Source organism: Zwartia panacis, from assembly GCF_030410395.1.
GTDB lineage: Bacteria > Pseudomonadota > Gammaproteobacteria > Burkholderiales > Burkholderiaceae_B > Zwartia > Zwartia panacis.
The window spans coordinates 114,346-229,688 of sequence record NZ_JAUHHF010000004.1; the positions used below are offsets into that span (position 1 = coordinate 114,346).

General features: G+C 50.3%; 108 protein-coding genes, 1 tRNA gene and 2 pseudogenes (2 of these 111 only partly in view). 48 read left to right on the forward strand and 63 right to left on the reverse strand.

Annotation, left to right across the window (positions count from 1 at the left end; translation table 11 throughout):
* On the reverse strand, nucleotides 1–519 hold the 5' portion of the coding sequence (rph, locus tag QWY30_RS07590) for a ribonuclease PH (protein ID WP_290239773.1). Its footprint begins 222 nt before the window's first position; only the first 519 of its 741 coding nucleotides appear in the window; it begins with the start codon at nucleotides 517–519; its stop codon lies off the left edge, out of view.
* A gap of 34 nt (nucleotides 520–553) precedes the next feature.
* Here rph and ggt point away from each other — a divergent pair, with 34 nt between their 5' ends.
* On the forward strand, nucleotides 554–2,401 hold the full coding sequence (gene ggt, locus QWY30_RS07595; RefSeq protein ID WP_290239776.1) for a gamma-glutamyltransferase: 1,848 nt from the start codon (nucleotides 554–556) through the stop codon (nucleotides 2,399–2,401).
* Nucleotides 2,398–3,330 carry a YicC/YloC family endoribonuclease gene (locus QWY30_RS07600; protein ID WP_290239777.1) on the forward strand — a complete coding sequence of 311 codons (933 nt, stop codon included), beginning with the start codon at nucleotides 2,398–2,400 and terminating at the stop codon, nucleotides 3,328–3,330. Before ggt ends, QWY30_RS07600 begins: the two co-directional genes overlap by 4 nt.
* Nucleotides 3,331–3,359: 29 nt before the next feature.
* On the opposite strand, the gene QWY30_RS07605 is transcribed toward QWY30_RS07600, so the two are convergent.
* Together QWY30_RS07605 and QWY30_RS07610 are read right to left on the reverse strand one after the other, a co-directional pair.
* Entirely contained in the window at nucleotides 3,360–4,115 is a 756-nt protein-coding gene (locus QWY30_RS07605) for an SDR family oxidoreductase (RefSeq protein ID WP_290239779.1), read from the reverse strand.
* 88 nt (nucleotides 4,116–4,203) lie between these two features.
* Nucleotides 4,204–5,076: a sulfurtransferase gene (locus QWY30_RS07610; protein ID WP_290239781.1), complete on the reverse strand. Its 873-nt coding sequence runs from the start codon at nucleotides 5,074–5,076 to the stop codon at nucleotides 4,204–4,206.
* 91 nt (nucleotides 5,077–5,167) lie between these two features.
* Between QWY30_RS07610 and gmk the strand changes: the two genes are divergently transcribed.
* The 4 genes from gmk (at nucleotide 5,168) to QWY30_RS07630 (ending at nucleotide 9,040) form a co-directional block, all read left to right on the forward strand.
* On the forward strand, nucleotides 5,168–5,794 hold the full coding sequence (gene gmk / locus QWY30_RS07615; RefSeq protein ID WP_290239783.1) for a guanylate kinase: 627 nt from the start codon (nucleotides 5,168–5,170) through the stop codon (nucleotides 5,792–5,794).
* A gap of 62 nt (nucleotides 5,795–5,856) precedes the next feature.
* On the forward strand, nucleotides 5,857–6,060 hold the full coding sequence (gene rpoZ, locus QWY30_RS07620; protein ID WP_290239785.1) for a DNA-directed RNA polymerase subunit omega: 204 nt from the start codon (nucleotides 5,857–5,859) through the stop codon (nucleotides 6,058–6,060).
* A gap of 173 nt (nucleotides 6,061–6,233) precedes the next feature.
* A complete protein-coding gene (locus QWY30_RS07625; protein WP_435433377.1) occupies nucleotides 6,234–8,363 on the forward strand; it encodes a RelA/SpoT family protein in 2,130 nt (709 codons plus the stop codon).
* Nucleotides 8,364–8,371: 8 nt separating this feature from the next.
* Complete coding sequence (locus QWY30_RS07630) at nucleotides 8,372–9,040, forward strand: DUF4286 family protein (RefSeq protein WP_290239789.1); 669 nt, start codon at nucleotides 8,372–8,374, stop codon at nucleotides 9,038–9,040.
* A 52-nt stretch (nucleotides 9,041–9,092) separates the two neighbouring features.
* Here the strand turns inward: QWY30_RS07630 and QWY30_RS07635 are convergent, their stop codons facing one another.
* Nucleotides 9,093–10,172 carry a TRAP transporter substrate-binding protein gene (locus QWY30_RS07635; RefSeq protein ID WP_290239791.1) on the reverse strand — a complete coding sequence of 360 codons (1,080 nt, stop codon included), beginning with the start codon at nucleotides 10,170–10,172 and terminating at the stop codon, nucleotides 9,093–9,095.
* 101 nt (nucleotides 10,173–10,273) lie between these two features.
* Here QWY30_RS07635 and QWY30_RS07640 point away from each other — a divergent pair, with 101 nt between their 5' ends.
* Complete coding sequence (locus QWY30_RS07640) at nucleotides 10,274–11,203, forward strand: DMT family transporter (RefSeq protein ID WP_290239793.1); 930 nt, start codon at nucleotides 10,274–10,276, stop codon at nucleotides 11,201–11,203.
* A gap of 14 nt (nucleotides 11,204–11,217) precedes the next feature.
* Here the strand turns inward: QWY30_RS07640 and QWY30_RS07645 are convergent, their stop codons facing one another.
* The gene (locus tag QWY30_RS07645) at nucleotides 11,218–11,892 is read right to left on the reverse strand and encodes an ABC transporter ATP-binding protein (protein ID WP_290239795.1); all 675 of its coding nucleotides are present in this window, start codon (nucleotides 11,890–11,892) and stop codon (nucleotides 11,218–11,220) included.
* Between QWY30_RS07645 and QWY30_RS07650 the strand changes: the two genes are divergently transcribed.
* Nucleotides 11,891–12,550, forward strand: a complete 660-nt coding sequence (locus QWY30_RS07650) for an arylesterase (RefSeq protein ID WP_290239797.1) — start codon at nucleotides 11,891–11,893, stop codon at nucleotides 12,548–12,550. The genes QWY30_RS07645 and QWY30_RS07650 overlap by 2 nt on opposite strands.
* A gap of 4 nt (nucleotides 12,551–12,554) precedes the next feature.
* Here the strand turns inward: QWY30_RS07650 and QWY30_RS07655 are convergent, their stop codons facing one another.
* Nucleotides 12,555–14,519 carry a SurA N-terminal domain-containing protein gene (locus QWY30_RS07655; RefSeq protein WP_290239798.1) on the reverse strand — a complete coding sequence of 655 codons (1,965 nt, stop codon included), beginning with the start codon at nucleotides 14,517–14,519 and terminating at the stop codon, nucleotides 12,555–12,557.
* Nucleotides 14,520–14,680: 161 nt separating this feature from the next.
* Here QWY30_RS07655 and QWY30_RS07660 point away from each other — a divergent pair, with 161 nt between their 5' ends.
* Entirely contained in the window at nucleotides 14,681–15,538 is an 858-nt protein-coding gene (locus tag QWY30_RS07660) for a 23S rRNA (adenine(2030)-N(6))-methyltransferase RlmJ (protein WP_290239801.1), read from the forward strand.
* On the opposite strand, the gene QWY30_RS07665 is transcribed toward QWY30_RS07660, so the two are convergent.
* Nucleotides 15,539–16,267: a pseudouridine synthase gene (locus QWY30_RS07665; protein ID WP_290239803.1), complete on the reverse strand. Its 729-nt coding sequence runs from the start codon at nucleotides 16,265–16,267 to the stop codon at nucleotides 15,539–15,541.
* A 20-nt stretch (nucleotides 16,268–16,287) separates the two neighbouring features.
* Between QWY30_RS07665 and QWY30_RS07670 the strand changes: the two genes are divergently transcribed.
* A complete protein-coding gene (locus QWY30_RS07670) occupies nucleotides 16,288–16,857 on the forward strand; it encodes a chorismate--pyruvate lyase family protein (RefSeq protein WP_290239806.1) in 570 nt (189 codons plus the stop codon).
* A gap of 14 nt (nucleotides 16,858–16,871) precedes the next feature.
* Here QWY30_RS07670 and QWY30_RS07675 read toward each other — a convergent pair whose 3' ends face one another.
* From QWY30_RS07675 to QWY30_RS07685, 3 genes are read right to left on the reverse strand one after another with little or no spacing between them, the layout of a single operon-like run.
* A complete protein-coding gene (locus QWY30_RS07675; RefSeq protein ID WP_290239808.1) occupies nucleotides 16,872–18,497 on the reverse strand; it encodes a gamma-glutamyltransferase family protein in 1,626 nt (541 codons plus the stop codon).
* Nucleotides 18,498–18,542: 45 nt separating this feature from the next.
* Nucleotides 18,543–18,881: a P-II family nitrogen regulator gene (locus tag QWY30_RS07680; protein WP_290239810.1), complete on the reverse strand. Its 339-nt coding sequence runs from the start codon at nucleotides 18,879–18,881 to the stop codon at nucleotides 18,543–18,545.
* 30 nt (nucleotides 18,882–18,911) lie between these two features.
* Nucleotides 18,912–20,573: an NAD+ synthase gene (locus QWY30_RS07685; protein WP_290239812.1), complete on the reverse strand. Its 1,662-nt coding sequence runs from the start codon at nucleotides 20,571–20,573 to the stop codon at nucleotides 18,912–18,914.
* An 84-nt stretch (nucleotides 20,574–20,657) separates the two neighbouring features.
* On the opposite strand from QWY30_RS07685, the gene argH reads away from it, so the two are divergent.
* A complete protein-coding gene (gene argH, locus QWY30_RS07690) occupies nucleotides 20,658–22,085 on the forward strand; it encodes an argininosuccinate lyase (RefSeq protein WP_290239815.1) in 1,428 nt (475 codons plus the stop codon).
* Here argH and rlmD read toward each other — a convergent pair.
* From rlmD to surE, 5 genes and pseudogenes are all read right to left on the reverse strand, one after another.
* Nucleotides 22,065–23,372, reverse strand: a pseudogene (gene rlmD, locus QWY30_RS07695) (23S rRNA (uracil(1939)-C(5))-methyltransferase RlmD); the annotation flags it as partial. The gene argH and the pseudogene rlmD sit on opposite strands and share 21 nt — an antisense overlap.
* A gap of 2 nt (nucleotides 23,373–23,374) precedes the next feature.
* Nucleotides 23,375–24,151 carry a 3'-5' exonuclease gene (locus QWY30_RS07700; RefSeq protein WP_290239818.1) on the reverse strand — a complete coding sequence of 259 codons (777 nt, stop codon included), beginning with the start codon at nucleotides 24,149–24,151 and terminating at the stop codon, nucleotides 23,375–23,377.
* A 9-nt stretch (nucleotides 24,152–24,160) separates the two neighbouring features.
* Nucleotides 24,161–24,961 carry a peptidoglycan DD-metalloendopeptidase family protein gene (locus tag QWY30_RS07705; protein WP_290239820.1) on the reverse strand — a complete coding sequence of 267 codons (801 nt, stop codon included), beginning with the start codon at nucleotides 24,959–24,961 and terminating at the stop codon, nucleotides 24,161–24,163.
* A 17-nt stretch (nucleotides 24,962–24,978) separates the two neighbouring features.
* The gene (locus QWY30_RS07710; RefSeq protein ID WP_290239821.1) at nucleotides 24,979–25,791 is read right to left on the reverse strand and encodes a protein-L-isoaspartate(D-aspartate) O-methyltransferase; all 813 of its coding nucleotides are present in this window, start codon (nucleotides 25,789–25,791) and stop codon (nucleotides 24,979–24,981) included.
* Complete coding sequence (surE, locus tag QWY30_RS07715) at nucleotides 25,779–26,534, reverse strand: 5'/3'-nucleotidase SurE (RefSeq protein WP_290239824.1); 756 nt, start codon at nucleotides 26,532–26,534, stop codon at nucleotides 25,779–25,781. The genes QWY30_RS07710 and surE overlap by 13 nt, the downstream gene beginning before the upstream one ends.
* A gap of 140 nt (nucleotides 26,535–26,674) precedes the next feature.
* Between surE and plsY the strand changes: the two genes are divergently transcribed.
* Entirely contained in the window at nucleotides 26,675–27,307 is a 633-nt protein-coding gene (plsY, locus tag QWY30_RS07720; RefSeq protein ID WP_290239826.1) for a glycerol-3-phosphate 1-O-acyltransferase PlsY, read from the forward strand.
* Between the two features lie 23 nt (nucleotides 27,308–27,330).
* On the opposite strand, the gene tsaD is transcribed toward plsY, so the two are convergent.
* The 3 genes and pseudogenes from tsaD to QWY30_RS07735 form a co-directional block, all read right to left on the reverse strand.
* Nucleotides 27,331–28,359 (reverse strand): tRNA (adenosine(37)-N6)-threonylcarbamoyltransferase complex transferase subunit TsaD, encoded by a 1,029-nt coding sequence (tsaD, locus tag QWY30_RS07725; protein WP_290239827.1) that lies wholly within the window; start codon nucleotides 28,357–28,359, stop codon nucleotides 27,331–27,333.
* 7 nt (nucleotides 28,360–28,366) lie between these two features.
* Nucleotides 28,367–29,971, reverse strand: a complete 1,605-nt coding sequence (locus tag QWY30_RS07730; RefSeq protein WP_290239829.1) for an ABC-F family ATPase — start codon at nucleotides 29,969–29,971, stop codon at nucleotides 28,367–28,369.
* 251 nt (nucleotides 29,972–30,222) lie between these two features.
* Nucleotides 30,223–30,789 (reverse strand): annotated as a pseudogene (locus tag QWY30_RS07735) (ATP-binding cassette domain-containing protein); the annotation flags it as partial.
* A gap of 156 nt (nucleotides 30,790–30,945) precedes the next feature.
* Here QWY30_RS07735 and QWY30_RS07740 point away from each other — a divergent pair.
* Nucleotides 30,946–32,283: an alanine/glycine:cation symporter family protein gene (locus tag QWY30_RS07740; RefSeq protein WP_290239843.1), complete on the forward strand. Its 1,338-nt coding sequence runs from the start codon at nucleotides 30,946–30,948 to the stop codon at nucleotides 32,281–32,283.
* On the opposite strand, the gene QWY30_RS07745 is transcribed toward QWY30_RS07740, so the two are convergent.
* Genes QWY30_RS07745 through QWY30_RS07760 form a run of 4 tightly spaced genes read right to left on the reverse strand, consistent with a single transcriptional unit; the run spans nucleotide 32,280 to nucleotide 35,694 of the window.
* Nucleotides 32,280–33,206 (reverse strand): LD-carboxypeptidase, encoded by a 927-nt coding sequence (locus tag QWY30_RS07745; RefSeq protein ID WP_290240091.1) that lies wholly within the window; start codon nucleotides 33,204–33,206, stop codon nucleotides 32,280–32,282. The genes QWY30_RS07740 and QWY30_RS07745 overlap by 4 nt on opposite strands.
* 16 nt (nucleotides 33,207–33,222) lie before the next feature.
* A complete protein-coding gene (tadA, locus tag QWY30_RS07750) occupies nucleotides 33,223–33,678 on the reverse strand; it encodes a tRNA adenosine(34) deaminase TadA (RefSeq protein WP_290240093.1) in 456 nt (151 codons plus the stop codon).
* Between the two features lie 7 nt (nucleotides 33,679–33,685).
* Entirely contained in the window at nucleotides 33,686–34,531 is an 846-nt protein-coding gene (locus QWY30_RS07755) for an HAD family hydrolase (RefSeq protein ID WP_290239845.1), read from the reverse strand.
* A gap of 56 nt (nucleotides 34,532–34,587) precedes the next feature.
* A complete protein-coding gene (locus tag QWY30_RS07760) occupies nucleotides 34,588–35,694 on the reverse strand; it encodes a TGL-type protein-glutamine gamma-glutamyltransferase (RefSeq protein ID WP_290239847.1) in 1,107 nt (368 codons plus the stop codon).
* Nucleotides 35,695–35,821: 127 nt separating this feature from the next.
* Between QWY30_RS07760 and QWY30_RS07765 the strand changes: the two genes are divergently transcribed.
* Entirely contained in the window at nucleotides 35,822–36,673 is an 852-nt protein-coding gene (locus QWY30_RS07765; RefSeq protein WP_290239850.1) for a class I SAM-dependent methyltransferase, read from the forward strand.
* The gene (locus tag QWY30_RS07770) at nucleotides 36,670–37,542 is read left to right on the forward strand and encodes an SDR family oxidoreductase (RefSeq protein ID WP_290239852.1); all 873 of its coding nucleotides are present in this window, start codon (nucleotides 36,670–36,672) and stop codon (nucleotides 37,540–37,542) included. Before QWY30_RS07765 ends, QWY30_RS07770 begins: the two co-directional genes overlap by 4 nt.
* On the opposite strand, the gene greB is transcribed toward QWY30_RS07770, so the two are convergent.
* The 7 genes from greB to QWY30_RS07805 form a co-directional block, all read right to left on the reverse strand.
* Complete coding sequence (gene greB, locus QWY30_RS07775; protein ID WP_290239855.1) at nucleotides 37,530–38,081, reverse strand: transcription elongation factor GreB; 552 nt, start codon at nucleotides 38,079–38,081, stop codon at nucleotides 37,530–37,532. The two genes, QWY30_RS07770 and greB, sit on opposite strands and share 13 nt — an antisense overlap.
* 6 nt (nucleotides 38,082–38,087) lie before the next feature.
* Complete coding sequence (locus QWY30_RS07780) at nucleotides 38,088–38,939, reverse strand: PHP domain-containing protein (RefSeq protein WP_290239857.1); 852 nt, start codon at nucleotides 38,937–38,939, stop codon at nucleotides 38,088–38,090.
* A 34-nt stretch (nucleotides 38,940–38,973) separates the two neighbouring features.
* Nucleotides 38,974–39,912: an alpha/beta fold hydrolase gene (locus QWY30_RS07785; RefSeq protein ID WP_353958799.1), complete on the reverse strand. Its 939-nt coding sequence runs from the start codon at nucleotides 39,910–39,912 to the stop codon at nucleotides 38,974–38,976.
* Nucleotides 39,913–40,000: 88 nt separating this feature from the next.
* The gene (locus QWY30_RS07790; RefSeq protein ID WP_290239859.1) at nucleotides 40,001–40,963 is read right to left on the reverse strand and encodes a tripartite tricarboxylate transporter substrate binding protein; all 963 of its coding nucleotides are present in this window, start codon (nucleotides 40,961–40,963) and stop codon (nucleotides 40,001–40,003) included.
* A gap of 122 nt (nucleotides 40,964–41,085) precedes the next feature.
* Complete coding sequence (locus QWY30_RS07795) at nucleotides 41,086–43,638, reverse strand: DNA internalization-related competence protein ComEC/Rec2 (RefSeq protein WP_290239861.1); 2,553 nt, start codon at nucleotides 43,636–43,638, stop codon at nucleotides 41,086–41,088.
* A 105-nt stretch (nucleotides 43,639–43,743) separates the two neighbouring features.
* A complete protein-coding gene (locus tag QWY30_RS07800) occupies nucleotides 43,744–45,102 on the reverse strand; it encodes a sensor histidine kinase (protein WP_290239864.1) in 1,359 nt (452 codons plus the stop codon).
* 2 nt (nucleotides 45,103–45,104) lie between these two features.
* Complete coding sequence (locus QWY30_RS07805) at nucleotides 45,105–45,830, reverse strand: response regulator (protein ID WP_290240096.1); 726 nt, start codon at nucleotides 45,828–45,830, stop codon at nucleotides 45,105–45,107.
* 199 nt (nucleotides 45,831–46,029) lie between these two features.
* On the opposite strand from QWY30_RS07805, the gene QWY30_RS07810 reads away from it, so the two are divergent.
* Nucleotides 46,030–46,485: a hypothetical protein gene (locus tag QWY30_RS07810; RefSeq protein WP_290239866.1), complete on the forward strand. Its 456-nt coding sequence runs from the start codon at nucleotides 46,030–46,032 to the stop codon at nucleotides 46,483–46,485.
* An 8-nt stretch (nucleotides 46,486–46,493) separates the two neighbouring features.
* Here QWY30_RS07810 and QWY30_RS07815 read toward each other — a convergent pair whose 3' ends face one another.
* Genes QWY30_RS07815 through QWY30_RS07825 form a run of 3 tightly spaced genes read right to left on the reverse strand, consistent with a single transcriptional unit; the run spans nucleotide 46,494 to nucleotide 49,231 of the window.
* Nucleotides 46,494–47,297: a TatD family hydrolase gene (locus tag QWY30_RS07815; protein WP_290239868.1), complete on the reverse strand. Its 804-nt coding sequence runs from the start codon at nucleotides 47,295–47,297 to the stop codon at nucleotides 46,494–46,496.
* The gene (locus tag QWY30_RS07820; RefSeq protein ID WP_290239870.1) at nucleotides 47,287–48,006 is read right to left on the reverse strand and encodes an ABC transporter ATP-binding protein; all 720 of its coding nucleotides are present in this window, start codon (nucleotides 48,004–48,006) and stop codon (nucleotides 47,287–47,289) included. Before QWY30_RS07820 ends, QWY30_RS07815 begins: the two co-directional genes overlap by 11 nt.
* Entirely contained in the window at nucleotides 47,999–49,231 is a 1,233-nt protein-coding gene (locus QWY30_RS07825; RefSeq protein ID WP_290240098.1) for a lipoprotein-releasing ABC transporter permease subunit, read from the reverse strand. Before QWY30_RS07825 ends, QWY30_RS07820 begins: the two co-directional genes overlap by 8 nt.
* A 105-nt stretch (nucleotides 49,232–49,336) precedes the next feature.
* Between QWY30_RS07825 and QWY30_RS07830 the strand changes: the two genes are divergently transcribed.
* The 5 genes from QWY30_RS07830 (at nucleotide 49,337) to lysS (ending at nucleotide 55,400) form a co-directional block, all read left to right on the forward strand.
* The gene (locus QWY30_RS07830) at nucleotides 49,337–50,257 is read left to right on the forward strand and encodes a hypothetical protein (RefSeq protein ID WP_290239872.1); all 921 of its coding nucleotides are present in this window, start codon (nucleotides 49,337–49,339) and stop codon (nucleotides 50,255–50,257) included.
* Nucleotides 50,236–51,948: a single-stranded-DNA-specific exonuclease RecJ gene (gene recJ, locus QWY30_RS07835; RefSeq protein WP_435433378.1), complete on the forward strand. Its 1,713-nt coding sequence runs from the start codon at nucleotides 50,236–50,238 to the stop codon at nucleotides 51,946–51,948. Before QWY30_RS07830 ends, recJ begins: the two co-directional genes overlap by 22 nt.
* A gap of 81 nt (nucleotides 51,949–52,029) precedes the next feature.
* A protein-coding gene (gene prfB, locus QWY30_RS07840) for a peptide chain release factor 2 (protein ID WP_290239876.1) occupies nucleotides 52,030–53,134 on the forward strand; the annotation gives its coding sequence in 2 pieces (ribosomal slippage) (nucleotides 52,030–52,110 and nucleotides 52,112–53,134; 1,104 coding nt in all).
* 2 nt (nucleotides 53,135–53,136) lie between these two features.
* Nucleotides 53,137–53,883, forward strand: a complete 747-nt coding sequence (locus QWY30_RS07845) for an SDR family NAD(P)-dependent oxidoreductase (protein WP_290239877.1) — start codon at nucleotides 53,137–53,139, stop codon at nucleotides 53,881–53,883.
* A gap of 2 nt (nucleotides 53,884–53,885) precedes the next feature.
* A complete protein-coding gene (gene lysS / locus QWY30_RS07850) occupies nucleotides 53,886–55,400 on the forward strand; it encodes a lysine--tRNA ligase (RefSeq protein WP_290239879.1) in 1,515 nt (504 codons plus the stop codon).
* Nucleotides 55,401–55,419: 19 nt separating this feature from the next.
* Here the strand turns inward: lysS and QWY30_RS07855 are convergent, their stop codons facing one another.
* The 11 genes from QWY30_RS07855 to uvrB form a co-directional block, all read right to left on the reverse strand.
* Entirely contained in the window at nucleotides 55,420–56,205 is a 786-nt protein-coding gene (locus QWY30_RS07855; protein ID WP_290239881.1) for a hydroxypyruvate isomerase family protein, read from the reverse strand.
* A 16-nt stretch (nucleotides 56,206–56,221) separates the two neighbouring features.
* A complete protein-coding gene (locus QWY30_RS07860) occupies nucleotides 56,222–57,013 on the reverse strand; it encodes an HpcH/HpaI aldolase family protein (protein ID WP_290239883.1) in 792 nt (263 codons plus the stop codon).
* A 57-nt stretch (nucleotides 57,014–57,070) separates the two neighbouring features.
* Nucleotides 57,071–57,412 carry an ISC system 2Fe-2S type ferredoxin gene (gene fdx / locus QWY30_RS07865; protein ID WP_290239885.1) on the reverse strand — a complete coding sequence of 114 codons (342 nt, stop codon included), beginning with the start codon at nucleotides 57,410–57,412 and terminating at the stop codon, nucleotides 57,071–57,073.
* Nucleotides 57,413–57,421: 9 nt separating this feature from the next.
* Nucleotides 57,422–59,278 carry a Fe-S protein assembly chaperone HscA gene (gene hscA / locus QWY30_RS07870; RefSeq protein WP_290239887.1) on the reverse strand — a complete coding sequence of 619 codons (1,857 nt, stop codon included), beginning with the start codon at nucleotides 59,276–59,278 and terminating at the stop codon, nucleotides 57,422–57,424.
* Between the two features lie 45 nt (nucleotides 59,279–59,323).
* Nucleotides 59,324–59,866: a Fe-S protein assembly co-chaperone HscB gene (gene hscB, locus QWY30_RS07875; RefSeq protein ID WP_290239889.1), complete on the reverse strand. Its 543-nt coding sequence runs from the start codon at nucleotides 59,864–59,866 to the stop codon at nucleotides 59,324–59,326.
* A gap of 5 nt (nucleotides 59,867–59,871) precedes the next feature.
* The gene (gene iscA / locus QWY30_RS07880; RefSeq protein WP_290239890.1) at nucleotides 59,872–60,195 is read right to left on the reverse strand and encodes an iron-sulfur cluster assembly protein IscA; all 324 of its coding nucleotides are present in this window, start codon (nucleotides 60,193–60,195) and stop codon (nucleotides 59,872–59,874) included.
* Nucleotides 60,196–60,198: 3 nt separating this feature from the next.
* Nucleotides 60,199–60,582 carry a Fe-S cluster assembly scaffold IscU gene (gene iscU / locus QWY30_RS07885; RefSeq protein WP_290239892.1) on the reverse strand — a complete coding sequence of 128 codons (384 nt, stop codon included), beginning with the start codon at nucleotides 60,580–60,582 and terminating at the stop codon, nucleotides 60,199–60,201.
* 22 nt (nucleotides 60,583–60,604) lie between these two features.
* Nucleotides 60,605–61,816: an IscS subfamily cysteine desulfurase gene (locus QWY30_RS07890; RefSeq protein ID WP_290239893.1), complete on the reverse strand. Its 1,212-nt coding sequence runs from the start codon at nucleotides 61,814–61,816 to the stop codon at nucleotides 60,605–60,607.
* A gap of 20 nt (nucleotides 61,817–61,836) precedes the next feature.
* Nucleotides 61,837–62,364: a Fe-S cluster assembly transcription factor gene (locus QWY30_RS07895; RefSeq protein WP_290239894.1), complete on the reverse strand. Its 528-nt coding sequence runs from the start codon at nucleotides 62,362–62,364 to the stop codon at nucleotides 61,837–61,839.
* A gap of 172 nt (nucleotides 62,365–62,536) precedes the next feature.
* On the reverse strand, nucleotides 62,537–63,028 hold the full coding sequence (locus QWY30_RS07900) for a low molecular weight protein-tyrosine-phosphatase (RefSeq protein WP_290240100.1): 492 nt from the start codon (nucleotides 63,026–63,028) through the stop codon (nucleotides 62,537–62,539).
* A 216-nt stretch (nucleotides 63,029–63,244) separates the two neighbouring features.
* Nucleotides 63,245–65,320 (reverse strand): excinuclease ABC subunit UvrB, encoded by a 2,076-nt coding sequence (gene uvrB, locus QWY30_RS07905; protein WP_290240102.1) that lies wholly within the window; start codon nucleotides 65,318–65,320, stop codon nucleotides 63,245–63,247.
* 182 nt (nucleotides 65,321–65,502) lie between these two features.
* Between uvrB and QWY30_RS07910 the strand changes: the two genes are divergently transcribed.
* A complete protein-coding gene (locus tag QWY30_RS07910) occupies nucleotides 65,503–66,708 on the forward strand; it encodes an amino acid aminotransferase (protein WP_290239895.1) in 1,206 nt (401 codons plus the stop codon).
* A 279-nt stretch (nucleotides 66,709–66,987) separates the two neighbouring features.
* A complete protein-coding gene (lexA, locus tag QWY30_RS07915; protein WP_290239897.1) occupies nucleotides 66,988–67,716 on the forward strand; it encodes a transcriptional repressor LexA in 729 nt (242 codons plus the stop codon).
* Between the two features lie 44 nt (nucleotides 67,717–67,760).
* On the opposite strand, the gene QWY30_RS07920 is transcribed toward lexA, so the two are convergent.
* From QWY30_RS07920 to QWY30_RS07945, 6 genes are all read right to left on the reverse strand, one after another.
* Entirely contained in the window at nucleotides 67,761–68,150 is a 390-nt protein-coding gene (locus tag QWY30_RS07920) for an RNA-binding S4 domain-containing protein (protein ID WP_290240103.1), read from the reverse strand.
* A gap of 76 nt (nucleotides 68,151–68,226) precedes the next feature.
* Nucleotides 68,227–70,677, reverse strand: a complete 2,451-nt coding sequence (lon, locus tag QWY30_RS07925; RefSeq protein WP_290239898.1) for an endopeptidase La — start codon at nucleotides 70,675–70,677, stop codon at nucleotides 68,227–68,229.
* Nucleotides 70,678–70,879: 202 nt separating this feature from the next.
* Nucleotides 70,880–72,178 carry an ATP-dependent Clp protease ATP-binding subunit ClpX gene (clpX, locus tag QWY30_RS07930; RefSeq protein ID WP_290239899.1) on the reverse strand — a complete coding sequence of 433 codons (1,299 nt, stop codon included), beginning with the start codon at nucleotides 72,176–72,178 and terminating at the stop codon, nucleotides 70,880–70,882.
* 31 nt (nucleotides 72,179–72,209) lie between these two features.
* On the reverse strand, nucleotides 72,210–72,866 hold the full coding sequence (clpP, locus tag QWY30_RS07935) for an ATP-dependent Clp endopeptidase proteolytic subunit ClpP (RefSeq protein ID WP_290239900.1): 657 nt from the start codon (nucleotides 72,864–72,866) through the stop codon (nucleotides 72,210–72,212).
* Nucleotides 72,867–74,177, reverse strand: coding sequence for a trigger factor (gene tig, locus QWY30_RS07940; protein WP_290239901.1), 1,311 nt, complete (start codon nucleotides 74,175–74,177; stop codon nucleotides 72,867–72,869).
* A gap of 68 nt (nucleotides 74,178–74,245) precedes the next feature.
* A tRNA-Leu gene (locus QWY30_RS07945) sits at nucleotides 74,246–74,332 on the reverse strand.
* A 75-nt stretch (nucleotides 74,333–74,407) separates the two neighbouring features.
* Between QWY30_RS07945 and dapC the strand changes: the two genes are divergently transcribed.
* The 4 genes from dapC (at nucleotide 74,408) to QWY30_RS07965 (ending at nucleotide 79,429) form a co-directional block, all read left to right on the forward strand.
* Nucleotides 74,408–75,619 carry a succinyldiaminopimelate transaminase gene (gene dapC, locus QWY30_RS07950; RefSeq protein WP_290239902.1) on the forward strand — a complete coding sequence of 404 codons (1,212 nt, stop codon included), beginning with the start codon at nucleotides 74,408–74,410 and terminating at the stop codon, nucleotides 75,617–75,619.
* Nucleotides 75,620–75,694: 75 nt separating this feature from the next.
* Nucleotides 75,695–76,516: a 2,3,4,5-tetrahydropyridine-2,6-dicarboxylate N-succinyltransferase gene (gene dapD / locus QWY30_RS07955; RefSeq protein ID WP_290239903.1), complete on the forward strand. Its 822-nt coding sequence runs from the start codon at nucleotides 75,695–75,697 to the stop codon at nucleotides 76,514–76,516.
* Nucleotides 76,517–76,550: 34 nt separating this feature from the next.
* Nucleotides 76,551–77,459: a 50S ribosomal protein L3 N(5)-glutamine methyltransferase gene (prmB, locus tag QWY30_RS07960; RefSeq protein WP_290239905.1), complete on the forward strand. Its 909-nt coding sequence runs from the start codon at nucleotides 76,551–76,553 to the stop codon at nucleotides 77,457–77,459.
* A complete protein-coding gene (locus QWY30_RS07965) occupies nucleotides 77,456–79,429 on the forward strand; it encodes an ABC-F family ATP-binding cassette domain-containing protein (protein WP_290239907.1) in 1,974 nt (657 codons plus the stop codon). Before prmB ends, QWY30_RS07965 begins: the two co-directional genes overlap by 4 nt.
* Before the next feature lie 33 nt (nucleotides 79,430–79,462).
* Here the strand turns inward: QWY30_RS07965 and QWY30_RS07970 are convergent, their stop codons facing one another.
* From QWY30_RS07970 to purN, 4 genes are all read right to left on the reverse strand, one after another.
* Nucleotides 79,463–81,727 carry a UvrD-helicase domain-containing protein gene (locus tag QWY30_RS07970; protein WP_290239909.1) on the reverse strand — a complete coding sequence of 755 codons (2,265 nt, stop codon included), beginning with the start codon at nucleotides 81,725–81,727 and terminating at the stop codon, nucleotides 79,463–79,465.
* The gene (locus QWY30_RS07975; RefSeq protein WP_290239911.1) at nucleotides 81,724–82,923 is read right to left on the reverse strand and encodes a DesA family fatty acid desaturase; all 1,200 of its coding nucleotides are present in this window, start codon (nucleotides 82,921–82,923) and stop codon (nucleotides 81,724–81,726) included. The genes QWY30_RS07970 and QWY30_RS07975 overlap by 4 nt, the downstream gene beginning before the upstream one ends.
* Nucleotides 82,924–83,049: 126 nt before the next feature.
* Nucleotides 83,050–84,402 carry an RsmB/NOP family class I SAM-dependent RNA methyltransferase gene (locus QWY30_RS07980; RefSeq protein WP_435433379.1) on the reverse strand — a complete coding sequence of 451 codons (1,353 nt, stop codon included), beginning with the start codon at nucleotides 84,400–84,402 and terminating at the stop codon, nucleotides 83,050–83,052.
* A 269-nt stretch (nucleotides 84,403–84,671) separates the two neighbouring features.
* On the reverse strand, nucleotides 84,672–85,337 hold the full coding sequence (gene purN, locus QWY30_RS07985) for a phosphoribosylglycinamide formyltransferase (protein ID WP_290239916.1): 666 nt from the start codon (nucleotides 85,335–85,337) through the stop codon (nucleotides 84,672–84,674).
* Between the two features lie 44 nt (nucleotides 85,338–85,381).
* Between purN and QWY30_RS07990 the strand changes: the two genes are divergently transcribed.
* Genes QWY30_RS07990 through dut form a run of 6 tightly spaced genes read left to right on the forward strand, consistent with a single transcriptional unit; the run spans nucleotide 85,382 to nucleotide 92,061 of the window.
* Entirely contained in the window at nucleotides 85,382–86,347 is a 966-nt protein-coding gene (locus QWY30_RS07990) for a bifunctional riboflavin kinase/FAD synthetase (protein WP_290239918.1), read from the forward strand.
* Complete coding sequence (gene ileS / locus QWY30_RS07995; RefSeq protein ID WP_290240105.1) at nucleotides 86,337–89,183, forward strand: isoleucine--tRNA ligase; 2,847 nt, start codon at nucleotides 86,337–86,339, stop codon at nucleotides 89,181–89,183. Before QWY30_RS07990 ends, ileS begins: the two co-directional genes overlap by 11 nt.
* A 2-nt stretch (nucleotides 89,184–89,185) precedes the next feature.
* Nucleotides 89,186–89,722 carry a signal peptidase II gene (lspA, locus tag QWY30_RS08000; RefSeq protein ID WP_290239920.1) on the forward strand — a complete coding sequence of 179 codons (537 nt, stop codon included), beginning with the start codon at nucleotides 89,186–89,188 and terminating at the stop codon, nucleotides 89,720–89,722.
* Nucleotides 89,706–90,911 (forward strand): bifunctional phosphopantothenoylcysteine decarboxylase/phosphopantothenate--cysteine ligase CoaBC, encoded by a 1,206-nt coding sequence (gene coaBC / locus QWY30_RS08005; RefSeq protein WP_290239922.1) that lies wholly within the window; start codon nucleotides 89,706–89,708, stop codon nucleotides 90,909–90,911. Before lspA ends, coaBC begins: the two co-directional genes overlap by 17 nt.
* A 17-nt stretch (nucleotides 90,912–90,928) precedes the next feature.
* Complete coding sequence (locus tag QWY30_RS08010; RefSeq protein ID WP_290239924.1) at nucleotides 90,929–91,579, forward strand: DedA family protein; 651 nt, start codon at nucleotides 90,929–90,931, stop codon at nucleotides 91,577–91,579.
* A 32-nt stretch (nucleotides 91,580–91,611) separates the two neighbouring features.
* The gene (gene dut / locus QWY30_RS08015) at nucleotides 91,612–92,061 is read left to right on the forward strand and encodes a dUTP diphosphatase (RefSeq protein WP_290239926.1); all 450 of its coding nucleotides are present in this window, start codon (nucleotides 91,612–91,614) and stop codon (nucleotides 92,059–92,061) included.
* Here the strand turns inward: dut and QWY30_RS08020 are convergent, their stop codons facing one another.
* From QWY30_RS08020 to clpS, 5 genes are read right to left on the reverse strand one after another with little or no spacing between them, the layout of a single operon-like run.
* Complete coding sequence (locus QWY30_RS08020) at nucleotides 92,062–92,691, reverse strand: PqiC family protein (RefSeq protein ID WP_290239928.1); 630 nt, start codon at nucleotides 92,689–92,691, stop codon at nucleotides 92,062–92,064. It abuts the gene before it with no gap.
* Nucleotides 92,688–94,361 carry a PqiB family protein gene (locus QWY30_RS08025; RefSeq protein ID WP_290239930.1) on the reverse strand — a complete coding sequence of 558 codons (1,674 nt, stop codon included), beginning with the start codon at nucleotides 94,359–94,361 and terminating at the stop codon, nucleotides 92,688–92,690. The genes QWY30_RS08020 and QWY30_RS08025 overlap by 4 nt, the downstream gene beginning before the upstream one ends.
* On the reverse strand, nucleotides 94,358–95,593 hold the full coding sequence (locus QWY30_RS08030) for a paraquat-inducible protein A (RefSeq protein ID WP_290239932.1): 1,236 nt from the start codon (nucleotides 95,591–95,593) through the stop codon (nucleotides 94,358–94,360). The genes QWY30_RS08025 and QWY30_RS08030 overlap by 4 nt, the downstream gene beginning before the upstream one ends.
* Nucleotides 95,593–97,908 carry an ATP-dependent Clp protease ATP-binding subunit ClpA gene (clpA, locus tag QWY30_RS08035; RefSeq protein ID WP_290239934.1) on the reverse strand — a complete coding sequence of 772 codons (2,316 nt, stop codon included), beginning with the start codon at nucleotides 97,906–97,908 and terminating at the stop codon, nucleotides 95,593–95,595. Before clpA ends, QWY30_RS08030 begins: the two co-directional genes overlap by 1 nt.
* 52 nt (nucleotides 97,909–97,960) lie before the next feature.
* A complete protein-coding gene (clpS, locus tag QWY30_RS08040) occupies nucleotides 97,961–98,284 on the reverse strand; it encodes an ATP-dependent Clp protease adapter ClpS (RefSeq protein WP_290239936.1) in 324 nt (107 codons plus the stop codon).
* Between the two features lie 261 nt (nucleotides 98,285–98,545).
* Between clpS and QWY30_RS08045 the strand changes: the two genes are divergently transcribed.
* Complete coding sequence (locus QWY30_RS08045) at nucleotides 98,546–98,779, forward strand: cold-shock protein (RefSeq protein ID WP_290194239.1); 234 nt, start codon at nucleotides 98,546–98,548, stop codon at nucleotides 98,777–98,779.
* Nucleotides 98,780–98,814: 35 nt separating this feature from the next.
* On the forward strand, nucleotides 98,815–99,285 hold the full coding sequence (locus QWY30_RS08050; protein ID WP_290239938.1) for a DUF192 domain-containing protein: 471 nt from the start codon (nucleotides 98,815–98,817) through the stop codon (nucleotides 99,283–99,285).
* 34 nt (nucleotides 99,286–99,319) lie between these two features.
* Here the strand turns inward: QWY30_RS08050 and pcaF are convergent, their stop codons facing one another.
* From pcaF to xseA, 3 genes are all read right to left on the reverse strand, one after another.
* On the reverse strand, nucleotides 99,320–100,525 hold the full coding sequence (pcaF, locus tag QWY30_RS08055; protein ID WP_290239939.1) for a 3-oxoadipyl-CoA thiolase: 1,206 nt from the start codon (nucleotides 100,523–100,525) through the stop codon (nucleotides 99,320–99,322).
* 109 nt (nucleotides 100,526–100,634) lie between these two features.
* Nucleotides 100,635–101,213, reverse strand: coding sequence for a superoxide dismutase [Fe] (gene sodB / locus QWY30_RS08060; RefSeq protein ID WP_290239940.1), 579 nt, complete (start codon nucleotides 101,211–101,213; stop codon nucleotides 100,635–100,637).
* 114 nt (nucleotides 101,214–101,327) lie between these two features.
* Nucleotides 101,328–102,689 (reverse strand): exodeoxyribonuclease VII large subunit, encoded by a 1,362-nt coding sequence (gene xseA, locus QWY30_RS08065; RefSeq protein ID WP_290239941.1) that lies wholly within the window; start codon nucleotides 102,687–102,689, stop codon nucleotides 101,328–101,330.
* Nucleotides 102,690–103,026: 337 nt separating this feature from the next.
* On the opposite strand from xseA, the gene QWY30_RS08070 reads away from it, so the two are divergent.
* The 10 genes from QWY30_RS08070 (at nucleotide 103,027) to QWY30_RS08115 (ending at nucleotide 110,765) form a co-directional block, all read left to right on the forward strand.
* Nucleotides 103,027–103,617, forward strand: coding sequence for a MotA/TolQ/ExbB proton channel family protein (locus tag QWY30_RS08070; protein WP_290239942.1), 591 nt, complete (start codon nucleotides 103,027–103,029; stop codon nucleotides 103,615–103,617).
* A 12-nt stretch (nucleotides 103,618–103,629) separates the two neighbouring features.
* The gene (locus tag QWY30_RS08075) at nucleotides 103,630–104,034 is read left to right on the forward strand and encodes an ExbD/TolR family protein (RefSeq protein WP_290239944.1); all 405 of its coding nucleotides are present in this window, start codon (nucleotides 103,630–103,632) and stop codon (nucleotides 104,032–104,034) included.
* Complete coding sequence (gene lpxK / locus QWY30_RS08080; RefSeq protein ID WP_290239946.1) at nucleotides 104,031–105,101, forward strand: tetraacyldisaccharide 4'-kinase; 1,071 nt, start codon at nucleotides 104,031–104,033, stop codon at nucleotides 105,099–105,101. The genes QWY30_RS08075 and lpxK overlap by 4 nt, the downstream gene beginning before the upstream one ends.
* Nucleotides 105,102–105,114: 13 nt before the next feature.
* Nucleotides 105,115–105,306, forward strand: a complete 192-nt coding sequence (locus QWY30_RS08085; protein ID WP_290239947.1) for a Trm112 family protein — start codon at nucleotides 105,115–105,117, stop codon at nucleotides 105,304–105,306.
* A gap of 18 nt (nucleotides 105,307–105,324) precedes the next feature.
* Nucleotides 105,325–106,104, forward strand: coding sequence for a 3-deoxy-manno-octulosonate cytidylyltransferase (kdsB, locus tag QWY30_RS08090; RefSeq protein ID WP_290239949.1), 780 nt, complete (start codon nucleotides 105,325–105,327; stop codon nucleotides 106,102–106,104).
* Nucleotides 106,105–106,185: 81 nt separating this feature from the next.
* Nucleotides 106,186–106,836: an adenylate kinase gene (gene adk / locus QWY30_RS08095; RefSeq protein ID WP_290239950.1), complete on the forward strand. Its 651-nt coding sequence runs from the start codon at nucleotides 106,186–106,188 to the stop codon at nucleotides 106,834–106,836.
* Nucleotides 106,837–106,854: 18 nt separating this feature from the next.
* On the forward strand, nucleotides 106,855–107,613 hold the full coding sequence (locus QWY30_RS08100) for a 3-hydroxyacyl-CoA dehydrogenase (RefSeq protein WP_290239952.1): 759 nt from the start codon (nucleotides 106,855–106,857) through the stop codon (nucleotides 107,611–107,613).
* Complete coding sequence (murJ, locus tag QWY30_RS08105; RefSeq protein WP_290239954.1) at nucleotides 107,610–109,193, forward strand: murein biosynthesis integral membrane protein MurJ; 1,584 nt, start codon at nucleotides 107,610–107,612, stop codon at nucleotides 109,191–109,193. The genes QWY30_RS08100 and murJ overlap by 4 nt, the downstream gene beginning before the upstream one ends.
* Before the next feature lie 136 nt (nucleotides 109,194–109,329).
* Nucleotides 109,330–109,593, forward strand: coding sequence for a 30S ribosomal protein S20 (rpsT, locus tag QWY30_RS08110; protein WP_290239956.1), 264 nt, complete (start codon nucleotides 109,330–109,332; stop codon nucleotides 109,591–109,593).
* A gap of 218 nt (nucleotides 109,594–109,811) precedes the next feature.
* Nucleotides 109,812–110,765 carry a 2-hydroxyacid dehydrogenase gene (locus QWY30_RS08115; protein WP_290239958.1) on the forward strand — a complete coding sequence of 318 codons (954 nt, stop codon included), beginning with the start codon at nucleotides 109,812–109,814 and terminating at the stop codon, nucleotides 110,763–110,765.
* Between the two features lie 30 nt (nucleotides 110,766–110,795).
* Here QWY30_RS08115 and QWY30_RS08120 read toward each other — a convergent pair whose 3' ends face one another.
* A complete protein-coding gene (locus QWY30_RS08120; protein ID WP_290239960.1) occupies nucleotides 110,796–111,107 on the reverse strand; it encodes a DUF3579 domain-containing protein in 312 nt (103 codons plus the stop codon).
* Nucleotides 111,108–111,244: 137 nt separating this feature from the next.
* On the opposite strand from QWY30_RS08120, the gene QWY30_RS08125 reads away from it, so the two are divergent.
* The 3 genes from QWY30_RS08125 to QWY30_RS08135 all read left to right on the forward strand — a co-directional run bounded on the left by QWY30_RS08125 (nucleotide 111,245) and on the right by QWY30_RS08135 (nucleotide 114,719).
* Nucleotides 111,245–112,423: an aspartate aminotransferase family protein gene (locus QWY30_RS08125; RefSeq protein WP_290239962.1), complete on the forward strand. Its 1,179-nt coding sequence runs from the start codon at nucleotides 111,245–111,247 to the stop codon at nucleotides 112,421–112,423.
* A gap of 77 nt (nucleotides 112,424–112,500) precedes the next feature.
* Nucleotides 112,501–113,442: an ornithine carbamoyltransferase gene (gene argF / locus QWY30_RS08130; RefSeq protein ID WP_290239964.1), complete on the forward strand. Its 942-nt coding sequence runs from the start codon at nucleotides 112,501–112,503 to the stop codon at nucleotides 113,440–113,442.
* Between the two features lie 56 nt (nucleotides 113,443–113,498).
* Nucleotides 113,499–114,719 carry an argininosuccinate synthase gene (locus QWY30_RS08135; protein WP_290239966.1) on the forward strand — a complete coding sequence of 407 codons (1,221 nt, stop codon included), beginning with the start codon at nucleotides 113,499–113,501 and terminating at the stop codon, nucleotides 114,717–114,719.
* A gap of 70 nt (nucleotides 114,720–114,789) precedes the next feature.
* Here QWY30_RS08135 and QWY30_RS08140 read toward each other — a convergent pair whose 3' ends face one another.
* Nucleotides 114,790–115,343 carry the 3' portion of a sensor histidine kinase gene (locus QWY30_RS08140; RefSeq protein WP_290239968.1) on the reverse strand. Its footprint extends 535 nt past the window's final position, so only the last 554 of its 1,089 coding nucleotides appear in the window; the start codon falls outside the window, past its right edge; the stop codon is at nucleotides 114,790–114,792.

A 115,343-nucleotide genomic window follows, 5' to 3' on the forward strand; every position in this document is an offset into this window, starting at 1 on the left:
GCCAACCGATATCGCTGCGACGGAGTCCTTAATGGGATTTTGCGCGATCACGCCCTGCGATAGCAGGCCCTCAACCGCATCCGCCACAGCGATCCATGCGCCCGTAATACTTGCGCATCGAGTGCCTCCATCTGCCTGAAGCACGTCACAATCGACCTGAATCGTTCTCTCTCCGAGCAATTCCATGTCAATCACGGCCCGCAAACTTCGGCCGATTAATCGTTGAATCTCCTGAGTCCGACCTGATTGTTTGCCTTTGGCTGCCTCACGGTCGGAACGCGTGTGGGTGGCCCGAGGCAGCATGCCGTATTCCGCTGTGACCCATCCCTGCCCTTTGCCTTTGAGAAATGGAGGGACTTTTTCCAGTACGCTGGCAGTACAGAGTACTTGCGTTTCCCCCATGCAAAACAATACAGAACCCTCCGCATAACGTGTAAAGTTTCTCTGAACGTTGACCGCGCGAAGTTCGTCGAGTTTTCTGCCTGAAGGGCGTAGATGGACGGTGCTAGTATTTGACACGTTTTGCTCTCATTTACATATATTTGGATAGATCATGATGCGAAATGACCAAAGTCCTCTGCACCAGAGCAACAGTATACGCAGCAGACCCTCAACTGTCTTGATTGTCTCTTTGATGACATGCTGCCTGTTACTCCCATCGCATGCGCGTACTCAGCCCGAAAACGTAGCCGTGACCCGCTACGACAACAGCCTGGAAATATTCCATCCGGTTCGGGCAACGGGTGGAATGGTTGCCTCGGAGCAAAATCTGGCCAGTCAGGTCGGTGCAGACATTTTGAGTCAAGGCGGTAACGCAATCGATGCAGCCGTGGCAGTTGGTTTCGCATTGGCAGTCGTGCTCCCCAATGCGGGGAATCTGGGTGGCGGTGGTTTTATGCTGATCAGAGATGCTAAAAGTGGCGAGACTCGCGCACTCGATTTTAGGGAAACTGCGCCTGCCGCATCGTCGCGCGACATGTTTCTTGATCAAGACGGAAAAGTCATTCCAGGAAAATCCACACGCACGCCATATTCAGTCGCAGTCCCAGGAACTGTGGCTGGCTTGATTTTTGCTGCGCAGCAATACGGTACCTTGCCACTGAACAGGCTATTAGCACCAGCAATCAAATTAGCCGAGGACGGCTTTATCGTCAGTCCAGTTCTTGCGCAACAGTTCAGCTTGCAGCGCGCCCACCTCGAGCGATGGCCTTCCACGCGAGAAGTCTTCTTCAAGCGAAAACCTAACACCGCAGACTGTCCTCTCACGCAATGCCCCGCTGCGAGTCTTGAGACTTATGCCGCCGGCGAGAGATTACTTCAGCCAGACTTGGCGAAAACATTGAGATTAATCGCCCGACATGGAACTGAGGGTTTTTACAAAGGCACCGTTGCCCAAGGCATCGTCGACACACTTTCATCTTCGTCGAAACCGTTGACACTGGAGGATTTGGCAAATTATCGCATTGCCAACCGCGATCCAGTCAGAGGTTCGTATCGAGGATTTGAAGTGCTGTCGATGCCCGCACCGAGTTCAGGAGGCATCCACCTGATTCAAATGCTGAATCTACTCGAGCATTTTCCCTTGTCGGAATATGGCGCAGGTAGCGCACAAACTATTCACTTGCTTGCTGAAAGTGCTCGACTGGCCTACGCCGACCGTGCTGAACATCTGGGTGATCCTGATTTTGTCAAAGTGCCTCAACAAGGGTTGATATCAAAATCTTATGCAAAACAGTTGGTCAAGAATATCGATCCTCAAAAAATGACGCCCAGTAAAAAAGTGTCTGCGGGACGTCCGCAAACATACGAAAGCGACCAAACGACTCATTTTTCGGTGATGGATGCGCACGGTAATGTTGTGAGCTGCACCTACACCTTGAATCTGAATTTTGGTTCTGGCATTGTCGCGCAAGGTACTGGCGTACTTCTAAATAATGAAATGGATGATTTTTCTGCCAAACCAGGGGCACCCAATGCCTTTGGTTTACTCGGCGGATCCGCAAACGCGATTGAGCCAGAAAAAAGACCTTTAAGCTCAATGACGCCCGTCATTGTGATGCGTGATGGTCAACCTTGGCTGGCCACTGGAACGCCCGGCGGTGCAAGAATTATCACGACTGTCCTCCAGACCTTGATCAATACAATTGACTTTAAAATGAATATTGCCGAGGCTTTATCCATGCCAAGAGTCCATCATCAATGGATGCCCGATTTTTTACGCATCGAGCGCGGCATCAGCCCCGACACGATTGATGTATTGAAACAAAAAGGACATGATGTGCGAGTGATGCCAACAATGGGACGCGTGCAAACTGTCCAAAAAAATCATGGCGTGCTTTTTGGCGCTTCTGATCCACGTAACCCCGATGGCGCAGCGATCGGTATTGAGAGTATTCAATGATGAACAGCATGACTGCCTTTGGCAGTGGAAAATCCGAACAGTTTTTTGGCACAGTGACGATCGAACTCAGGTCGGTAAATAGTCGTTTTCTAGACATTCAGTTTCGCTTGCCGGATGAGCTCAGATTGGCTGAACATCCTATCAAAGAACGACTAACATCTGAGCTTTCACGCGGAAAAGTTGAAGTGCGTGCGCATTTCGTGCGCACCCAGACTGCCATGAAATACGAAATATCAGAAGATGCGTTGCACCTTGTCGCAGGGCAACTAGATCGCGTCAGAAAAATTTTGCCTGAGACCCCTTCTCCGAGTTTTTCTGACTTGCTGAGCGTATTAAATACGCAAGCCCCTCAAGTCGATCCGGAACTTTGGTTGAGCGCTTGTCAGGAAGCCTTAAATGTTGCGCTCACCGAGCTCATTGCGGGTCGTCGCCGTGAAGGTCGACGTCTGAGCCAGGCCATGTTGGAAACTGCAGCGCAGATTGGACACATCGTGAACAATGTGGAACAACAAATGCCTGTGCTGCTTGCTTCACAAAAAGAGCGACTCGCACAAAAATTGCGTGAAACGATTCAAGCCGCATTTCCCTCAGGGTTTACACATATTTCCGGTCCTGAGCTCTCCGAACGCCTCGCCAACGAATCAAGCTTATTCGCTTTGCGTATCGACGTTGCAGAAGAGCTGACTCGTTTGAAGTCTCATCTGACAGAATTGGAATATTTACTGAAAGACGAACCAGACGCAAACCCAGGTAAAGGTCAAAGCTCTCGAGGAAGCCCGGGCAAAAGACTGGATTTTTTATTTCAAGAAATGAACCGTGAAGCGAATACCCTGGGCTCCAAGGCGGGCAGCCTGGAAATGTCCAAGGCGGCGATAGATTTAAAACTTTTCATTGAGCAGTTGAAAGAACAGGCGATGAATATCGAATAATCAATATTCATCACCCGTGCAATGAGGTTTTAGCCTCTTCCGACGAATGGCATCGTTGTTGCCATGATCGTGACAAATTGAACGTTAGTCTCAAGCGGAAAACTCACCATTTGAGTGATTGTTTGCGCCACGTGATTCACATCCATGCGTGGTTCAACTCGGGTTGAGCCGTCGGGCTGAGGTACGCCTTTTGTCATGCGCTCCGTCATAGGTGTCGCAGCATTGCCAATATCGATCTGGCTACACGCGATGCGATAAGCTCTTGTATCGAGAGAGATCGACTTAGTCAGACCTGTCACAGCGTGTTTGGTTGCCGTATATCCGATCGAGAATGGACGAGGGGCATGAGCAGAAATTGAGCCATTGTTGATAATGCGGCCACCTTGGGGGGTTTGCGACTTCATGATCCGGATAGCCGCCTGCGCGCACAAGAACATACCCGTCAAATTGATATTGACAATATCCTTCCAGATGTCGACAGGCAAATCCTCGATCGGTACTGGCGGGCCGCCACGTCCAGCATTGTTGAACAGTACATCCAATCTTCCCCAGCGACGTACAACCTCGGCAAACAACGCATTGACTGAGCCTTCATCACTGACATCTGTCACGATAGGGTGCAAGTTCGAAGCGAGTGCTCCACCTTCTTTTTTGGTCTCTTCCAATGCGTCTAGGCGCCGTCCCGCCAATGCGACTTGATAGCCGGCTCTGGCCAGGTGAATCGCCACTGCGCGACCGATACCAGAACCTGCTCCTGTAATCACCGCAACCTTTAATTCAGACATTCTTTTTCCTTATGTTTAACGCTCTGTCTTGAGCGTTGAAATAATAAATGATCAACGCACACTCGTGTGTCGCGTTTCAAGTATTGCGTCAGTTTGAAGCGCGCGCCGGACCCGTTTCAATTAATGCATCGGGCTGCGCGCACCACTCGCTCCAAGAGCCTCCATAGAGCGCCGCGCCTTGAAGGCCTGCAAGCTCCATTGCCAGCAGGAGATGACACGCAGCCACCCCTGATCCGCAACTTGCGACAACCTGATCGGGTGAATGGCGACCCAATATCCTTAAAAATTCAGATCGGAGGACCTCAGGTGATTTAAAGCGGGACTCTTCATCCAGATTATTTTTAGAAAATCGACTTAAAGATCCGGGAATATGACCTGCCTTGGGGTCAAGGGTTTCATTTAAGCCTTGGAACCGATCTTCGGGTCGGCCATCAATAATCAACCGGTCTTGTCGTCCAAGCCCTGAGCGAACATCGGCATAGTTGACAGTTTTAGTCAGGGACGTTGTCCGCTTGAAATTTCCAACTGCCCGGCGAACGGGTTTGTCTGTCGTGAGAGGAAGACCCGCCTGGGTCCACGCTTGAATCGTTCCATCCAGAACTGCGACATGGGAATGTCCAACCCAACGTGCGCACCACCACAGACGGGCGGCATACGAAGCACCTGGCGAATCATAGGCAACGATCAAGGTGTCGGTATTAACGCCTAACGCAGCAAGATCTGCCGCCAGACGGTCAGGGTCTGGCAAAGGATGACGTCCATTTGATCCATTGGGTGCACCACTGAGAACCTCACCCAAATTCAGATAGATGGCTCCAGGGATATGACCAGACTCATAAGCACGAAGTCCGAGCTCGGAATCCACCAAATCGTACCGACAATCGCAAATCAGTACTTTTGCAGGATTTTGTGTCAGTCGAGCCTGAAGCTCGGAAACCGTAATCAGTGGCGGGTTCTTCATGTCCGTTACATTCCTTCAGTCATAAAAAGGGTTGTCGTGTTGAGCACTCTGCTATGCTTTTATCTTATCTAACTAATCTCCATTGTCACCTATGTCTCTGGTAGCCGGAAACGTTTTTATGGTTGTCGCTCCAAGCGGGGCGGGGAAATCGAGCCTGGTCAATGCACTCCTGGCTCGAGATCCCACTTTGTGCCTGTCTGTCTCTTGTACGACACGCCCTCCGCGATCTGGCGAGACTGACGGTAAAGACTATCGATTTGTGACTCGTGAGCAATTTGATGCGCTGCGTCAAAACAACCAGTTGCTTGAATGGGCAGAAGTGCATGGTAATTTTTACGGTACCCCGCGGGACAAGATCGATCAGGCAGTCGCGTTTGGTCAGGACATTTTGCTTGAGATCGACTGGCAAGGTGCCCGACAAGTCAAGAAATTGTTTCCCGAGGCAATTGGTGTATTTATATTGCCGCCCTCGATTTCTACGCTTAGAGAGCGACTCACACAACGGGGACAAGACGCTGAAACAGTCATTGAAAGGCGAATTGAGGCCGCGAGTGAGGAAATCTCTCATGCACCGGAGTTTGAATATGTTATTATTAATCAAGACTTTAGCGTTGCCTTGACACAATTAAGCCAGATCATTGAAACAGCCAAGTTGCGCTACCCTCGTCAACTTGCCAGAAATCCAGATCTATTTAGATCCTTTGATTTGCTCCCTTGATAGTTCGCTAAAGCTATACTAGTCATCACTTGTAAAACTCACACTTCTCAGACAGGATTTCCATGGCCCGCATCACCGTTGACGATTGCCTCGAGCATATTCCTAACCGTTTTAAGCTCACATTGGCAGCTACGTACCGTGCGCGCGAACTCGCACAAGGCCACGCAGCGCGCCTGGACAGCAAAGATAAGCCTACAGTGACCGCTCTTCGCGAAGTTGCAGCAGGCTTGACCGGTATCGAAATGCTCCGCAAGGTTCCAACCTGAGCTAATCAATCATGGCCTTCCCCGGACTTCGGTATGCATCATCCGGGTTACTAGCCGCCCTGCGCGCAGGCTCACGTCTCACCCGAAGACCGACCGCTCCTCAAGAAAAACTTGGAGCGGTTTCTGGTTCAGCCACACCTGTTGTCACAGAAGCAGAACCCGCCATTGCTTCAATGGCTTCCCTGCAACTTCTGCTTGATGGCTATCTCGATGCCAAAGATGTTGCACTCGTTCGCGATGCCTATCGTTTTTCAGATCAGGCACATTTAGGACAGTTTCGTTCAAGCGGTTCTCCTTACATCAGCCATCCCATCTCGGTAGCTGAAATATGCGCAGGCTGGAAGCTTGATGTGGACGCCATCCGTGCCGCTTTGTTGCATGATGTCATGGAAGACCAGGACATTGCGAAACAGGAGCTTCTCGAAAAATTTGGACCGGAGGTCGCTGAACTCGTAGATGGGCTCTCTAAACTTGACCGACTCGAATTTGCAAGCAAGGCACAGCAACAGGCTGAAAGCTTTAGAAAAATGTTGCTGGCTATGGCGCGAGATATTCGCGTCATTCTCATCAAGCTCGCTGATCGGTTGCACAATATGCGCACGCTTGATGCGGTCAGTCCAGAAAAGCGCAGACGTGTTGCTCGTGAAACTCTGGATATCTATGCCCCAATCGCGCACAGATTAGGTTTGAATGCACTGTACAGAGAACTGCAGGACCTCTGTTTTGCCGCGATTTATCCCAACCGCTACCGCGTACTCGAAAAGGCTGTGATGGCCGCGCGTGGCAATCGACGCGAGGTGTTGACGCGAATCGACGAGCAGGTTCGCGCAGCGTTACCCGCGGCTGGGATCGACAGCGAAGTCAGAGGACGTGAGAAAACTCTCTATGCCATCTATAGCAAGATGGTCAAGCAAAAGAAAAGTCTGTCGAATGTGCTCGATATATATGGTTTTCGGGTAATCGTCAGAACCCTGCCTGAGTGTTATATGGCAATGGGGATTGTTCATCAGCTCTATCGGCCTGTTCCAGGCAAGTTCAAAGATTACATTGCCATCCCTAAAATCAACGGTTATCAATCTCTTCACACAACCTTGGTTGGACCATTTGGCACCCCCATCGAGTTTCAGTTTCGAACACACGATATGCACCAAGTGGCTGAGGAAGGCGTAGCGGCCCACTGGTTATACAAAGGGGATCAGTCGAATCTTCAGGAAATTCAGTCGCGAACGAGCAAATCTCTGCAATCGCTATTGGATATACAAAATCAAACAGGGGATTCAACCGAGTTTCTCGAGCATGTAAAAGTCGACTTGTTTCCTGATGCTGTGTATGTCTTTACTCCCAAGGGAAAGATTGTTTCATTACCCCGTGGCGCCACGGCTGTAGATTTTGCCTACAGCATCCACACAGATGTGGGCAATCATGCCGTGGGATGTAAAGTAAATGGTGAGGAAGTGCCTTTGCGCACTGAACTTGCAAATGGCGATTCAGTCTCCATCACGACCTCACAAACATCACGTCCAAGTGCCCAGTGGCTCAACTATGCAAGAACGGGTCGCGCGCGTTCAGAAATCAGACACTATCTGCGGACTTTGCAATACGATGAATCTGCAGCATTTGGCGAAAGAATGCTCACTCAGGCTTTAAGCGAGCTTAAACTGAGTCTACCAGCCAGTGATGACCCAATCTGGGAAAAATTAGCCAAATCGAGTGGAGCCAAGTCGCGCGAGGAAATTCTCGCGGATATTGGACTTGGAAAACGATTGGCTGCGGTTGTCGCTCGCCGCTTCGCGCCCGATCACCCATTAATTGCCACAACAGCTGCTGCGGATGATGAGATGTCGTCCGCAAAACTTACGCCCATCCAAATTCATGGAAATGAAGGTCAAGGTGTGCAACTAGCGCCTTGTTGCGGCCCCCTACCAGGCGACCAAATTATCGCTGGCATTCGTGTTGGACATGGTCTCGTCGTGCACACCGCAGAATGCCCTGTGGCTCTCAGAGCAAGAATCAAAGAGCCTGAGCGCTGGGTTGAAGTTGCCTGGGACGAAGAAACAGCTAAACATCTGTCGGCGCGAATTGATATCGTCGCTAAAAATGAACGCGGCGTATTGAGTCGAATCGCGGCAGAAGTTGCGCAGGCGGATTCCAATATCATTCACGTCACGATGCACGATGATGCAATGGCGACTGTCGTTCTCAATCTTACCGTTCAGGTCGACAGCCGCAGACATCTTGCGCAAGTTTTCCGTTCCATTCGACACGTTCCTCAAGTCAAAAAAATCATTCGAGCCAAAGGTTAAGCATCACCATGACGAAATCAGCAGTGATTGAACAGTCTCAACACGCAAAGGGTGAACTCCTGATCTGGACGGACGTGACCCCAGAAAATGAGCATGACTTTAATCAGTGGTACGACACTGAGCACATGCAAGAGCGCGCATCCATTCCTGGCTTTCAATGGTCACGTCGTTATCACTCCAAGACTGCGTCACGCCCCTATCTGGCACTGTATCGTACCGATTCGTTGCATGTTTTTACCAGCGACGTTTATCGCCAGGCTTTTGAAAACCAAACAGAATGGTCGATACGCAACTTCAGCGCCATGCGCAACACAAATCGGCGTGTCAATGCTGTGACAGAAGTTTTTGGCGCAGGGACCGGCGCTGCTGTCAGCCTCGTCTGTTTGGGTAATATAGAAAATGCACAACGCGCATTGAACGCTCATGAAGCTCTTCTTCAGGCGGTGACCGGAATCCTGACAGTGAGAATACTCACTCCAGATCCCGCGCTTTCAAAGCCCTTGCCATCTGAGGATGTGAGCAAAAGAGTCCTAGAGCCATTTATGGTCATCGATACGACCACGTTGGAAAGCGCCCAGATCGCTGGGGCCTGGATCAGCAACTTTTTAAGTTTGCCAACAGAGAGCCATCACACTTTCCAGCTTCTTTGGGATTTGCGTGCCACCGACCTGAAGTAATGACTTCAGATCACCCGAGTGGCATTGCTCAAGAAGAGTGACTGACTGCAAACTACTTTTTAACATTTGTTTTAAGTAGTTTGCCAACTGTCTGGTTATAGTCAGCGACGCAAGAATCTGAGCATCTTTCTGCCCATGCAGAAAGAACTTTTTGCGTCGCGAGCCGTTTCACCAACGCCAGATCTGCAGCCGTGGGGACGACCAGCGTCATTTGCCCCCGTGGTATCAATGCACATTCTTTACTTCCGGTGTTGCAATCAATTCCGCGTTTGGTCAGCTTTTCAGAGAACACCCATAAATTCTCAATGAGTTGCTCAATGTTCGCCTCGATAAATCCTTGCAAAGGTGGAGAAAGCTTATCCCAGGCTTTTTGATTGACAGCATGCACTTCTTGATTCCAGCCAATAGGCAGAGCAAACAAATGTGTGGTAACTGTGTACCACTTGGCGGTGTAACCTGACAGCGCTCCTGCGACTGCACAAGTAATCGTTTTCTTTTCAAGAGCATTCAGTACCTCACCAAATGGGATATTGACGCTTTTCGCACCCAGTGCTTCGAAAAGTTCAGCTTGGGTTTGCGTAATCGTCCTGATTGTTTGTCCGCGCAGGTCTGACAATCCTCTCATCTCGGTATTACAGAATAAAAACTGAGCGCCATAGGGGGCAATGCCCAGCATCTTTATTTGCTGTGAGGACGAAAGGTAATGACTCAGCACGGGTGAAAAGGCACTGGCGGTTTCTTTGGCAATGCTTGAACTGGATGCAAGTCCTGCTATGTCAACGGCTTCGAAAAGGGGATTGTCGGGTGCGTAATATGAGAGTGGCAAGACGCCAAATTCAATCACCCCCTGCCCCATGAGACGCATCAGCTCCTGGCCTTTGAGGCCCATTTCGTCAAAACCCTTGATCTGAGCGGTGACTGCACCCGCAGAGCGTTCTGAAAGAGTGTCGCTCCAAAATGGTTTTTCAACATCTGTGTAAGTTAAACGTGTACTGCGCCCGCCGACAACATTCAACTCAGTTTGAGGTAAAAACTGGGCAAAAGCATTGAGGGAAATGCTCAAAAACAGACCCAAAACCACCCGTAAGATGATGGTTCGATAAAAATCCGTAAATAGGCGGTTGGTTTTCATAATGTAGGATTTTAGCAAGGCTCTGTCACGATACAAGATAAATAACAAGCGTATGATCTCAGTCGTACCCCCAAAATACACTACAGATAGGAGTCTGGTCGATGCCCCGGGTCACCGCCCTCAATTCAGCACAAGCATCCACCTACCCTGCCCAGCGGCCTTTGTTAGGCGTCGCTTCCTTACTTCTTTCCTTGCTTCTATTGACAATGCTTGATGGCATGGGCAAGTGGGTCATGGCCGTCGGGGTTCCCCTGCTCGTTTTTTGCTGGTTTAGATACGCCATTCATTTGGTTTTGTTGTTATTCATTATTTTGCCCAGCCGCGGATTGACTGTTTTTAAAAGCAAAATGCCGAAACTGCAGTGCTTGCGGGCAGCTGCGATGCTGGGATCGGCACTTTCTTTTTTTACTTCTTTAAGCTACCTGCACCAAGCCGAGGCGACGGCCTTGATTTTTATCGCACCACTTCTGATGCTTTCGATCGCTCCATGGGTTTTAAAGGAGCCCATCAGAAAATCGCGCTGGGTAGCCGCAGCGATTGGATTAGTCGGGGTGATGATAGTGATACGACCGTCTGCAGGACTGCCAGCGATGGGCGTCATCATGGGTCTCATCACAGCCTGTTTATTTACGGCTCAGCATCTTTTATCAAGAATGCTCGCCCACGACAGCGCATTCACAACGGTACTTTGGAGTGGAGCGATCGGTGCAGGAACACTGACATTAAGCTTGCCTTTTGTTCTTCCGGATGCCGTGGATATTCTTAAAACACTCAGCCCGCTTAACTGGGTGATTTTATTGCTCAGTGGTGTTGCAGGCGGCTTGGGACACCTCTTACAGATTCAATCCTATCGATATGCTCCAGCGTCCTTGCTGGCGCCATTTATTTATATTCAGATTACTTTTGCCGCGACCATCGGATGGATCGTCTGGTCCCATTTACCCGATCAAACCACGTGGATCGGTATAGGTATTATTTGCGCAAGTGGAATATTCAATAGTCTGATTGAGTGGCGTCGGAGTCGTACTTGATGTTCAGCCGCAGATCATAGATCGAGACGACCAGAATGCAAAACAAGCTGCCTGTCACAACGGGCCGCCAATGATGGATCATGAGTCACCAAGATCAGAGTGGTGTTTTGTTGCCTTGCCAGTTCGAACATCAACTCAATGACTTTCGAACCTGTTGTTTCATCCAGACTACCTGTTGGCTCATCAGCAAAAATAAGGACTGGCTTTTGAACAAAAGCGCGAGCAATCGAAACGCGCTGCTGCTCTCCGCCAGATAATGTGGTTGGGTAATGATTGAGTCTTGCACCAAGCCCCACACGCAGCAACATTTGTTTGGCAGGTTCCTCCGCAGCAATCCCAGCCAATTCCAGAGGAAGCATGACATTTTCAATGGCAGTTAAATTTGGAAGAAGCTGAAAAGACTGGAATACAAAACCAACGTTATTTGCTCTAAAGGCTGCTCTTTCATCCTCATTCATGGCTGAAAGAGATTGACCTAGCAATTGAACTTCCCCAGAGCTTGGCTGGTCCAAACCCGCAAGTAAGCCCAGGAGCGTTGACTTGCCTGATCCCGAAGCTCCAGTAATTGCAATAGACTGGCCTTGAGTGACGGTAAAACTGACGTCATCTAAAATATTCAACATACCCGATGCATCGGATACCCGCTTGCAAAGCCTATTGACTACTATCGCATTAGTGGCAGCATTCATGAATTCATTCTCTTTCTATCGACGCATGATCTTATTAGGGATCTTGGGGCTGTCTGTTGGCCTAGCATCGCTTCAACACGCCCAAGCTCAACAACCAACACAAACAATAACAGAACGGATCCTGATCATTGGGGACAGCCTGTCGGCTGAGTATGGATTAAAGCGAGGGACTGGCTGGGTAGAACTATTGAAACAATCCCTGGCTAAAACGCATCCGTCTGCGGAAATTATCAATGCAAGTATCAGCGGCGACACGACAAGTGGGGGGGTGTCCAGAATCAAAGCACTACTTGCGCGGACAAAACCGAATATTGTCTTGATCGAACTCGGGGCCAATGACGCGTTGAGAGGTCTGCCCTTGTCATTGACGAGAAATAATATCCTTGAAATGGTTCGGCTGGCGAAAGAGACTGGCGCACAGGTTCTGCTTGCAGGCATGCAAATTCCACCAAACTACGGTACGGAATACACCACTGCATTTAGAGAATTATTTGCGCAGATTGCGCAGTCTGAGCAAACCGGACTCGTGCCATTTTTTCTGGAAGGTATTGCCGATCGGCCTGAAATGTTCCAGGCCGATACCATTCACCCTAATGAACAAGCTCAACCAATTTTGATGGGAAACGTTCTTGAAAAGCTCGCACCCATGCTTCGATAACTATTTAAAGTTTGGCTGCGTCTAACTCACCGCTGATGAGTTTATTCGCATCCGGCAATAGTTTGACTTTGAACTCGTTTCGCAACACCTTGAGAGCCGCTTGTTCCTCTGCAGCCCCCCATGCTTGAGAGAGTTGTGCTTGCAACTGATTAAGCTGAGTTGCCTCAGGTTTTGCACCTGGCTCAATCTTTGATACTTTTAGGATCGTATATTGATCCGCCCCTGCCACACCTACAAAACTGGGTAAAGGCTGTGGGCTCGCAGACATTGCAGCTTCGAGCTGCTCTCGTGTCAAAGATGAAGGTTGTTGCCGAGTGACTTCTACCGCTGGTTCAAAATCCTTAACCTCACTATCGGGTTTGGCCTTCAGCAGATCCAACTCCTTTTGACCCGCAGCTTGTGCCGCGGCTAAGGAAAGCTCATCAGTTAACCGTTGCTTGATTTGCTGTGACACAGCAGCCAAGGCTGGAACATGCGCGGGATGAATAGCCGATACACGAATGGCCACAATCACATCGGGAGAAACTTCAATTACTCCTGAGTTGAGTTTTTCCTTCAAAACGTCCGAGGAAAAAACAGCCTGACGAACTTTAGGATTACCCAAGATAGTCTGTTCATCTTCAGGCAACTCAGGTCCCGATCGTTGCGAAGCGGGCAAGAGACCATCGCGCGTCAAACCGGAAGCCGAACGAATCGGCAAATTCAACGCTGTCGCAATAGGACTCAAACTATCTCTTTGGTCATATACCAAACTGGTCAGTTTGCTGCCAAGCTGAGCGAATTGTTCTGCAGCAAGTTGCTTGCGAATTTCGTTTGTAATGTCCTCTTTGACTTCTGCGAGAGATTTGACCGAGGCAGGCTGAATATCTACGACGTTGATGATGTGATATCCAAAAGGACTTTCCACAACACCTGATATCTTGCCACGCTCCAGATCGAACACTGCATTTTCAACTTGGGGGACAAGCATGTTTTTAGTGATCCAGCCTAAATCCCCACCTTGATTGGCCGAACCCGTATCTTGGGAAAAGTCCTTGGCGAGCGACGCGAAAGACTGGGGAGCCGCGGCAGCTTTCTTGGCCAAATCCTCTGCTTTCGCACGAGCCTCTGCCTTGACTGCATCATTGGCCGAGGCAGGTAACTCTATCAATATATGACTCACACGCCTACGCTCGGGTTGGCCATATCTTGCTTGGTTCTGTTTATAAAAACTTTCTATGTTTTCTTCGGTCACCTTGACATTTTTTGAGGCGGCCTGCTCATTGAGAACAATAAACTGAACGTCAACATTTTCAGGAATCAATAATTTTGACTGATTACTGTCGTACCACTTTTTGATATCCGCCTCGGTCACATCGATTGATTTTGAAAAATCAGTAGCAGAAAAGACACGACGCTCAACAGTCCGTTTCTCAGTCAGAAGCGCAAGAATATTTTCAGAGACTTCGGCAGGAACCCGCGCAGTCAATCCAATGGGTTGAAGCACTTGAGCGATAGCCAAATCACGCCGTAGGCCCAGTTCGAACGTCGTGGGGGTCATGCCTTGAGCCGCCAGCACGTCGCGATAGCGCTGAGATGAAAACTGACCATTTTCCTGGACTGCAGGGATGGCTGCGATTGTGCGACGAAGCGTCTCGTCAGACACTGAGTAACGCCCTTTGGCTGCTGCAAGCGCTACGGTCCGCTCATCAATCATCCGATTGAGAAGTTGTTCACGAAATTCTGGCGTATCAAACGCTGCCGGATCGAACTGGCTACCTAAAGCATTGCGATACTGCTCGAGCTGAGCCGTTCTTGCTTGGTTGAACTGACCCAAAGTGATGGGTTGATCCCCGACAGAGACTAGCTCAGGCTCACTGGCCATGAAGCTCGAATATCCCTGAACGCCAAAGAAGACAAAGGAAGGAACAATGAGGAGCAACAAAATAAGCTGCATCCAGCGCTGATGACTACGAATGAAATCAAACATAAATGAGTCGCACACCTAAAGAGTAAGCCGCCGAAGTTTACCACTCGCTTGCGTTATGCTTAAAGCGCTTTTACGGCTCTGGTACAGATGGGGTTAGACTGCGTCAACCGCCTTTCTGATCCCACACGAACACTAAAATTAGCTTTATAACGGAGAGTCATTTGTTCAGTTACCGCCATGGTTTTCATGCAGGCAATCATGCCGATGTGCTCAAACACATCGTTTTGACCCATATTCTTCAATACTTCAATCAAAAAGACACGCCCTACTGGTTCATCGACTTGCATGCTGGCGCTGGTTTATATGACTTGGAAGGACAATGGGCCCAGAAAAAAGGCGAATACGTGGATGGAATCGCTCGAATCTGGCAAGCAAAATCGCCACCACCCGCTGTGATGCATTATTTAGACATGATCCGGGATCTGAACCCTGACGGAAACCTACGCATTTATCCCGGATCACCTTGGTTGGCTTTGGAAGCATGTCGATCTCAAGACAAATTACGACTGTTTGAAATGCATCCGAACGAATCGAACATCTTGAGACAAAATCTTGACCAACGCACAGTCCGTGTGCCCCGCCAAACTGCTGTGTTTGGTGATGACGGATTCGCAGGACTCAAAGGTCACATTCCTCCCCCCTCTCGTCGTGCAATCGTGTTGATTGATCCTTCTTACGAAGACAAACATGATTACAGAAGGGTGATTGATACGATGAAAGACGCGATGGTCCGTTTTCCAACAGGCTGCTATGCAATATGGTATCCACAAGTGCAACGTCGCGAAGCTCAAGAACTCCCGCGACAAATTGAAAAACTAGCTGGAAAAAACTGGACACATGTCAGCTTGACTGTTCACAAACCAGGCGCGGACGGTTTAGGACTGCACGGGAGCGGTATTTTTGTGATCAATCCCCCGTGGACCCTCGCCGCTACGATGAAAGAAACATTGCCCTGGCTTGTCCGCACCCTTGGTCAGGATGAGCGAGCGTCATACAAACTCGATTTTCTGACACACTAGCTAAAAGCGCTCGTGGGGACCAAGGTAACGCCATTGCCCAACAGGAAGATCTGAGAGCCTGACGCCTCCAATTCTGACGCGTTTAAGTCCGAGGACCTTGAGACCGACGAGTTCGCACATCCGGCGAATTTGGCGTTTCTTGCCTTCGCGCAGCACGAACTGAAGTTGATCATCGTTTTGCCATCTGACTTGCGCGCGTTTTAAACGCTTGCCGTCAAGCGAGAGACCTTCATTCAGCAGCTCAAGTCCACCAGGGGCTAAACGCCCCTGAACACGGACCAGATATTCTTTTTCGATTTCGGAGTCCTCGCCGATCAACTGTCGCGCGATGCGCCCATCTTGAGTCAGTACCAAGAGTCCTGTCGAATCTATGTCAAGCCGACCAGCCACAGCCAACCCACGCAAATGAGCACGATCGAATTTAAGCGGACTTCTATCCGTCTCAGATCGACTTTGAGCATTGATCAGGGCGACTGCAGGGGTGTAGCCATCCTCCGCTTGTCCCGAGACATAAGCCATCGGTTTATGGATCAGGATTGTGACTCTGGATATTTGCTGCGCAGCAGCATTTCTATCAAGAGTAATCGTCTGCGAGGGAAAGGCTCGTTCGCCAAGCGTGGCGACTACACCATCGACCTTCACCCAACCGCGTTCGATATAGCTGTCCGCTTCTCGACGTGAGCACAAACCCCGGTCTGCCATCAATTTTGAAATACGCAACTTTTCCATAAGTTGGATAATACACATCCATGAATAGATTTGAACGTCCAATGACCTGGCGCAAACAACCCAGACCTTCATTATCTGAGAACCAAAAGGCTTGGTTAACCAAACCCGGTGCGTTGACACATGCACTGCGCAAGATCGGACCCTTGACACTACGAGTGATCGCCGAGTACTCAGATGGGGCGACACCCGAAGAAGCTCAGCCTTTGGGCTTGAACACCATGTCTCCTGTATGGATCAGGGAGATTGTCATGAGTGTTGATCATGTTGAGTGTGTGGTGGCAAGAAGCGTCACGCCTCTCCAAGCCTCTCACGGCGTCTGGCAAGGCATGCGTCGCCTGAGGAGTCGGCCACTGGCGGACATTTTGTACGACAACCCCGAAATCACCCGATCGAGCTTTGAATTAGCGTGCCTCAACAGACAAACGGCGCTTTATCGAACAGCGTATCCTTTTACCCAAAAGTCACTGGCTGAGCTCTGGCCTCACCCTGCTCTTCTGGCCAGAAGATCAGTATTTTCGAGGCAAAACACTCCGCTCTTAGTCACGGAGTGTTTTTTACCTGAGTTTTGGCGGATAAGTTTAAGCAAGTGAAAAAGCCCAAAGCCTTAAAAGCCTACGGCCTGACCATCACGTCGACTATCACTTGCCACGACATATCCATGTTCAAGATCTTTGGATAAGCGCCAGATAAACTGACCCGAACCAAAATCCATGTATGGATCGTCAATGGCCTTCAGAGAGTGACCCAGTTTTTCAAGCCCTGCGATCGTTGAAGCACGCATCGTGGACTCGACATCGAGCGTGAAGTCGCGATTGACTTTCCAGCGCGGAGCATCACATGCAGCTTGTGGTTGTTGGTGATAGTCCACCATGCGAATCACAGTCTGTATGTGTCCCTGGGGCTGGATGTCTCCACCCATGACACCAAAACTCATCACAGGCTCTCCGTCTCGAGTCAAAAAGCCGGGAATGATGGTGTGGAAAGGACGCTTGTGACCCTTGACAACATTGGCTGAGGTCGGATTCATTGAAAATCCGACTCCACGGTTTTGGAAGCTTACGCCAGTCCCTGGCACAACAACGCCAGAGCCAAAACCCATGTAATTGGATTGAATGAAAGAGACCATCATGCCATTTTCATCGGCTGCGGTCAGATAAATCGTTCCTCCTGTGGGAGGCATGCCAGCGGGGAAATGGGTTGCCCGTTTCATATCGATCAGTTTGGCGCGTTCAGCCAGGTAAGCATCATCTAGCATTTGCTCAGGGCTGACCTCCATCGTGCGAGGATCAGCCACATAGCGATACAAGTCAGCCATCGCGAGCTTCATCGCTTCGATCTGCACATGCTGGGATTCGACAGAATCAACCTTCATGTTTGCGAGATCGAAGTGCCCAAGAATACCGAGTGCCTGCAGTGCGGAAATGCCCTGACCGTTGGGAGGAATTTCATGCAAAGTGTAACCACGATAATTTTTCGAAATCGGAGTGACCCATTCCGGCCGGTACTGACGGAAGTCCTCCAACGTATGTGCACCACCATGCTCACGAATAAAGGCCACCAGCTTTTCAGCAGTTTCCCCTTCGTACATGTCTCGACCCAGCGTCGCACCGATACGCTTTAGAGTCTGGGCGACATCCTTGAAAACAAACCGTTCACCGACTTTAGGCGCCCTGCCCTCGGGCATAAAAGTATGGGCAAAACCGGGTTGATCCTTGAGTTCTGGAACAGCCGCTGCCCATTTTTGAGCCACGACGGGAGGAACGGCATAGCCACGCTCGGCAATTTCGATAGCGGGCTCCATGAGCTCTGCAAACGGGAGTTTGCCGTAACGCTCATGTAGGGCCGCCCAACCCGCCACCACACCAGGCACGGTGATAGCATCCACACCACGTTTGGGTGCCTTGGCCAGACCGTTGACGTCTACGCCATATTTCTTTTTGAAATAATCGATGTCCCATGCCTGTGGCGCATAACCCGAAGCATTTAAACCTTGTAAAGTTTTTCCGTCCCAAACAATGGCGAAGGCATCTCCGCCCAATCCACAAGAGACTGGCTCCACAAGCGTTATCGCAGCCGCAGCGGCGATGACGGCATCGACCGCGGATCCACCCTTCAGAAGCATGCGCAAACCAGCTTGTGCGGCCAAGGGATGTGAGGTTGACACCACATTGCGCGCGAATACCGGAATGCGAATCGTTGGATAGGGGTTGGCCCAGTCGAATTGTTTCATTTAAGTCGTCACTATTAAGATTTTTAAAAATACAGCGCGGCGAAATTACAGGGCGGCGTCACCGCTCTCGCTTGTACGAATTCGAATCGCCTGCTCGACTGGTGTGACAAAAATTTTGCCATCGCCAATTTTCCCTGTGCGTGCTGCGCGCACAATCGCTTCGATCACCCTGTCGACAGCTTCGTCCGCTACTACCATCTCAACGCGTATTTTTGGCAAAAAATCGACAACGTATTCAGCGCCTCGATAAAGTTCGGTGTGTCCCTTTTGACGTCCGAATCCTTTGACCTCTGTCACGGTCAACCCGTTTACGCCGACTTCGGCCAGAGCCTCGCGCACTTCGTCAAGTTTGAAGGGCTTGATAATGGCTGTCACTTGCTTCACGATGAGTCCTGTTATTGAGAAAAATTGTGATCAATCACGAAAACCGTTTGATAAAGGATAACGCCAATCCCGTCCGAATGCCCGCTCAGTGATGCGCGGACCAAAAGGACCCTGCTTGCGCTTGTATTCATTGATCCGGATTAAGCGGACAACCTGCTCAACGGCTTCTTTGGAATAGCCGGAAGCAATGATGTCTGCGACGGAGGCGTTACGCTCAACGTAATGCTCAATAATTGCGTCAATCACGTCATATTCAGGCAGATTATCCTGATCGGTTTGATCCGCTCTCAGTTCCGCTGAGGGCGGACGCGTGATGATTCTGACAGGGATGACCTCTGAAATAGTATTGCGCCAGCGAGCGAGTCGATACACCAAGGTTTTGGCCACATCCTTCAAAACAGCGAATCCACCAGCCATATCGCCGTACAAGGTGCAATAACCAGTAGAAAGTTCAGACTTATTACCCGTCGTGAGAACTAAGTGGCCAAACTTGTTGGAAAGCGCCATCAAGAGCATGCCACGCAATCTGGCCTGAATATTTTCCTCTGTGGCGTCTGGGGCTCTGCCAGCGAAAAAAGGTGCCAATACTTGATCAAAGCTATTGGCTAGTTCAGCAATCGCAATTTCTCGGTAGTCGATTCCAAGCCGTTTGGCCATATCCCGGGCATCGATCTGAGAAATATCAGCAGTAAATCGTGAAGGCATCATCACGGCATGAACGCGATCGGCGCCCAACGCGTCCACAGCCACGGCCAACACTACGGCCGAATCTATCCCGCCAGACAAACCTAGAATTACGCTGCGGAAACCGTTTTTGTGTACATAATCAGTTAAGCAAAGCTTGAGGGCTTCCCAAACAAGGGCCTCCTCTGATTGGATTTGAGGGGTCAATGCCCTTTGGGCCAATGAAGAATCCGCAGTGGTACCAATTTTTGGCGCCAAAACCTCACCAGATTCCGAAATTTCAATAAAACTTAGATCGGATGAAAAGTCGGCCGACCGCAAGACCATCAGACCGTCTCGTGACAACACAAAAGATGCGCCATCAAAAATAAGCTCGTCTTGAGCCCCCACGAGATTTGCATAAATCAGTGCGCAATGCGTGCGATTGACACACCTGGATGCCACACGAACCCGTTGTTCCTGCTTGCCCAGGCTAAAGGGCGAGGCATTCAGCACGAGTAAAGCCTGAACATTTTGGTTCGCTGCCGCTTCGGGTGCTGAGTTTCCCCAGATGTCCTCGCAAATATTGATCCCAAATCGCACGCCTTCGATACTGAAACTCAGAGGAGCCTCACCAGGAACAAAATAGCGCTTTTCGTCGAAAACCGAATAATTGGGCAATTCTTTTTTAAAGTATGTGCCAAGAATCTGGCCATCTGCCAGAACAGAGGCCGCATTGCGCAAACCCTCAGGAGTTTGACAAACATGCCCAACCACCACGTGCATCCCCTTTAGGGAAGAGAGCTCCGCACATAGGCTGCGTAATGAAACTTCGCATTTTTGGACAAAAGCAGGCCTGAGCAATAAATCCTCGGGTGGATAACCCGTCAGCGCAAGCTCGGGCGTCAATAAAACCCTTGCGCCCTGGGCATAAGCGTCTCGGGCAGCCTCGAACACAAGCCGGGCGTTCCCCGCCAAGTCACCTACCAATGCGTTAATTTGTGCAATGCCGACCCTGACCGCAGCCATATTGAATCCGGTTTAAACGAGTTATCACGAGGAAAATTATCTCATGCCCGCCGAGGTGGCGCTGCGTTCTATAATTTGAACACTATGAAAAATACTCAAAACCCCACACAGAGTCAGTTCGACAAGAAAGCCCAAGCTTGGTCCGCCCGGTTCTCGGAGCCAGTATCGGAGCTTGTCAAACGCTACACCGCTTCCGTAGACTTTGATAAACGTCTCGCCAAATTTGATATTCAAGGCTCTCTGGCCCACGCTCAGATGCTTGAAGCTGTGAAAGTGATTTCACCTCAGGATCGCTCAGATATCGAACGCGGAATGACCCAAATTCTGGGTGAAATCGAGGCAGGCCGCTTCGAATGGCTGCTGGATCTTGAGGATGTCCACCTCAATATAGAAAAACGATTGGTCGAACTTGTCGGTGATGCGGGAAAGCGTTTGCATACCGGCCGATCCCGCAATGACCAAGTCGCAACCGACATTCGTCTGTGGTTGCGCCACGAAATCGATGTTCTGATCGAATTACTCAATTTATTGCGTCAAGCCTTAGCAACTGTTGCGCTTGAGCATAGTTCGACGATTTTGCCTGGCTTTACGCATATGCAAGTCGCTCAGCCCGTCACCTTTGGCCACCATCTACTGGCCTATGCAGAGATGTTCGGAAGGGATGCCTCTAGGCTCGCAGATTGTCGAAAGCGCGTCAACATCCTGCCTCTGGGGGCAGCAGCATTAGCAGGAACGAGTTTCCCGATCGATCGTCCGTTGGTCGCCAAACTTTTAGGATTTGACGATGTCTGTCAAAACTCCTTGGATGCGGTTTCCGATCGTGATTTTGCGATCGAGTTTTGTAGTGCTTGCGCACTGATCATGACGCATATTTCAAGATTTTCAGAGGAAATCGTGATTTGGATGAGTCCTCGCGTCGGTTTCATCGATCTGGCGGATCGTTTTTGCACGGGCAGTTCAATCATGCCGCAAAAGAAAAATCCCGATGTGCCAGAGTTGGCGCGTGGCAAAACAGGTCGGGTCAACGGACACCTGGTGGCACTCCTCACCCTCATGAAAGGTCAGCCACTCGCCTATAACAAGGATAACCAGGAGGACAAAGAGGGACTCTTTGATACGGCTGATACTGTTCGCGACACTTTGACAATCTTCGTGGATCTCGTTGCTGGCATCAAGGTCAAAGCAGACGCAATGCGCGCGGCTGCCTTGCAGGGCTTCGCGACTGCAACAGATCTTGCGGATTACCTTGTCAAGCGTGGCGTTCCATTTCGAGACGCACACGAGGCAGTCGCCCATGCAGTGCGCGAATGCGAAATCAAAGGCTGCGATCTCGCTGATCTCAGTGTTGCGGAGCTGCAAAAATTTCACGCATCAATCGGGCCTGATGTGCACAGCGTACTCACCCTTGAGGGCTCGGTGGCTGCACGTAATCATATTGGCGGCACCGCTCCTGAGCGCGTACGTCAGGCGGCTCAGAAGATACTGGACTCAACTCTCGAAAACGGCCATTGATTCAACGTGTCCGGTGTGGGGAAACATATTCACTACACCGGCAGCTTTGAGTTTATATCCGCCCTCGTGCAAAAGAATCGCCGTATCACGCGCAAGAGTCGCTGGATTACAAGAGACATAAACAATACGTGACGGTCTTAAATTCATAGGCAAGTTTGAAAGAGCCTGGGAAAAAGCCAGAGCCCCTTCACGTGGAGGATCGATCAGCATTCGATCGAAATGCCCAAGCTCCGCAAGCCATTCAGTCGTCACTTCAAATAAATTCAGTGTTTGAAATTTGGCGTGTTCAATACCGGCACGCGAAGCAGCGTCTTTTGCGCGCGCAGTCAGTGACTCGCTACCTTCGATGCCGATCACTTCGCGACAGCGTGTCGCCAGTGGGAGTGTGAAATTACCCAGCCCACAAAATAAATCTGCGATTCGATCATCTTTTTGTGGTTCAAGTAACGTCAAAGCGCGTGAAACAAGAGCCCGGTTAATCTGATGGTTTACCTGGGTGAAGTCTGTTGGTTTAAAAGGCATATTCAAACCAAACTCAGGCAACGTATAGTAGAGTCGATCCTCATGCGAGGGATCAAGCGGCACGACGGTATCCGGTCCTTTGGACTGCAGCCACCACTGCACATCATATTTATTCGCAAAGTCGCGTAAGCACTGCACATCCTGGACGGTCAATGGAACTAAATGTCTTAGAACCAGCGCGACAACTCCCTCCCCGACTGACACCTCAATCTGAGGAAATCGATCTGGCGCAGATAAACTCATGACAAGCGTGCGCAAAGGCAACAACAATGCTGCAATTTTTTCTGGCAAGACATGGCACGTTTTGATATCTGCAACAAAACTACTTTTCCGCTCATGGAAACCAACTAAAACAGTTCCCTTCTTGGCGACCCATCTCACAGCGAGGCGTGCACGATAGCGGTATCCCCAGTAAGGCCCGTGTAATGGGGGCAACACACGCTCAGGTTTGGTTTTACCGATGTGCTGTAAAGCATCCTCAAGAGCGCGTTGCTTGATGGCAACCTGGGCACTTGGTTCGAGATGCTGCATCACACATCCACCACAAACACCGAAATGTTCACAGCGTGGATTCACGCGGACCGCCGACTCGCGTCGAATTTCTTCGACACGCCCGATCTCATAAGAGGGTTTACGCCGAAAAGTGTGAATAGTCACCTTTTCGGATGGCAGCGCACCCTCGATGAAAACAACTTTTCCTTCGCGACGTGAAATGCCGCGGGCTTCGAGGTCGAGAGATTCGACCTGTAATACATCTTCAGACATTTTTAACGACCCCAGGCCTCTAGATACTGCTTCCAGTGTGGCTCTTCACTTTTTTCCAGAGTCTCCCGAACGAGCGCGATTTCAGCATCATAGGAAGACGCATCCAATTCGCCACGCAGTAATCTGAATCGGCAATAAACCAACCAAGTATTCACAACATCAGTTTCACAATATGCCCTGACCTCATTGCCGCGACCCTGAGTCCAAGCTTCCCAGACTTGGCTACCGTCCATTCCCAGTTTCCCTGGAAAGCCGCAGAGCTTGGATAGATCATCCAGCGGCGCGTTGCCTCGACCGTTATATTTTGCTAAAACGTCCATTAAGTCGAGGTGGCGGGTGTGGTAACGGCTGAGATAGTTGTTGTAACGAAAATCGCGGTCATCCTCGCCCGTGTCCCAATATCTTGGAGCGACAACACCATGAATCAAGCTTCGATAATGCAGGACGGGTAAATCAAAACCGTTACCATTCCAGCTAATGAGCTTAGGGGTATAGCGTTCAATCGTCTTAAAAAAACCCGCGAGTAACGTCTGCTCCGGATCGTCCGCTTGTCCAAGACAACGAACTCGAAATCCCTGATCATCACGAAAAACACAACCCACCACGGCAACACGTTGCAAATGAAGAGGTAAAAAATCGCTTCCAGTCAGCTCTTTTCTGGCAGCAAATGCACGTTGCGCAACCTCGGCATCCGAAACATCCTCCCCCCAGCCATGGAGACGCCTCAAGCCCTCTACATCCGGAATTGTTTCAAGATCAAATACAAGTGTGGGCGTCATGAATCAATATCACCGTGGAGGAAGATATTGAAGTGGGTCAACTGGAGTGCCGCGGCGACGGACCTCAAAGTGCAGGCGCACAGACGTCGTGTCAGACTGACCCATCTCGGCGATCTTCGTGCCACGCTTGACTGTTTGGCCTTCTTTGACAAGCAATGTCTTGTTGTGTGCGTACGCTGTAATGAATCCATCACTGTGTTCAACAATCACCAGATTGCCCAGGCCTCTCGGTCCGTCACCGGCAAATATCACCTTACCGTTGGCAGCTGCTTCAATCGGATCTCCGGAATTTCCGGCGATATCAATGCCTTTGGTTGTGGGCGTAAAGCCCTGGATGATCTTGCCTTTTGCGGGCCATCCCCAACTGATCAAGCCAGCATCCGATGCACGACTTGTACTCGTTTCAGTAGGTGCTGGCGCGCTGGCCGCTGAAGCGGTTGAAGCGCTCGAAGCAGCTGGACGCGCAGCAGGAGCTGGGGCTGGACTTTGGGCATCTGTCAGACGCAAGGTTTGTCCAACGATTAAAAGGTTTGGATTTGTGATCTTGTTGATTCGTACGATGGTATTTTCAGACACGCCCGTTGATCGGGAAATCTTATTTAACGTATCTCCCGGCTTGACAACGTAGGTCGAAACGGATGGTACGCCCGTAGACAAATCGGAAACAGGCGCGCGCGTACTTGACGTGCAGCCAGCTAGAACTAGTGCAACAGTGACGCAAACCGAAAAAGAAAATGTTTTGAACTGGGTCATGGATTTCACACTTGCCTCTTTATTATCCCTGATGCATGTTTGGGCTTGCCCACGCATACCTTTCTCCTGTGTATTCACGGTTGCAATCCAGACTTGAGCGGCACAAAACGCACCTCCTCAAGTTCTTGTCTTGACCAGCTTGTTTCGCTGGTACGTTGTATTCGTATCAACTTCTGTGCGCCAGCACCTTCAGGGGCAATCAGTATGCCGCCCACTCTGAGCTGTTGCATCAGCGCCTGAGGAATTTTCAATCCTGCTGCCGCCACGACAATCGCATCGAATGGTGCTGCGCTGGCGAGTCCCGCCATGCCATCACCATAACTTAATCTGACCTTAGTCAACCTCAGCTCACGCAAATGATCCTTGGCCATATCGTACAACGAGCGGATGCGCTCAATCGAGTAGACTTGCGGAAAGACATATGACATCACCGCGGCTTGATACCCACAGCCAGTGCCAACCTCAAGTACTTTCGTTGGCAATTCAATTTCGCAAACAGCGGAAATCATGCGTGCGACAACCCAAGGCTGGGAAATTGTCTGTCCGTGTCCGATGGGCAAGGCCGCATCATCATAGGCTCGGCTCGCGAGAGCTTCGTCAACAAATGCGTGACGAGGAATTCGTTGCATGGCGCTCAGGACTCTTTCGTCTGTGATGCCTTGCGCATGAAGTCTTTCGACCATAGCGGCCCGCAACCTTTCAGAATTCAATCCTAAATTTTCTTGCGTTTTCCGCGCAAGACTGTTGGTTTCATGACCGCTCGTCAAACGAGAAACAGAAATCTTAGTGTTACTGTTTGTCGCAGTGATGCCCTGAAGTCCCCTGGTACCCAGGGACTTTAAATCCTTGGCGGAAGCGAACACCCGAGGTGGCTTTAGCCATTGCATAGCGGTCGCACCCAAGTTGTGACATCCGACAATTGCGCATGCTGCGTGAGATCCAGACGCAACGGCGTGACAGAAACGTATCCTTTTGCAATCGCATCAAAGTCTGTCCCCTCTGTCGCATCGTTCGCCGCGCCTGCGGGCCCAATCCAGTACACAGTTTCGCCATATGGCGTACTGGAACGCACCACGGGTTGAGATGGATGACGCTTTCCCAGTCGAGTGGCCATCACACCCTTTTGTTGAGCGTGCGGCAAATCAGGAAAATTGACATTCAACAGAGCAGGACCGCGCAAAGGATGTTTGATTTGCTGCTCCACAACTTTACGCGCCATCGCAGCAGCCGCATCAAGATTTGACCAGCCTTTGGCAACCAAAGAAAAGGCAATCGAGGGAATACCAAACAAATATCCCTCAGCGGCTGCAGCGACTGTTCCGGAGTACAGCGTGTCATCCCCCATGTTCGCACCATTATTGATCCCGGAGACCACAAGATCGGGACGGCGGTCAAGCAAGCCAGTCAGAGCAACGTGCACGCAATCAGAAGGCGTGCCATTGATATAAGTAAAACCATTCGGGGCCTGACGTACTGCCAAGGGACGACTCAGCGTGAGTGAGTTTGAGGCCCCGCTATGGTTGACCTCGGGAGCAACGACAGTAATGTCTGCCAAATCACGTAGCGCGGCTACTAAGGCCTCTAGTCCAGGGGCGTTATAACCATCGTCATTGGAGACAAGTATGTGCATAGGGTCAGACTAAATGTACTTTTAGAAATAGAGGATTACATTGTACTCGCAGCAAGCCTTGCCAAGAGCAGAAGAACACCCTGATTGAGCCTTCAAGCTAGAATAAACAACCCTGATATTACCCACTCCGGAACTGCCTGATGGACACTTCGCCGAACACCCTAGCTAATCTAGCGATTCTTGCAATGGCTTATTTGCTGGGATCCATACCGTTTGCCGTGGTTTGTAGTCGACTGTTCGGCCTGCAAGATCCCCGTACTTATGGTTCCGGAAACCCGGGAGCAACCAATGTTTTACGCTCCGGAAATAAAGCTGCCGCAGCGTTAACCCTGATCGGCGATGCTGCGAAGGGTTGGTTTGCGGTGTGGGTGTCGATCCGGCTGGGTTTCAGTCCCTTAATCGTGTCAGGCGTGGCGGTTGCGGTCTTTCTAGGGCATCTTTACCCGATTTTCCTGAAATTCAAGGGAGGGAAAGGAGTTGCGACCGCCTTTGGCGTCATGATCGCCATTCAACCTATTCTTGCCCTTGCTGCAGCGGCAACCTGGATCATCATGGCAGTCTTTTTCAGATATTCCTCCCTAGCTGCACTGACTTGCGCTTTATTTGCTCCGTTTTATTACTTTTTTGGAGGCATGCTTGTCTGGCAGTCTCATCTGGTGATCGGTGCCGCGCTGATTGTGATTGCAGCCTTCCTTTTTTATCGGCATCGAGCCAATATCACTCGTCTGATTCAAGGAACCGAACCTAAAATTGGCTCCAGCAAAAAAACTTAAGATTCTCGAGACGGCACTAGGGGTCAGATAGCGGCGAGCTCCCAGCGAGGTTTGACATCGAATCCATGCTGTTGATCGGACAAGTCCACCAACCCGCGCACGATTCGCTGCGCTGCAGCGAAAGCGATCATAGCGCCATTGTCTGTGCATAGTTCGAGTGGAGGAAAAAAAACCTCCGCCTTGCGTTTTTTGAGAGCAACGGCCAATTTCTGACGTAAAGCCCGATTGGCGCCAACGCCACCTGCAACGACAAGCCTCTTCAGTCCCGTTTGATCCAAGGCGGCGATCGATTTAGCCACCAAGACATCCACGATCGCCTCTTGAGTCGCTGCGGCAAGATCCGCTGATAAAGTTTCACTCACATGCGAGAGTGCTTGTGCGTCTTTCAACCTGGTCAGCACCGCGGTTTTGAGGCCGCTAAAGCTAAAGTCTAAATTGCCGCTATGAAGCATCGGTCTTGGCAAACTGATGATCGTGGGGTCACCCTGCTCGGCAAGCTTGGCTAGAGCCGGACCACCTGGATAACCCAACCCCAGCAATTTGGCAGTCTTGTCAAAAGCCTCTCCGGCAGCGTCGTCCATCGTCTCGCCAAGCAATGAATACTGACCGACATCATCCACACGCATGAGCTGAGTATGTCCACCCGATACAAGGAGAGCAACAAATGGAAAATCAGGACGGGGATCAGCCAGCCGAGGTGAAAGCAAGTGCCCTTCGAGATGATGGATGGCGATAGCGGGTAAAGATAATGACCAGGCAAGAGACTGCGCGACGCTGGCCCCGACTAGCAAAGCTCCAGCAAGACCCGGTCCTGCCGTGTAAGCAATGGCACCCACATCTTGCAAAGACAAATTCGCGTCGCTCAGCACTTGGCGCGTTAAAGGAATCACTCTGCGCACATGATCTCGGGAGGCGAGCTCGGGTACGACTCCCCCATAAGCAGCATGCATCGCGACCTGAGTATGCAAAGCATGAGACAGCAAACCTTTCTCAGTGCAAACAAGCGCAACCCCTGTCTCATCGCATGAACTTTCAAACCCGAGAACAATCATGTTTGAATCAGCCCTCAATCCCTTTGGAGGCGAGATATTCTTCGTAAGGACCTCGATAGTCTGTGACCTGCCCCGTTGGCTGAATTTCCCAAACACGCGTTGCAAGCGCTGAGACGAACTCACGATCATGGGAAACAAAAAACAAAGTTCCAGGGTACTTGTCGAGCGCAAGCTGCAAAGACTCGATGGACTCCATATCCAGGTGATTTGTTGGCTCATCGAGCAGCATGACATTGTGTTTTCTAAGCATCAATCGACCAAAAGTCATGCGATTTTTTTCACCCCCGGAGAGCACGTTAGGTGACTTTGGTAAATCATCCGCCGAAAACAATAACCGCCCTAGAACCGAACGAATCGACTGATCATCGTCCGTTGGTTGGCGGTAATGCGTCATCCATTCGAACAAATTACTGTCTTTATCCATAAAGAGCTCTGAAACATCCTGAGCCATGTAGCCCAAATCAGCATTTTCAGACCACTTCACAGTTCCGCGATCAGGCGCCAAATCAAGCGCAAGCATGCGCAATAGCGTTGTCTTACCTGCACCGTTGGCACCAATGATGGCTATTTTCTCTCCGGCCTCGACCATCGCGGAAAACGGACGAATCACGGGTGCATCAAAACTTTTTTCCACTGATTCAAGCGTGACAGCCTGTCGATGAAGCACTTTAAGTTGTTCAAAGCGAATAAACGGGTTTTGTCGCGAAGAAGGCTTGACCTCGATTTGAGCGGATTTGATGCGATCAATCTGCTTGAGACGCGAGGTCGCTTGGCGTGCTTTGGATTTGTTTGCAGAAAAGCGACGGACAAAATCCTGCAACTCACTGACGCGCTCCTTTGCCTTGGCATTAGCATTTGAGACGCGCTCTCTGGCTTGCGTAGAGGCAAGCATGTAATCATCGTAATTGCCAGGATAGACACGCAACTCCCCAAAATCCAAGTCTGCCATGTGTGTGCATACTTGATTCAGAAAGTGACGATCATGGCTAATAATGATCATTGTGCTTTGATAGCCATTCAGAACATTTTCAAGCCAGCGAATCGTGTTGATATCCAGGTTGTTTGTCGGTTCATCCAGTAACAGTACATCCGGATTTGAAAACAAGGCTTGTGCCAACAGCACGCGGAGTTTCCAGCCAGGCGCGATTTCACGCATAGGCAATTGATGTTGTTCGACAGGAAACTCAAGACCCAGCAATAGTTCACCTGCACGCGCCTCGGCAGTGTAACCATCGTATTCAGCAAACTTAGCCTCAAGATCTGCGGCACGCATATAGTCCTCATCCGAAGACTCGGCGTTTGCATAGATCGCATCTCGCTGGGACATCGCCTCCCACATTTCTGTATGCCCCATCAGCACGACATCCAAAACACGGTAGTCTTCGAAAGCGAACTGATCCTGACGCAACTTGCCCAGGCGAAGACCCGGCTCCAAGAAAACGTTACCGGCAGTCGACTCAAGATCGCCACCAATGATTTTCATCAGAGTCGATTTGCCTGAACCGTTCGCGCCAATCAAACCATAGCGATTTCCCTCCCCGAATTTGACATTGACGTTTTCAAATAAAGGTTTGGGTCCGAACTGAATAGCTAAGTTTGAAGCAGTTATCACGGTAGGCTACTTTAGTAAATAAGGGAGTTACATCTTGATAGATATGTTTTCAGTGTAACAACACGGGCAAAACCGCCCTTTTTAAATCCTCCATCCCTATGATGCGCAGGGTCAGCAACCAAGCTGAACTCAATGACACAATGCGAGGAGAAAAAGTTGGAACAACTCACTATTTTATTTCATACCCTTGGTGGTTTCGTTTGGGGCCCCATTCTGCTGGTTTTATTGGTCGGAACCGGGATTTACCTCACACTCAGATCCAGGTTGTTTGTCGGTTCATCCAGTAACAGTACATCCGGATTTGAAAACAAGGCTTGTGCCAACAGCACGCGGAGTTTCCAGCCAGGCGCGATTTCACGCATAGGCAATTGATGTTGTTCGACAGGAAACTCAAGACCCAGCAATAGTTCACCTGCACGCGCCTCGGCAGTGTAACCATCGTATTCAGCAAACTTAGCCTCAAGATCTGCGGCACGCATATAGTCCTCATCCGAAGACTCGGCGTTTGCATAGATCGCATCTCGCTGGGACATCGCCTCCCACATTTCTGTATGCCCCATCAGCACGACATCCAAAACACGGTAGTCTTCGAAAGCGAACTGATCCTGACGCAACTTGCCCAGGCGAAGACCCGGCTCCAAGAAAACGTTACCGGCAGTCGACTCAAGATCGCCACCAATGATTTTCATCAGAGTCGATTTGCCTGAACCGTTCGCGCCAATCAAACCATAGCGATTTCCCTCCCCGAATTTGACATTGACGTTTTCAAATAAAGGTTTGGGTCCGAACTGAATAGCTAAGTTTGAAGCAGTTATCACGGTAGGCTACTTTAGTAAATAAGGGAGTTACATCTTGATAGATATGTTTTCAGTGTAACAACACGGGCAAAACCGCCCTTTTTAAATCCTCCATCCCTATGATGCGCAGGGTCAGCAACCAAGCTGAACTCAATGACACAATGCGAGGAGAAAAAGTTGGAACAACTCACTATTTTATTTCATACCCTTGGTGGTTTCGTTTGGGGCCCCATTCTGCTGGTTTTATTGGTCGGAACCGGGATTTACCTCACACTCAGACTCGGCGCACTCCAAATACGACTATTGCCCGTCGCGCTTCACATGGCGTTCTCAAGGGACAGAAACTCCAACTTGCCTGGCGATATTTCTCAATTTCAATCGCTCATGACTGCGCTGGCTGCCACCATTGGCACAGGCAACATTGCGGGAGTGGCCACCGCTGTTGTTCTCGGCGGACCGGGAGCGCTCTTTTGGATGTGGGTCAGTGCCTTTTTTGGTATGGCCACCAAATATGCCGAAGGTCTACTCGCAGTGAAATACAGGGTAAAAGAACCAGACGGTACGATGTCGGGCGGTCCGATGTATTACATTTCCCTCGGTTTGAAAATGAAATGGCTCGGCATGTCTTTCGCAGTATTTGGGATGATTGCCGCGCTTGGAACAGGTGCTTCGGTCCAATCCAACTCTCTTGCCCAGTCCATGCAGGCAAGTTTTGGGGTTTCCGGCTGGTTAACGGGGGTTGTGCTGACAGGGGTCACCGCATTAGTCATTTTGGGTGGCATCAAAAGTATCGGACGCGTGACTGCCGTGATTGTTCCGTTTATGGCTGCTATTTACCTCTTGGGTGGACTCGCCGTCATCCTCAGCAATATCGAAGGCCTCTGGCCCGCGCTTAAACTCATTATGACGGACGCCTTCACAGGATCAGCTGTCGCAGGTGGTGCAATCGGCACCATGATTCGCTACGGGGTTGCGAGAGGCGTATTTTCAAACGAAGCGGGCTTGGGCACAGCTCCTATCGCCGCAGCGGCGGCCAAAACCGACCAACCTGTCAAACAAGCCCTCGTCTCCATGACCGGGACTTTTATCGATACCATTATTGTGTGCTCGATCACAGGAATCGTATTGGTCATGGGAGGACAGTTTACGTCTGGGGTCACGGGCGCTGCGCTCACAGCCCAAACTTTCGAGCAGATGCTTCCTGGACCGGGCGGATGGATTGTCACGATCGGCTTAATATTTTTTGCGTATTCGACGATACTTGGGTGGAGCTATTACGGGGAAAAGTGCGCACAATACGCTTTAGGTCAACGCATCATTTGGCCATACCGATGCTTGTATACAGCGTTTGTCATGATCGGAACCGTGGTCTCGCTTGATCTGGTCTGGGCCGTGTCGGATGTTGTGAATGGTTTGATGGCGTTTCCAAATCTGATCGGTATTGTGCTGCTCTCAGGCGTAGTGATTAAAGAAACTCAAGATTATCTGGCTAGTGAAAAAAACAATAAAAATTAAATCTCCTCAAGATGCTCATCCAGCACGATATGGGCGACTCCATCCTCCGTGGCGACGCCCACTTTAGCTCCGATTGGAAGAGTGACCTTCATGGGCGTGTGACCAAAGGGCAATCCAGGAATGACCGGGATTTTGACCGATTGTTTGATGAAATCAATCGCAGAGTTCAGGTCATATCCTCGGTCATGTTCTGCCAGCCGGTAACCTGTGAAACCTCCCAGCAAGAGTGCCTTTTGTTTACCTAAGATACCCGCTTGAGCAAGTTGGTTAAGCATGCGTTCGATGCGATAGGGATGTTCCCCCACATCTTCGACGAAAAGAATACCGCCTTTAATTTTTGGCATGAATGGTGTGCCAATCAAAGCAGTCATCATCGCAAGATTTCCGCCCCACAAGATGCCACGGCCATCCACCGGATCGGCATGTTCTGATTCAAAACTAAGTATTTCAAGTTCACCGCGCATCACTTCGCCAAATATTTCAGTTGTAAGTGGCTCAGTCTTGGTGGCACCGAAATCGAAACATGCAGTGGGTCCTGCGTAACTGATGCGTCCAGTCTTAGCCAGAAATGCCAAATTGAAAGCAGTGAAATCACTTTGTCCGACAAATCTCTTTTCAGAGTCAGCCAGCGACGCCCAATCGAGATGGGGTAAAAGTCTGGTGACTCCATATCCTCCCCTCGATGCCATCACAATGGGTAATTTTTGTTTAACGGCGCGACCAAAAGCTGCCAATCGTTGAGCGTCCGTTCCCGCGAAGCGCTGTTCACAAGCAAGCACTGTGCGGTCAAGTGCAACCTTAAATCCCATTTTTTCAAGTCGCTTGACTCCTCGCATCAGTACTTTCGCGTCTGCGACAGCACTTGAGGGGCTCATAATGTAAATACCCTGATGAGACTGATTGGTCTTCAACATTTCTAGCATGGTTTTATCACTTGTACTACGACTCAATTTTGATCTCCTTGGAGCGTCGACGACGAAAGAACGTGCGTAACGCATCCCCACATTCTTGTTCAAGGACACCACCCACAACATCGGTATGATGATTCAGGCGCGTGTCTTGTGATAACTGAATGACGCTGCCGCAAGCTCCCGTTTTGGGATCTGCCGCACCAAACACCACGCGAGCAATACGCGCGTGCAAGATGGCTCCCATACACATTGCGCAAGGTTCAAGCGTCACAAATAACGTCGCGCCGGGCAGCCTGTAATTGGACATTTTTTTTGCCGCCATACGCAAAGCGACGACCTCGGCATGTCCGGTCGGATCGTGGTCTTGAATGGTTCGATTAAATCCTGAGCCGAGAATGTCACCATGGCTATCCACAATGACTGCACCGACAGGCACCTCACCCGAGGCTTCGGCCCGCAGAGCTTGCTCCAGCGCAAGCCTCATGAACGACTCATCCACGATAGACACGAGATTTCAAGGCAATTCTTCCGGCCAGGCTCGTCAGCGCCTCTTCAAGCCATTGATAGAGCTCTGCGTCGTCGTCGTAACGTGCCTGATTCAAGTTCGAGACACGTCCATCCTCGATAAACCCCCATGCGCGACTACGCTTGTCACGATGTTTGGGATCCCACACCCCAAACGCAAAGCCGCCGGAGCTTCGAATAAGAGAAAAGCAAGGAATATCTGTATAGCCATCACCAACAAAAACCATTTGATCGAACGGAACTCTTAGACGATCTTCCGGTATTTTGCGGTTCACCTCAAAAGGCTTTCCGATGAAACTGGGACCGACAATCCCTTTTTGGATGTGAAAAAGGTATCGTGTTTTATCCGTAAAACTGACCACACGGCGAGGAAAACTGATGCCGCCGTCGTCATCATAGATAAACTCAGAAGCCCAGATAGCCGTGAATTCGCTAGCAATTCTTGTGTGTCGAACTACATCCCCTATTCCACTGGAGATGAGATAAAACTCGAGCTGGACTTGGGGATGGACTTGTTTGACTTGTTCCTTCAATCGGCGAAACAAAGTCTCAACGCCGGTATGAAGCGGTAACGACTGTCCCCACTGCCTCAGTCTCTCTTGCGTGATTTTTCCGAAATTTCCTTGCTTGGAAAGAGCGATCATTTCGTGCAAGTATGCTGGAACAGGATCCCAGTCTTTAGCCAACAACGGATCAACCCTACCCGACCAAAATTGTTGGGTATCCACTCCAATGCTCTCCAGAAAGCCTGAAGTGCTGTCTGGAGCCAGTGTGTCGTCAAAATCAAAAATCAACGCAATTACATCAGACATCGTCTCTATCCGGCGGTTCTGAACGTTGTCATTGTAGCGACTTCCAGAAACTCACCCTATTGTGCAGATTCGCCCAAAGCTAAATCTGAACTTCCTGGGCAGACCCATCGCACCACATCACGGGAAGCGTCAATACAACCACCCTCGGCATAAACACCCCTGACATCTCGATAACGCATCATGCGCTCGACAATTCTCTGACTTTCCAGAGGCGAGTTTTTGGTTTGAAGCACCTTTTCGCGAACGATGTCTTCGTTCATTCTGAGTTCGCCTGAATCATCAAAGAAAACACCATCTCGCCAATGGTAAATTTCTAGACATTTATCAGACAGAGTAAACGGCTTGGCACGCTCCCAAAGATTACAAAACTCGCCGCCTCCATGGTAGACCACCCAAGAGCCCTCAAAACCCTCTACATCGGCTGAGTGGCTGTCTGGATTACGAAACCACAAGCGACAACCGGGAACATAAAAAGTCATTGGCATCGGACGATCCAAACCACCTACTTCATAAATAAAAGCGTCATTAAAGTCATCCGCCAGCAACGCTCGCTTTTGCCATTGATTGGTAAGTGATTGATACATGCTAGGGTTGTGGCCCTTAAGCTCTTGGGCAATTGCCAGCAACATAATGTATTCAGCCGCACGACCGCATGAAAAGGTGTAGAGCTGCTGCCCAGATACTTCAGGCTGAGTCGTTTTAATCAATGCTTCAACCATATCAACGCCAGGACGAAGTAAAAAACCACTGTTTTCGTCATAGGTCCAACACTCTTGGGGACGTTCATAGCCATCCGGGTTGAACGCGAGCTCAGTGCGGCGAGCCGCATCCACTGCGAAATGACGCACCCGAACAGCGGCTTTCAACTCATCAACAGATGGGAAACAGTAAGCGATCGGTGCTCGAGATAGACATAGGACGATCTCAAGATCGAGCTCTTCAGAGGATGTGAGTGTATTAAGACCAAGCTGTCTATTTAACCCGAGCGTGTTGTAGCCGGGTGTCAGGTATTTCAACGCATCAGTCGCGGTGACCCTGACCACTGATTGACCTGAATATGAAGCGATGGAAATATTGAGGTAAGCTTGTGCTCCAAGAGCTTGTCTCCATTCAGTGATTTCAGAAGCTGCGTGTTTCGCTTGATGCTCTTGTTGAAACAGCAAGCAGATCCCCTCAAGCTCCTCTATCTTATGTTTTGAATAATCAGTCATTGCGATAAAGAGTCCCTAAATTAACCTTTATTCGACATGAGTATGTCTGTTTACATACTTTATGTCATACCGCTTAGCTATGTCGACCCCCGAAATTCGCCCAGAACAATCTGTTGAATTACTCAAAGCGCTTCATATTCTGACGCGTGATGGAAAGCTCAACCAGGACAGCCGACGAAAGCTCAAGCAGGTTTACCACTTGTTTCAGTTTATTGAGCCGCTCCTCAAGCAAGTACAGTCGACGCACGAGGACTTCTGCGTCGTGGATCACGGTGCGGGTAAATCCTACCTAGGATTTATACTCGTTGACCTTTACCTGAGACACCATGCACCTCGCGCAAAGATGATTGGCATTGAAACCAGATCTGAACTTGTCGAACAAACTGAGAGACTTGCCCGGGATCTTGGTTTCAATCAAATGCTCTTTTTGAACGAGTCAGTATCCCAGTCAATCAACTCGCCCTCTCTGCCTAAAAAAGTTGACCTCGTCACGGCGCTTCACGCTTGCAACACGGCAACGGATGACGCGATTCGTTTTGGGCTGTCCAAGGAAGCCGAGTTTATGGTTCTCGTTCCTTGCTGCCAGGCCGAAGTCGCCAGTGTCTTGCGCAAACACAAAGCGCAGCAACTAAAAGACCCATTGGCTGAAATTTGGCGACATCCTCTCCATACCCGCGAGTTTGGAAGTCAAGTCACGAACACCTTACGCTGTTTGCAACTTGAAGCGCATGGCTATCAGGTGACGGTGACTGAGCTTGTGGGCTGGGAACACTCCATGAAAAATGAACTGTTGATCGCGCAACGTAAAGGTCCACCCAAGCCACATACGATCGCTCGTCTTCAGTCGCTCCTGGAGAGACTCGGCCTAGAAGAACTCAAAGAACGATTTTTTGTGCCTGAATTAACCGCTGCGAATGAAGTAGGTAGATGAACATGCGCTCAACACCGATACGTCTGTTAATCGCAGGTTGCGGCGATCTTGGCATGAGGGTCGCTCTCAAAGTCCTACAAGATCCCGATCACCGTGTATGGGGACTGAAACGATCCATTCAAAACAGCACAGAAATACCAGCTGGATTTCAGTGGCTTGCCGCTGATCTATCCAAACCGGAGACATTAACAAAATTGCCAGAAGGCCTGACACATATATTGTTTTGTGCCGCTCCAAACATTCGCACTGAACAAGACTACCGGGCTGTTTATTTGAATGGGCTGCAAAACGTTGTTTTAGCTGCTCAGCACTCAGACATGAAACGTATCATTTTCGTTTCTTCAACGGCTGTGTACGGTGAACATCTTCACGAGTGGATCGATGAGCGAACGCCGGTTCAGCCTAAAAACTTCAACGGTCGTATTCTCGTCGAGGCGGAAAAATGGCTCGAACATTTCGGCAAGGAACGCCAGCTTGAAACGCTGAGTCTCAGACTCTCGGGAATTTATGGACCTGGGAGAGCATTTTTGCTGGATAAGCTCAGGCAGGGGCAAGCTTCTGCTCCGACATATCCTGTCCATTGGGTCAACCGTATCCATGTCGATGATGCGGCAACGGCCATCACTCACCTGATGACATTCAATCAGCCAGAAAATACCTACATCGTCACAGACAGTCACCCACTGCCCATGCGTACTTTGTATGAATCACTCGCCAAACTTGTGGGCGGTCCTGTTCCACCAGAAGGTCCCGCACCAGACTTTGTAGGAAGTAAGCGTTTGAGCAATGCGAAATTGCTGTCAACCGGAGTCAAACTCCGCTGGCCAGACTGTCGCGACGGATACGCGCAAATTATTCAATCCGGATAAATAATTTCAAGAATATCGAGTTCCTCTATTCCACCGGGGGTTTTCAGCGTCACAGTGTCGCCCAACTTCGCTTTGGTCAGCGCTCGGGCTACAGGAGAAATCCAGCTGATCTTTCCCTGCAATGGCTCCGCCTCATCGACTCCTACGATCGTGACACGGTATTCTTGTCCCTGCTGGTTGGCATACAAAACCGTCGCTCCAAAAAAAATCTGATCGCGATTCGTTTGCAGCGCTGGATCGACGACCTCTGCAATTTCCAGACGTTTGGTCAAAAAACGCATGCGTCGGTCGATTTCGCGCAAACGTTTTTTCCCATATAGATAATCACCATTTTCAGAACGGTCACCATTCGAAGCGGCCCAGGAAACAATTTGAACCATGGCAGGCCGCTCTTCGTTCATGAGGTGCGCAAGCTCTTTGCGAAGAGCCTCATAACCACCTGGCGTCAGATAATTTTTGGTCCCTGAGGGTAAAGCCTGCGTTTCTGGAAGATCATCATCCTCCGCACTATCTTGCTCTTTGACGAATGCTTTGTTCATCTTAAATCACACCAAATCAAGCCAAACTGGCTTTAAATCCGCAGGTAAAGGTGGCAGACTGCCAAGACCCACGCGACTTTCGTCCGGGCTATGGAAATCTGAACCACATGAGGCTTGAAAACCATAATGACGGGCGATCTGAGCGTACTCTTTGAACTGAGGCACACTGTGACTTCCTGTAATGACCTCAATGGCGCAGCCACCCAGATCCTTGAATGTGTCAAACAGCGCGCCGAACTGAGTCGCCGTATATTTGTACCGACCAGGATGCGCAATCACAGCGACACCTCCCGCGCCACGAATCCATGTGACCGCAGCTTCGAGGCTGGCCCACTGCATCGGCTCATGTGCAGGGCCATCGTCTTTGAGCAAACGATCAAAGACGGCCTGCACTTCAGAAAAATACCCCGCTTGCACGAGAAAACGGGCAAAGTGGGTACGGCTGATCAGCTCGGGATTTCCGGCAAAAGGTAATGCACCCTCGAATGCCCCGGGCATTCCGAGAGCGGCTAATTTATCCCCGATACGTTTTGCACGATCCGCACGTCCTGCCCTCGTTCTTCGCAAACCTTCAATCAGCGATGCATCGTCAGGATTAATCCCTAAACCGACAATATGCACAGTCTGATTGGCCCACGTGACAGAAATCTCAACGCCAGTCAGATATGCAAGACCGATCTCTCGTGCAGTCGAGATCGCCAGCTGTTGACCGGCAAGTTCATCATGATCCGTCAAAGACCAAAGTGATACACCAGAATCCTTTGCGCGCCGGGCAAGCTCGTCTGGCGTGAATACCCCGTCAGAAATCACTGAGTGACAATGCAAGTCGGCACAAAAACTACTAGTAGAGGTGTTCATTGTGTGAGCTCCCTGATTAATCGTAAGGGGGCTATTAACCCAAAGATATTAAAAACTCATGAATCAAAGCAATCTGGTCAGGGCTCATAAGTGTGGGCGCATGACCAACCCCTGAAACTTCTATAAACCGAGCATGAGGATGAATTTGGCGCATTTTTTCGCATGTTTGGACTGAGAGTAAATCTGAATACTCACCACGGATAATTTGTATGGGCACAGCGATCGAACCGTACGCACCCCAAAACAAACTTTCACCCTGAGATGCCAACTCGGGAGTTATTTGCTTGAACGCGGCTCCGATCGACAGGTCGTAATGTTTAACCCATTTTCCGTTATTTTCGATGTAAACATGACGTGTCAATTCTTCCCATTGTTCAGGACGATGGGGGCCAAATGATGCACATGTTTCTCGAATGTAGGCAACAGCGTCTTTGAAACTTGAAAACTGAACAGACTCGCCAACATAGTGGCCGATACGCTCAAGAGAAACAGGCTCAAGGTGCGGACCCACATCATTCAAAACAATTGAATCTAGGCGCAAATGGGTATCAGGAACCGCAGTGTGTTGTTGGGTAGGGGTTCGTGAAGCCGCCTTCAATCTTGATTGAGCCAGCGCACCTGCATAGACCATGCCGATTAAACCGCCCATCGAAGTACCCACCCAATGCAAGCGTCCGGGTTCTAATCGCGCGATGAGCGTGACCATATCCGAGACATACTGGGGAACCGCGTAATAGGATGGATGGGCCAGCCAGTCCGAAAGTCCACGACCGACTACATCCGGACAAACGACTCTGTAGCGCGTACCCAACGATCTGGCAAGCAAGTCAAAATCTCTGCCTGTACGTGTGAGTCCGTGCACACACAACACCACATCAGGATTCTGAGGATCTCCCCACTCGTGATAAGCCATGCGGTGTAAGCCTGCAGGGCTACTGCAGGTCACTGCATGCAAACGTGGCGAAAACATCATCTGACCCCCAGGACGGTTTCGAAAACATCTCGAACGATATGATTATTGTAGTACCGACCTGGGATTTATTTCCGCACTGCAGCAATACTTATTTTTTAAGCATTCCAGCGTTTCGAGCATCTTCCATGACCAGGGGCTCCTTTTCTTTCATGAAAGAAGGGATTTTCTCCAAAGGGATGTCAACCAACACAAAACCACCTTCCTCCAACCGTTTTTTAGTCGCTGGATCGGCATTGAGCTTGGCCATGAAATCAGACATTTTCTTTTGAGTCTCTATCGGAGTGCTCTTAGGCATCGCAATCCCGCGATAAGCACCATCCACCCAATTTAAACCAAGCTCTTTAAAAGTAGGCACATCTGGTAATGCAGGATGACGCTGTTCGGTTGCAATGGCCAGTGTCCGCACGCGATTTTTTTGTTGAATGGCCAAGGGTAGATAACCCATCGCTCCATCGACATGCATCCCGATCAACGAGGCAATCAAATCACCCGTACCTTTAAATGGAACATAATTGACTTTGACATCCGCCAACTTGTTCAAACGCTCTGTGGCCATGTGATTGGCAGAGTACTGAGCTGAACCTGCAAGCGTCATTTTTCCTGGATTTTTTTTCGCTGCGGCCACAAACTCCTGATAAGTCTTGTAAGGACTATCTGCGGAAACCATCAAGGCATCAGGCGTGAAATGATAGTAGTACACAGAATTAATATCATCGGTCTTGTATTGAGTCCCCTCTTGTAAGGGCTGCAACATGATGTGAGGAATATTCACGCCGATGATATTCGTTCCGTCATTGGGATAGTTATTTAATTGACTCCACACAAGTGCGCCACCTGCTCCCGCACGATTGATCACGACCATCGGCTGTTTATATTGCTTTGATGAAATATCCGATTGCAAACGCGCCACGACATCAGATTCACCACCAGCGGGAAAGGGAATGATGTACTGAATAGGTTTATCTGAAATCACTTGCGCGGCTGCGGGCGAGCCGTTTATCAGTGCAATTGACAGCATACCCAGAAGCGAGGCAATTTTTCTTACTTGCATATTCAAGTCTCCATTGATCTTTTATTCACAGCCAAACTTCTCACATTATCGGCATTTAACTTAGACCGTGATGGATTTACTTTACCCCGAGATACTGTCAAATGGCTGACAATTAATAAAATTCATGGGGGATTTTCAAGGGAAAACTCCCTTTCATGCCAATACTTCTTGTGACTGACTGCCTCTGAATACAAGCGTAGTTCCTTGTCGTCAGACTCCGCAATCACAGCGCCATGTTGATCGGTTCGCCAAAATTGCACGTGACTAGCCCGCCATCGTCGCTCAATTTCACCCGCAGGATGAGAAAAACGATTGAAATAACCAGTTTGTGCAATCGCATGTTGCGCCCGAATCAGCGAGATAAAATTTTGTGAGGAGGATGTCAGTGATCCATGATGGGCCACAACGACGACATCCGCTCGCAAGTCTTCACTCGCAGTGCGCTGAAGGATTTCGTTCTCTTGTTTAATACTGATATCGCCAGGCAATAAAACCGAGTGATATCGACCTTTCACATGCAGCACGCAACTTTGAGCATTAGATCGGACCTTTTTTTCTTTATATCCGCTGGCCTGATCTGCGCTGTCTTTGGCAACTGCTTCTTTCTCAGGATGCAGCATACTGAACGTCACATCATCCCATATCCATTTTTGTCCGACCACGCAATTCAACATCTTTAGAGGCATAGGGCCAGAGTGATTCTGTTTGAGTTTGATCCGCTGAAGTTTGATCCATTGTTCAAGATTGAAACTCGAATATGAAATCGATACTGGAGTCTCCTTGAGTAGTCCGGGAAGGCCTCCTGCATGATCGATGTCTGAATGCGATACGACAAGAGCGTCAATATGCTTGACTCCCAGTGCGCGCAGCAATGGATTCACGACTCGTTGGCCTGCATCACTCACACCCATCCTCGGTCCGACATCAAAAATAAGCATATGTCTGCTTGTTTGAACAAGTACACCTCCTCCCTGACCGACATCCATCGCAATCATCCTCCATGATCCAGGCGCTGGACGTTGAGGTTGCCATGTCAGGGCGGGCAACAATAACGACCATCCCACCCACCTCAGTGGAACCCCTGGAGGTTGAAGTGCCCAAGCGATTCCGGCGAGCGATATCACCAGGCACCAGATTGGCATTGCTGAAACTGAAAGACTAGACCAAGGTGCGTAGGCAAGCCATCCCACTGGCATCATGCTCCAGTCCAATGCGAAATGTGCACCCCAGGCGATACCCTGCGCGACAACATCTAACCACGGCATCAGGGCAACCACTCCCATTAACAAAGCAAGTGGGGTCACAATAAATGTAACGACTGGTATTGCGATCGCGTTTGCAAGCGGGGAGCTAATCGATACTTGCTGGAAGAGATACGCCAGTGCTGTCAGCATGGAAAGTGTGATCAACCACTGCAAACGTGCCGACTCTTTAAACATGCGCCAACACCGTTGATGCCATGAGTAGGTTTCATTAGTTAGATTTTGTGTCTGTGACCCTAGGTAAAACAGGACAGCTACTGCTCCAAAAGACAACCAGAATCCTGTTGAAACCCCAGACCACGGATCAATCATTGTGACGATTGCAGCGGCTATGCAGAGCACACTCGATGCTCGTATTGGAAGACGAGATAACAAAGCAAGTCCAGAAACTAAAAGCATGAAAAAAGTTCTTCTGGCTGGAACGCCCCATCCTGCAAGCAAGCAATACATCCAAGCCACCAAAAGTGCCGTGAGCGCTGCCATGATTTTCGCAGGAACTTTTTCAGCCAGTGATCTTCCGCCCCATCGCAATCTTTTCCAAGCCCAGAGCATTGAAAATCCACCAAATGCTGCCAGCATCGTGACATGAGAACCGCTGATGGAAACGAGGTGGGTAATGCCCGTTTTGTTAAAAACCTCCCAGTGCTCGGGTGAAACACTGTCCTGATCTCCGATAGCCAGTGCGATGAGTACAGCACCGTAGGTCATGTCAACAACATGCTTTCTCATTGCAGATCGTAAATATTGTCGGCCCCTGGAAACGATGACTTGCATCGAAGCGAATGGTTCATCTCTCACCAAGACTGGAACACCACGCACGCGTCCGATCGCACGTATATTGCGACTCAACAAATGAGCCTCGTAGTCAAAACCATGTGGATTCAATGCACTTCGGGGTTTTCGAAAAATCAAAGCAGCACGCCAAATCTGACCCGGAATAATTTCAGGCAAACCACGGTCATCATTTGATTTACGCCAAACCACTTGAATGTGCCTTGGAATTCCTGGACGCTCAGAATGTGTTTGATCTTCATCCAGGACTTGAGCTTCGAATCGAAAACTATCACCTTGATCTTGAACTAAACCGGTGATGAGGAATGAAAGCTTGGTGACCACGTTTTCATGCGCGGCATCGAGTCTATCCTGGAGGCGCCACTCCGCCCGCTTGGTAGACCATGCGCAAGAAACAGTCATAATCAAGATCAAAAGAAGAATGTTGCGTAGAGTGCGCAACATGCTGGTCGTGAATGATTGATCTGACCGCTCAGCCCAGAGGAGTACTCTGGAAATAAGAATCAGACATCCGCAAATCCCACCCATTGCAAGCAAAAGCTCAAAGAATGAGGGCAAAGCAGCTAGGTTTTGTATATAAACGGATCCCGCTACGATTGAAAGTGCGAGCAATCTGCCCATCCGATCTCCTGCGAAACACCCAATAGTGCAACGCAAGCTTCAGACTTGTATCGTATCTTGAATGCTTTTGGCATCAAGTAAAAATACTAGATTAACAAAACTGGGTTAACCATTGACTGGAAAATCAAGATGACATTCAAGTCCAGTCTTGGCTCCATTTTTCAAAATCAAAGTTCCACCATGCTGCTCGACAATACTGCGGGCGATCGTTAAACCCAAACCCGTACCGCCATGGTCTCGATTTCGTGAAGACTCAAGCCTGTAAAACGGATCGAATAGCTTCTCCAATTCTTCGGGAGGGACTCCCGATCCTTCATCGCTGATGACGATATGCAGAGACTTTGGTAACTGAATCAGTTGAACGTGCGCGATTGCTCCGTATTTGATCGCGTTATCCAAAAGATTGGAAAAACATCTTTTTATGGCTTGCGGCCGACAATAAAAAGGCGTGTGAATGCGTCCGATAATCTTTACAGTGTGACCGCATTCAAGCGCATCGGACTGTAAACTTTCAAATAGCGCATTGATATCCAGAGGTTGCACGGGTTCACTCGTTTCAAGGCCACGCATAAAATCCAGGGTGCCGCTCACCATTGACTCAAGCTCTGTCAAATCTCGTTTGAATTTTTCTTTACTGACCTCGTCATCCAGCAACTCGGCTCTCAGGCGCATACGAGTAATCGGCGTTTTGAGATCGTGCGACATCGCAGCAAGAATACGCGTGCGGTCATGCAAATATCTCGATAAACGTGCTTGCATACCATTCAGGGCCCGAGCGGCTTGTTGAACTTCAACAGGCCCTGTTTCAGGCAATGGCGGCCGATCGAGATTTTTCCCCAACTCAGTGGCTGCCTGAGAAAAGTTTTTGAGTGGTTTTGTCACCCACCGTACACCGATCACTGCAAGTAACAATACACCTATAAGTAGAACAAGCGCGCTTAATAGTGCCCGATATGGCCAAGTCCAGGTGTCTGGCTGAAGTTGTGAATCGAAAATTGCCCAATTACCGTCATCTAGTTTGATTTGAGCGACCACGGATGTATTCAAACGGCCATGATAGCGAGGGATGGTCGTTGTTTGCTGAGAGGGCTCCAAGACGACAAGTTTGATGTCTCTCTCGCGACCCAACATACGCTGAAGAATGGAGGTAAACATCACAGACTGAGGCGATTCGTTCGTTTCGCGAAGCACACGCGCGACCGGCAAGCGTGGTCTCTCCGACATGATTGAAATCCGCATTGAAGGTGAACTCAATAACTTCACGAGTCGTTCACGCTCTGAAATACTCACGGTATCAAACAAAATGACCGTATCGGCGATACGCCTCACGGACTGAACGCCACTGGCTCTGGATAAAAACTCACCACGATCCTGAAGCACGATTGCAAGACTGGCCACTTGGGCAACAATCAAACCCAATAAAAATACGATGACTAATCGACTAAAAAGGGAACGGGGAATCATCCTCATTCATTTTCCAATATGACTTCAGCGGCTAGCACATATCCCTCGCCTCGCGCTGTTTTAATGATTGATGGCTCTTTGGGATTGTCATTCAAACGCCTTCTGAGACGACTGACTTGCAAATCAATACTTCGATCAAAAGGACCGGCATCGCGGGACTGAGTCATGTCAATCAACTGATCACGGTTTAAAACCCGATTGGGGTGGTCCAAAAAAATTCTCAGTAGTTTGTAATCCGTACCACTCAAAGCAACATTGACCCCCTCGGGTGAAATAAGATTTCTGGTTGCAACATGGAGTGACCATCCAGAAAATCTGAATACTCTCACTTGTTCCGGTTTCAAATTTGAAGGCAAAGCGCGACTTCGTCTCAAAATGCTTTTAATGCGGGCGACCAGCTCTCTTGGGCTAAAGGGTTTAGACAAATAATCATCCGCTCCCATCTCTAAACCAACGATGCGATCGACTTCTTCACTTCTTGCTGTCAACATGATGATGGGAATGTCTGAATGCGCCCTCACCTCACGGCATAAAGACAACCCATCCTCTCCTGGCATCATTAAATCTAAGACAATCAGGTCAGGCTCAGCGCGTGAAATAGCCGATCGCATAGAGCGACCATCTGCAGCGGCAGTAACACGATAGCCTTGCTTTTGTAAATATTCGCTCAGAAGATCTCTGATGTCGCGATCGTCGTCAACGATGAGAATGTGGTCCATAGTGCTCATCATGCCTTCATGACTCCCTCGTGAAAACCACGCTAGATCACTAAATTGTATTGAAATGTATCAAACTACAGTATCAATGAGTAATGATACAAAAATGATGAGCCGTGACATAAAAAATACCATTCAAACTGCTCAAATGTGATCTATCCGTTGCACCAAAAGGTTGTGACGGCGACTTGACCTCAATAGGAAATAGATCATGAAAAGCACACGCAACATTGCAACTACATTATTAGCCACTTTGGGTGTTTCTCTGGTTTTTGCCGGCGCCCAGGCGCAATCGACCTCATCGCAAAATAGCGACGCTGTGCAGTCATCGGCCGCGAACCCTGCAACAACACCCGCTCCGGTCACACCTTCCACCAATCAGAATCGTGACATGAGTCAAGGTATGCAGCATGGTCAAGGACCAGGAATGGGTCAAGGCAAACATCATGGGATGAAAGGACAGCGTTCAGAAATGAGCAAACTCATGACCCCGGAAGAGCGCACTCAAATGCGTGCCAAGATGCAAGCTGCGAAAACCCCAGAGGAGCGGCAAGCGATCCGAAAGAGCATGCGGGCCGAAATGCAGAAGCGTGCGAAAGAAAAAGGGATGACTCTGCCTGATCGTCAAGAAAGCCGTCCTCACCAGCATGGTAGCCATTCAGGCTAAGTCTTTGATCATGCTGCGAGTGTTGCCAAGCGCGGCAATACTCGCAGTGCGGTTTGAGCCGTTGCTTCAAGTACTTCATATTCAGTTTGAGACCGAAGCTCGGCGAGGACTCGGGCGATTTCTGCAACTTGATCAGGTTCATTTCGACGGTGACCGTGCAACCAAGCGGGTGCAATATCTGGAGAGTCCGTCTCAATCACAAGTGCGTTCAGGCTGAGTTCTGTGGCCAAGCGTCGGATTTGAAGCGCACGTGGAAACGTCATCGCTCCACCTATTCCCAACGCAAAACCTCGCTCGATAAACTGCGTGGCTTGTTGCATGCTGCCATTGAAAGCATGCGCAATGCCTCCCCGTACCTTGCTGCGCCTCAAGTATTTGAGCAATACATCCTGGGACCGTCTGACATGTAAAAGGACGGGCAAATCAAACTCACACGCCATGGCAAGCTGAGCTTCGTAAAACTGCTCCTGTTTGATTCGGGCCGAGCCTTGTGAAATGTCCGGGATAAAAAAATCCAAGCCAATTTCACCCACAGCGACTAATTTGGGGTCATCTCGATATCGCACAAGCAAATCATACAGACCATCCAAGTCTTGTTGAGTCGCGTGCTGAACATACATGGGATGAATACCAAGCGCATAAAACCCTTGCGGAAACGAATGAGCCAATGCTCGAACGCGCTCAAAATTCCCAGCATCTACCGCAGGTATGACGATCGCACGAACATCTAGATTGACAGCTCGGTTAATGACAGCTTCACGATCTGAGTCAAACTCCGAAGCATCAAGATGACAGTGTGTATCAAGGCGCATGGACCAGTCGCCCGGCATCCATAAACAGTCGTCGGTCTGCCAGTGCAGCGAGCTCGGGATCATGCGTCACGATCAAAAATGCAGTGCGAGACTCTTCATTAACCTGTTTAAGGAGTTTGAACATCTGATGGGCCGTATGTCTATCCAGGTTACCGGTTGGCTCATCGGCGAGTACGCAGGCGGGTTGCGTCACAAGGGCTCGGGCAAGTGCGACGCGTTGCCGCTCTCCACCAGACAGTTGACCCGGATAGTGTGTGGTTCTGGCAGACAAGCCCACTAAATCTAAAAACTTTGCTGCCGCCGCGCGCGAGTCTCCGCGACTGTCTCGACGCACAATCAGGGGCATCGCAACGTTATCCAGCGCGGTGAACTCAGGCAATAAATGATGAAACTGATACACAAAGCCTAGTTCCCGGTTACGCAAACGGCTTCGGGCTGACTCAGACAAGCCCTCGGATGGTTGGCCTGCCACACAAACCGTACCGGATGTTGGCAAATCCAATAGCCCCAGTGCATGCAACAACGTACTCTTTCCGGATCCGGAAGCACCAATGACAGCAACCAACTCTCCCCGTCTGATGTCAAGGCTCACTTCGCGCAAGACATCAATACGCGTATTTCCATCGTCATAGAATTTGGACAGATTCTTTGCCTGAAGAGCAAAAACAGAGGGCTCGGCTGATTTATGCGCGAAAGACTGATCAGTCATGACGTAACACCTCAGCTGGCTGGAGGCGAGAAGCCCTCCAGCTCGGGTAAAGCGTGGCGACAAGCGACATAACCAGCGAAGTCAATCCAATCGTCGTAATGTCGGACAATCGAGGATCTGAAGGTAAGGCGCTAATGAAATATATTTCACGGGGTAAAAACTGAGCGCCAATCATTCTCTCGATTGCAGGAACTAAAACATCCACATTAAAGGCGATTGAAACCCCTCCAATCACGCCCAAAAGCGTTCCGATCACACCGATGAGAGCGCCCTGCACCAGGAATATTCGTGCGATTTCACCTGGAGTCGCGCCAAAACTTCGAAGGATGGCAATATCAGACTGTTTATCTTTGACGGCCATCACCAAAGAGGACAAAAGGTTAAACGCCGCAACGGCGACAATCAAAGCCAGAATCAGAAACATCATTCGCTTTTCTGTCTGGACTGCCGCGAACCAGGTTCTGTTGTTACGTGACCAATCAGCCACAGCAACATTGCCGGGTAATAAGGGGATCAAAGACTGGGCAATTTCGGGCGCACGGTGCATATCATCCACTCTGAGCCTGACACCTGCCATGCCGCTGTCGCGAAACATTTTGGCAGCGTCCGTCGCATCGATAAACGCCAGAGATGAGTCGTATTCGTAGTGTCCGGAACGAAATGTCCCGACAAGAGTGAACTGACGCATTCTGGGTGTAAAACCTGCGGGACTGATGCTGGCCGCAGGAGCAAGCATCATGACTGTCTGGCCGATCCTGACCTGAAGTAAATCGGCCAACTCCTGCCCCAAAATAATGCCAAAAGAACCGGGTTTGAGGTCAGAGAGCTTTCCCCGAACCATTTGGCGCCCAGCTTCGGAAACCTCTTTTTCAGTCTCTGGATCAATCCCTCTGACTTGAACGCCGCGTAAATCTTGCCCACGCATCAACATGGCTTGTGCGGCGACAAACGGGGCGGCTCCCGTGACATGCGGGGACTGACGTGCCTGCTTTGCCAAATCAGCCCACTGTTCCAAGACTTGGGTAGGCTCACCACCAGGCACATAGATTTCGACATGAGGCAGAACAGAAAGCATGCGATCACGCACATCTTTCTGGAAGCCATTCATCACGGAGAGAACCACAATCAAGGCTGCTACACCCAGCGCAATCCCGGCCATCGAAGTCGCAGCGACAAACGACACAAAGCCATCGCGTCGTCCTCCACGGGCACGGGCGCGACTCAAGCCCGCATAGCGGGCACCAATCCAAAGTTCGTAAGGTAATTTAAACACCTATGCATTATCGCATCAAACCCCCAAATACATGGCCATCCAACTACAATTCCGAGTATGCAACTCATCATTCCAGGTTCTCTCCCACCTTCATCCGTTGCGGCGGATCTTATTGCCCATGTTCAAGAAAAATGTCCGGCTTTGGTTAGACGCTTGTCCACTCTTGCCGCAAAAGAAATAGACTGTCCCCCTGAAAGCTACGGGTGCACTCCCTTGGAGTATTTACAACTTTCCGATAACGGTTTTACCGGACAGGATGGACACACTTTTGGCGCCGGTCTTGGCCCTCTGAGGGCAGGGATAATAGTAGGTGATGAAGCCGTCTGGATCGCAGACATGTCCTCCGTTTCAATTGGGCGGGATGGCGCGACATTGAAGCCGTCCGAATTACTGGAACTGAACCATGAGCATGCAGAGGCGCTCTACGATTCAGTGAAACCTCTATGGGAGGAGCGAGGCATCTCTGCTCTGCCCATCGATTTAGGCCGTTGGCGAGTATGGTTACCTGGATCCGTGCGACTGAACTCCATTTCGCCTGCGGCCGTTTCTTCTCTGGAGGTCTCGGACTGGTGGCCCCAAGATGATTCAACGACTGTTTGGCGCAAGTTGCTCAATGAAATCCAAATGATTTGGCACTCTCATCCAGTGAACGAGCAAAGAGCCCTGAAAGGCCTTGAACCCGTCAATAGCCTTTGGCTTTATGGCGGTGCCTGTGGGTGGAAGCCCTTAAACAAAGCTTCAGATTCTCTTTATTTAAATGATTTAACAAAGAGTTTTTTAGTAAACGATTGGGCAAGCTGGATTGAACAACTTCCGACGCTGTCCAAACAATTGAGCCTTTTACCTGAAGGCCTCGATATCACACTTGTGGGACAGCGCAGAATCGTCAAGCTCAGCCCTCCTCAACAATCCTGGTGGCAACGCGCACTGCCCCGCCGCCCTCAAAACTGGACTGCATGGTGGACACGCCCAAATTAATCATTCGACCGTCTGATCCCCAGACCACTCAACGACTTCAAAATGCAGGGATTCATCCGCTGCTGGCTCGTCTTTGGTCAGCCAGAGGGGTTCAGCGCCAGGAAGATGTGCAGCTGGACTGGCCAGCAATGCTTGCCCCGAAAATGCTGACGCAAGCTGAATACGCCGCGCAATTACTGGCGGATGCCATCAAAGCAGGCAAAAGAATGCTGATCGTCGCCGATTATGACTGCGATGGCGCAACAGCCTGCGCAGTCGGTATGCGGGCATTGACAGAAATGGGCGCACGCGTTGACTTCCTCGTTCCGAATCGTTTTGAAACAGGATATGGTCTGTCCCCCGCCGTCGTTGAGCTTGCATGTCAACATGCCTCAGGACGCCCAGACATCCTGATTACCGTGGATAACGGCATTGCGAGTGTTGAGGGCGTGGCTGCGGCAAACGCAGCAGGAATGGGCGTCATTGTGACTGATCACCATTTGCCGGGTGATCGATTGCCCGAAGCCCTCGCAATCGTCAATCCAAACCAGCCTCACTGTGGTTTCCCTTCGAAAAATCTTGCAGGTGTAGGCGTCATTTTTTATCTCATGCTAGCCCTGAGGGCGGAACTTCGAAACCGAGGTCATTTTCCCCCCAATGGTGGTCCCAGACTCGACGCTCTCGCGGATTTGGTTGCTCTGGGTACGGTGGCCGATGTCGTCAAACTTGACGCCAACAACCGGCTGCTTGTGACGCGGGGACTTGAGCGCATGCGAAGAGGCCTGATGCAACCTGGTATCCGGGCATTATTCGCAGTTGCCTCCAGGGATCCACAAGCAGCCAGTGCCTTTGATCTAGGTTTCGCGATAGGTCCCCGCATCAACGCGGCTGGTCGCCTGGCCGACATGGGACTTGGCATACGTTGCCTCATCACGAATGATGACATGCAGGCTTTATCCCTCGCGCGCGAGCTCGACACCATCAATCGAGAGCGCAGACAAATTGAAAACATCATGAAGGAACAAGCCCTTGCGGCCACAGATTCTGTTCAGACCGGCAGACTGGGCGCCTCGGTTTGCGTATTTCATCCCGATTGGCATCAAGGCGTTGTGGGTCTCGTGGCCTCACGTCTAAAGGAAAAGTTTTTCCGTCCGACTTTGGCGTTTGCACCAGCAGGCGATGATGAATTGCGGGGTTCAGGACGATCTATCCCGGATGTGCATTTACGAGACGTACTTGATCTGGTCTCGAAAAGACACCCTGGCTTGATTCGCAAGTTTGGTGGCCATGCCATGGCGGCTGGATTGACTCTGGGTAGAGACGATTTCGATCGTTTTGCGCCTGCTTTTGATCTGGCCGTCATCGAATTAACGGGGCGGTCTAGCTTCGAACCTGTCATCGAGACAGATGGCTCTCTTGAGGAGGGTTATGCGAATGCCCAAGTGGCCAATATCCTTGAGCAGCAGGTGTGGGGAGCGGGATTTGCAGCCCCTCTGTTTTTAGACGAATTTCATATCCGTAGTCAGAAACTTGTCGGAGAGAAACACCTCAAGCTATCTGTACAACGTGGCCATCAAAGATTTGACGCCATCTGGTTTAATCACACGGACAGACTCCCTGAATTTGTCAAAATGGCATACAAACTAGACCAAAACGTCTGGAATGGCGTGATTTCAGTTCAGCTCATCGTGGAATACGCTGAAGCAGCCTGACATCGATTAAAAATGAAGCAAAAGTAAGACTCCGTTAAACTACGGGGTTACACCTATTTATAGAGCGGAAATCAAAAAAACATGGACGCAGAACGTCAAAATCAAATTTCTTCACGCCTTTTAGATTACGCCGCGCGTGAGGCAGCACTTCGGGGGTATCTTTGACTACGACGTCAAAGCCGAACGACTCCATGTCGTTAATGCCGAACTGGAAGATCCAAACGTCTGGAATGATCCCAAGCGCGCCCAAGACTTGGGTCGCGAGAAAAAAAGCATTGAAGATGTCGTTGTCACACTGACTTCACTCGCACAGTCGATTACTGACTCTCTGGAGCTATTTGAATTAGCAGCCTCCGATAATGACGATGCGACACTCGAAGCCATTGAAAAAGATGCTGAACAATTTCAGGCCACACTCGAAGGCATGGAATTCAGGCGAATGTTTTCCAATCCCGCCGATCCACTGAACTGCTTTTTAGACATTCAGGCAGGAGCCGGTGGAACCGAGGCACAAGATTGGGCATCGATGCTATTGCGGCAATATCTTCGATACGCCGAACGCAAAGGTTTTAAAACAGAACTGCTCGAAGAATCCGAGGGTGAAGTCGCAGGCATCAAATCTGCCACCATTAAAATTGAAGGTGAATATGCCTTCGGATTTTTACGTACCGAAAGTGGTGTTCACCGACTCGTACGCAAAAGCCCCTTCGACTCCTCGGGAGGACGCCATACCTCTTTTGCGAGTGTCTTTGTATATCCCGAAGTCGATGATTCGATCGAAATTGATATCAATCCGGCTGATTTGCGCATTGACACATATCGCGCGAGTGGCGCGGGTGGTCAGCACATCAACAAAACCGATTCGGCTGTTCGTATTACACACATTCCGACAAACATTGTCGTGCAATGTCAAAATGACCGCTCTCAACACCGAAACCGCGCCGAAGCCATGCAAATGCTGAAATCGAGACTCTATGAACTCGAGATGCGCAATCGCATGGCTGAACAGCAAAAAATGGAAGATGCGAAAACAGATGTTGGTTGGGGACATCAGATCAGATCCTACGTGCTGGATCAAAGTCGAATTAAAGACTTGCGCACCAACGTCGAGATTTCCAACACGCAAAAGGTGCTGGATGGAGATCTGGATCCATTTATCCAGGCGAGTCTGAAGCAAGGAGTATAAATATGAAAAAGCTGACTATTCTGACGGGTACGACTCGCGGTCTGGGCGCTGCGATGGCCGAGCAACTCGCCGCAGGTGGTGAACATCTTGTGACTCTGTCGCGAAAAGCCTCTCCGAATTTAATTGAGATTGCCAAATCGCATGGCACAGCATTGACACAAATCGAAGTCGATCTCTCGAATAGCGAAGCGGTCAAAAATGCTGCCTCACAGCTCTTACCGCTGTTCGCTGGTTACTCACACATACGCTTTATTCACAATGCCGGCACTGTGACGCCAATCGCGCAGACTCCAAACTTGACAAATCTTGAGGCGATTAACGATGCCTTCCATGTCAACATCACCTCAGCCATTTTTCTCACGGCGCATGTCCTGAACAGCGCGACACAGGCAACCGATCGCAGAGTCATGCTTATTTCCTCAGGAGCGGGACGAAATGTGAGCTCAGGCTGGGCGGTTTATTGTGCGACCAAAGCCGCTATGGACAGGTTTGCAGAGGCTGCGCAGCTTGACATGGGAGATCGTGCTCGAGTTGTTTCCATGGCGCCAGGGGTCATTGACACACCGATGCAAGAAACTATTCGGGCAACCTCTAAAAACGATCTTCCCTCGCTCGATCGGTTTATCGGCTTCAAGGAAAACAAGCAACTTGCTGATCCCGCTACGGTCGCTCAACGTCTGCTGAAGATTCTCGAAAGCGAAGCCTTTGGTACCAAAACAATCGACGATATCCGTCAACACAACGCCTGATCATGACTGACTCGAATACTCCCCAGCACGATGAAAACCACCTGATCGCAGAACGACGGGCCAAACTGACCGGTCTGCGCTCCAATGGTGTCGCCTTTCCAAATGATTTTGTCCCGACACACCGTGCGGATAAATTGCATACAGAGTTTGGCGAACAAGATCAGGCAACACTGGCTGCCGCCGCGCACCCCGCGTCTGTTGCCGGACGCATGATGCTCAAAAGAGTCATGGGTAAAGCCAGCTTTGCGACACTTCAAGATAGCACTGGACGTATACAGATCTATCTCGAACGGGGCAGTCTCGGGGAGGATCTTTACGATTCTTTTAAGCAGTGGGACATTGGCGACATCATTGCCATCACAGGCCACATCTTCAAAACGAACAAAGGCGAATTATCCATCCACGCCACGCAAGCGCGTGTACTGGCGAAGTCTCTCCGCCCTCTTCCCGACAAGTTTCATGGTGTTTCCGATCAAGAGCTTCGTTATCGTCAAAGATACGTTGATCTCATCATGACCGAACAGACGCGTGAGACGTTTATCGCTCGAAGCAAAGCGATCAGTGCAATCCGTCAAACGATGGTGGATGCTGGTTTTCTGGAAGTCGAAACACCCATGCTCCACGGTATTCCTGGCGGAGCTGCAGCCAAGCCTTTTGTCACGCATCACAACGCGCTCGATATGGAGATGTTTTTACGCATTGCACCCGAGCTTTATCTCAAGCGTTTGATCGTAGGCGGTTTTGAGCGTGTATTTGAAATTAACCGTAACTTTCGAAACGAAGGCGTCAGTCCACGTCATAACCCCGAATTTACGATGATGGAATTCTATGCAGCCTATACAAACTATCAATGGCTCATGGACTTCACGGAACAAATCATTCGCGCTGCGGCGATACAGGCATGTGGAACAGCAACGCTGACCTATCAAGGTCGTGAGCTTGATTTATCCAAGCCCTTTCATCGTCTGACAATCGTCGAGGCAATCCTCGCACATGTTCCAGAGTTTTCGGAAAATCAGCTTTCTGATATCGAGTTCGTTAAAAATCAACTCAAAAAGCGCGGCGTGGATGTGAACGCTCCAAATCTGGCTCATGCAGGCATTGGGGCACTTCAGCTTGCTCTTTTCGAAGAGACTGCGGAGTCACAGCTTTGGCATCCAACTTACATTGTCGACTATCCTATCGAAGTCTCTCCTCTTGCCCGCGAATCGGATACTCGCCCTGGCATTACAGAACGCTATGAGCTTTTTATTACAGGAAGAGAAATCGCCAACGGTTTTTCGGAGCTGAACGACCCTGAAGATCAGGCAGCGCGTTTTCACGCGCAGGTCAAAGCAAAAGACGCTGGCGACGAAGAAGCGATGTTCTATGATGCGGATTACATCCGTGCACTGGAATATGGAATGCCACCGACAGGCGGATGTGGAATCGGTATCGACCGGTTAGTGATGCTGCTGACAGACAGCCCGAGCATTCGGGATGTCATTCTGTTTCCACATTTACGTAAAGAAGATTAACGTTGTCTGTCTGATCCAGTTAGAAACATTCAGGCAAATAAGCCGTACGCCACGCGAGACCGGTTTCAACGCTTTCGCGTGGTTTGTATTCACACCCTATCCAGCCTTGATAACCCAAGCTGTCGATATGTTTGAAAACAGCTGAATAAGCGACTTCTCCCTCATCCGGTTCAGCACGGCTGGGTACAGCTGCAATCTGAATGTGCCCAATATGAGGAAAATATTTGGTTAGCTTGGTGAGGATATCCCCTTCGGCTACGCCAACATGATAGACGTCAAACATGAGCTTGATATTATCTCGCTCACATTTTTCACGTATAGCGTTCGACTCCGCTTGAGTAGAATAGAAATATCCAGGCTTGTCGCGTTGATTGATGGCCTCAAGCAAAATAGTGACACTTTGCTCAGCCGCCAGATCTGCCGCCCACTTTAGATTTTTGACTAAAGTTTGTGTCGCCTGCCCATGCGCATGTGGATCGATGATTCCAGGCAACACATGGATGGCGGAGCCGCCTGCCTCTAAACACCATTGAAGCGACATTTCAAAAGATTTTTGAAATTCGACTTCGCGACCCGATAAAGCAGCCAAACCGGACTCACCCTTTGATCCATCCCCAATCGGTGCATTGATACCAAGCAGTTTGACTCCAAGACGCTGACAGGCCTCGCGTACCTGAGAGGCCTCTGTATCGTAGGGCCAGTGCAATTCAATGGCACGAAAATCATTGGCTGCAGCCCGCTCGATGCGTTCAAGCAACGGCAATTGAGACCACAAAAAACCAAGGTTCGCTGAAAATCGTACCATTGGATCTCCGAAATGATTAATAACCAGTTTTAGAGGGTGCGGAAGTTTGCGCCCCACGCGCGGTTGACACAGCAGCTTTGGCAGCATTTGCCATCAGTGCGGCCTCATTGCCCGGAGTGACCATCTGGAAGCCTTGCTTAATCCGCATGGCAGCGGCCTCACCAGATGAACAAAAAATCCCGGCTATTTTTCCATGTGCGATAGCACGCGCACGAATATGCTCAACCGCTTTCATGACGACTGGATCGTCAGATTCAGATTTTGGAACGCTACCCAGTGCAAGTGCAAGATCATTTGGACCGATATAGATACCATCTAGGCCATCAATCTCGAGAATCTTGTCTAAATTATCCAATCCAGCTTGTGTTTCAATCATTCCAAGCGTAAGAATTTCTTTATCAGCTTGAGGATAATAGTCTGCACCGCCATACAAAAATCCTCGAGCTGGCCCAAAGGAGCGCTGTCCATGGGGAGGATAACGGCAAGAGGAAACGAAACTAGCCGCATCGTCAACGGTTGAAATCATCGGGCAGATGATGCCATAGGCGCCGCTGTCCAAAAGACGCATGATTTGCGCTGGATCATTCCACGGTACTCGGGCCAAAGGAATCGCAGGGGTCGATGACAAAGCCTGAAACATGGAAAGCGCCGCATCGATTCCGATCATGCCATGCTGAAGATCAACGGTCACGGAGTCAAAACCCTGGTGACCAATTACCTCTGCTGAGTAGGAAGAAGGAATGGCAAGCCAACCATTGATCACTGGCTGACCAGAAGAAATTTTCTGACGAATGCTGTTGGGTCTCATGAGTTCTCCACTATTATTGATGTGCGGGATACTTTACACGATTGCCAACAGAATGTTTTAGTGATTTTCTTTTGCGTGATTAATGGTGTATCGCGGAATTTCAATTGTTAGGTCGGCATTCGCAACGCGTGCCTGGCAAGCGAGTCTAGAGGTAGTGGAAAGTCCCCATGCTCGATCAAGAAGATCTTCCTCTGAATCAGATGCTTCGGCCAGGGACTGGAAGCCTTCTTTGACCACAACATGACAGGTCGTGCAGGCACATGAGAGCTCACAGGCATGCTCAAGCTCCACATGATTATCAAGAAGAACTCGACAAATAGACTCACCCGTTGGAGCGTTTTCGATCACCTTACCTTGGGGACAAACTTCCGGGTGTGGCAAAACAGTAATTTTGGGCATGAACGAATCCTATAAGTCCTCTAATGAACGACCAGTCAACGCAGCACGAATACTGCGATCCATACGTCGCGCCGCAAAATCGTCGGTCACCGCTGACAAAGCTTTAATTGCCGTACGGATTGACTCAACGTCTTCACCGGCGGCTGCACGCTGAGTCATCTGCAATTGTTGCTCGATACGCGTCTGCTCAGACGCGCTCAGTAAATCCGAATCTGCGGAAAGTGCGGCCGTCACAGACTCAATTAATTGCTGCGCGTCCACTTGAGCCTCTCTGAGCATTCGCATTGTTGCGTCATGTCCAGCCTTGGACATGCCTTCGGAAAGCATGCGGGAAATCTCATCATCATCCAAACCAAAGGATGGTTTGACAGTGACGGAGGCTTCCACACCGGAGCCAAGCTCCCGCGCAGATACACTCAGCAATCCGTCTGCATCCACCTGAAAGGTGACGCGTATACGCGCAGCGCCAGCCACCATGGCGGGAATCCCACGTAGCTCAAAACGGGCCAAAGACCGACAGTCCGAAACTAAATCTCGTTCGCCCTGCACAACATGAACAGCCAACGCTGTCTGACCGTCCTTGAAAGTTGTGAATTCTTGGGCTCGCGCAACAGGGATCGTACTGTTACGCGGGATGATGTGCTCGACCAGTCCACCCATGGTCTCTAAACCAAGTGTCAATGGCGTCACATCGAGAAGCAACCAGTCCTCCCCGGGATGACGATTGCCCGCTAAAAGATTTGCTTGGAGAGCCGCACCCAGAGCGACAACTTGATCCGGATCCAAATCCGTTAAAGGTTCAGTACCAAATGCCTCACCCACACGTCTTCGGATCACGGGCATGCGTGTCGCACCTCCCACCATCACCACACCTTTAATATCAGAGGTGCTCAGCGAGGCATCCTTGAGCGCTTGTTGAGCGCATGAAAGCGTACGAGCAACGAGAGGCTCAGCAATGTGTTCAAAGGCATCACGGGAAAGTTGGAGAGAATACTGAGCGCCATTCAGGCTGACAGGCTCAATATGCTCTTGATGGTCAGTTAATTTTTCGCGTAGCCGGCGCGCGGCACTCAGTAATATCCGACGCGATGGATGATCCAGATTATTCAGATGGTGTATGTGGACGAAGTGCTCAACGATCAATCCGTCAAAGTCATCTCCCCCCAGTCGAGTATCGCCACCGGTGGCAATCACTTCAAACACACCACGGGAAAGCCTGAGCAATGAAATATCAAAAGTGCCTCCACCTAGATCATAGACCGCATATACACCTTCAGAACCATGATCAAGTCCGTAAGCAATGGCCGCAGCAGTCGGCTCATTCAACAAACGCAATACATTCAAACCCGCCAGGCGCGCTGCGTCTCGGGTTGCTTGACGTTGCGCGTCATCGAAGTAGGCGGGAACCGTAATGACTGCCCCAACCAGGTCATCACCCAGCGTTCCCTCAGCCAGTAATTTCAATTTTTCAAGGATCTTGGCGGCAACCTCGACGGGTGAAAGGGTGACATATTGAGTCTTCACTCTGACACTTTGACCATCCTCGATAAAATGATAAGGCATCCCAGACTCAAGCGCCTCATGATAGGATCGACCCATCAACCGCTTGATCGACACGAGGGTATCAAGAGGAAATGCATCTTGTTGCGCGAGTGCATCAAAACCGATTGCCGCTTGACCATCGGCCCCCACATAAACCGCGGAAGGCACGAGCGGACGACCCGACTCATCACCCAGCACTTCGGGAACACTGCTTCGGACAGCAGCGACCAATGAATGCGTCGTGCCTAAATCAATCCCAACCGCTAAACGACGCTGGTGTGGTGCTGGTGACTCACCAGGTTCAGAAATCTGCAATAACGCCATATGTTTGCTTCAATCGCACTCTGTGCAGCATAGAGACCGCAAGGTCTAATTAATTGCACGTAACTGCGCAATCAGCTTGTTTAAAAATAACCACTCGCGGACACGCGAAGCCGCCATATCGTAACGCTCTTGTTCCAAAAATTCACTGACAGCATTTGAAACTTCTTGCTCGGCCTCAATCAGCTCTTGATTGAGAGCTTGATATGCAGAGAGACGGGAGGATTGATCTTCGATCTCAAGCAAAGAATCAAGCTGCTCGTGCCAACTCATCTGTCTGAATAAAAAATCAGAAGACATTGCAGTGTTTGTTTCAGTTTGCAAATCAACACCCGCGAGTTCGCACAGATAGCGCGCTCGGGAAAGTGGATCTTTCAAAATCCGATAAGCCTCATTTGCCTGAGAACTCCACTGCATAGCTACCCGTTTTTCAGCGGCAGAGCGTGTAGCGAAACGATCCGGGTGAACAGCCAAAGCCACTTTCTTCCAAGACGACTCAAGCACTGTAGGATCAATGCTGAAACGCCTGGGGAGTCCCAGCAAAGTGAAATGATCCTGGGATGCAAGTGGACCTTGACTGAGCGTATCCAAGAGATTTATACCGTGAAAGACTCGCCGCAACCACAGGTCGCCTTTTCGTTCGGATTACGAAACTTAAAGCCTTCGTTCAGCCCTTCGCGAGCGTAATCGAGTTCGGTGCCATCCAAATAGGACAAGCTCTTTGGATCAACGAACACTTTGACACCAAAACTCTCAAACACTTGGTCTTCGGCAGCAGGCTCGTCTACGTATTCAAGTTTGTAAGCCATACCAGAACAACCCGTTGTTCTCACGCCCAAACGTAGTCCAATACCACTACCACGTTTTTGAAGGTACTTGCCGATATGGTCGGCAGCCTGAGATGTCAATGTGACGCCCATGATTTACCCCGTATGCTTATTTTTGTAATCCTCAACTGCAGCCTTGATCGCATCCTCAGCAAGAATGGAACAATGAATCTTGACAGGAGGAAGAGCCAACTCTTCAGCGATCTGCGTGTTGCGAATGGTTAAAGCCTCATCCAGAGTCTTACCTTTTACCCACTCTGTCACGAGCGAGCTCGAAGCAATGGCAGATCCACAACCATAAGTTTTGAAACGTGCATCTTCGATAATTCCTGCATCGTTGACGCGAATCTGCAACTTCATCACATCGCCACAAGCCGGGGCACCGACCATTCCAGTACCCACTTGGTCATCACTTTTATCGAACGTTCCCACATTACGTGGATTTTCGTAGTGATCCAGTACTTTTTCGCTGTAAGCCATTTGTGTTCTCCAACCAATGCGTTTAGTGGGCAGCCCACTGAACTGAATTTAAATCGATACCTTCTTTGGCCATTTCCCAAAGAGGCGACATGTCGCGCAACTTGCCCACACGTGCTTTGAGCAACTCCACTGCAAAATCGATATCCTGCTCTGTTGTGAAGCGGCCAATCGTGAAACGAATCGAGCTGTGTGCCAACTCATCATTCCGACCCAATGCACGTAAAACATATGAAGGCTCAAGACTGGCAGAAGTACAGGCGGAACCGCTCGAGACCGCTAACTCTTTGATTGCCATAATCAAAGACTCGCCTTCAACATAATTGAAGCTCACGTTCAAATTGTGAGGAACGCGATGTTCGAGATCTCCATTCAGATAGACCTCCTCGATTTGCGAAAGTCCGGCCCATAGACGATCCCGAAGCATGCGAATACGTTCGTTTTCAGTGCCCATTTCTTGCTGAGCCAAAGCAAAAGCCTCGCCCATGCCAACAATCTGATGAGTCGCGAGTGTTCCCGAACGGAAACCACGCTCATGTCCTCCACCATGCATCTGCGCCTCGATCCGGATGCGGGGCTTGCGTCGAACAAATAGCGCACCGATTCCTTTGGGGCCATAAGTCTTATGTGCACAGAAAGACATCAGATCAACTTTGAGCGTTTGCAAGTCAATCGCAACCTTGCCGGTTGCCTGGGCAGCATCCACATGGAAAATAATATTTTTGGAGCGACAAAGTTCACCAATTCCTGCAATGTCTTGGATGACACCAATTTCATTGTTGACGAACATGACAGAAATCAGGACGGTATCAGGACGGATCGCAGCCTTGAGTGCATCCATGCTAATCAAGCCGTTTTCTTGCACATCAAGATAAGTCACCTCAAATCCTTGTCGCTCAAGCTCCCGGCATGGATCTAATACTGCCTTGTGTTCGGTTTTGACGGTGATAATGTGCTTGCCGCGCTCTGCATAAAAAGTCGCTGCACCTTTAATAGCGAGGTTATTCGATTCAGTCGCGCCTGATGTCCAGATAATTTCTCTTGGATCTGCGTTCACAAGAGCAGCTACTTGCTCACGTGCGCGCTCGACGGCCTCCTCGGCTTCCCATCCGTATGCATGGCTTCGAGACGCAGGATTACCTGCATGCTCGTAAAGCCAGGGAATCATTTTCTCAACAACTCGAGGATCTACCGGAGTCGTGGCCGAGTAGTCAAAATAAATAGGACGGGTTGACATGCTGAAACTCCTGAATATTCTTAAAGACTAATCGACGCAGGCTCTGTGGAAAGAGAAGAACCTGTCGTACCGACAACGTTGACACGCACACCTGCGCCAGAGGACTTGCTAGCCTCCTGGATCTGACGCAAACGCTGCTGGTCCACAAGATCTTGAAGCGACACAGAATCAAGAAAATCGACCATTTTGCGGTTGAGCGTCGACCAAAGCTCGTGGGTCATACAAATGCCAGGCTTGCCATCAGTACCGCTATCACAGGCCGACTTACCACCACAATTGGTCGCATCGATTGGCTCGTCGACTGCAAAAATAATGTCGGCGACCGTGATGTTGCGAGCAAGACGGGACAAGGTGTAACCACCGCCGGGGCCGCGAACACTTTCAACCAGCTCGTGGCGGCGTAACTTTCCAAACAGCTGTTCCAGATAGGAAAGAGAGATGTTTTGGCGCTGACTGATGGCCGACAATGTGACGGGACCTCCCTGTTGGCGGAGAGCCAAATCAATCATGGCAGTGACGGCGAAACGTCCTTTTGTAGTGAGCCTCATGACAGTATCCTTTGAAGAAACCTTGAGTGTTTAAAGACTTACCCGACTAAACAACTCAAGTATACATAATTCCCGAGTGTTTTAGTTGGGTATACCCTTAAAACCTTGTTGGGATTCAGGATAAAAGTCGTAAAAAAACCGCGCAGTGCGCGGTTTTTCACTCGTCAGGAGTTTAGGCTGCCTGATACTGAGTCGCACGCTTGCGTACGAGCTCAAGCACGCCTTGACAAGCATCTTCGAGATAATCCAGCACCTTTCCAAATCCCTCTGGGCCACCATAATAAGGATCAGGAACCGTTGCTTCCTCAAACTCGTTCGCAAAGCGCATCAACAACATCAGTTTGTGTTGATGGGGCTTGGGGCATTGTTGCTGCAAAGCAGAAAGGTTTTCCCAATCCATCGCAAGTATGAGATCGTACTCAAGGAAATCTTCGGGTTCGACTTGTCGAGCCTCAGCACGGGTAATCTCATAACCACGCTTTCGTGCGGCAGCGATCGCCCGCGGATCAGGGGCCTCGCCAACGTGGAAGCTATGGGTGCCGGCGGAATCAATCCCGACGACCTCTGAGAGGCCTGCGTCATTGATGAGGTGGCGAAAAACGCCTTCTGCGCTGGGCGACCGGCAAATGTTGCCCATGCATACGAAGAGAACTTTTGTCATGATGGTGCATATTGTGCGGGAAAACCCGTAACATGTCCAGATATTTTTTTCGTTTTTTTAAAAACAACCAAACATAAAAATAAATTATTAGTTGTTATAAAACAATGGGTTAAAGAATTTTTCTTTTCAGAAACTTTAATTTTTAATTTTATAAAACCCAATGTTAATGAACAAAAAACCCCTTTTCAGATGCACTGCAACAACGCTTTGACATCAAAACTATGCACCAGAGAGCAGCACACGCTCTTTCAACGCCTTGAGTGCATCACGAGCCGCAGCAGCCTGTTCAAACTCAAGATTGCGTGCATGATCCAGCATGAGCTTTTCCAAACGTTTGAACTCTTTGGCCAACGCCTTCTCGTCCGTCAGCAATGACAGTGAAACCCCCTGCTCCTCTTGTTCTCTGAAGGCTGGTGCCACAATTCCATCAATCAGTTCCCGCACGGCTTTACGAACACTTCGAGCCTGAATGCCATGCTCAAGATTAAATGCAAGCTGCTTTTGACGTCGGCGCTCGGTTTCGCCCATCGCGCGTTTCATTGAGTCAGTGATACGGTCTGCGTACAGAATGGCTCGCCCGTTTAAATTTCGGGCGGCACGACCAATTGTTTGTATCAGACTCCTGTCTGAACGCAGAAATCCCTCTTTATCCGCATCCAAAATTGCGACGAGCGAAACCTCTGGGATATCAAGACCTTCTCTTAGTAAGTTAATCCCAACTAACACATCAAATACACCCAGACGTAGATCTCGGATGATTTCTACTCGCTCAACAGTATCAATATCCGAATGCAGATATCGAACTCGAATGCCATGCTCCGTCAAATAATCCGTTAAATCCTCGGCCATGCGTTTGGTTAAAGTGGTCACAAGCACTCTCTCTTCGATTGCGACTCGTAACTTGATCTCTCCCAATAAATCATCCACCTGCGTGCGGGCGGGTCTGACCTCCACAACAGGATCCACCAATCCAGTCGGACGCACAACCTGCTCGACCACATTGTCAGTATGTGTTTGTTCATACTGACCTGGAGTTGCAGACACAAAAATACACTGACGCATCCGCGCTTCAAACTCTTCCATTTTCAAAGGACGATTATCCATCGCGGAGGGTAAGCGGAAACCATAATTCACAAGCGTTTCTTTGCGCGCACGATCTCCCCGATACATACCGCCAAGCTGCCCAATCGTGACGTGGCTTTCATCAATAAACATCAGGGCATCAGACGGTAAGTAATCTATCAGTGTGGGCGGGGGCTCACCCGGCAAGGCACCTGACAAGTGTCGCGAATAGTTTTCAATACCTTTGCAAAACCCGAGTTCAGTCAGCATCTCGAGATCGAAACGCGTGCGCTGTTCGATACGTTGCGCTTCAACGAGATGCCCCCCATCTACAAAAAACTTAACGCGTTCGCGCAACTCCTCTTTGATCGTTTCTATCGCGCGCAACACAGTGTCCCGAGGCGTTACGTAATGTGAACCTGGGTATACAGTAAATCGAGGCACTTTTTGACGGATTTTTCCAGTCAGGGGATCAAAGAGCTCAAGGCTCTCAATTTCGTCGTCAAACAAAGACAGGCGAACTGCGAGTTCCGCGCTCTCTGCGGGAAAAATATCAATCGTCTCTCCGCGGGCTCGAAATGTGCCGCGCGTAAATTCAGTGTCGTTTCGCTCGTACTGCATTGCAACGAGTCGGGCGAGGATTTCGCGGCGTGGAATGCGATCGCCCACGCGCAAAATCAGCACCATCGAGTGATAGTCGGAGGGGTTTCCAATGCCATAGATACAGGAAACCGTGCCGACGATGATGGTGTCACGGCGTTCAAGCAGGCTTTTGGTCGCCGATAAACGCATCTGTTCAATATGCTCGTTAATTGAAGAGTCCTTTTCAATAAACAAGTCGCGAGTGGGAACATACGCTTCTGGTTGGTAATAGTCGTAATACGAAACAAAATACTCAACTGCGTTTTTAGGAAAAAACTCTCGCATTTCGGCATATAGCTGCGCAGCGAGTGTCTTGTTAGGTGCCAATACCACTGCTGGACGCCCAAGGCGTGCAATCATGTTGGCCATCGTGAATGTTTTACCTGATCCCGTCACGCCTAACAGCGTCTGCATCATGAGCCCGTCTCTGACACCCTGCTCAAGTTGATTGATCGCATTGGGTTGGTCACCGCCCGGGGGATAAGGCTGGTAAAGATGAAATGGGCTGTCTGGATATTCAACAAAACGAGGTTTTTCGTGACCTGTCGAGATTGACGCAGGAAGAGTCGGGATATCGCTGTGGGCGGTCATTTGTTGAGGTGGAATCTTTGAGGTCATGCTAGACTTATTGGGGAAACCCCTTGGGCGCGGGATCAGCTTCCTATTATGTCCCTAGACAGGCAGAGCGTCCACCCAAAACAATGAGTGTTATTCAGACACTGGTTTTTACAATTCTGCTTTCACCTTTTAGACACACTCTACAAAAACCGCAAATGAGCACCCTCTTTCAATCCGTAGAACTCGCCCCACGCGACCCGATTTTGGGTCTGAACGAACAATTTAACGCTGACACTCGTGCACACAAGGTCAACCTGGGTGTGGGTGTCTATTACGACGATAACGGGAAAATTCCCCTTCTTTCAGCTGTACATCAGGCCGAAGTCGCAAGGGTTGAGGCTGCTGCAGCACGTGGTTATCTTCCCATCGAAGGGATTGCCGGCTACAACAAAGGCGCTCAAGAGCTTGTGCTCGGAAAAAATTCACCACTTGTCGCGGCGGGTCGCGTGCTCACCATGCAAGCGCTAGGCGGTACGGGCGCACTTAAAATCGGTGCAGATTTCATCAAACAACTGGTACCTGGTGCAAAAGTCGCAATCAGCAACCCGAGTTGGGAGAATCATCGCGCACTTTTTGAGCGCGCGGGCTTTGAGGTTATCAATTACCCCTATTACGATCCTGCGACGCACGGATTGGACTTTCAAGGCATGCTCAATGCATTGCGAGCACTTCCCGCCAAGAGTGTCGTGGTTCTTCACGCTTGCTGTCACAATCCAACTGGTGTTGACTTAACAAACGAGCAGTGGCGCGAAGTCGCCAAGGTCATTAAAGACACCAATCTCATTCCTTTCCTGGATATTGCTTATCAAGGTTTTGGTGATGGTTTGGAACAAGACGCTTCAGCTGTTAGGCTCTTTGCTGAGCTCGACATGACCATGTTTATTAGCTCCTCTTTTTCCAAATCCTTCTCCCTGTACGGCGAACGCGTGGGCGCGCTCACCATCGTCACAGGCAGCCAGGACGAATCAAATCGTGTGTTGAGCCAGGTCAAGCGGGTCATTCGCACCAATTACTCAAACCCGCCAACCCATGGAGGCACGATCGTATCGACTGTGCTCAACACTCCAAAGCTTTTTGCTCTTTGGGATCAAGAGCTTGCTGGAATGCGCGAACGTATCAGATTGATGCGACGCCAACTCGTCGAAAAACTTGCACAAAATGGTGTGAAAGAGGACTTCAGCTTTGTGATGAAGCAACGCGGGATGTTCTCTTATTCCGGATTAACTGCCGCACAAGTGGACCGCCTACGCGACGAACATGCGATTTACGCAGTCAGCAGTGGTCGCATTTGCGTAGCAGCTCTCAATAGTCACAACATTGACGTTGTAGCCAAAGCAATGGCCAATGTGATGAAAACCTGAAATAAGGATTCGCTGAAGCACCTTCAGTGATCACTTTTAGTATTTTTATTCTTTTTAGTCCCTGTATTTGACAGCCTCGCATAGCGGGGCTGTTTTTTTATACAGATAATATTTGCCAACACTCAGGAAATCAGGCAAAATTAGTGCTGTATATAAAAACAGCACTGCAAAAAACCACTGCAAAAAACCACTGCAAAAAAGCACCGCAAAAACAGTACTGTAGAAAACATTGCGCAACACTGTACAAACAAGCACCAAGCACGCACGAAGGATTGGACGATGACTATCAAACTGACTGATCGCCAGCAGCAAATTCTGGATCTGATCCGCGATGCCGTGCTTCGCACCGGATTTCCTCCTACCCGTGCTGAAATCGCTCAAAAATTAGGTTTTCGATCTGCCAATGCTGCCGAGGATCATCTGAGAGCGCTGGCACGCAAAGGGGTCATTGAGCTCACAGCAGGTGCATCGCGTGGCATACGTTTAACCGAGAGTGCTGCAGATTTTCCTTCAGATTCGAACAGTTCTGGAGAGTTGATCAACAATATTGACAGTACAGATGATTCTACGCGCACAGATTCCAGACGGATCAGCCTGAAACATTTGCCTGACATGGGTCAAATGCTTGTTCCACTGATCGGTCGTGTCGCGGCAGGCTACCCGATGCTCGCGGCTGAGAATATAGAAAAAGAAGTTTCCGTCGACCCCGCTCTCTTTGGACAAATGCCTGACTATTTATTGAAAGTCAAAGGATTGAGCATGCGCGATGTAGGCATACTGGATGGTGACTTACTTGCGATCAAAAAAACGAGTGATGCACGTAACGGTCAAATCATCGTTGCCCGGATTGATGACGATGTCACTGTCAAACGTTTGAGCAAACGTGGCGGACAAATCGAACTTCTTCCAGAGAATCCTGATTTCGAGCCTATCGTGGTTCAACCAGGACAGGACTTTTCTGTCGAAGGTATTGCCCTCGGTCTGATTAGAAACTCACCACTACACTGAGACTCAAACTCAAACTCAAACTCAAATTAAAACTCAGAGCCACTTTAGCCTTCCCTCCATCGCACTAATGCTCTTCGATTCCGCTTTGTTGGGCGACCTTCAATGTCTTGGGATGGCTCACTGTAAAAACGCCTGTTTTCTGCCGCAGTTTGTCTCATGAGAACACTTTCAGGCGTTTCTTCATAAAGTAGTCTCGCTAAGGGCGCAGACTTTCGTTGTTCAGTAATGCCACGAACAACGAGTTCGAAACGCTCCTGTTCACGTTGAATTTTTAAACGTTCTCCTACTTTGATCAAGCGAGCAGGTTTTGCTCGCTCGTCAGCGACAAGGACACGACCTGACTCGATTGCTGAAACAGCCAGGGTACGAGACTTGAAAAACCTGGCGGCCCAAAGCCATTTATCCAGACGCACTGAATCTACAAATATATGCATCAAGACCTCCTAACCAAAAGAGAGGCGCCTGACCGGCGCCTCTCTTTTGAACGGGTTAAATAGGTAGAACGATCAATTAGTGCTTAATCACCGGATCTGTTGAAGCGGCTACCTCGGACTTTGCAACAACTTCCTTGGCGACAACAGCTTCCTCGGGCAAAGGTTTTGTCGGCTCAGACAAAGCCACCTCTAAAACCTTGTCAATCCAGCGAACTGGCACGATCTCAAGATGATTTTTGACATTATCTGGAATCTCGGCCAAATCTTTGACGTTCTCTTCGGGAATCAAAACTGTTTTGATTCCACCGCGATGTGCCGCTAAAAGTTTTTCTTTTAAGCCACCAATAGCAAGAACTTCACCTCGCAACGTGATCTCACCAGTCATCGCGACATCCGCACGAACAGGAATATGCGTCAGAGCAGAAACGATCGCTGTGGTGATCGCAATACCTGCAGAGGGACCATCCTTGGGAGTCGCACCTTCAGGAAAGTGAACGTGGATATCACGCTTCTCAAAAACTGAATCTGCGATTCCTAGGCGAGCCGCACGAGCACGCACGACGCTTCGAGCAGCCTCGACGGATTCTTTCATCACATCGCCGATCGAACCTGTGCGCTGAATCACACCCTTACCAGGCATGTCTGCGACCTCGATTGTGAGCAAATCACCACCCACCTCAGTCCATGCAAGACCCGTCACTTGACCAATCTGATTTTCCTTTTCAGCCATGCCAAAGTTGTAACGGCGAACTCCCAAGTAATCACTCAGATTTTCAGACGTCACGACAACCTTCGCGACAGGATCGGATGACTTCTCGGCTTTTTTCGCCTCAGTCTCTGCAAGAAGTTTCTTGACGACTTTGCGACAAATCTTTCCGACATCCCGCTCAAGAGAACGTACGCCAGCTTCACGCGTGTAATAACGAACGATGTCACGTATTGCAGACTCTTCGATGACGAGCTCTTCAGGCTTGACACCATTGTTCTTCATTACCTTAGGAATCAAATGATCAAGGGCGATATGGATTTTTTCGTCTTCTGTGTAACCAGACAAACGAATGACTTCCATGCGATCCAGCAATGCTGGAGGAATGTTCAACGTATTACTCGTCGCGACAAACATCACATCTGAAAGATCAAAGTCAACCTCGACATAATGATCCTGGAATGTATGGTTCTGTTCTGGATCAAGCACCTCAAGCAAAGCCGATGCTGGATCACCACGGAAGTCCATGCCTAACTTATCGATCTCGTCGAGCAGGAACAGTGGGTTTCTCACTGCAACCTTGGACATGTTTTGAAGGATTTTCCCTGGCATAGAACCAATGTAGGTTCGACGATGACCACGAATCTCTGCTTCATCGCGTACGCCGCCCAAGGCCATCCGAATGAACTTTCGGTTAGTCGCTTTGGCGATGGATTGACCAAGGGAGGTTTTACCCACGCCTGGAGGTCCAACTAGGCAAAGGATCGGAGCCTTGACTTTATCAACACGCTGCTGAACAGCAAGATATTCAAGGATACGCTCTTTGACCTTGTCCAAACCATAATGGTCATTATCGAGGACACTTTCAGCATTCGGAATAGAGTTGTTGACCTTGCTTTTTTTGCGCCAAGGTAAAGCAATCACAGTGTCGATATAGTTACGGACCACAGTCGCTTCAGCAGACATGGGCGACATCAGCTTGAGCTTTTTAAGCTCTCCATCAACTTTTTTACGGGCGTCTTTGGGAAGGTGCGCAGCCTCGATTTTTTTCTCGAGCTCTTCAATATCAGCACCCTCTTCGCCCTCACCGAGCTCTTTTTGAATGGCCTTGACCTGCTCATTCAAATAGTAGTCTCGCTGGCTTTTTTCCATCTGTTTTTTAACGCGACCGCGAATACGCTTTTCGACTTGCAGAATGTCGATCTCTGTTTCGAGTTGGGACAACAATGCCTCGAGACGCTCAGAAGTCGAGATGATCTCTAACATCTTTTGCTTTTGCTCGAGCTTCAATGGCAAATGTGCAGCAATAGTGTCAGCAAGTCGACCCGCGTCATCAATGCCTGCCAAAGAAGTCAAAATCTCAGGAGGGATCTTTTTATTGAGTTTGACATACTGCTCGAACTGACTCACGATCGCACGACGCAGGGCCTCGATCTCGGCACCGGTTGTCGCATCGGGTGTGATCGGTACTAATTCAGAAGTGAAATGCGTGTCTGCATCCTGAATATTGGTGAGACGCGCACGCTGTGCGCCCTCAACCAACACTTTCACCGTACCGTCAGGAAGCTTCAGCATTTGCAAGATTGTTGCTACGCAACCAATCTCATACACATCCTCAGGAGTCGGATCGTCTTTGCCGGCAGATTTTTGAGCGGCAAGCATAATGCTCTTGCCTGCTTCCATAGCAGCCTCAAGAGCACGAATTGAACGGGGTCTCCCGACAAAGAGCGGGATGACCATGTGCGGAAACACGACAACGTCGCGCAACGGCAACAAAGGCAAATTGATGGGTTCAGAAGGCAAGGCCTGATGTCCGGACATAATGTCCTCCTAATAAAAACTCGGCAAATCCTATAGGGCGGCCGATACAAAGCCCGTGTTTCTACGAATAGCTTCGTTATTGGGACAATAGCCTAAATTTCAAGTTACATACCCCCATAAATACAAAAGCCCCTAAAAAGGGGCTGGGTACTGTATCACTGAAGCACCAAAAAGCAACGAAGATGGTGCTGCAAAATCTTACTTATGCAGCAACATCCCGAACTGCGGGCCTTTTAACCTCTGGTTTGGGCTCGTTTTCATCCGCATAGACCAACAAAGGTTTCCCCTCGCCTGAAATCGAAGCCTCGTCAAGCACAACTCGCTTGATATTACCCTGAGTAGGCAGTTCGTACATCGTGTCAAGCAGCGCAGACTCAAGAATCGAGCGAAGTCCTCGGGCACCTGTTTTCCGCTTGATTGCCTTGCGAGCAATGGCTTTTAAGGCGTCTGGACGAATTTCAAGCTCTGCACCTTCCATCGCGAAAAGTTTCTGGAATTGCTTGACCACTGCATTTTTAGGCTCAGTCAGAATTTGCATCAGCGTGTCTTCATCGAGCTCTTGCAAAGTCGCAATCACAGGCAAACGACCAACAAGTTCCGGAATCAGACCAAACTTAACCAAATCTTCGGGCTCAACCTCAAGGAAGGTATCCCCGGTTGATCTCTCTGCCTTGGACTCAACCGAGGCACCAAAACCGATCCCAGAGCGCTCAGTGCGATTGCGAATGACCTTTTCCAGACCATCGAATGCTCCACCAACAATAAAAAGAATGTTGGTCGTATCGACTTGAACGAAATCTTGGTTAGGATGCTTTCGGCCACCTTGTGGAGGGACCGAGGCCACCGTACCCTCTATCAGCTTTAACAATGCCTGTTGAACACCCTCGCCCGACACATCCCGTGTGATGGAGGGGTTGTCAGCTTTGCGCGAAATCTTGTCGATTTCGTCAATGTAAACAATCGCGCGCTGAGCTTTGTCGACTTCGTAGTTACAGTTTTGGAGGAGTTTTTGGATAATATTTTCAACGTCCTCACCAACGTATCCAGCTTCGGTCAGCGTTGTAGCGTCCGCCATGACGAACGGTACGTTCAACTGACGCGCCAAAGTCTGTGCAAGCAAGGTTTTGCCTGAACCCGTCGGACCAATCAATAAAATATTGCTTTTGGATAGCTCAACGCCATCACCCTTGATTTCACCGTGGCGAAGGCGTTTGTAATGGTTGTAGACAGCCACAGCCAACACGCGCTTTGGCGCCGTTTGACCAATGACATATTGATCTAAGAAAGCCTTTATTTCAGCAGGGGTAGGCAGGTCGTTTTTAATGGACTCCTGCGCATGAGCTTGCGCCTCTTCACGAATAATGTCATTGCACAAATCAATGCATTCATCGCAAACAAACACTGAAGGACCCGCTATCAGCTTGCGAACTTCGTGCTGTGCCTTGTTACAAAATGAACAATGCAAAACTTTAGTCGTTGCTGATCCTTTTTTTTCGGACATAACGTTCCTGTAGGTCTTAGGCCGGACTGTATTAAACAGAATCCGCGCGTGAGGTCAGCACTTTGTCGATCAAACCGTAGGCAACTGCATCAGGCGCTGACATGAAATTATCGCGTTCAGTGTCGATACCAATTCTCTCGACTGACTGACCTGTATGTTCTGCCAACATCTGATTCAAACGTTCGCGCAAATCGAGAATTTCACGCGCTTGAATCTGAATATCAGAGGCCTGACCTTGTGCACCGCCAGATGGCTGGTGAATCATGATGCGCGAGTTTGGCAGGGAGAAACGTTTACCTTTCTGACCTGCAGCCAACAAGAATGCACCCATACTGGCTGCAAGTCCCGTGCAAAGTGTTGACACTTCGGGCTTGATGAAGCGCATCGTGTCATAAATTGCCATGCCAGCATAAACCGATCCGCCGGGTGAGTTGATGTAGAGAGCGACATCCTTATCAGGATTTTCGGACTCTAAAAACAGCAACTGTGCGACAACTAGATTAGCGGACTGATCATTGACAGGTCCAACTAAAAAGATCACGCGTTCCTTGAGGAGGCGTGAGTAGATGTCATAGGAGCGCTCACCGCGGCCCGATTGTTCGACGACCATCGGTATGTAGCCAAGTCCGGTTGGGGTCACAGAGGATCCGCCGTGCATGGATGCATAAAAATCGGTAAAACGTTGCATTTAGGTTGTTCCCATCACTTGATCAAAAGGAACCTGCTCATCTTCGACCTGAGCCTGGGCGAGTGCATGTTGGACAACGTTGTCCTCAAGCACAATGCCTTCGACCTCAGAGCGGCGAGCACGATCCGAAAGATAATAGCTCACAACTTCAGCAGGTTTTTCGTAATTCGCGGCGAACTCTTCAATACGCGCACGCACCTGTTCAGGTTTAGCCTGGAGCTGAGCTTTTTGAACGAGTTCGGAAACCAACAAGCCCAGGCGAACGCGCCGCTCAGCCTCAGCAGTGAATGCATCAGCCGGAATAGGCATCTTGTCAGCGTTTGGAACACCACGCTGTGTCAACTCAGCACGAGCTGCTTGAACACGAGCCTGACACTCGCTTTCAACCAAGGACTTGGGCACATCGAATGTCGCCGCACCGATCAGAGCATCCATGACACTATTTTTGGTGCGTGCGAGCGTACGGGCCTTAACTTCGCGCTCAATATTGCCTCGGATGTCAGCCAACAACTTTTCCACATCGCCTTCGGCCTGGCCCAGAGACTTTGCGAACTCCGCATCAACAGCAGGCAAAATTGGCTCGGCAACTTCCTTGACCGTAATGGTGAACTCTGCAGTTTTGCCAGCCACGTCCTTGCCACCGTAATCAGCGGGGAAAGCAAGCGGGAAAACCTTTGACTCTCCAGCCTTGAGACCGCGAACCGCGACTTCAAACTCTGGCAGCATGCGGCCCTGTCCCAAAACAAAAGGGAAATCTTCAGCTTTTCCACCGTCAAAAGGAACACCATCGATCGTTCCGGCAAAATCCAAGGTCACTCGATCGCCGTCAGTGGCGACACGACCTTCACGGGCGGCGTATTCTGCGCGCTGCTTGCGAAGGATATCCACTGTACTTTGCACTTCGGCGTCACCGACATGAGTCACGGAGCGCTTGATTTTAAGTGTGGACAAGTCTGGCAGCGTGATTTCGGGATAAACCTCGAAAACAGCATAGAAAGCCAAAGTACCCTCAGGTGTTCCTTCGGTTTTGGGCTCAAGCTTGGGAGAACCGGCAATACGCAATCCGGAGGCTTCAATCGCCTGTTCAAAAGCCTGACCGACCTTGTTATTGATCGCGTCATAACGAATGCCAGCAGCGTGAGTACGCTCAAGCATCGCCATCGGGACTTTTCCAGGACGGAAACCGGGGGCTTTGGCAGTCCTGGAGACTCGCTTGAGTTCAGCCTGAACAGCTTTTTCTACGTCGGCCAACAAGACCGAGATTTCAATGCGGCGCTCTAGGCCGGAAAGGGTTTCAACCACAGGTTGCATGAAAATCTACCAAACAAAGAGGACGGAAAGCGCAGCAAAAAAGCCCACGCCGAATAAAGGAACGGGTTTGGTGCGAAGGGCGGGACTCGAACCCGCACACCTGTTACGGCGTCAGGACCTAAACCTGGTGCGTCTACCAATTTCGCCACCTTCGCAATAGCCAGACATTGTAGCGCACACTAAGCGTGTTTTCCGCCCCACCCTGTCATCCAACTGGTTAAAATGTCGTCATGAATCCCCGCCTAGATACTTTGCAGCCCTATCCGTTTGAAAAACTTCGTGCCTTACTGGCACAGTCAAACCCTGCCGCCTCGGGCTTGCGGCCAATCAATCTCTCGATCGGAGAGCCTAAGCACCCTGCTCCAGCTTGCGTGAAAGACGCCATTATCGGCGGTTTGGACGGCTTGTCCGTCTACCCTCCAACCAAAGGCGACCCAAAACTTCGCCAAGCGATCAGTGCATGGATTAGCAAACGCTATGGTATTCCCCAGCTGGATCCGGAAACACAAATTTTGCCTGCACTAGGCTCCAGAGAGGCTCTATTCGCCTTTGGTCAAGTCGTTCTGGACGATACAAAAAACGGATTGGTCGTGTGTCCAAATCCTTTCTACCAAATTTATGAAGGCGCTGCGCTCCTCGGGGGGGCCACGCCTTATTACGTTAACTCTGATCCGAAGAAAAATTTTCGATGCGACTGGACCACGGTCCCAGCAGAAATCTGGTCACGCACCCAACTTTTATTTGTATGTTCGCCGGGAAATCCAGCTGGCAACGTTATGCCACTCTCCGACTGGAAGATCTTGTTCGAGCTCTCAGACAAGTATGGCTTTGTCATTGCATCCGACGAATGCTACTCAGAGATCTATCTGGATGAGAGCAATCCGCCACTAGGCGGCATGCAAGCCGCCCATCAGCTGGGACGGACCGACTTTCGCAATTTGATGAGTTTCTCGAGCTTATCCAAACGCTCAAATGTGCCGGGGATGCGTTCGGGCTTTGTCGCAGGCGACGCCAAGCTCATTTCTAAATTTTTACTTTACAGAACTTATCATGGGAGTGCGCTCTCCCCCGTTGTATCGACAGCCAGTATCGCGGCGTGGAATGACGAAGCCCATGTGATCGAAAACCGTGCCCAATACCGGGCAAAATTTGACGCTGTGCTGCCGATCCTCCAGCCCGTTCTGGACGTAGCACGCCCGGATGCATCATTTTATCTTTGGGCTGGCACACCCGGACCGGACGATGTGTTCGTAAGAGATCTTTTGACGCATACAAATGTCACCTTGCTCCCAGGCAGTTATGTTGGACGTATCGTTGACGGAGTCAATCCTGGCCTAAACAGAATTCGTATCGCCTTGGTTGCCCCACTTGCTGATTGTGTCGAAGGCGCCGAACGCATCGCCGAATTTGTACGCAAACAATATCCACAGGCTATACGTTAAGCACACAACATCATTACTTTTTAATCAATAGCCAAATATCCAAGCTTATTTTTTGAACCCTTACATAGGCAAATCATGACTCTCGATCTTCAAACAACCATCGAACAAGGCTGGGAAAACCGCGCCAATTTGTCACCCTCGGCTGCTGATGCAGCTGTTCGAGAGGCCGTCGAACACACCATCGACGCCCTCGACACAGGGCGTTTGCGTGTGGCTGAGAAAATCAACGGCAAGTGGGAAGTCCATCAGTGGATCAAGAAGGCTGTTTTGCTTTCTTTTAGACTGTATGACAATGCTGTGATGGGTCAGGCACCCATGCAGTTTTACGACAAGGTTCCCCTGAAGTTTGCCGAATACGGCGATACTGCCTTTAAAACAGGCGGATATCGTGTCGTTCCTCCCGCTGTTGCCCGTCGCGGAGCATTCATCGGACGCAACGTTGTGTTGATGCCTTCCTATGTCAATATCGGCGCATACGTCAATGAAGGAACGATGGTCGATACATGGGCCACTGTCGGCTCCTGCGCGCAGATCGGAAAAAATGTTCACCTGTCTGGCGGCGTCGGAATCGGCGGAGTACTTGAACCACTCCAGGCCAACCCAACAATTATTGAGGATAACTGTTTCATTGGTGCACGCTCAGAGGTTGTAGAGGGTGTGATTGTTGAAGAGAACTCTGTATTGGCCATGGGTGTATTTTTATCTCAGAGCACGCGTATTTACGATCGCGAAACAAAAGAAATTCATTACGGTCGGGTGCCATCGGGTTCGGTCGTTGTTCCAGGCTCTTTGCCTGCTGCAGATGGATCACATAGCCTAAACTGCGCAATCATTGTCAAACGCGTTGATGCGCAAACCCGCGCTAAAACAAGTATCAATGACTTGTTGAGAGCCTAATGAGCGTTTCAATATTTTCAGGCTTGAATCTGGCATGACCCATCCGATGGACAGTTCACGACAGGCGCTTATCAGCGTGAGGGATTTAATCCGCTACGCTGTTTCACGCTTTAATGAACACAAATTATTTTTTGGTCATGGCTCAGACAATGCCTGGGACGAAGCCGTTTATTTGGTGTTACATGCTTTGCATTTGCCACCCGATCAGCTTGAGCCCTTCATGGCAGCGAACGTTTTGCCATCTGAACGTGATGCAGCGCTCAAACTGATCGACTTGCGGTGCGAGCAACGCTTGCCTGCACCGTACCTCACGCATGAAGCCTGGTTGCAGGGATATGCATTTCATGTGGATCAGCGCGTAATTGTGCCGCGCTCTCCTATCGCTGAATTATTGATGAACCAACTCAGCCCATGGATTACAGATCCCTACGAGGTCACGGGTATCCTCGATCTGTGCACCGGGTCTGGTTGTCTGGCGATTATCGCAGCCCATCAATTTCCCGAGGCTTTTGTCGATGCGACAGACATTTCCAAAGACGCGCTAGATGTTGCATTGATCAATGTCATGCAACATGGTCTCAAAGATCGTCTGAACTTGCACCACGGAAGTCTCTATGACCCATTGCCCGTGTCTGCTCAGTATGACCTGATTATTAGCAATCCTCCATATGTCAACTCTGCATCCATGTTGACACTTCCCCCCGAATATCTGCACGAACCATCGCTTGCGCTCGCAGGCGGGGATGATGGCATGGACCTCGTTCGTACCATTATTGAACAAGCGCCTGCCCACCTGACTGATAATGGCCTACTGTTGATCGAAATCGGGCATGAGCGGCCATATTTCGAAGCTGCATTTCCTGAGCTTGAGCCTGTTTGGCTTGATACAGCCGAAGCGTCTGATCAGATCCTACTCCTGACTAAAGAGCAATTGACACCGTGATTCGTGCTTCAGGTTTGACGGTTCGTCGTGGCTCCAAGGTATTACTGGATCAAACTGAGTTCGTCGTTCATCCAGGTGAGCGCGTAGGTTTCGTCGGCAAGAATGGAGCGGGTAAATCGACGTTGTTTGCTCTGCTTCAACATGAAATCGAAGCTGATGCAGGCACATTAGAAGTGCCTCAGGGCTGGCGTATGGCGAGTGTCAAGCAGGAAATCGCTGCCAGTAATGATTCGGCACGGGAGTTTGTCATTGATGGTGACACACACTTGCGTGCGTTACAACACGAACGTCGTGAACTTTCAGAGGCACTTGAAAATGAGCCAGAGCGTTCCGAAGCGCTTGGAGCCAGAATCGCTGAACTAGAATCCGAACTCATCGAGGCTGGTGCATGGACGTCAGCGTCGCGAGCCGAGCAGCTTCTTGCGGGTCTGGGATTCTCGCCGAACCAATGGAGTCATCCCGTCGACAGTTTTTCAGGGGGCTGGCGCATGCGACTGGCTCTCGCGCGCGCGTTGATGGCTCCATCCGAGCTCTTGTTACTTGACGAACCTACAAACCACCTTGACCTGGATGCCATGCTTTGGCTGGAAAGGTGGCTTGGATCCTACCCTGGTACTGTTTTACTCATCTCCCACGACACCGAATTTCTGGACGCTGTCGCTCAAACTATTCTTCATTTCGATCAAGGCAAACTCAATCGTTACAAAGGTGGATACCAAGACTTTGTCATTCAGCGTTCTGAACGCCTGCGGCAGACAAAAATAGCTTGGGAACGTCAAACTCGTGAAACAGCGCGTCTTCAAGGCTTTATTGACCGATTTAAAGCAAAAGCATCTAAAGCCAAACAAGCACAAAGCCGCGTGAAGGCCTTGGCCAGAATGGAGTTACTGGCACCGATTCATGCAGAGTCGGGCATCGACATCCGTATTCCATCGCCAGAGGAAATGCCTGATCCTCTTCTCGTTCTTGACGATATGCAGGCTGGATATACCAATGATCAAGGGGTGAAGATTCCGATTCTGCAAAACGTACGCTTGATGGTGAGAGGCGGTGACCGTATTGGCATTCTGGGTGTAAACGGTGCAGGAAAGAGTACGCTCGTCAAGACTTTAGCGGGCGAACTAGAAGTACAAGCAGGTAGCCGCAATGCCTCGCGAGGACTCGAAGTAGGATATTTTGCACAACACCAACTCGATATGCTTGATCTTGAAAGCAGTCCTCTTCAGCATCTCGCACGAATCGCCCCTCAAACGCGTGAACAAGAACTGCGTAACTACCTTGGCGGCTTTGGTTTTGGTGGCGATCGGGTGATGGATAAAGTTGCCCCGATGTCTGGAGGCGAAAAAGCAAGACTGGCGCTTTCCTTGATTGTCTGGCAAAAGCCTAATCTTTTACTGCTGGACGAACCGAGCAATCACTTGGATGTTGAAACTCGTGAAGCTTTGACAACTGCTTTGGCTGAATTTGGCGGGAGCATGTTGCTCGTCTCGCACGATCGACACCTGCTGCGCACGACCGTTGATCGTTTCTGGATTGTTGCCGATGGGAGCGTCCAAGAGTTTGATGGCGATCTGGAAGACTATCGTGACTGGTTAGCAGAGCATCAAGCCAATGCCAAAAAGCAGGAAACCTCTTCGAATGCAACGATCGGAGCAGAACTTACCAGTGCGGATCGCAAGCAACAGAAACGCGATGAAGCTCAAGAAAGACAGCGTACTTCAGCCTTAAAGAAACCCATTGAAGCGAAGCTCGTAAAGATCGAGAAAGAACTTGAATCCATCCAGAATCAATTAAAAACTCTCGATATGGTAATTGCAGATCCTGATCTGTACACGGATTCTCGTCGTCAGGAACGCGTTCAAACCCTAGCTCAGCACGGAGAACTGACGAAAAGACATGACGAACTCGAAGAAATATGGCTCGAGCTTCAAAGCGAGTTAGAGTCAATTGGTATGAATACAAACTCCTGAATGAGTCTGCACCAAGCACACAGAGAATTAAAGCTAGCTTTGAATAATCTCTAGCTTCGCGACACCAAGAGCAAGGGTTTTCGTTCCAACATCTCGAAACTGAATTTGCGCCTGGGCATCAAGGCCACTACCTGATAGCCCGAAAATAGTGCCCTCACCAAATCGCGCATGCTTCACACCCTGACCGACACGAAACTGTTGACTACCGACCGTGACACCCGAGGTTGAACTGCGGACAATAGCAGGGGCCCGTGCGACGTTCCCTTGTCTTGCATACGCATCAAAACCAGAACCTCCAGACTTCCATCGTGGTTCGGAATCACTCAACCCTTGTTTGGGGGTCAGCCATTTCAAATGTTCTTCCGGGATTTCAGACAAAAACCGTGAACGCATTGCGTAACGCGTTTGTCCATGCAGCATACGACTTTGCGCGAGACTAAAGTAGAGACGCTCACGCGCACGAGTAATCGCCACGTACATGAGACGACGTTCTTCTTCGAGTCCCGCTTGCTCGAGAATACTGTTCTCATGGGGAAAAAGACCTTCCTCAATACCAGTGATGAAAACGGCATCAAATTCAAGTCCTTTCGCAGCATGAACTGTCATGAGCTGAACCGCATCCTGGCCTGCCTGGGCTTGATTGTCACCGGCTTCGAGAGCGGCATGAGACAAAAAAGCCATCAACGGAGAAAGTCCATCAAAACCCTCTTGCATCGGATCTTCAAGTCCGGCCTTCTGGACAATTTCCCCGGCCGGTAAACCACCCATATCAGACTCAACAACAAAAGCAGCCGCAGCAGTGATGAGTTCTCGAAGGTTTTCAATTCGATCCGCACCCTCGCGATCCAGTTCGTAATGAGCAATCAAGCCACTGTGTTCAATGACGTGCTCGACCAGCTCAGGCAAGGGCAAGCTTCGCGTTTCATCCACAAGACGTTGAATCAACAGAGAGAACTGAGCAAGATTAGAGCCTGCTTTGCCCGGGACTCTTGCAACTGCCGCGCTTAGGCTCGTGTCATAAGCCTTGGCTTGGTCCCCAAGGAGTTCAAGCGTTCGAGCACCAATACCTCGTGGCGGGAAATTAACGACACGCATCCAAGATGTGTCATCGTCCAGATTAGCCATCAAACGCAAGTAGGCAAGCGCATGTTTAATTTCTTGCCGTTCGAAAAAGCGTAAACCACCGTAAACCTTGTAGGGTACGCCCGCAGAGAATAAAGCATGCTCGATCACCCTAGATTGAGCATTGCTTCGATACAAAATGGCGATTTGACTCCGGTCACGGCCATCAGAAATTAATCCGCGAACCTCTTCGACCAACCACTGTGCTTCGAGCAAATCAGTTGGCTGCTCAACAACGCGGATTTGCTCACCTTCGCCCTGCTCTGTCCATAAATTTTTACCCAGACGACCCGTGTTGTGGCTGATTAATGCATTCGCTGAGTCAAGGATGTGACCAAAAGAACGATAGTTTTGCTCGAGTCGGATGACCGTGCCTTGGGCATAATCGCGTTCAAAATCAGCCATATTGCCAACATTCGCACCTCTGAACGCATAGATCGACTGGTCGTCATCACCCACCGCGAACAAGTGCGCGCCGCCACCTGCGAGCAGCTTCAACCATTTGTATTGAAGCGTATTGGTATCTTGAAACTCATCGACCAAGATGTGTTTGAAACGACGTTGATAGTGCTCGCGAATCGGTGCGTGGCGCGATAGCAATTCATAGGCGCGAAGCAAAAGTTCAGGAAAGTCTACGACACCTTCCCGTTGGCATTGCGCCTCATAAAGCGTGTAAATCTCGATCAATCGGCGACGAAAGCTATCGTAGGCCTCGACATCACCAGGACGCTGACCATCCTCCTTCGCTCCATTGATAAAGCGCTGAACATCACGAGGTGGGTACTTATCATCGTCGACACCGTTCGCCTTGAGCAATCTTTTAATCGCTGCAAGTTGATCAGCCGTATCAAGGATCTGAAAAGCTTGTGGTAATCCTGCATCGCGATGATGCGCACGCAACATTCTGTTGCACAGACCGTGAAATGTTCCAATCCAAAGACCACGGGTATCAATTGGCATGATGGCTGACACCCTGCCAACCATTTCTCTGGCGGCTTTATTTGTAAAGGTAACGGCCAAAATGCCCAGCGGACTCACTTGACCGGTCTGTATCAGCCAAGCCATTCGGGTAGTCAGTACCCGAGTCTTACCGCTACCAGCCCCCGCCAACACGAGAGCGTGTTGGGCGGGTAAGGTGACTGCGTCTCGCTGAGGTTCGTTAAGCTTATCGATCATGCCGCGTAGCGGCGAAGACGCAACGCGAATTCCTCAAGACTTGAGATACCACTTTGCTGCGCGCGCTGACACCAAGCCTGCAAATCATGCAAAAGTTGCTCACTTGAGGCCGTGGAACTATCCCAGAGTTTCACCAGATCGTGGCGCATCTGGACAAGCGTGGATAGCGAGTCACTTTGCGACAAAGCCTGGTCGATGCGCGCACGTTCGGCTGGCGCAAGGTTTTCCTCGCCTCTTCCTAGCCAGTGGGTGGCTGCAGCTAAAGCATCGGCCTTACTGTCTGCCTTGGATGCTTTGAGACGTGCGAGTTCGTCCTTGCATGCAGTTTTCATGATGCCTGTATAACGGGCAAGGATTTCATAACGGTGGGCGATGACACCCTGAAGCGTACGCAGATCGACGCCGGCTTTGCCTGAGGACTCAAGGCGAAGCTTGGGAGCGACTTTTTTAATTTTGGCTAGACCTAAGGCCTTTAAACCCAAGATGTAAATCCAACCTATATCCAACTCATACCACTTGCTGGAAAATTTGGCGGATGTGCCATGGGCGTGGTGATTATTGTGAAGCTCTTCTCCACCAATCAGGATACCCCAGGGAAAAACGTTGGTACTGGTATCAGGACTCGCAAAGTTGCGATAGCCCCAATAGTGTCCGATGCCGTTGACCACGCCTGCAGCCCAAAAAGGGATCCAGGCCATCTGAATCGCCCAGATTGTCAGGCCGATTGAACCAAACAAAGCAACGTCAATGACGAGCATCAAGAGAATGCCACGCGCGCTGAAGCGGGAATAAACCTGACGTTCAAGCCAGTCGTCAGGCGTACCGTGCCCGAACTTTGAGATGGTTTCAGCATTTTTGGATTCGTGGCGGTAGAGCTCGGCGCCACTAAATAAAACTTTCCCAATGCCATAAATCATTGGTGAATGAGGATCACCGTCACGTTCACAGCGCGCATGATGCTTGCGATGGATTGCAACCCACTCCTTGGTCACCATGCCGGTGGTCATCCAAAGCCAGAAGCGGAAGAAATGCATGACGGCCGGATGAAGATCCAGACCGCGATGTGCTTGGCTCCGATGGAGAAAAATGGTGACCGCAACAATGGTGATATGGGTCATACCCAAGGTGTATAGAACCACCTGCCACCAATTGGCCTGTAGCAAACCGCCTGCTGCGAAAGAGATAAAGTCGTTCATGTAAGTGTCTGTGATCCAAGACATTAAGTTAGATGTAATTTTATCCCAGACAGCCCCTCTCTGCTAGTAAAACCCCCGAAGTTTTTGCGCAAAATCAACTATTTAAGGCTTAACAGGTGTTAACTCCTAAACATCCTCACGACTAATTTTTATTTTGTTTTCTGTCTCTGCCAAACTGTTTGACTCTAAGGTCTGAATCTCTTCTGACTCAGTATTTTTTAATGTGGCGCTTTTCTTTCTCTCAAAAATTGCGGCAAAAAACCCGTCTGTGCCATGTACATCGGGCCGCAAACTCAGATAAGGACCCTCGATGTGCAGATTCGTCCGCGAAGCAAGAATAGGTGCAGCGTCAATCAGTTCAAAATCAGGATGATTGGCTAAAAATAACTCAGCCTGGTCCTGATTTTCTTCTTTGAGCAAGCTGCAAGTCGCGTAGACAAGTCGTCCCCCGGGGGCTACGCAGCGGGAAGCACTTGCCAAGATCTTAGTCTGCAAAGCTGTGAGCTCCTGGAGACTCTGGAGGGACTGTCGCCATTTCAAGTCAGGGTTACGACGCAAGGTTCCCACACCACTGCAAGGCGCATCGACTAAAACACGCTGCGCTTTGCCCGCCAGACGTCGCACGCGGGTGTCGTTTTCATGCTCAATTGCTACGGGGACAATATTGGAGAGACCACTGCGAGCAAAACGAGGTTTAGCCTTGGCTAAACGCGTGGCAGAAACGTCAAAGGCGTATAACCTTCCTGTAGAACGCATCAGCGCGCCTAGTAGCAGTGTTTTGCCTCCCGCTCCCGCACAAAAATCAATCACCATTTCGCCACGCTTGGGGCCCACAAGAAGTGCGAGTAACTGGCTACCTTCATCTTGCACCTCAATCAACCCGTGCTCGAATTGGTGCCACTTGTTCATGGCGGGCCGCCCTTTCAGACGGATGCCCCATGGCGAGTATGGTGTGGCGACAGGAGCATGTCTCACCCCATTACCCTTGATCAAGTCAGCTAACATTTCATCGCGGTCAGCCTTCATGGGATTGACGCGAATATCAAGTGGCGCTGCTGTGTTGAGGGCTGAGGTTAGAGCCTCAAGTTCAGGCATATCCTTGAGCCGATCGAACAACCAATCAGGCAGACTGCTACGCACTTGCAATGACAATGATTGCTCTTCAATTTGAGCAATCCTGTCAAGCCATGCCAGCTCGCCCACATCCAATACAGGACGTACCTTTTCGGCCCCCAATATGGCGATTGCGCCCTGTATCGCCAGACGACGTACGGCATTGCCAACTCCACTCTCACCGAGCTGGCGATAGCGGCGCAAATGTCGCAGCACATCATAGACAACCTCGGCGACCTCGGCCCTGTCACGAATACCAAGCTTGGGATGCGCTCTGAACCAATGGGAAACAATTGAATCCGCCGCAAACCTCCATGTCAGGACCTCTTCAAGAACCTGGCGGATCTGATCTAGCCGAACGGTCATCACGGGCTGGCGAGGCTTTGGAACGTATGTGGAAACGACGGGTAATTTGTCTTGGCTGGCAATCTGAGCCGATGTTTGCCCGGGAAACGCACGTTCTCCTGACGGACGACTGCCGCGAGGCTGAGCATTCATTAGTCTTTCAGTGGCAGAACCCGGTCTAACCGCTCCAGCTGAAGCGCTCAGCGCAGCGGCACGCGCGGCATCTTTTTTATTGCCTCGCCCTGCTCCTGTCGCGCCATGCGGCCGACGGCCGGGTTTGCTGGGATTGCTCATGATTGATGGCCTGAATTAAAAAGTCGTGTGGTGACGCCGTCAATCTGAACGCGTTGATCGCTGGTCAGATGTACACGGCCCTGTGCAAGCCAACAGGCAACTTGCGGATAGATGGTGTGTTCCATGCTGAGTACACGTGCTGCCAATGTCTCAGGCGTATCGTCACACAGAACAGGAACAACACCCTGCGCAATGATTGGACCGTGATCGAGCACCGGAGTGACAAAGTGTACGGTGCATCCATGGGCTTGAACTCCCGTAGCCAATGCTTGGGCATGCGTATGCAAGCCGGGGAATGCGGGTAAAAGTGAAGGATGAATATTAATCAGCCGACCTGCGTATCGCTCAACGAATCGAGGTGTCAAGACCCGCATGAACCCCGCCAACAGGACATAGTCAGGGTCAAAAAGGTCAATGGAGGCAGCAAGAGACTCGTCGAAAGCGTCCCTGGAGGGATACGCAGTATGGGCGAGCCCGATTGTTTCGATCCCCTGTCCTGCCGCCCAGACCATACCTGAAGTTTCAGCCCGGCTGGCAATCACCGCTGCAACCTCTGCGTTGCAAGCGCCAGATTGACACGCCTGAACAATCGCCTGCATGTTGGACCCTTGTCCAGAGATCAAAATCACAAAGCGAGGGCGTAAATTTTTAGGGTCGGGCATGGTATTCCAAGATAAGGCTAGTCTGAAATTGTAAACTGTCACCCGTGAAAACCATTCTCAGCATTTTTCGCCAAGCTCCCGCGCCAGATTTACGCCTGCCTTGCGCCTTGTCAATTGGTAACTTTGACGGGGTACACCGTGGGCATCAGGCCATGATTGCCCAAGTCTGTGAGGCAGCGCAACGTCTCGCGCTCTCCCCGACGATTCTCACGTTCGCTCCCCATCCCAGGCAATATTTTGCCAATTTGAATCGCCGACCTGAGCTCTCACCCCCACAAATCACCGGTCTACGTGACAAATTGACTGCATTGGCGCAGTCTGGAATCGAACGAGTCGTGCTCGCACGCTTTAATCAAGCAATGGCGGAAATGTCGGCCTCTGACTTTGTCACAAAATGGCTGGCGATCGAACTGAACGTCCGTTGGGTTCTGGTTGGCGAAGACTTTAAGTTTGGTCGCCAGCGTGCGGGGGACGTGAATTTGCTCAAATCGCTGGGAAATCTATGCGGCATCGAAGTGCACACATTGAGTGACATCACAGATGATCATGGACGTCGTATTTCAAGCTCTGAAGTGCGTGCAGCCCTCGCAGAGGGAGATATGAGCCGAGCCGCAAACCTGCTGGGACGCCCTTATGGGATGACTGGACATATTATTCACGGTAAAAAGCTTGGCCGCACGCTTGATATGCCCACGATGAATATGCGCGTCACCCCGCGCTGCGCCGCGAGATCTGGGATATATGTCGTTCGCGCCCACGGCCTGGGGCCTGATCCGCTTCCTGGGGTAGCCAGCCTGGGCGTCCGTCCGACTGTCGAAGATGACGGGAGAATTCTGCTTGAGACCCATTTATTTGATCTGAATGTAGACGCATACGGTAAACTCGTGCGCGTTGAACTCCTGCAGCATCTGCGGGATGAAGAAAAGTTTCCCGATCTGCCAACCTTGACTGCCGCCATGCATGCCGATGCGCAGCATGCGCGCGCTTACTTTGCGCTCCATGGACTATAAAAACACACTCAATCTGCCCGACACTCCTTTCCCGATGCGTGGGGACCTCCCGCGTCGAGAACCCTTATGGGTCGCGCAATGGCAAGAAAAAAAGGTCTATCAGGCTATTCGTGACGCCAGTCGCGGCAGGCCGACCTTTTTACTGCATGATGGTCCTCCCTATGCAAACGGTGACATCCATATTGGTCATGCAGTCAACAAAATTCTGAAAGACATTATCGTCAAGAGTCGGAATATGGCAGGGTTTGATGCTGCTTACGTTCCTGGCTGGGACTGCCACGGCATGCCCATCGAAATCCAGATTGAAAAGAAATTTGGAAAACATCTGCCTGTCGCTGAGGTCCAGTCCAAAGCCCGAGCCTACGCGCTCGAACAAATCGAAAGACAGAAAAAAGACTTTGAGCGGTTGGGAGTATTGGGTGACTGGAATCGTCCTTACTTGACAATGAATTTCAGCAACGAAGCAAACGAAATTCGCGCGCTCGGACGTATTTTGGAAAAAGGCTATGTCTTCCGGGGACTGAAGCCTGTTAATTGGTGTTTTGACTGCGGATCTGCGTTGGCAGAAGCTGAAGTTGAATACGCAGACCGCAAAGACCCTGCTGTTCACATCGCCTTTCCTTTTGCAGATCGTCAGGCAATTGCCAAGGTTTTTGGACAGCCTGAAGTAGGCGCTGGTGCGATTGTCATCTGGACGACGACGCCATGGACAATTCCTTCGAACCAGGCTCTGAATATTCATCCTGAATTCAAATACGCACTTGTCAAAGTCTCTCCCGCACCATCAACAGGATCGCTCTTGATTCTGGCCTCAGATCGTGTTGAGGCGTGCCTCAAAGAATGGGGTCTTGAGGGCGAAATTGTCGCTGAATGTGTCGGCCAAGCGCTCAATCAAATCAACTTTGAGCACCCTCTGGCAAACTTTCACGAAGGCTACAAACGCCTGTCACCCATTTACCTGGGTGACTATGTCACGCTAGACACTGGCACGGGTGTCGTGCACTCTGCACCCGCCTATGGTGTCGAGGATTTCCTGTCTTGCAAAGCACACGGCATGAAGGATGCGGACATCATCAATCCTGTGATGGGTGACGGAAAATACGTGCCCTCCTTACCTGGTTTCGGAGGTCTCACCATTTGGGAAGCTAATCCTAAAATCGTCGAGGCACTAACCGAAGCGGGAACGCTCCTCAAACAAGAGCCCCATACACACAGCTACATGCATTGTTGGCGTCACAAGACTCCCATCATTTACCGTGCAACCAGTCAATGGTTCGCGGGGATGGACGTTACACCTAAAGACGGCGGACCGACTTTGCGTGAAAGCGCACTAACAGCGATTGACGCTACGGCTTTCTATCCAGCCTGGGGGCGTGCCCGCCTTCATGCGATGATCGCCAACAGGCCTGACTGGACCCTCTCCAGACAGCGCCAATGGGGCGTACCTATGGCGTTTTTCATTCATAAGGAAACGGGAGCACTGCATCCAAACACGCCAGCATTGCTCGAAGAAGTTGCCAAACGTGTTGAAAAATCAGGTATCGAGGCTTGGCAATCCATTGAACCCGAAGATTTACTCGGCGCGGATGCCAAAGATTACGTAAAAAATCGAGATACCCTGGATGTCTGGTTTGACTCAGGCACGACGCACGCCACAGTCCTCGGCGGCGCTGACAACCAGCACCACGGCTCACATGGAGAGCTCCCTTGGCCAGCGGACATGTATCTCGAAGGCTCGGATCAGCATCGTGGCTGGTTTCATTCCTCCTTGCTTACGGGTTGCATGCTTGAGGGACGAGCACCCTACAAAAGCCTGTTAACGCACGGTTTTGTGGTGGATGGCCAGGGTCGAAAGATGAGTAAGTCTGTCGGCAATGTCATCGCCCCACAAAAGGTATCAGACAGCCTCGGTGCTGAAATTCTGAGACTGTGGGTGGCAAGCACGGACTATTCGGGGGAGCTGTCCATCTCGGACGAGATCCTAAAACGCGTTGTTGAGAGTTATCGTCGCATCCGCAATACGCTCAGATTTTTACTTGCGAATCTCGCTGACTTCGATTCAGCACGTGATGCCATATCGCCGGAGGAGATGCTGGAGATCGATCGCTACGCATTGGCAATGACTTTGCAAATGCAGAAAGAGGTTCTGTCCGATTACGAGCATTATGACTTCCACCCTGCGATGTCGCGCCTTCAGAATTTCTGCTCGGAAGATCTTGGTGCGTTTTACCTCGATGTACTGAAAGACCGCCTGTACACCTCGGCTCCACGCAGCCATGCTCGACGCTCAGCGCAAACCGCTCTGCTTCACATCACTCAGACTTTACTCAAGCTGATGGCCCCGGTACTGTCTTTTACCGCTGAGGAAGCCTGGGGAGTTTTGCTCAACTCAACACTGAAGTCTGCAACAGACATTGGTCGAATCACCATTTTCACGGAATGTTTTCACACGCTTCCACAAATTGAGAATCCAGAATCACTACACCAACGATGGTCCAGATTGCGCGAAATTCGCGCCATGGTGATGCGCAAACTTGAAGATTTGCGCAGTGCCGGCAGCATTGGTTCCTCCTTGCAAGGCGAAGTTGATATTGAGGCAAGCGGCGAAGATCTTATCTTGCTTCAAAGTGTTTCTGCACAACTGCCTTTTATCTTCATTGTTTCCCGTGTAGGTGTAAAAGCGGGAGCTGGAGAAATCATCATACACATTGCTCCCTCGACGCATGAAAAATGCGAGCGTTGCTGGCATTGGCGCGATGACATCGGTCAAGACCCCACTCATCCTCACATATGCGGTCGCTGCGTAGAGAGTCTGAATGACGCTGCATCATCCTGAAGATGGTCAATATCAAACAGGAAAATGAATCCGCCAACATCCTCCCAAAACGCTACAGCGGTTTGGGTAGATGGCTATTCGTGGCGATTTTCCTGATTGTCATCGATCAGTTCACTAAAATCGGCTTTGATCATGCATTGCGATATGGGCAGCGTATCAACATATGGCCATTTTTTGACCTAACTTTGCTCTATAACAAAGGCGCTGCATTTAGTTTTCTGGCTGACCAGCCAGGCTGGCAGCGATGGTTTTTTACAGCCCTGGGTTTGGGTGCCAGCATATTTATAGTCTGGATGATGCATACGCACCGCACGCAGCATCGTTTTTTGTTCGCGCTTTCATTGATTCTCGGTGGAGCGCTTGGCAACGTGATCGATCGCATCGCCTATGGTCATGTGATCGACTTTTTGCTTTTTTACTGGCGAGATTGGTACTACCCTGCTTTCAATATCGCCGACACTGGCATTACCGTCGGTGCTATTCTTTTAGTCATCGATGAAATTCTTCGCCTTCGGGGTCAGCATGCAAGATCTTCATGACAAACGACTTGTATTGGGTTTAAGCGGTGGCATAGCCTGCTACAAGGCGGCAGATCTAGTGCGTCGACTCATCGAACGCGGCGCTCAAGTTGATGTGGTGATGACTGAAGCCGCGACGCGCTTTATCACTCCCGTCACAATGCAAGCACTCAGTGGTCGTCCAGTATTTGTCGACGCCTGGGATAGCCGTGTTGACAACAACATGGCACACATTCAACTCTCACGTGGTGCGGATGCGATTCTGATTGCTCCCGCATCAGCTGACTTTATGGCCAAGCTCGTGCAGGGACGCGCAGATGATTTGCTGTCAACCTTATGCCTTGCTCGCGCATGTCCGCTTCTTGTCGCGCCTGCCATGAATAGAGAAATGTGGCTTGCTGCGCCCACGCAACGAAATGTCCAGCAACTTGCCTTGGACAAAGTCAAAATATTGGGACCAGGTTCGGGAGAGCAAGCCTGCGGCGAGACTGGCGATGGTCGCATGCTTGAACCTCTGGAGATCATCGCTGAACTCCGACGCTTTTTTCAACCGAAACATTTTGAACGCTTGCGTGTCTTGCTGACTGCAGGTCCAACTGTTGAACCGATTGATCCCGTTCGTGTCCTGAGTAATCGTTCCTCCGGGAAAACAGGCTATGCACTCGCACAGGCAGCCTGGGAGGCAGGTGCTGAAGTCACACTCGTGTCTGGACCGACTGCATTGCCGTGCCCTTATGGAGTCACCCGCATCAATGTCGAATCCGCACAACAAATGCACGATGCCGTCATGCAAAATCTAAACGGACAAGATATTTTTATCTCAGTTGCTGCGGTCGCTGACTGGCGGATAAAAAATGTATCTCCAGAAAAAATCAAAAAAGATGGCAAGACCACGCCAAACATTGAGTTTGAGGCTAACCCGGATATTTTGGCGAATGTAGCGACACAAAAAAATGCGCCCTGGTGCGTAGGTTTTGCAGCTGAAACTGAAAATTTATCTGAATTCGCGCACGCCAAAAGGCTTCGTAAAGGCATTCCAATGTTGATTGGAAATCTGGCACAACACGTGATGGACGCTGATCACACGACGGTTTCAATCTTTGATGATCGAGGCGAACACGCGCTCGCATTGAACTCCAAGCAAAAAGTCGCGCAACAACTTGTCAGTGAAATCGCGCAACGCTATCAACAATCACGCACGACTCGTTAATCTTTCCAGGCAGCCCTATGCAAGCGCTGATCGACCAACTCGTCTTATTCATTCAAAACAATCAGGCTTGGGCTGGATTTGTCATTTTTTTGATGACTTTTGGCGAGTCGTTATTCGTTGTGGGTCTTTTTATTCCTGCGACCGTACTTTTATTTGCGACAGGCACTTTGATGGCCACAGGTACGCTTGATTCGGGAACAATCCTGATATGGGGCGTGATTGGCGCAATCGTGGGAGATGCCCTGTCATTTTGGTTAGGTCGCTGGATGGGACCTAAAGTGTTAAGGCACAAGCACCTGAATCCCTACAGACGCAAAGTTGCCCGAGCCCGCCTTTTTTTCTATCGCTACGGTTTTTTCGCAGTGCTCATCGCTCGCTTCCTGGGTCCCTTGCGCTGTTTTATCCCAACTGTCGCAGGCGTCATGGGGATGCCTGAATTACGTTTTCAACTCGCGAACATCATTTCAGCGATCTTATGGTTACCCGCTCTGCTGGCACCTGGTTACCTGGCAACTCGTGGCGTTGAAGCCATTAAAGATGGCAATCATGCGACCGTATATTCTTTAGTGGGTCTGACAGTCATCGGGATCATTACCTGGCTAGTGATTCGCCAACGCCGCGCGATCGAGGAGCGCAAAGCCGCTTCACGAAGACGTCATCGATCATGACAACCTCTCTAATCTAATCATCAAGAGCAAATATGAAATCCGTTGACGTCAAAATTTTAGACCCGCGTATGCGAGAGCAATTGCCCACCTATGCGACGATGGGCTCAGCAGGTTTGGATTTGCGAGCCTGCCTGGATCAGCCCTTGGTTCTCGAACCAGGCATGACACAGCTTGTTCCAACTGGATTAGCGATTCATGTCGCAGATCCTGGTTATGCTGCCGTGATCTTGCCCCGCTCAGGGCTTGGCCATAAGCATGGCATCGTTTTAGGCAACCTGGTCGGGCTGATTGATTCAGATTACCAGGGGCCTCTGATGGTTTCCGCCTGGAATCGCAGCAACTCTGCGTACACCATTGAACCCATGGAACGTCTCGCGCAACTTGTTGTTTTACCTATTGCGCAAATCCAGTTCAATGTCGTCGAAGACTTTGATACGTCGACCCGAGGAACCGGTGGCTTTGGTAGCACAGGTAAAGGTTAACTAAGTTCCACAACGCGAACCTGAGGGAGCGCGTCGAGATATCAACGCCTCAGATAACTGATCGGCAAGTGCTTGAACATTGTCTTGCTGTCCTTTGACTAAAGCCAGCACACCCACTCCCACGGACTGCTGCAACCGTGTGTAGCAAGTCAAAAACGACTGGCTGCCGGGGAAACGCACACTCCAGACCGCATCCAGGGCGACAGACTGACCCGGTACTAAATCAAAACGCTGTATGCCCAATTGAATCTGGGTCACCCCTCTACCCGCGGCCTCGGCGACAAGCTTTTGTATGGGAGGCATTCCCAAGCGTTGTGTCATTGCCTGTGAAATCGCAGTCGAAAGCTGTGATGATAAGGAGCCTGTCCAACGGTCGTCGCTGAGCACCATGAGTCGACCATCTCCTTGCCGGACGACCAAAGAGATATTGTCGGCTTCTGCGGGTACAGCGATGTCAGATAAAGTGTAAGGTCCGACTTTAGCGATTGAGACAACAGAGGTGGCTGAGGAAACTAAATCTGAACGCCCATCAATACGACTCAACGTGTAGTGCTGTGCTGGAGAACCGGCGCAACCAATCAAGCTGAGTACGCCCAACGTTAAAGCCAGAGATTTAAGAGAGTTCATCATTTTCCTGTTGCTCCGAGCGTATCCCTTGAGTATGGCTCAGTTGCACGACCACGGATCACTGAACTGGGATTGGCTTGCAAACTATCAGTCAATGATTTCAAAGACTTAAGACTGCTCTTGAGGTCATTGAGCATCGCTTCTGTACTTGTCGTAAGAGGACTGCCAGGGGCAATTAACACGTTCAGGTTCTTCACTGTCTTTTCAATCTGAGTCAGCGTCGAAGCAAGCTTGGGCGCCACACTCTTATCCAGGCTCTCACTCAACCGCTTGATCTGAATCATCATCTCATCTAAATCCCCTGCAATTTTCTCAAAGGGAATTCTGTCAATTTTTCCGATAATACTAGCGATCTGAGCCTGCATTGCGCCAAGATCATCAGAAGGAACCGTAGGCATCATGAAAGGTAGTGAAACCTGTGGTGTTTCAACAGGCGTCAAGTTTGGAAAATCTGCCAAGGTTATATAAAGCTGCCCGGTCAAAATATTCGCTGTACGCAGCTGCGCTCGCAAGCCTTTGGTAGTGAGCTCACTTAACGAGGCAGCTAGATCCTCAGGTGTTTGGCTGGCGAGCTTGAGTTCAACATACACTGAGCCTAATCTCTCCGGGTAGAGCGTTGCGTCCACTTTCGTAAAAAATCGTCTAGTCACGATATCAAAGTCAAGTGCGACAGAATCCACCACACCAATATCGACACCATGAAACGCAACCGCTGCGCCAACGTTCAAACCTCGCACTGTTTGGTCAAAACGCATCCGAATTGGAACAGCGACACCCTCTGGAACAGCCTCAGCCGCCAGTCGTGAATCAAAGAGTTTGAAGGATTTTTTGGGATCAGTCAGAGTTTGAGGTTTGCCGAAGGACGCGAAGGATATTCCTCCCGCGATCAGAGAAAGCAACGATTCGGTTTGCAAATGCATGCCCTGGGCACCAATAGTGAGGTCAATCCCGCTTTCGTTCCAAAAACGAGTGCTGCCATCGACGAATTTGTCGTAAGGGGCATCCACAAAAATATTCAGATCAACATGGTGTCCCGAATCATTTAACGTAAAACCGGTCACGAGTCCGACCTGTATGCGTCGAAAATAAATGGGCGCGCCAGGACCAAGCGAGCCAAGACTGTTCGATCTCAAGGTGAAATGACTACCAGGACGATCGCTGGTGATTGGCGGAGGTTGCTCCAAGCCAATAAAGTCTTTTTCCTTTGCTCGAGAGGTCGTGGTGGTGTCGAAGTCTGTTTCGATATAAGAACCGGAAAACAGCGTGGTGAGACCGGAAACACCACCAAGACCGATGCGTGGCTTGACCACCCAAAAACGAGAACCTTCTCGTGCAAAGGCTGCACCGTCTTTTGTGAGATCAGCCTCGACAATGACACCATTTTGTGTGCCATTGAGTCGTACGCTTTTAACCAGACCGATGACAACGTCTCGATAGCGAATCTGTGTTTTACCCGTTTCTATTCCAGCAGCGGATTGAAAAGTAATCGTGATTTTGGGACCTTGCTGGGAGTAACCGCGCCACACAATTGAGAGACCCACGACCAGAGCAGCCAGTGGAATAAACCAGACCCACGCGAGGCTTCTTTTGGGGCGACGCGCCACACGAGGTAAGGGCTTGGGGGGAACCTCTCGAACAGGCTCGGAGTGTCCGGGCTCAATAGGTGAACTCAACGCGCTCTCTCTTGACCATGATTAAAACTATCAATGTGTGATGATACGTGACGACGATGACCTGCGCGCCTCCAGGCGAGTCTGGGATCGAAACTCAGAGCCGCGAGCATCGTCAGGATCACGACGGCTCCAAAGGCAATCGCTCCGCTTCCCGGCTGGATACTCAACAACGCTCCAAACTGCCCCAGCGCTGAAAGCAAAATCACCACAAACACATCAAGCATAGACCACTGCCCAATAAATTCAACCACTCGGTAGAGCTGAGTGCGAGACTTTAACCCGCGATCGGATCCAAATTGAGTCAGCGAGACCAACACAGAAAGCGCGACAAGCTTGAAAACCGGCACTAAAACACTAGCAACAAACACAATGATTGCGATATCCCATGAGCCCATTTGAAAAAGTTCGATCACACCACCCACGATTGTGTGCCCGGATGTGCCACCTACGGAAGTGATTTGCATGATGGGCAGCAGGTTAGCCGGAACATACATGATGGTTGCCGCAAGGACCAGCGCCCATACACGACTAATTTGAGAAGGCGAAGGCGGTTTGGGCACTTCGGGGGGGTGCGCGGGTGCGCCTAAATCAAGCGCCATCAGACGTAGCCTATGTTGACTCAGACGCCCCAGACTTGTGATCAAAATTGCTGCGCATGCGGTCGCAAAAAGCCCGATACCCAAGACCAAGGACGCGAGACCAGCCAGCTTAACCGCAGAGACGAGGATACCCACCAAAAAAACGGGCACCATGCACCACGGTTTCAAAACGTCGATAATTTTGATCGTCTGCTCAAAAAAAAGTGGGAGACGCCCAAAAGAAAGTGGGAAAAGTACCCAAAAGAGCAGACTCAGGTGAATGATCGGCAGAATCATCCCTGCCGCAAACGTGACCACGGAAACTTCAGGGTAACCCTCTTGCCAGACCACCGCAATTGCATCAAAAAAAGTTGCGGCCTGACCTTGACCCTGAAGGTACAGTGTCAATACAGGGTACGCGTTGGCAAATCCCAAACAGATAAAAGTGGTCAGAATAATGGCCAACCAAGCGAACGGTGTGAATGTCGCGTAAGACTCCAGCACACTGTTGCAGCGGACGCACTGCGCCCACTGATCAGGAGTGAGTTCAGGGCGGCTGTACACCGCCCCGCACTGATGACACGTGAGCGTGAATGGTTGCGCTCGGTTCAGCGTTGCGGGCTGAGACACCGAAGGGCCTTTCGATGTCGTCATCAGTGAACCAGTTCGGCCTCCTGATCCGAGCCTTTGGAGGCACCACTCGGTTTGTCTTGCTTGATATCGAAGTTCAGGATCACCTTACCTTCAGCATCGACATCGACGAGCACTGAGCCTCCATCCACCAGTTTGCCAAACAGCAGTTCATCCGCAAGCGCTCGGCGCAAAGTGTCCTGAATCAGGCGCTGCATTGGGCGTGCGCCCATGAGAGGATCAAATCCATTTTTACCAAGATGTGCGCGCAACGCGTCCGTGAAAGTCGCATCCACACGCTTATCGTGCAATTGGTCTTCAAGTTGCATCAGGAACTTGTCCACCACTCGCAGAATCACTTCCTGGTTCAAAGGTGCAAAAGGCACGATCGCATCCAGGCGATTCCTGAATTCAGGCGAAAACAGACGTTTGATATCACCCATCTCATCGCCGCTTGCACGGGTATTAGAAAAGCCGATATTGGGTTTGTTCAGCGCCTCTGCGCCAGCGTTGGTGGTCATCACCAAGATGACATTACGAAAATCAGCCTTGCGTCCATTGTTATCGGTCAGTGTGCCATGATCCATGACCTGGAGAAGAATATTGAACACATCAGGATGTGCCTTTTCTATTTCATCCAGCAACAATACACAATGCGGCTGCTTATTAATCGCTTCAGTCAACAGCCCACCTTGGTCGAAGCCAACATAGCCTGGAGGCGCGCCGATCAATCGAGAGACCGTATGACGCTCCATGTACTCGGACATGTCAAAACGTAATAACTCAACACCAAGCGTGAAAGCCAGCTGTCTCGCCACTTCCGTTTTACCCACACCGGTCGGTCCGGAAAAGAGGAAGGCGCCGATGGGTTTTTCAGGACGGCCCAAGCCAGAACGGGCCATCTTGATGGCACCCGCAAGTGCTTCGATGGCGGCATCCTGACCATACACAACTGTCTTCAGGTCACGCTCGAGCGTCGCAAGCTTGCTGCGATCATCACTCGATACCGTCTGGGGTGGAATACGCGCAATCTTTGAAACGATCGCTTCGATATCCGTCTTTCCAATGACTTTCTTTTGCTTGGAACGAGGTAAGAGACGCTGGGCAGCACCCGCCTCATCAATGACATCGATGGCCTTGTCTGGCAAATGTCGGTCATTGATATGACGAGCAGATAGCTCAGCTGCGGCAGTCAAAGCTGCGCCGGAATATTTCACGCCGTGATGTTCCTCGAATCGTCCTTTCAAACCGCGCAAAATCTGAATGGTCTGGGCAACCGATGGCTCAGAAACATCCACTTTTTGAAAGCGTCTGGACAAAGCGGCATCTTTTTCGAACACACCACGAAACTCTGTATACGTGGTCGCACCGATACAACGCAGCTGACCAGAGGACAGAGCCGGCTTGAGAAGATTGGATGCGTCAAGCGTTCCACCCGACGCGGAACCTGCACCAATCAAGGTGTGAATTTCATCGATGAACAGAATCGCTTGAGGATTATTCTTAAGTTGCTTGAGGACGCCCTTTAGGCGTTGCTCAAAATCCCCACGGTATTTGGTACCCGCTAAAAGTGCACCCATATCAAGTGAAAACACCTGAGCATCTTGCAATACCTCTGGTACTTCACCTTGGGTAATCCTGTAGGCCAGTCCTTCGGCGATCGCAGTCTTACCCACTCCGGCTTCACCGACAAGCAATGGATTATTTTTCCGCCGACGACAAAGGGTCTGGATCACGCGCTCGACTTCTTGCTCGCGCCCGATCAATGGATCAATGCGCCCAGCGGTCGCTGCTGCGTTTAAATCCTGCGTGTATAGATCGAGTGGAGACTGCCGACCTTCAGATGCTTGCTCGGCGCCCTCACCTTGTTGCTCTTTTGGCGTGACAGGTGCTTCAGCGGCCTGTTTACTGATGCCATGAGAAAGATAATTAACAACATCAAGGCGTGATATTCCCTGCTGCTGGAGATAGAAAACAGCATGGGATTCTTTTTCACCAAAAATCGCAACGAGTACATTCGCGCCCGTCACAGGTTTTTTAGAAGCGCCCCCCGCCGACACGTGCATGATGGCACGTTGAATCACCCGCTGAAAACCGAGTGTGGGTTGAGTATCGACCTCTGCGCCCGCTGGAATGACAGGTGTATTGTCTGTCACAAATTTTCGCAGGTTATTACGTAACTCGTCCATATTGGCGGAACACGCCCGCAGCACTTCAATGGCCGCGGCATTATCAAGCAGCGACAACAATAAGTGCTCGACGGTGATGAACTCATGCCGAGCTGAACGGGCCTCAACAAAGGCCATATGCAGACTAACTTCAAGCTCTTGGGAAATCACATTTCCTCCGACGTTCTTTCAAGTGTTACACCGTTAAATTGCATTCTATGCCTTATTCATCACTCGCCGGTTCCATCACACACTGCAAGGGGTGCTGACGGGCACGCGCATGCTGAGAAACCTGTGCGATGCGGCTCGCCGCAATATCGTGCGGGTAAACCCCACACACGCCCTTACCTTCGTGGTGAACTTGCAACATGATTCTCATTGCTTCTTCTTGACCTTTACCGAAAAACTTCTGCAGAACATGTACGACAAACTCCATCGGCGTGTAATCATCATTCAGCAGAATGACCCTGTACATAGGCGGCGGCGCGGTTTTGGCACTCTGCTTCTCTACGACAAGTTCCGGGGTTGAGGTGGTACGTGCAGGCATAATAAACAGTCAAAAAATTAAAAAGTCATCGTTTCTTAGCGCAGATTAGTACAAAAAAACACTTAACAAATACATTAGGCACTGACTTGAGAAGACGATACTAGGCAAACCGATACTTGACGAACTTGTTAAATCTGACGAATATCACACCACACTCAAGAGTTTTTTGGGTGTCAAGATGCCGGAAGCAGATTTTTTCAAGCATAAGCTTTTAATCAGTTTTCCGTTTAGTTTATACAACGCACAGAAGAGGCAGTCGGAATGTCAGACTCGACCACAAGTAATGGCCCAAAGGTCACCGGAACAGTTAAATGGTTCAACGATGCAAAAGGCTTTGGATTTGTCACGCCAGATGACGGCGGGGAAGACCTTTTTGCACATTTTTCAGCGATCCAAATGAATGGCTTTAAAACACTCAAAGAAGGCCAAAAGGTTGCCTTTGAAGTCACTCAGGGTCCTAAGGGCAAACAAGCCACCAATATAACTGCTGCGTAAGCGGCCGGGGTGAATAACCCCTTGGATATTACGCAATGTACAGACGGTTCACGCAAGGAAAACAGCGCGACCTCATGGTCGTGCTGTTTGTTTTATTCGTCAGTTTTTTTGTATCGATTCACGATGCTCATGCGCAAGCAAATGCAGCGCTCCCGATCAAAAAACTCTCAGCCGGGATGCACGTCATTCAAGCCGAGGTTGCAGCGACTCCTCAGTCGCGCACAACTGGACTCATGTATCGCCAATCTCTCGCACCTAACCACGGCATGTTGTTTGTTTTTGAACAGCCCAATGTGCAATGCTTTTGGATGCGAAATACACTCATTCCATTATCCATCGCTTTTTTACAGGACGATGGCACCATCGTGAACATCGCCGACATGACACCCCAAAGCGATCAGTCGCATTGCTCGGAAAAACCAGTCAGACTGGCGCTTGAAATGGAACAAGGATGGTTTGCTGCACGTGGCATGACACCAGGAAAAAAAATACTCGGTCTGCAATAGACCGAGTACCTGTCAAACGTGTGACAAATATTGTTCAGACGCGCTCAACAATCATCGCGATACCCTGACCGACACCAATACACATCGTGCATAAACCATAACGGCCACCGGTGACCTCTAACTGGTGAACAGCAGTCATCACTAATCGCGCACCGCTAGCACCCAATGGGTGTCCCAGGGCAATAGCGCCTCCATTTGGGTTGACGCGAGGATCGTTATCCGCCACGCCCAGTAAACGCAACACAGCTAAACCCTGGGCTGCGAAGGCTTCGTTCAACTCGATGACATCAATCTGACCCATCGTTAAACCCGCGAGTGCCAGAACTTTTTGAGAGGCTGGTGCAGGACCGATTCCCATAATGCGAGGCTCAACTCCAGCCGTCGCCATTGCGACGATGCGCGCGCGAGGCTTAAGACCATGTCTGGCTGCGGCTTGTTCGTGCGCAATCAACATTGCAACTGCGCCATCATTGACACCCGAGGCATTACCTGCAGTAACAGTCCCGCCTTCACGCACCACACCTTTGAGCTTGGCCAGCGACTCAAGGCTTGTTTGACGTGGATGCTCGTCTCGATTCACGATCAAGGCATCACCCTTCTTTTGAGCAATGCTCACAGGAACAATCTCGGAATCAAAATAACCGCTTTTTTGCGCGGCTGCGGTTTTCTCCTGACTGGCCATCGCAAACAGGTCCTGATCTGCACGAGAAATGTTGAACTGATCGGCAACATTTTCAGCCGTTTCAGGCATGGAGTCGACACCATACTTTGCTTTCATCAATTTATTGACGAAACGCCAACCAATTGTCGTGTCATAAATCGCGGCGCTTCTGGAAAACGCTGAGTCTGCTTTACCCATCACAAATGGCGCACGAGTCATACTTTCAACGCCCCCCGCGAGCATCAACGAAGCATCACCCGCGCGAATCGCACGCGCCGCTGTGCCAATCGCATCCATACCGGAACCACAAAGACGATTGATCGTACCGCCAGGCACAACATCGGGCAGTCCCGCTAATAAAGTCGCCATGCGCGCCACGTTACGGTTGTCTTCACCTGCCTGATTCGCACAACCCATCAAGGCATCATCTAACTCTTCCCACTTAACACTTGGATTGCGCTCAGCCAATGCACGTACAGGAATTGCGGCGAGATCGTCTGTTCGAACAGAGGCCAATGCGCCAGCGTAGCGACCAAAGGGAGTACGAATTGCATCGCAAATGTAAGCGTTTTTATCCATGATGAATCACTCAATAAATAATGAAAAGTTTCCCGCTAGATCTTAGCGCAAAAAAATCATCAAAAAAAAACCGACCCGAAGGTCGGCTTTGTCAAGACTGGAACATGTTTCAGCCAAGGTTTTTAGCTGCAAAAGACCAGTTGACTAGATTCCAGAAGCTTTCGAGGTATTTAGGACGCGCATTACGATAGTCGATGTAATAGGCATGTTCCCAGACATCACAGGTCAGCAAAGGCTCGTCAGTCGTAGTGAGCGGTGTGGCGGCGTTGCTTGTGTTGACGATATCTAATGAGCCGTCAGCCTTTTTAACCAACCAAGTCCAGCCTGAACCAAAATTGCCTGCTGCAGACTTGTTGAAGGCCTCTTTGAATGCAGCCACGCTACCCCACTTGGCATTGATTGCGTCAGCCAGTTTTCCAGTGGGTTCGCCGCCGCCGTTGGGGGCCATGCTGTTCCAGTAGAAAGTGTGATTCCAGACCTGTGCAGCATTGTTAAAGATACCGCCGGAAGACTTCTTGACGATGTCTTCGAGCGAAGCAGACTCAAACTCTGTGCCAGGGATCAAGTTATTCAAGTTTGTCACGTAGGCTTGATGGTGCTTGCCATAGTGGAACTCGAGTGTTTCTTTGGAGATCGTGGGTGCTAATGCATCCATTGCATAAGGCAAAGCTGGAAGTGTATGGGCCATTGCTGCAAAGTCCTCTTAGATATAGGGATAACAAAATGATGGCCTATTGTATCGGACAGGCATGCGTCCTGGCTACAACCCCTTCTTTGGGAAGGGTTACCGAGGGCATCAAACTTAACTTTCCTCTTTTTGGAGACCTTGAACCTGAACAGATGCAGAACCAGTGGCCAGTTTCAGGTCAAGTACTTCTTCGAGCTTGATGTCCAGATAGGATCTGACAATTTCCCCCTTCTGGTTACGAACGATCGCGTAGCCGCGGCTTAATGTTTGTTCAGGGCTCAATGCCCTCAGTTGCGCCTCCAGAGAAGATAATCTCGCGACACGCATGGCCTGCAACCTTCTTGCGCAAGCCCGCAAAGCAGTGACTGCACGCTGAGTACTCGCCTGCTGTGAGCTGATTTCAGGTAGCTGCGACATCAACCGCGCAGTCACACGCTCAGCCCGCGTGCGGCGTTGCTGATCGTATCGTTGCGTAGCTGCCAGCATTCTGTAAACCAAACTGCTCAAGCGCTCAGCCTGATGAGATAAACGCTGAGCAGGTGAAACCACCCCTGCGGCGACACGATCAACACGTTGTGAAAGTCTGTCGAGCTTGCGATGGATCGCAAGCGTCAACTGACGACTGGCGCGCGTGACACGTTCCATCAGTACATCGCGCGGAGTACAAGCCAGTTCGGCAGCTGCTGTGGGTGTCGGAGCACGAAGATCCGCCACAAAGTCTGCGATCGTAAAATCCGTCTCGTGACCGACGCCAGACACAATAGGAATCAGACTCGCAGAAATATCCCGAGCCAATGCCTCATCGTTAAAACTCCAGAGGTCCTCAATGCTTCCTCCCCCTCTCACAAGCAGGATCGTATCGACCTCCTGACGCTCATTGGCCAACGCCAAAGCCTGTCTGAGCGCAAGTGCAGAACCTGCGCCTTGCACCATGGCAGGATAAATCACAATGGGCACATGGGGAGCCCGGCGCTCTAATGCTGTCAGAACGTCCCTCAGAGCAGCGGCAGATAGCGATGTAATGACGCCAATTGCGCGTGGATACTCAGCAATTGGCCGCTTGATATCCGCGTCGAAAAGCCCTTCAGAGGAAAGTTTGTTTTTCAGCGCTAAAAAAGCCTCAAAAAGTGACCCCAGCCCGGCGCGCCGCATTTGTTCGGCTTGTATTTGATACTCACCACGGGCTTCGTAGAGCGTGACACGCCCTTTGAGCTCGATCGAGTCACCCGACTTCGGTATAAATCCAACAGCGGCCGCCCTGCTCCTAAACATTACGGCGCGAACAGAAGCTCCGTTATCTTTTAGAGTGAAATACCAATGACCTGAAGCGGCGGGGGTGAAATTAGAAACCTCACCGCGAACCCAACTTACATCGAAGCTGTCTTCCAAAAGCCGAGCGACAGCTTGATTCAACTCCGAAACTGTCAGAATGTCCCGCGTTAATGCTGAGTTTTTTTGCTGATCGCCAAGCGCCATAAGGTATTTACACCAATGATTGTCCACAAACGCAATAAATAGAGATTAAGTTATTGTGACAAAAGAATTTATCGAATTATTTATTAAATTTGATTAATAAAATTAAATAACTATATGATTTTATTGATTTAATTAAGAAAAAATAAAAAACTGCTCAAAATTTAAGCATATCCTTCTCAGCGCCCATTTTCCTTCATTTCAGAAGATGCGCACAGAATTATCCACAAGTTCTGTGGATAGCTTTGAGTGAGACGCCAACTTGCCAATCATCACATTGCGCCCGTACGATGCCACCATTGTCGTATGAAATTCAACACCATCAGAAAGAGGTTACTTTTTGCAATCCATCGTCATACAGGCTGGATGGCCCATTTGGCCCCTGATCGCTCTGTCCATCGCGGGACTCGCTATCGTGATCGAACGCGCGCTGAGCCTCAAGACCTCCCGAATCATTCCCAGCGAACTACCTGCACAGGTCATTCAAATGGTGCGCGCCAAGGCGGATCAACCTGAAGCGATCGAAAAACTGCGTACCTCTTCTCCCCTGGGGCAAGTACTTGCCGAGTTGTTGACGCACCGCCACTTATCGCCAACAGAATTGAGACTAGCAGTCGAAGATGCCGGTCGGGATGTTGCCTACGTCCTTCAGAGATACCTCCCCGCTCTTGCAACCGTGGCAAGTATTGCCCCTCTGATGGGCCTGTTTGGAACGGTAGTGGGCATGATTGAAATATTTGCAGCTTACAGGCCAGATGGTTCAGACCCGACCGAGTTGGCCAGGGGTATTTCCATCGCTCTCTACAACACTGGTTTTGGCATTCTGATCGCGATTCCTGCGGTTTTGGCGCATCGTTTATTCAAATCGCGAGTTGAAGCTCTGTTGCTAAAAATGGAACAAGCAACCCGGCACGTGGCTCAAAATATCTAAGCCAGACGATCGATGAACTTTCGCAAAGCCTCTTCGACAGACGACACACCCGAAATCAACCTCATTCCTTTGATTGATGTGTTGTTGGTGATACTAATTTTTCTCGCAGCCACGACGACATTTACGAGAGAAAGGCAACTAAAAATATCCTTACCTCAGGCTCAAGCAGAACAAATGAGCCTCCCGACACTCGAAGTGTCAATTTCACAAGATGGTCGCTATGCTATCTCAGGACAACTCGTCTCGACGGCTGACCTCGTCACCAGATTGAAGGCTCAGCTCGCCGGACAAACAGATAGCGTTCTTTTGATTCGCGCAGACGCAATGTCACCGCATCAAGCGGTTGTCCACGCGATGCAAGCTGCCAGAGAAGCAGGAATCAGCAAGGTCCATTTTGCCACGCAGGCGACACAGTGATTTTTACAAGTCTGAAATCCAAACTAGAAGCCTGGCTCCAGCTGCAGTGGTTAAAGCGTGGAATATGGGCATGGTGTATGGTTCCATGGGCCTTGATTTTTGGCTTGATCATAAAAATTCGACAGGCTTGGTTTGCGAATCAAAACAATCAAACCAGAATACCCGTCCCTGTGGTCGTGGTTGGAAATATCTACGTGGGTGGGACAGGAAAAACACCTGTCGTGATCGCGTTAGTCAACGCGCTCACAGGTCTTGGCTGGCGCCCGGGTGTCATCAGTCGGGGGTATGGCACGGATATAGGTTCTGAACCGCTCACTGGTCAAGGAAAGCTCGACGCAAAAGACTTTGGTGATGAACCGGCGATGATCGCGTCTCAAACCAATGCTCCCATCTCGGTTCACCCAAACAGAGTTCAAGCATGCAGAAAACTTCTCGCCCGCTACCCAGAGGTCAATCTGGTCATTTCTGATGATGGCTTGCAGCATTTGCGGCTGTCCCGAGACCTTGAACTTGTTGTTCAGGATCGCCGGGGCGCTGGGAATGGATGGTTGTTACCCGCCGGACCTCTCAGAGAGCCAGTCAGTCGCTTAAAGACAGTCCATGCAATTTTGACACGTGAAGATTGCGCGCGAAACCTTGTTTCATCGCCCAAGACAGGAAACGTCAGAACCTCATCGGTGACTCTTCAAGTGCGTGAATTTAAAAACCTTGCTGGCGGCTTGTGTTTGAATACCGAATGCTTTTTAGCGAACATGCAAGGCCGCACAATCGCCGCGGTCGCCGGGATTGCCCATCCAGAAAGATTTTTCAATGCAATGCGTAAGCTTGGTTTAAATTTATCGGAAACACTCTCGTTGCCAGACCATTTTCAATTTGATCACTCTCCTTTTTTGACTTTAAGAAGCGAAGCGATCATCGTGACCTCAAAAGATGCGATCAAGCTCAAGCTACCAACGGATCCTAGAATTTGGGTCGCTGATAGTGAAATTATTTTCTCGGATCCGAAATTTATATGCTGGCTCGATGATGCTTTACACAATAAGGCCAAGCTTTTGACCAACGTATGATTACAATGCCCCTATGCAAACACGCCTGTTAGACCTATTAGTCTGCCCACTCTGCAAGGGTCGGCTCCATCTCAATGCGGAACACACTGAGCTTGTGTGTAGAGCGGATCGGCTTGCCTTTCCGGTGAGAGATGGTGTGCCGGTCATGCTCGAGGCGGAGGCCCGAGTTCTCGCGGATACCGAAGAAATTTCGGATAATCCCTGAATCCGATCGGACAATCGCATGCAGCCTTTCATTGTCATCATTCCCGCGCGTCAAGCATCGACTCGACTGCCAGGAAAAATGCTGGCTGACATTGCGGGAATTCCAATGGTGATAAGAGTTGCGCAACGTGCAGCAGCTTCAGGAGCCACGGATGTGTTGATTGCAACCGATGATCAGACCATTGCAGAGGTCGCCCGCTCTTTCGGCATACATACCCGCATGACAAGCCCCGATCACTCTTGCGGAACAGATCGGTTAGCCGAAACGGTTCAGCAACTTAATCTCTCCGACGATGCACTTGTCGTCAACGTACAAGGCGATGAGCCCTTAATCGACCCTGCATTAATCAGTCGAGTTGCTTCTTTGCTTGCACAGCATCCAACAGCCGCGATGTCCACCTGCGCAGTATCGATCACGGACTCTACGCACTTTTTTAATCCCAACATCGTCAAAGTGGTGTGCGACAAGAAGGGGGATGCTCTTTATTTCTCGAGAGCCCCAATACCTTGGGATCGAGACGCGCTGGCAGACGGCACGAGAGTCCTTGATCACGGAGTGCCTGCGCTACAGCATATTGGTCTGTATGGCTATCGCGCCCACTTTCTGAAGTCTTTCCCGACAATGTCCCGCGGCGTATTGGAAAGAATAGAGTCTCTGGAACAGTTACGCGCTCTTGAACATGGTTATAAGATTGCGGTGCATGTGACAGATACCCACCTCGGCGCAGGCGTGGATACACAAGCAGATTTAGATCGGGTTCGCCATTTTCTTCAGACAAACACTTCAAACTCAGGGTAAGCACCAAAAAAGCCAGTCCGCGTCAAGTGCTGCGATGCGGCATAATATTGTCAATCTTCATTCAAAGAATCGGGAGTTTTCATGCGTCTAATTCTGCTTGGTCCACCGGGCGCTGGCAAAGGCACGCAAGCGGCATTCATTACCGAGCATTTTGGTATTCCGCAAATCTCGACCGGAGACATGCTCCGCGCCGCCGTGAAAGCAGGTACCCCCCTGGGTATTGCCGCCAAGAAAATTATGGATGCCGGCGGTTTAGTCTCGGACGAAATCATCATTGGCTTGGTCCAGGATCGTCTGAAACAAGCCGACTGCAACAAAGGCTACCTGTTCGATGGTTTTCCCCGCACAATTCCCCAGGCAGATGCCCTCAAACAAGCCAATGTCGGACTTGATTTCGTCGTTGAAATCGCTGTCCCAGAAGAGGACATTATCGAACGCATGAGCGGCAGGCGTGTGCATCCCGCCAGCGGTCGCAGTTACCATGTGCGGTTTAATCCTCCCAAAGTTGCCGAAAAGGATGATCTCACTGGAGAACCCTTAGTCCAGCGCGATGATGACAAAGAAGAAACCGTTCGTCACCGTCTCAAGGTTTATCGCGATCAAACCCGCCCTCTGATTGACTATTACTCGCAATGGGCACACGCAGACTCTCACGCGCCTCGCTATCGTAAAGTCGAGGGCGTGGGTACGGTCGAACAGATCAAAGAAAAAATATTTAGCGTACTGGCTTAAACATTCAAGAAAAGTTTCATGGATATCAAAAATAAAGTTTTTATCGTGACCGGCGGTGCGTCAGGCTTAGGTGCAGGTACTGCCAAAATGCTCTGCGCGAACGGTGGCAGGGTTATCTTGGCCGATGTGCAGGACGAGGCTGGCACAGCGCTTGCCTCCGAACTGGGCCAACGCTATGTGCATTGCGATGTCACTCAAGAGCAAGACGCAAAGGCTGCAGTGGCAGCTGCGTTGGAACTTGGGCCTTTGTTTGGTCTCATCAACTGCGCAGGAATCGCTCCGGCGGCTAAAACTGTCGGTAAAAACGGAGCGCACCCTTTGGATATGTTCCAAAAGGTCATCTCAATCAATCTGATTGGTAGTTTCAACATGATCCGCGTGGCGTCAGAGGCCATGAGTAAAAATGCGCCAGAATCAACAGGCGAACGAGGTGTGTTGATCAATACGGCATCGGTCGCAGCGTATGATGGTCAAATTGGCCAGGCAGCCTACGCCGCTTCCAAAGCTGGCGTTGTTGGAATGACTTTACCAGTCGCCCGCGACCTTGCGCCACTGGGCATTCGCTGCGTCACGATTGCTCCTGGGATTTTTGGGACACCCATGATGTTTGGTATGCCACAAGCCGTGCAAGACTCCCTGGCTGCCAGCATCCCGTTTCCGTCGCGTTTTGGACGCCCGGAAGACTATGCAAAGCTTGTTCATCAGATCGTGACCAACGAGATGTTGAATGGTGAAACCATTCGTCTCGACGGTGCCATCCGTATGCCTCCAAAATGAGCTTGTTGCGTGCCGCGGCGACCGTCAGCAGCTTTACTCTGCTGTCGCGTATCACCGGCCTGGCACGCGACATCATCATTGCCCGTGCTTTTGGTGCGGGTGCCCTGACTGACGCATTCTGGGTCGCCTTCCGCATTCCCAATTTGCTCAGAAGACTCTTCGCTGAAGGTGCCTTCGCCCAGGCTTTTGTGCCAATTTTGGGAGAAGTTCGAAATCAGCACGAATCAGAGGCAGTCAAAGTTCTACTGGATCGTGTGGCGATTTCGCTCTTTTTGATCCTGACTCTGACGACAATCATTGGCATCATCGGTGCACCATGGGTTGTGATGGCCATGGCAAGCGGCCTGACCGATCCCTCTCGCGCTGCAGACTTCGACGCCGCCGTCTGGATGACGCGAATGATGTTTCCTTACATCGTTTGTATGTCACTTGTCGCCTTTGCCTCGGGTGTTCTCAATACATGGCGTCGTTTTGCCATCCCTGCATTCACGCCGGTCCTACTCAATTTATCCATGATTGGCAGCAGTCTGCTGCTTTCAGATTATTTTCCTCAACCCATTTATGCACTTGCTGCTGGGGTGATGGCCGGTGGAATTGCTCAACTGTCTGTTCAGTGGTGGGCGCTTACAAGACTTGGACTCAGACCCAGACTTGTCGGCCCGATTCAACCCGCACTAAAAGACCCCATCGTCAGGCGCATCATGAAACAGATGCTTCCCGCGACACTTGGTGTCTCTGTGGCGCAAATTTCTTTGCTGATCAACACCAATATCGCGACCTGGCTGACCCCTGGAAGTGTCACATGGCTGTCTTTTGCGGATCGACTGATGGAGTTTCCGACAGCGCTTATTGGCGTTGCTCTGGGCACAGTATTGTTGCCTAGCCTTTCCAAAGCGCATGCAGAACAAGATGGGCATCAACGCTACAGCTACCTTCTTGACTGGGGATTGAAACTGATGCTTTTGCTCGGCCTGCCCGCAGCTTTATGCATGGTTTTGATGGCTGATGCAATGGTGGCTACACTGTTTCACTACGGTGCATTTAATGCTTCGGATGTTGCTCAGACGCGTGTGGCGGTGATGGCTTACTCTGTTGGTCTCGTGGGTTTGCTGACAGTCAAAATTCTGGCTCCAGGTTTTTATGCCAAACAAGATATCCGAACGCCAGTGAAAATTGCCATTGGTGTTTTGGTTTTGACTCAGTTACTCAATTTAATTTTGGTTCCATTACTCGCTCACGCAGGACTCGCCCTGGCGATTGGTCTGGGAGCGTGCCTGAATGCAGCGGCGCTTTTCATTGGTTTGCGACGCAAAGGCATTTACCAACCCGCGCCCGGTTGGATGCCCTTTTTATTCAAACAATTTTGTGGACTGCTTGCCATGGCCATCCCGCTCTGGTTCGCCGCTCAGTACTTTGACTGGCTCAATCTTCAAGAGACACCCTGGCTCAGGATTCTTTGGTTATTTTTCTCCCTTTTAACGAGCGGGCTGACCTATTTGTCTACGTTATGGCTTTTGGGTGTTCGTATCAAACACTTCAAACGTCCTCCAGAAGCGACACAGGCCAGGAATTTGACCTAATAGGTTTGCATTTCAGGGACTTAGTGTTAGAATTATGGACTGAACTCAACCTGATGTGCGGATTTCAAGAGCAGATTCACAGATTTTTAATCTCCTCACAATCACGCGCGCACTTTAAAGATAAGACAGATTATTCATGGCAAATACAGCCCAAGCTCGCAAACGTGCACGCCAATCGGTTGCCCGCAATTTGCACAATTCCAGCCTGCGTTCTATGCTTCGCACAGCTATTAAGCGTGTGCGTACTGCAATCGACTCCGGCGACAAAGCCGCAGCTGCTGAAGTGCTCCAGAAAGCGACGAGCGTCATTGACCGCGTCGCTGACAAAAACATCATTCATAAAAACAAAGCCGCTCGTCATAAGAGCCGCCTGTCCGCAGCAATTAAATCACTGGCCTAATCCTTCATTTCATCGCCGCACTTTTATGCGGTTGTTGTTTGATCGGTTAATCCTGATGTAGCATTGAGGATGAAACGTAGCTTTGTTGTACGTTCTTCCGAAAAACAGCCCTTCATGGGCTGTTTTGCTTTTGATGCTCCTTGTCGAGAATAAATCTAGCCGGATAGTTTTAAACGCAGCTCTTATTGGCCTATTACATACCTAGACGGATCAAACACATGACTAAGCCCCGCATCCTGCAAATTGGATCTCTCACTGGACACCCTCCCGCAGACGCGGAGCTCGCCGCGCGTTACGAAGTTTTAGAGCTCTGGAAAGCTGCAGATCCACAAGCATTTTTGCGGGAGCACGCAGATAGCATCGAAGTCATTGCGACATCTGCCAATATCGGGTGTAAAGCCGAGGTCATTCAAGCGCTCCCCAAACTTCGCGCGATCTGCAGCTGGGGTGTTGGCTACGACTCCATCGATGTCGATCTGGCGAAAAGCCGCGGTGTCATTGTGAGCAACACGCCAGATGTCTTAAATGATTGCGTTGCGGACTTAGCATGGGGACTGTTGATCGCTTGCGCGCGTAACATTGCATGGGGTGACCGTTTTGTTCGAGCCAACCATTGGGAAAACAAAGTTGGGGGCCTCACGCTCGGGACTCGCGTGAGCGGCAAAAAACTCGGTGTCGTCGGCCTTGGTCGAATCGGTGAAGCGATCGCACGTCGCGGTCAAGGTTTTGATATGCAAGTGGCCTATCACAATCGTCGCGCGCGCCCTGAAGTTCCTTACGAATACAAAGACTCTCTCGTGGATTTGGCCACTTGGAGCGATTTCCTTGTCATCGCTACAGTGGGTGGTGCCAGCACGAGAGGACTCATCAATGAATCGGTGCTTCGCGCACTCGGTCCCAAAGGTATTTTGGTCAATATTGCGCGCGGATCAGTCATTGACGAGCCCGCCATGGTTCAGGTGCTCAGCGAAGGCGCCCTTGGTGGCGCTGGACTCGATGTTTTTGACAAAGAACCCAAAGTCCCAGACGCATTGAAAACGATGAATAATGTCGTGCTGATGCCTCACGTGGCGAGCGCCACGCATGAAACACGACGCGCAATGACCGATTGCCTGCTGGATAATCTGTCCTCATTTTTCGCAAACGGCCAGGTCATGACCCCCGTTGAGTGAAGCGAGCAACCGAATACTCTGCGAGTCTTTTTAATGTCTTTTCAGGGGATCGGTCGCAAGATCAGACTCGGTCTTTAGATTATTGTCTTTTGCGAAGTCGTGAACGAATTTCCAGGCAAGGGGTTCCAATTCACGCAGGCGCTCATCGATGACGATACTGCGTACGCCATCGATGACTGTAGGGACAGCGTAAGGCGAGTATGAAAGGTGTCCGCCCAGAGTACCCGCTGGCCGATAAGGGGCGAGAACACCCGCCAGGCGTTCCGCCCAATCACTCGGCCTAAAGGCGGTACCGGATTGGGTCAGACCAAAGATAATGAAATAGCGAACTTCTGATGTCATGCACAACCTGTATCGCCGATTATCAGACTCAAGAACTTCTGATTCATGAGTCCCACGCCAAGATTGTATATGATTGATGTTTTACGCCCATGCAAGCGATCCCGCCTGACGGGCATTTTCACCACGGAGCCTCGGCAATGACCTCTGCCATTTCAAATACGTATGCCCGTCTTCCCGTTGCCTTTACACACGGTAAAGGTGTTTGGTTATGGGACACCAACGGCCGACGTTATCTTGACGCCATGGCGGGCATTGGCGTTTCCTGCCTCGGTCATGGCCATCCGAAGCTTGTGGAGGCGATCAGCCAGCAAGCTGCCCGTTTGATCCATACCTCGAACCTTTACCAAGTTCCAGAGCAGGAAGCGCTCGCTCAAAAAATTCTTGATATCTCCGGCATGACTGAGGTGTTGTTCGGCAACAGTGGCGCCGAAGCCAACGAAGCCGCCATCAAACTGGCCCGCTACTATGGCTACAAGAAAGGGAACACTCTGCCCACCATCATTACGATGGAGTCCTCCTGGCATGGCCGCACTTTAGGCACACTTGCCGCAACTGACAGCGAAAAGGCACGCACAGGCTTTGGTCCCCTTCCGGAAGGCTTTATCAAAGTCGCCTATAACGATCTGAACGCAATCAAGGCTGCTGGTGATAAAGAGCCTCGTGTTGTCGCGGTACTTCTCGAAGTACTCCAAGGCGAAGGTGGAATCCGCCCCTCTGATATCACCTACATGCAAGATTTGCGCAAGCTTTGCACCGAGCGCGGCTGGCTGATGATGATTGACGAAGTCCAATCTGGCATAGGCAGAACTGGCAAATGGCTGGCGCACCAATGGGCAGACATTTTGCCCGACGTCGTTGTGCTGGCAAAAGGTCTGGGCGGCGGAGTGCCAATCGGCGCCATCGCGGCTCGCGGCCCCGCAGCCGGAGTTTTGGGACCTGGAAGTCACGGCACCACTTTTGGAGGCGGACCGCTCGTGTGTGCGGCTGGCAACGCTACGCTCAAGACTCTTGAGGATGACAAATTACTGGATCATGCTGCCAAAGTCGGCACCCATCTCAAAAACGCCCTCAAGGAAGCATTAAAAGGGGTTCCTGGCGTTCGAGAGGTTCGTGGCCAAGGCTTGATGCTTGGCATCGAGCTTGATAAGCCCTGCGGCGTTCTTGTCAGTCGCGCGCTTGAAGCCGGGCTGCTGATCAACGTCACCAGAGATCGCGTGATCCGGATGCTCCCTCCCCTGATTATTACTGAGTCCGAGGCTGACGAAATCGTCAAGATCCTCGTCCCGCTTATCAAGGCCTTTAACGCCGAGTCGTAAGCGACTGAAAATGGCGCGAAGACTCAAACAGAGTCCTCGCGCCATGCCTCAGACAAGCCAACTTTATCGAGTGCAACATGTCATACGTCGCCACACCTAATGGTCCCATCAGGCATTTTCTTCAGTTTAGTGATTTCACGCGAACAGAACTTCTTTATGTACTGGATCGTGCGCGACTGATCAAAGAAAAATTCAAACGCTACGAGCCCCACCACTCGCTGCATGATCGAACACTTGCCATGGTGTTTGAAAAAGCCAGCACACGCACGCGCGTTTCATTTGAAGCCGGGATGTACCAGTTGGGTGGATCCGTGATCCACCTCACAACAAATGATTCCCAACTAGGCCGATCTGAACCGATTGAAGATACCGCTCGGGTTGTCTCACGCATGGTGGACATCGTGATGATCCGGACGTTCGAGCAGACTCGCATTGAGCGATTTGCAGAGCACTCTCGCGTACCGGTCATTAATGGTTTAACCAATGAATTTCATCCATGCCAAATTTTGGCGGATATTTTCACTTTCATTGAAAACCGCGGCAGCATTTCCGGCAAGACTGTTGCCTGGGTGGGTGACGCCAATAATATGGCATACACCTGGCTGCAGGCTGCTGAACTCCTTGATTTTAAATTGCATGTCTCTGCTCCCGCGGGATACAGGCTCGAAGCTTCCCGCATCGGCTCCGCGAAACCCTCGATACTGCAAGAATTCTCAGATCCTAACGAAGCTTGCCTGGGTGCTCATCTCGTGACTACCGATGTTTGGACAAGCATGGGGTATGAATCTGAGAATGAAGAGCGTAGAAAGGCTTTTGCTGATTGGTGTGTCGACTCGGACATGATGAGTCGCGCCGCACCCGATGCCCTCTTCATGCACTGTTTGCCCGCTCACCGGGGTGAGGAAGTCACCGCTGAAGTTCTGGAAGGTCCGCAGAGCGTTGTCTGGGATGAAGCGGAAAACCGTTTGCACGTTCAAAAAGCCCTGATGGAGTTCCTCCTGCTTGGGCAAGTTAAATAATCTTTCAAGCCCGGTCAACGGGTTAAAATCTCATTTTTATACACACAGAGCAGCTCATGAGCGATATTAAAAAAGTTGTTTTAGCCTACTCAGGCGGACTTGATACCTCAGTTATTTTGAAGTGGCTTCAGGACACCTATCAGTGCGAGGTTGTCACCTTTACTGCTGATATCGGTCAGGGTGAAGAGCTCGAGCCTGCTCGTGCCAAAGCTATTAAGTTCGGGATCAAGCCAGAACAAATTTTCATCGATGATTTGCGTGAAGAATTTGTACGCGACTTTGTCTACCCTATGTTTCGCTGCAATACAGTCTACGAGGGCGAATATTTGCTCGGTACCTCAATTGCCCGCCCTTTGATTGCGAAACGCCAGATTGAAATCGCCCGCCAGGTTGGCGCAGATGCTGTCTCACACGGCGCAACAGGCAAAGGAAATGATCAGGTTCGGTTTGAGCTCGGCTATTACGCTTTGGAGCCCGGCATCAAGGTGATCGCGCCCTGGCGCGAGTGGGATCTGGTTTCTCGTGAAAAGCTTCTCCAGTACGCTGAAGATGCCGGAATCGCGATCGATATGAAGCACAAGCAAGGTGGTGCCCCCTATTCCATGGATGCCAACTTACTGCATATCAGTTTCGAGGGACGCCATCTCGAAGATCCAAAAGCCGAAGCTGAAGAGTCAATGTGGCGCTGGACAGTATCTCCTGAGGCCGCTCCGGACAAAGCCGAGTACCTCGACATCGAGTTCGAGAGAGGCGACATCGTTGGGCTCAATGGCGTACGTCTCTCACCCGCTCAGGTATTGACAAAACTCAACGAGCTTGGCGGAAAGCATGGCATTGGCCGTCTGGACTTAGTTGAAAATCGTTACGTTGGGATGAAGTCCCGCGGCTGCTATGAAACACCAGGCGGCACGATTATGCTCAAGGCGCACCGTGCGATCGAATCAATCACTTTGGATCGCGAAGTCGCGCACCTCAAAGACGATTTGATGCCCCGTTACGCTTCCTTAATCTATAACGGTTACTGGTGGTCTCCAGAACGTCGCGCCCTTCAGGCTCTGATTGACACGACACAGCAGGATGTCAATGGTTGGGTACGTGTCAAACTTTACAAGGGTAATGTTTACACTGTTTCGCGTGATTCCAAAGATACTCTTTTTGATCAGACGATTGCGACCTTTGATGACGACGGCGGTGCCTACAATCAGGCGGACGCGGCTGGCTTTATCAAACTCAACGCTTTGCGCATGCGTATCGAAGCGCGTGCGGGTCGGAAGTAAACGTTTAGTCAACACTTTTTAGTCAATACTTTAAACGTGCCTCGGTCTCTTTCATGAACCGAGGTACGGTTTATAGTTGTAATTGACTTAAACGATCCATGCGGTTGAGTTGTGCGCCCTTTCTAAGTCCCGGGAACAGTACAGTAATCTTGACACCGCTCATATGCGGTGTACTCACTAAATTCCACCAAGCACCATGCGCTCTGGCGATTTCTCTGACCAACGCCAAACCAAGCCCAGAACCACCCTCCATCGAATCTGAGGCACGATAGAAAGCATCGAAAACTCTGCTTTGATCATCCTCACTGATTCCACAGCCATCGTCTTCTACTGATAATGTCGGTGGCGTCGCACTGACCAGTAAACGAATACGCGTTGCGCCTTTCGCATAACGAAGTGAATTATCAATCAGATTTCCTAAAAGCTCTCTGAGTAAAACTGGATCACCTTCGATCCAGACAGGCTGATCAGGCGCGTCCAGTTGCAACTCGATACCACGCCCCTGAGCGCGTTCAAGCCATTCCACGCCACAAGTGCGGGTCCATTCGGATAAGTCCAGTAAAACAAAATGGTCTTGAGGACGCCCTTCGGGATCCACCCTGGCGAGTAACAGCAGCTGTGTAC

Bases quoted from the DNA above. Each gene is read 5' to 3' on its own strand.
- dapD (WP_290239903.1), top strand. From the start codon at position 75,695: ATGACTCTCGATCTTCAAACAACCATCGAACAAGGCTGGGAAAACCGC.
- pcaF (WP_290239939.1), bottom strand. From the start codon at position 100,525: ATGGATAAAAACGCTTACATTTGCGATGCAATTCGTACTCCCTTTGGT.
- xseA (WP_290239941.1), bottom strand. From the start codon at position 102,689: ATGGCGCTTGGCGATCAGCAAAAAAACTCAGCATTAACGCGGGACATT.
- QWY30_RS07980 (WP_435433379.1), bottom strand. From the start codon at position 84,402: ATGACCGTTCGGCTAGATCAGATCCGCCAGGTTCTTGAAGAGGTCCTG.
- QWY30_RS07765 (WP_290239850.1), top strand. From the start codon at position 35,822: ATGTCGACCCCCGAAATTCGCCCAGAACAATCTGTTGAATTACTCAAA.
- murJ (WP_290239954.1), top strand. From the start codon at position 107,610: ATGAGCTTGTTGCGTGCCGCGGCGACCGTCAGCAGCTTTACTCTGCTG.
- QWY30_RS08075 (WP_290239944.1), top strand. From the start codon at position 103,630: ATGAACTTTCGCAAAGCCTCTTCGACAGACGACACACCCGAAATCAAC.
- QWY30_RS08045 (WP_290194239.1), top strand. From the start codon at position 98,546: ATGTCAGACTCGACCACAAGTAATGGCCCAAAGGTCACCGGAACAGTT.
- lspA (WP_290239920.1), top strand. From the start codon at position 89,186: ATGGTCAATATCAAACAGGAAAATGAATCCGCCAACATCCTCCCAAAA.
- QWY30_RS07700 (WP_290239818.1), bottom strand. From the start codon at position 24,151: ATGACGCCCACACTTGTATTTGATCTTGAAACAATTCCGGATGTAGAG.
- QWY30_RS07665 (WP_290239803.1), bottom strand. From the start codon at position 16,267: ATGGAAAAGTTGCGTATTTCAAAATTGATGGCAGACCGGGGTTTGTGC.
- QWY30_RS07685 (WP_290239812.1), bottom strand. From the start codon at position 20,573: ATGGCTGCGGTCAGGGTCGGCATTGCACAAATTAACGCATTGGTAGGT.
- QWY30_RS07790 (WP_290239859.1), bottom strand. From the start codon at position 40,963: ATGCAAGTAAGAAAAATTGCCTCGCTTCTGGGTATGCTGTCAATTGCA.
- QWY30_RS07895 (WP_290239894.1), bottom strand. From the start codon at position 62,364: ATGAGGCTCACTACAAAAGGACGTTTCGCCGTCACTGCCATGATTGAT.
- QWY30_RS08100 (WP_290239952.1), top strand. From the start codon at position 106,855: ATGGATATCAAAAATAAAGTTTTTATCGTGACCGGCGGTGCGTCAGGC.
- QWY30_RS07630 (WP_290239789.1), top strand. From the start codon at position 8,372: ATGACGAAATCAGCAGTGATTGAACAGTCTCAACACGCAAAGGGTGAA.
- QWY30_RS07655 (WP_290239798.1), bottom strand. From the start codon at position 14,519: ATGTTTGATTTCATTCGTAGTCATCAGCGCTGGATGCAGCTTATTTTG.
- QWY30_RS07890 (WP_290239893.1), bottom strand. From the start codon at position 61,816: ATGTCAACCCGTCCTATTTATTTTGACTACTCGGCCACGACTCCGGTA.
- surE (WP_290239824.1), bottom strand. From the start codon at position 26,534: ATGCACATACTTGTCTCCAATGACGATGGTTATAACGCCCCTGGACTA.
- rpoZ (WP_290239785.1), top strand. From the start codon at position 5,857: ATGGCCCGCATCACCGTTGACGATTGCCTCGAGCATATTCCTAACCGT.
- QWY30_RS07920 (WP_290240103.1), bottom strand. From the start codon at position 68,150: ATGCATATATTTGTAGATTCAGTGCGTCTGGATAAATGGCTTTGGGCC.
- clpX (WP_290239899.1), bottom strand. From the start codon at position 72,178: ATGTCCGAAAAAAAAGGATCAGCAACGACTAAAGTTTTGCATTGTTCA.
- QWY30_RS07805 (WP_290240096.1), bottom strand. From the start codon at position 45,830: ATGAGCACTATGGACCACATTCTCATCGTTGACGACGATCGCGACATC.
- QWY30_RS07755 (WP_290239845.1), bottom strand. From the start codon at position 34,531: ATGTCTGATGTAATTGCGTTGATTTTTGATTTTGACGACACACTGGCT.
- QWY30_RS08125 (WP_290239962.1), top strand. From the start codon at position 111,245: ATGACCTCTGCCATTTCAAATACGTATGCCCGTCTTCCCGTTGCCTTT.
- QWY30_RS07670 (WP_290239806.1), top strand. From the start codon at position 16,288: ATGAATAGATTTGAACGTCCAATGACCTGGCGCAAACAACCCAGACCT.
- QWY30_RS07605 (WP_290239779.1), bottom strand. From the start codon at position 4,115: ATGTCTGAATTAAAGGTTGCGGTGATTACAGGAGCAGGTTCTGGTATC.
- recJ (WP_435433378.1), top strand. From the start codon at position 50,236: ATGGTGGACACGCCCAAATTAATCATTCGACCGTCTGATCCCCAGACC.
- QWY30_RS07830 (WP_290239872.1), top strand. From the start codon at position 49,337: ATGCAACTCATCATTCCAGGTTCTCTCCCACCTTCATCCGTTGCGGCG.
- rpsT (WP_290239956.1), top strand. From the start codon at position 109,330: ATGGCAAATACAGCCCAAGCTCGCAAACGTGCACGCCAATCGGTTGCC.
- QWY30_RS08020 (WP_290239928.1), bottom strand. From the start codon at position 92,691: ATGATGAACTCTCTTAAATCTCTGGCTTTAACGTTGGGCGTACTCAGC.
- lon (WP_290239898.1), bottom strand. From the start codon at position 70,677: ATGTCCGGACATCAGGCCTTGCCTTCTGAACCCATCAATTTGCCTTTG.
- sodB (WP_290239940.1), bottom strand. From the start codon at position 101,213: ATGGCCCATACACTTCCAGCTTTGCCTTATGCAATGGATGCATTAGCA.
- argH (WP_290239815.1), top strand. From the start codon at position 20,658: ATGAAAAATACTCAAAACCCCACACAGAGTCAGTTCGACAAGAAAGCC.
- QWY30_RS07650 (WP_290239797.1), top strand. From the start codon at position 11,891: ATGAATTCATTCTCTTTCTATCGACGCATGATCTTATTAGGGATCTTG.
- gmk (WP_290239783.1), top strand. From the start codon at position 5,168: ATGTCTCTGGTAGCCGGAAACGTTTTTATGGTTGTCGCTCCAAGCGGG.
- QWY30_RS07975 (WP_290239911.1), bottom strand. From the start codon at position 82,923: ATGAACGACTTTATCTCTTTCGCAGCAGGCGGTTTGCTACAGGCCAAT.
- QWY30_RS07635 (WP_290239791.1), bottom strand. From the start codon at position 10,172: ATGAAAACCAACCGCCTATTTACGGATTTTTATCGAACCATCATCTTA.
- QWY30_RS07745 (WP_290240091.1), bottom strand. From the start codon at position 33,206: ATGCTAGAAATGTTGAAGACCAATCAGTCTCATCAGGGTATTTACATT.
- ggt (WP_290239776.1), top strand. From the start codon at position 554: ATGATGCGAAATGACCAAAGTCCTCTGCACCAGAGCAACAGTATACGC.
- QWY30_RS07770 (WP_290239852.1), top strand. From the start codon at position 36,670: ATGAACATGCGCTCAACACCGATACGTCTGTTAATCGCAGGTTGCGGC.
- QWY30_RS07780 (WP_290239857.1), bottom strand. From the start codon at position 38,939: ATGAACACCTCTACTAGTAGTTTTTGTGCCGACTTGCATTGTCACTCA.
- QWY30_RS07710 (WP_290239821.1), bottom strand. From the start codon at position 25,791: ATGCAATGGCTAAAGCCACCTCGGGTGTTCGCTTCCGCCAAGGATTTA.
- QWY30_RS07800 (WP_290239864.1), bottom strand. From the start codon at position 45,102: ATGATTCCCCGTTCCCTTTTTAGTCGATTAGTCATCGTATTTTTATTG.
- QWY30_RS07855 (WP_290239881.1), bottom strand. From the start codon at position 56,205: ATGGTACGATTTTCAGCGAACCTTGGTTTTTTGTGGTCTCAATTGCCG.
- QWY30_RS07860 (WP_290239883.1), bottom strand. From the start codon at position 57,013: ATGAGACCCAACAGCATTCGTCAGAAAATTTCTTCTGGTCAGCCAGTG.
- purN (WP_290239916.1), bottom strand. From the start codon at position 85,337: ATGCCCGACCCTAAAAATTTACGCCCTCGCTTTGTGATTTTGATCTCT.
- greB (WP_290239855.1), bottom strand. From the start codon at position 38,081: ATGAACAAAGCATTCGTCAAAGAGCAAGATAGTGCGGAGGATGATGAT.
- iscU (WP_290239892.1), bottom strand. From the start codon at position 60,582: ATGGCTTACAGCGAAAAAGTACTGGATCACTACGAAAATCCACGTAAT.
- QWY30_RS08135 (WP_290239966.1), top strand. From the start codon at position 113,499: ATGAGCGATATTAAAAAAGTTGTTTTAGCCTACTCAGGCGGACTTGAT.
- QWY30_RS07675 (WP_290239808.1), bottom strand. From the start codon at position 18,497: ATGAAACAATTCGACTGGGCCAACCCCTATCCAACGATTCGCATTCCG.
- QWY30_RS07625 (WP_435433377.1), top strand. From the start codon at position 6,234: ATGGCTTCCCTGCAACTTCTGCTTGATGGCTATCTCGATGCCAAAGAT.
- dut (WP_290239926.1), top strand. From the start codon at position 91,612: ATGAAATCCGTTGACGTCAAAATTTTAGACCCGCGTATGCGAGAGCAA.
- coaBC (WP_290239922.1), top strand. From the start codon at position 89,706: ATGCAAGATCTTCATGACAAACGACTTGTATTGGGTTTAAGCGGTGGC.
- QWY30_RS08115 (WP_290239958.1), top strand. From the start codon at position 109,812: ATGACTAAGCCCCGCATCCTGCAAATTGGATCTCTCACTGGACACCCT.
- iscA (WP_290239890.1), bottom strand. From the start codon at position 60,195: ATGGGCGTCACATTGACATCTCAGGCTGCCGACCATATCGGCAAGTAC.
- QWY30_RS08030 (WP_290239932.1), bottom strand. From the start codon at position 95,593: ATGACGACATCGAAAGGCCCTTCGGTGTCTCAGCCCGCAACGCTGAAC.
- plsY (WP_290239826.1), top strand. From the start codon at position 26,675: ATGGACACTTCGCCGAACACCCTAGCTAATCTAGCGATTCTTGCAATG.
- QWY30_RS07820 (WP_290239870.1), bottom strand. From the start codon at position 48,006: ATGACTGATCAGTCTTTCGCGCATAAATCAGCCGAGCCCTCTGTTTTT.
- kdsB (WP_290239949.1), top strand. From the start codon at position 105,325: ATGCAGCCTTTCATTGTCATCATTCCCGCGCGTCAAGCATCGACTCGA.
- QWY30_RS07640 (WP_290239793.1), top strand. From the start codon at position 10,274: ATGCCCCGGGTCACCGCCCTCAATTCAGCACAAGCATCCACCTACCCT.
- QWY30_RS07785 (WP_353958799.1), bottom strand. From the start codon at position 39,912: ATGATGTTTTCGCCACGTTTGCATGCAGTGACCTGCAGTAGCCCTGCA.
- QWY30_RS08050 (WP_290239938.1), top strand. From the start codon at position 98,815: ATGTACAGACGGTTCACGCAAGGAAAACAGCGCGACCTCATGGTCGTG.
- lysS (WP_290239879.1), top strand. From the start codon at position 53,886: ATGACTGACTCGAATACTCCCCAGCACGATGAAAACCACCTGATCGCA.
- QWY30_RS07970 (WP_290239909.1), bottom strand. From the start codon at position 81,727: ATGATCGATAAGCTTAACGAACCTCAGCGAGACGCAGTCACCTTACCC.
- fdx (WP_290239885.1), bottom strand. From the start codon at position 57,412: ATGCCCAAAATTACTGTTTTGCCACACCCGGAAGTTTGTCCCCAAGGT.
- QWY30_RS07705 (WP_290239820.1), bottom strand. From the start codon at position 24,961: ATGCGTGGGCAAGCCCAAACATGCATCAGGGATAATAAAGAGGCAAGT.
- prmB (WP_290239905.1), top strand. From the start codon at position 76,551: ATGACCCATCCGATGGACAGTTCACGACAGGCGCTTATCAGCGTGAGG.
- lexA (WP_290239897.1), top strand. From the start codon at position 66,988: ATGACTATCAAACTGACTGATCGCCAGCAGCAAATTCTGGATCTGATC.
- ileS (WP_290240105.1), top strand. From the start codon at position 86,337: ATGGACTATAAAAACACACTCAATCTGCCCGACACTCCTTTCCCGATG.
- argF (WP_290239964.1), top strand. From the start codon at position 112,501: ATGTCATACGTCGCCACACCTAATGGTCCCATCAGGCATTTTCTTCAG.
- QWY30_RS07645 (WP_290239795.1), bottom strand. From the start codon at position 11,892: ATGAATGCTGCCACTAATGCGATAGTAGTCAATAGGCTTTGCAAGCGG.
- clpS (WP_290239936.1), bottom strand. From the start codon at position 98,284: ATGCCTGCACGTACCACCTCAACCCCGGAACTTGTCGTAGAGAAGCAG.
- dapC (WP_290239902.1), top strand. From the start codon at position 74,408: ATGAATCCCCGCCTAGATACTTTGCAGCCCTATCCGTTTGAAAAACTT.
- adk (WP_290239950.1), top strand. From the start codon at position 106,186: ATGCGTCTAATTCTGCTTGGTCCACCGGGCGCTGGCAAAGGCACGCAA.
- tig (WP_290239901.1), bottom strand. From the start codon at position 74,177: ATGCAACCTGTGGTTGAAACCCTTTCCGGCCTAGAGCGCCGCATTGAA.
- QWY30_RS07815 (WP_290239868.1), bottom strand. From the start codon at position 47,297: ATGCGCCTTGATACACACTGTCATCTTGATGCTTCGGAGTTTGACTCA.
- QWY30_RS08010 (WP_290239924.1), top strand. From the start codon at position 90,929: ATGCAAGCGCTGATCGACCAACTCGTCTTATTCATTCAAAACAATCAG.
- tadA (WP_290240093.1), bottom strand. From the start codon at position 33,678: ATGAGGCTTGCGCTGGAGCAAGCTCTGCGGGCCGAAGCCTCGGGTGAG.
- hscA (WP_290239887.1), bottom strand. From the start codon at position 59,278: ATGGCGTTATTGCAGATTTCTGAACCTGGTGAGTCACCAGCACCACAC.
- QWY30_RS07600 (WP_290239777.1), top strand. From the start codon at position 2,398: ATGATGAACAGCATGACTGCCTTTGGCAGTGGAAAATCCGAACAGTTT.
- QWY30_RS07910 (WP_290239895.1), top strand. From the start codon at position 65,503: ATGAGCACCCTCTTTCAATCCGTAGAACTCGCCCCACGCGACCCGATT.
- QWY30_RS07795 (WP_290239861.1), bottom strand. From the start codon at position 43,638: ATGGGCAGATTGCTCGCACTTTCAATCGTAGCGGGATCCGTTTATATA.
- QWY30_RS08085 (WP_290239947.1), top strand. From the start codon at position 105,115: ATGCAAACACGCCTGTTAGACCTATTAGTCTGCCCACTCTGCAAGGGT.
- clpP (WP_290239900.1), bottom strand. From the start codon at position 72,866: ATGCAACGTTTTACCGATTTTTATGCATCCATGCACGGCGGATCCTCT.
- tsaD (WP_290239827.1), bottom strand. From the start codon at position 28,359: ATGATTGTTCTCGGGTTTGAAAGTTCATGCGATGAGACAGGGGTTGCG.
- QWY30_RS07845 (WP_290239877.1), top strand. From the start codon at position 53,137: ATGAAAAAGCTGACTATTCTGACGGGTACGACTCGCGGTCTGGGCGCT.
- QWY30_RS07810 (WP_290239866.1), top strand. From the start codon at position 46,030: ATGAAAAGCACACGCAACATTGCAACTACATTATTAGCCACTTTGGGT.
- uvrB (WP_290240102.1), bottom strand. From the start codon at position 65,320: ATGACCGCCCACAGCGATATCCCGACTCTTCCTGCGTCAATCTCGACA.
- QWY30_RS08120 (WP_290239960.1), bottom strand. From the start codon at position 111,107: ATGACATCAGAAGTTCGCTATTTCATTATCTTTGGTCTGACCCAATCC.
- QWY30_RS07610 (WP_290239781.1), bottom strand. From the start codon at position 5,076: ATGAAGAACCCGCCACTGATTACGGTTTCCGAGCTTCAGGCTCGACTG.